This window comes from Streptomyces sp. CB00455, assembly GCF_001905445.1.
GTDB lineage: Bacteria > Actinomycetota > Actinomycetes > Streptomycetales > Streptomycetaceae > Streptomyces.
The window spans coordinates 70,402-185,744 of record NZ_LIVQ01000010.1; the positions used below are offsets into that span (position 1 = coordinate 70,402).

Below are 115,343 nucleotides of genomic sequence, written 5' to 3' on the forward strand. Positions count from 1 at the left end.
CGTGTCCTGCTCAATTCGGTCTTCCTCGACGAGTGTGTGAAGGCCGGCCTGGACTCGGCCATCGTCCACGCGAGCAAGATCCTGCCGATCGCCCGCTTCGACGAGGAGCAGGTCACCACCGCCCTCGACCTCATCTACGACCGCCGCGCGGAGGGTTACGACCCGCTGCAGAAGCTGATGGCGCTCTTCGAGGGCGTCAACACCAAGTCGATGAAGGACGGGCGGGCCGAGGAACTCCTGGCCCTTCCCCTGGAGGAGCGGCTGCGGCGCCGGATCATCGACGGGGAGAAGAACGGTCTGGAGGGCGACCTGACCGAGGCCCTGGGGACGCGGCCGGCGCTGGCGATCGTCAACGACACCCTGCTGGAGGGCATGAAGGTCGTCGGTGAGCTGTTCGGTTCCGGGCAGATGCAGCTGCCGTTCGTGCTGCAGTCGGCGGAGGTCATGAAGACGGCCGTGGCGTTCCTCGAACCGCACATGGAGAAGACCGACGACGACGGCAAGGGCACCATCGTGCTGGCGACCGTCCGCGGGGACGTCCACGACATCGGCAAGAACCTCGTCGACATCATCCTGACGAACAACGGCTACAACGTCGTCAACATCGGTATCAAGCAGCCGGTCTCCGCGATCCTGGAAGCCGCGCAGGAGCACAAGGCCGATGTGATCGGGATGTCGGGTCTGCTGGTGAAGTCGACCGTGATCATGAAGGAGAACCTCCAGGAACTCAACCAGCGCAAGCTGGCCGCCGACTACCCCGTCATCCTCGGCGGCGCCGCCCTGACCCGCGCCTACGTCGAACAGGACCTCCACGAAATCTACGAAGGCGAAGTCCGCTACGCCCGCGACGCCTTCGAGGGCCTGCGCCTCATGGACGCACTCATGGGTGTGAAACGCGGCGTGCCCGGCGTCGTCCTGCCCGAGCTCAAACAGCGCCGCGTCCCCCGGCGGACGGGAGTGTCAGCGGCGGGCGCTGCGGGGGCAGCGGTCGAGATCGAGGACATTCCCGAGAGGNGGTATCAAGCAGCCGGTCTCCGCGATCCTGGAAGCCGCGCAGGAGCACAAGGCCGATGTGATCGGGATGTCGGGTCTGCTGGTGAAGTCGACCGTGATCATGAAGGAGAACCTCCAGGAACTCAACCAGCGCAAGCTGGCCGCCGACTACCCCGTCATCCTCGGCGGCGCCGCCCTGACCCGCGCCTACGTCGAACAGGACCTCCACGAAATCTACGAAGGCGAAGTCCGCTACGCCCGCGACGCCTTCGAGGGCCTGCGCCTCATGGACGCACTCATGGGTGTGAAACGCGGCGTGCCCGGCGTCGTCCTGCCCGAGCTCAAACAGCGCCGCGTCCCCCGGCGGACGGGAGTGTCAGCGGCGGGCGCTGCGGGGGCAGCGGTCGAGATCGAGGACATTCCCGAGAGGGGTTCGGTCCGCTCGGACGTCTCCGTCGACAACCCGGTCCCCACCCCGCCGTTCTGGGGTACCCGCGTGGTCAAGGGCATCCCGCTGAAGGACTACGCCTCCTGGCTGGACGAGGGCGCCCTCTTCAAGGGCCAGTGGGGTCTCAAGCAGGCCCGCAGCGGCCCCACCTACGAGGAGCTCGTCGAGACGGACGGCCGCCCGCGCCTGCGCGGCCTGCTGGACAAGCTGCACACCGAGAACCTGCTGGAGGCCGCGGTCGTCTACGGCTACTTCCCCTGCGTCTCCAAAGGCGACGACCTCATCCTGCTCGACGAGCGCGGCAACGAGCGGACGCGGTTCACCTTCCCGCGCCAGCGCCGCGGCCGGCGCCTCTGCCTCGCCGACTTCTTCCGCCCCGAGGAATCAGGCGAGCGCGACGTCGTGGGCCTCCAGGTCGTCACCGTCGGCTCCCGGATCGGCGAGGCAACCGCCCGGCTGTTCGCGTCCGACTCCTACCGCGAGTACCTGGAGCTGCACGGCCTGTCCGTGCAGCTCGCCGAGGCCCTGGCCGAGTACTGGCACGCCCGCGTCCGCGCCGAGCTCGGCTTCGGCGGCGAGGACCCGGCCCGGGTCGAGGACATGTTCGACCTCAAGTACCGCGGCGCCCGCTTCTCCCTCGGCTACGGAGCCTGCCCCGACCTGGAGGACCGCGCCAAGATCGCCGACCTCCTCCAGCCCGAGCGGATCGGCGTCCACCTCTCGGAGGAGTTCCAGCTCCACCCCGAACAGTCCACCGACGCGATCGTCATCCACCACCCCGAGGCGAAGTACTTCAACGCGCGCTGAGCCGCGACGAGCCGGAAAGGAGTCCGACATGCCGGCTGCTCTCGCCGCCACCACCGACCGCCCCCGCACCGCCACCACCGACCGCCCCCGCACGTCCACCGCCACCGTCCCCGGCATCCGAGAGCTGCTGGCCCAGGGCCGGCGGAGCTTCTCGTTCGAGTTCTTCCCCCCGAAGACCGACGCCGGGGAGCGCACCCTGTGGGCCGCCATCCGCCGGATCGAGCCGTTCGCGCCCTCCTTCGTCTCCGTCACCTACGGAGCAGGCGGCTCTTCCCGGGACCGCACCGTGGAGGTCACCAAACGCATCGCGGCGCAGACCACCCTGCGCCCGGTGGCGCACCTGACCGCCGTCGGACACTCCGTCGCCGAGCTGCGCCACATCATCGGCCAGTACGCCGACGCGGGCATCCGCGACGTGCTCGCCCTGCGCGGGGACCCGCCCGGCGATCCGAAGGGGGAGTGGACGCCACACCCGGACGGGCTGACCCACGCCCACGAACTGGTCACCCTGATACGCCAGTTGGGTGACTTCACGGTGGGCGTCGCGGCCTTCCCGGAACGCCATCCCCGCTCACCCGGCTGGACCGAGGACATTCGGCACTTCGCCGCCAAGTGCCGGGCCGGCGCCGACTACGCCATCACCCAGATGTTCTTCCACGCCGACGACTACCTCCGGCTCCGCGACCGGCTCTGCGCCGTCGGCTGTCTGACACCGGTCATCCCCGAGATCATGCCGGCGACCGATTTCCGCCAGATCCGGCGCTTCGCCGAGCTCAGCGACGCGCGGTTCCCGGACGCACTGGCCCGGCGGCTGGAAGCGGCGAAGGACGACCCCGAGGCCGGTCACCGGATCGGAGTCGAGTACGCGACCGCCATGGCCGAGCGCCTGCTGGCCGAGGGGGCGCCCGGCCTGCACTACATCACCCTCAACAAGTCCACCGCGACTCTAGAGATCCATCAGAACCTGAACGTCAGCCCGGACCCAGCCACCACCATCACGGAGTAGAACCAATGGACTTCAAGGTCGCAGACCTCTCGCTCGCGGACTTCGGCCGCAAGGAGATCACGCTCGCCGAGCACGAGATGCCCGGCCTGATGTCGATCCGCAAGGAGTACGCCTCCTCCCAGCCCCTCGCCGGGGCGCGGATCACCGGCTCCCTGCACATGACCGTGCAGACGGCCGTCCTGATCGAGACACTGGTAGCGCTCGGGGCGGAAGTCCGGTGGGTGTCCTGCAACATCTACTCGACCCAGGACCACGCGGCCGCCGCCATAGCCGCCGCCGGCATCCCGGTCTTCGCCTGGAAGGGCGAGACGCTGGAGGAGTACTGGTGGTGCACGGAGCAGGCCCTGACCTGGCCCGGACACACCGGCCCGAACATGATCCTCGACGACGGCGGGGACGCCACCCTCCTCGTCCACAAGGGCGTCGAATACCAGAAGGCGGGCGCGGTTCCCGACCCGTCCACCGCGGACAACGAGGAAATGGCCCTGGTCCTGGACCTGCTGCGCAAGACCTCCATCGACTGGACGGCGCTGGCGTCCGAGATCCGCGGCGTGACGGAGGAGACCACCACCGGTGTCCACCGCCTCTACGAGATGCACCAGGCCGGCGGCCTGCTGTTCCCGGCGATCAATGTGAACGACGCCGTGACGAAGTCGAAGTTCGACAACAAGTACGGCTGCCGCCACTCGCTGATCGACGGCATCAACCGGGCCACCGATGTCCTGATCGGCGGCAAGGTCGCGGTCGTCTTCGGTTACGGGGACGTGGGCAAGGGCTGCGCGGAGTCGCTGCGCGGTCAGGGTGCCCGGGTGATCGTCACGGAGATCGACCCGATCTGCGCGCTGCAGGCGGCGATGGACGGCTACCAGGTCGCGACGCTGGACGACGTGGTGGAGACGGCGGACATCTTCATCACCACGACGGGCAACAAGGACATCATCATGGCCTCGGACATGGCCAGGATGAAGCACCAGGCGATCGTGGGCAACATCGGCCACTTCGACAACGAGATCGACATGGCCGGTCTGGCCAAGGTCGAGGGCATCGTCAAGGACGAGGTCAAGCCGCAGGTCCACACCTGGAAGTTCCCCGACGGCAAGGTGTTGATCGTGCTGTCGGAGGGCCGTCTGCTGAACCTGGGCAATGCGACCGGGCACCCGTCCTTCGTGATGTCGAACTCCTTCGCGGACCAGACGCTGGCCCAGATCGAGCTCTTCACCAAGCCCGAGGAGTACCCGACCGACGTCTACGTGCTGCCCAAGCACCTGGACGAGAAGGTCGCCCGCCTCCACCTCGACGCCCTCGGCGTCAAGCTCACCACCCTGCGCCCCGAGCAGGCCGCCTACATCGGCGTGGACGTGGACGGCCCGTACAAGCCGGACCACTACCGCTACTGACCGAACCGGCGACCGAACGGATCGCGCCACCGGCTCTTGAGCTTCGCTCAAGGGCCGGTGGAAAGCCCATGGCCGGGTACCCCGGGGAGTGTCACGATCGGATGTCCGTGCCGAGGGCGAGCAGTGCTCCCACCACCCCAGACGAGGATGTCCCATGAACCCCAATCCGGCCGGTAGCCCCCAGCAGTACCCCGCCGGCGGCCCGAGCCCGTACGCGACCCAGCCCGGTCCCCATGCCCAGCCCCCCGCGCCGGCGACCGCCGAGCGCAGCAAGGTGGCCACCGTCCTCCTCCTGGTCGCCACGGTCCTCGTGGGCCTGATGGCCGGTCTCTTCTTCGCCTTCGACGTCTCGGTGATGCCGGGCCTGGCTGCGGGCGACGAGCGCACCTACGTCGCCGCGATGCAGTCCTTCAACAAGGCGATCGACGGCAACGGAATCTTCGGCATGGCCTTCGTGCTGGCCCTGCTCACCTCGGCGGCCTCGGCGATCGTCGAGTTCCGCAAGGGCCGCCGCAGCGTGGCGATCTGGGTCGGGGTGGCCGCCGTCGCCTACTTCGTCGTCCTGATGATCACCTTCTCCGTGAACATCCCGCTCAACAACGAGCTGGCCGACGCGGGCGACGCGGCGAAGCTGACGGACTTCTCGATCGTCGACAAGTTCAAGGGCACCTGGGTCTCCACCAACATCATCCGCACCCTGCTCTGCACGGCGGCCCTGACGGCGCTCTCCCGTGCCCTGATCCTGTACGGCCGCGCCACCCGCTGACCCGCGGCCCGCAGCCTCCCCCCACGCACCACCACGAAGTCCCCCGGCCACCCGACCGGGGGACTTCGTGCGTCCCGCGCCGCGGCCGGGCGGAGCCGGCGGCGGTCAGCGGGTCTGGCCGTGCAGGTACAGCGCCCAGGCCAGGAAGCCCACCGCGGCCGTGCACAGCAGGGTGCGCCAGACGTTGGCGCGGGCCCAGGGGCCCTCGAAGGCGCGGCGGACGGCGGCCGGATCGCCGATGCGCTCGACCGGCCCGGCCTTCTCCAGCATGTTGTTCAGCGGGATGTTCACCTTGTTGGTGACACCCATCGCGACGACGTAACAGACCAGGGCCGCGATCAGCGGCGGCAGCACGTCGCGGCCGTCGGACGGGACGTGCAGTGCCAGGGCCAGGGCGGTGAAGAGGAACGCGCCGATGTAACCGAGGACGAACCAGCCGTTCAGGATCGCCACGTTGATGCGCTGCATCACCTCGATGACCGTACGGTCGTCGGTGCGCCTCAGACCCGGCATCACGGAGACGGAGAAACCGTAGAAGAGGCCACTGACCAGTCCCATCGTGACAGTGGCGGCGATGAGCGAGGCCAAGCGAGCGGTCTCCATCGTGCGTCCCCCTGTTCGTCCGTCCGCGGAGTCTCTCGGTCATCGATTCTTCGGGAACGGGTCATCGAATCGTCAAGTCATGGGGATCATACGGGCGCGGTGGGCCCCGGTGGTGCGGGATTCGAGCCGCCTTCGAGCAGGGTTCGAGCGGCCCTGCGGCCTCCCGGCCCCGCCGGCCGGGTTCGCGCCACCGCCCCCGCGTCCGGCAGCCTGTGCACGGGACCACAGAGGGGAGTCACCGTGCTCACGGCACTTGAAGGCGCATACGGAGACCGCGCGGATGCGGTCGGGGTGGCGGGCCGCACCGCCTCCTACGAGGAGCTGCTCGGCGCGGCCCGGGCGGTGGCCGCCGACGTCGCCGGGCTCCCGGCCTTCGCGGTGAGCGCCACGCCGTCCCTGGAGACGGTCGCCGCCGCGGTCGGCGGGCTGCTGGCCGGGGTGCCCTTCGTGCCGCTGCCGCCCGACGCGGGCCCCGCCGAGCGGGAGCACATCCTGCGGGATTCCGGCGCTCGGCTGATGGGTGCGGACTTCGCCCGGCGCTCGGCCTGGACCGGGCCCGCCCCGGCCCCCGGGGACCCTGCGCTGATCCTCTACACCTCCGGCACCACCGGCGCCCCCAAGGGCGTGGTCCTGACCCGCGCGGCCCTGGCCGCCGACCTGGACGCCCTTGCCGAAGCCTGGCAGTGGACGGCCGAGGACACCCTGGTGCACGGGCTGCCGCTGTTCCACGTGCACGGCCTGGTGCTGGGCGTCCTCGGCGCCCTGCGCACCGGCAGCCGCCTCGTGCACACCGGACGCCCGACGCCCGACGCCTACGCCGGCGCCGGCGGGAGCCTGTACTTCGGGGTGCCCACCGTGTGGTCCCGCATCGCCCGTGAGCCGTCGGCCGCCGCCGCGCTGTCGGGGGCGCGCCTGCTGGTGTCCGGGAGCGCCGCCCTGCCCGCACCCGTCTTCCGGGACCTGGAACGGCTCACCGGGCACCGGCCGGTCGAGCGCTACGGCATGACCGAGACGCTGATCACGATCAGCGGCCGCGCGGGCGGCGAGGTCCGCCCCGGTACGGTCGGCACCCCGCTGCCCGGCATCCGTACCCGCATCGCCGCGGAGCCGGGTGCGGAGATCGGCGAACTCCAGCTCACCGGACCCACCTTGTTCGCGGGATACCTCGGCCGTCCGCAGGACACCGCCGCCGCGTACACCGAGGACGGCTGGTTCCGTACGGGCGACATCGCGGCCGTCGACGCGGCGGACGGCGTGCACCGCATCGTGGGCCGCGCCTCCATCGACATGATCAAGTCGGGCGGCTACCGGATCGGCGCGGGCGAGATCGAAAACGCGCTGCTGGACCACCCGAAAGTCAGCGAGGCGGCCGTGGTCGGGGTCCCCGACGCGGACCTCGGGCAGCGGATCGTCGCCTTCGTCGTCGCCGAGGGGGTCACGGGCACGGAGCTCACCGACTTCGTCGCCGCCCACCTGTCGGTGCACAAGCGTCCGCGCGAGGTGCGATTCGTGTCAGCGGTGCCGCGCAACGCCATGGGCAAACCGCAGAAGAGGCTGCTGCTGGCGGACGAGCCGGGGGAGGGCGTCTGACGGCGGTCCGTCCGGCGTCCGGGGCCGGGGGACGCCCCGGCGCCCCCCTGGGCGTGCGCCGGGTCAGCACCGGATCCGCCCTCTCCCGCGCGGCGCTCGGCGCCCTCACCCGCGCGGCCCGCGAGATCGCCGGACCCGGCACATTCGGGTTCGGCGCGGACGCCCTGCCCTACGCCGAAGCCAACGCACTGCTCGCCGAGGGGGAAGGGCCCTGGTGACCACGGCCCCCGTGCGGACCGGACGAGCGCCGGGCGCCCCGGGTCAGACGAAGCGCGGGTCGCCGTGCAGCTGGCGCAGGTACTCGTAGGTGCTCGGGAGCGTCTCCAGCAGATTGCGCTGCTGACGCTTGACGGTGTCGAAGAGGGGCTCCGCCCCGGCCACCGACTCCGGCTTGTGCGCCAGGGCCGGCAGCGGGGCGTCCGGCATCAGGCCGAGGCCGGCGAACACGCAGTAGTAACTGCCGTTCGTCCAGGCCGAACGGCTGCCGGAATCAAGGCCGTAGTACGCGGATTCGTCGGTGACCGGCGCGTCGATGGGCAGCCCCGCGCGGTAGGCGGCGACCTTCTCCTGGATGCCCTGGGGCAGCGCCAGCTCCTTGCCGGCCCGCCAGAAGGGGGTGTCGTTGCGCGGCGCGTAGTGGAAGTGCGCCTGCACGAAGTCACGGGTGTCGTCGAACATCACCCGGATCTCGCGGTTGAACCGCTCCACGAGGGCGGCCTGGAAGGTGAGGTCCGGGAAGTGCCGCACCAGCTGGTGGACCGCGGTGGTGATGAAATGGATCCCCGTCGGCTCCAGGGGCTCCAGGAAACAGGAGGAGGGGCCGATGGCCACGACGTTCTTCACCCAGGCGCGCTCGCCCCGCCCGACCCGCAGGCGCGCGTGCCCGACCCGGGTCGTCGCCGGGTCCAGACCCCACAGTGCGCACAGTTCGCCGGTCGCCTCCTCGCGGCCGGCGAAGCGGCTGGAGTAGACGTATCCGGTGCCGAACCGTCCCGGCATCGGGATCTTCCAGGTCCAGCCGGCCTTCATCGCGATGGCCGAGGTGTACGGCTCCACCCCGTGGGCGGCGTCGTCGTGCGGCACGTCGGTGGTGATGACGCTGTCGCCCAGCAGGTGGTCGCCCATGGCGATGAACGGCTCCGCCATGGCTTCGTTGATGAGCAGGCCCCGGAAGCCGGAACAGTCCACGAAGAGGTCGCCGTGGATCACCGGGCCGCCCTGCGTGCGCAGCCCGGTGACGAAACCCCGCGCATCCTTCACCACCCCGGCGAGCTCGTCGCGGACGTGGCGCACACCGAGCTTGGCGACGGCGAAGTCACGCAGGAACCCGGCGATCAGGCCCGCGTCGAAGTGCCAGGCGTACCGGGTCGCGGTGCGGCCGTCGAGCCAGCGGGGGGACTTCTTGGCGTCCATCACGGGCGGCTCGCGGAAGCAGGCGTAGTCGAAGGGCTCCTGCGTCGTGCCCTCGTAGGTCCGCTTGAACCAGTAGTGGGACAGGGGCGTCTGGTCGTAGTCGGGCAGCAGTCCGAAGGGGTGGTAGAAGTGGTCGGGGCCCTGGGACGGCCGGGGGAGCGCCCTCGCCCGCGCCTCGCCCGCGCCCTCCGTCCGCCAGTTGACGAAGCGCACGGCCATCTGGAAGCTCGCATCGCACTTGCGCATCCACTCCTCCTCGTTGATGCCGAGGAAGTCGAAGAAGGCGTGCTGCAGGCTCGGTACGGTCGCCACGCCCAGGCTCACCGCGGGCGCCGGCCCCGACTCCAGCAGGGTGATCTCCACGGTGCCCTGGAGTGCCTTGCCGAGGTAGGCGGCCGTCATCCACCCCGCCGCGCCGCCGCCGAGGACGACGACGCTTCGGACGCGGGTATCGGCGGCACTGCGCGGCATGTGCGGTCTCACTTCCAGGCTGGCGGCCCTGATCCGGATACCCCAGGTTCGGGCATCCACCTATCGGAGATCTATAGCCCGGGTGCACGCGTATACGAAGCAGGGCCATAGCCCGGGGGCCCAGCCTGGTGGCGCCCGGCGTGACACACCGACCCGATGCGAAGGACCGCCATGAGCAACAGCAACAGCAACAGCAACAACAGCAACAACGGCAATGGCAACAACAACGGCAACAACAACGAGAACGGCAACAACAACGCCGTCGGCAACAACGCCTGACCCGGACTCACCCCGCACCTTCCGCGCGCCCCTGCCGCCCACCGGTGGCAGGGGCGCGCGGCGCGTTCGGTTCCGTTTTCCCGCCCCCTGAGACACGGTGCCGCGCGGAAATCGAACCAATATCGCTCCGACAGCGCCGCTCCATAGTTTCGTCCTCGTCGCCCACCACGGCGGCCCCGAAGGGGACTTGACTAGGAGTCATCGCATGCGAAGCATCCGCACCGCCTTTGCCGCCACTCTCCCCGCCGTGGTCGCCGCCCTGGCCCTGACGGTGGGATCGGCGGGACAGGCCGCGGCGAGCGAGCAGCCGCCCGCGCCCGTCCAGGCCGGCATGCAGGACGAGGTCCCCTGGACGGGCCCGGTCCCCGGCATCGTCATCGAGGTGCCCTGGACCTGACGGTTCCGGGGCCCCGTGGCCGCTCAGTCCTCCAGCAGGCGGATCAGCTCGGCCGGCGCAACCGGGCGGTCCCCGGCCCCGGTGACGGCCCGCAGCGCGGCGCCCGCCCGCTCGCGCCAGACGGCGGCGCCGAGCTCTTCGAACACCGTCCGCGCCGACGCCAGCCACCGCACCGCCTCGGGGGCGCCCCGCACCGCCAGCGCAAAGCCGAGGTCGGTTTCGATACGGGCGCGCAGGAACCGGTCGGCCACCTCCTTGACCACCTCCAGCGCCTGGAGCAGCACGGACTCCGCGGCCTTCCACTGGCCCCGGCGCCAGCGCGCCTCGCCGATCCCGCGCAGCGCGTGCGCCTCACCGAGCCGGTCGCCGTCCTCCCGCGTAAGCCCCAGCACCTTGAAGCAGGTCTCTTCCGCCCCCGCCGGATCGCCGTGCCGCAGCAGCGCCTCCGCCAACCGGTAGGTGTTCTGGGTCTCCCCCCGGACACTGCCGGCCTCCCGGCTCCTGGTGATGGCCTGCATGCACAGTTCTATGCCCCGGGAGGTGTTGCCGCGCTCCAGCTCCAGCTGGGCCATCAGCCCCAGGACGTGGGACTCGCCCGCCGTGTCACCGGTCGCCCGGAAGCCCTCCAGGGCCTCCCGGGCATCGCGGGCGGCGCCGTCCAGATCACCGGAGAAGCGGGCGCACAGCGCCAGGTTGCGCAGCGCCACGGCCCGGCCGTGCACCTCGCCGCACTGCTCGAAGAGCTTCAGCGCGCGGACCAGCGCCGTCCCGGCCTCCTCGTACTGGCGCTGGTAGATGCCGAGGGTGCCCAGCGAACGCAGCATCGTCGCCTCGCCGAGGACGTCGCCCGTGCGCACCGCCGCCGTCAGGGCCTGCTCGGCGCAGGAGCGCCAGGCCTCCAGGTAGTTGTGCGCCTCGAAGAGCGTCGTGCTGTTCACCGTCAGCGCCCAGGCGTAGCCCGCGGACCGCTCGGAGCCGGCCGCCTGGTGGATGACGTCGGTCAGCGCCGTGCGCTCCGACTCCAGCCAGTCGACGGGATCCGCCATCAGCTCGTCCACCAGCCCCGGAGGCAGCGCGTAGGGATCCAGCTCCCCGTAGTCCATCCGGTGGGTGCCGCCGTAGGTGCGCCGGCGCGCCACGTCCGCGAGGGTCAGCCAGCCTCCGTACACGCGCGCCAGCGCGGCCCCGCGGTCCTCCTCGCTCTCCTCCGCCTGGGCGCACTCCCAGGCGAACAGCCGCAGCAGGTCCTGGAACCGGTAGCGCGTGGCGGGTCCCCCGGACGGGGCGACCTCCAGCAGCTGGGCATCGACCAACTGTTCGATCAGGTCCTCGGCGTCGACCGGGGCGACATCGGCCAGCGCCGCGCCCACCCAGGCCGCGAAGTCCGGCACCGTCAGCAGGCCAAGCCGGCGGTACAGCTGGCGGGTGGGCGCCGGGAGGTCGCGGTAGCTCAACCGGAAGCCGGCCCGTACGCCGCCCTCGCCGGGGCTCAGCTCGTCCAGCCGCCGCCGCTGGTCCTCCAGGCGCGTGACCAGGCTCCGTACGGACCAGTGCGGCTTCGCGGCGAGCCGCGCACCCGCGATCCGCAGCGCCAGCGGCAGCCGGTCACACAGCACCCCCAGCCGTTCGGTGGAACCGGGGTCGGCGCCGATCCGGTGCTCGCCCGCCACCTCGGCGAGCAGCGCGGTGGCCTCCTGCGGGGCCATCGCGTTCAGGCCGATGCGCAGGACCGCGTAGTCGCCGATCAGGTCGTCCATCAGGTCGCGGCCGGTGATGATCACGCAGCAGCGGCCGTTCCCGGGCAGGAGGGGCTGGATCTGGTGGAAGGAGCGGGCGTTGTCGAGCACGATCAGCACGCGCTTGCCGCCGAGCACGCTGCGGTAGAGCGCGGCCCGGTCGCCCGGGTCGGCCGGGATCTGGTGGGCCGGCACGCCCAGGTCGCGCAGGAAGCGGTCGAGCGTGGTGGCGGGCGAGACCGGCTCGAAGGTCTCGTCGTACCCCCGCAGATCGGTGAAGAGCTGGCCGTCGGGGAAGCGGGCGGCGATCTGGTTGGCCCACTGGACGGCCAGGGCCGTCTTGCCGACGCCCCCTATTCCGCTGATCGCGGCCATGGTCAGCGGAGACTGTCCCAGCCGCTCGTCCAGCATCCGGTCGAGGTCGCTGAGCTCCTTGCCCCGACCCGTGAAGGAGGCCGACTCGACGGGGAGCTGGGCGGCCGCGGCGGTGGCCGGGGCCGGCGCGGGATTCGCGCGCGGCTGCGTCAGCTCGGGGGAGTCGCGCAGCACCAGGTCGTGCAGGCCCTGGAGGGCCGTGCCCGGCTCGATGCCCAGCTCGTTGACGAGCAGTCTGCGGCCGTCGCGGTACACGACCAGGGCGTCCGCCCGCCGTCCCGACCGGTAGTGGGCGAGCATCAGGTGCGCCCGGGCCTGCTCGCGCAGCGGGTTCTCCGCGACCAGGGCGGTCAGCTCCGGGATCAGAGCGCGGTGCCGGCCGAGCTGGAGCCGCAGGCCCGCGTACTCCTCGTGGACGTCCAGGCGCAGTTCCTCCAGCCGGGCGGCCTCCTGCTCGATCCGGGCGCCGCCGATGCCGTCCAGGGCGCGGCCCCGCCACAGCGAGAGGGCCTCGGCGTAGCTCTCGCAGGCGTCCGCGGTCCGTCCGCCGCGGGCGGACTCCCTGGCCTGGCGGACCCGGTCCTCGAAGACGACCGAGTCGATGCGGTGCTCCAGCGGGTTCAGGACGTAGCCGGGGTGCGAGGTGGCGATCAGGCCCGCGGCGTCCGCGGCGTCGTTGAACACCTTGCGCAGGCCCGCGACGCAGATGGCGATCTGGTTGCGGGCGGTCGTCGGAGCGCCGGCGGGCCAGACCGCGTCGATCAGGGTGTCCACGGAGACGATCCGCCCTGGTGACAGCAGCAGCATGGTCAGTACGGTCCGCTGTCGGGCCCCGCCCGGTTTCAAGGTCTTTCCGCCGATGTGTACGTCGAGAGGCCCTAAAAGCCTGAAGACGACCTCTCGCATCGTCGCAATCCCCCTGGTTCTCAAGGTACTTCGTGCGATCCCCCGACGCACCCGCCCATGGGACCAGTTACCGGGCAGTAGATCCAGATCGACCGACTCGCCAAATGTGCTTCAACCGTGTTCTTCGGGCAAATGGAGCAGTGGCCTTCCAGAAGGTTCCGTATAGCTGCGGCGGGGTTCCCCGATAACTCCCTCCCACAGTCTGAGGTGTCGCTCCGGGAAGATCCCGGTGCCCCGTCTGTTGGAGGAACCTGATGCGCCGTCGACTCGCCGCCGTAGTCGCCACCGCCGTCACCGGTATCGTCGCATTCGCCGGCCCGGCCACCGCCGCCCCGGCCGACAAGCCCCAGGTGCTGAGCGGCTGGACCCAGACCAGCGCGGCCAGCTACAACTCGTGGCTCGCCGCCCGCGGCGCGCAGGGCACCTGGTCCTCGTACGGATTCGACTGGTCGACGGACTACTGCAGCTCCTCGCCGGACAACCCCTTCGGGTTCCCGTTCCAGACGTCCTGTGCGCGACACGACTTCGGTTACCGCAACTACAAGGCCGCCGGCAGCTTCAGCGCGAACAAGCCGCGCCTGGACGACGCCCTCTACGCCGACCTCAAGCGGGTCTGCTCCGCTTACTCGGGCGTCAAGAAGGCCTCCTGCGACTCGACCGCCTGGACCTACTACCAGGCCGTCAAGGCCCTCGGCAACAGCCCCGCCGTCGACGGCAGCGCCTCGGTCTGACCCGCGAGGGACGGACCGGCGCTGTAGGGGCCGCATAGTTTTCGGCATGCTCCCCGGCCGACTCTGCGGCTACACCACCCCCGAACACGCGCGCAGAGAAGAGGAATCCGACCATGCTGAGCACGGCCGAAGACAAGACGGGCAGCTGGGCCCCGTTGGAGATCACCGCCGACGGGGCCGGCCCGGACCGGCTCGCCGGCCGGCTGGCCGAGACCGCCGGCGACGAGGGCCTGGCCGCCCTGCTGACCAGGGAGAAGGGAATCGTCCTGCGGGGCTTCGGGATCACCCCCGACACCCTCCCGGCCGTTCTCGACCTGCTGCTCCCCAACCGGCTGGCCTACGTCCACGGCAACTCGCCCCGTACGAAGGTCGGCGGCAACGTCTACACCTCGACGGAGTACCCGCCCGAATTCACCATCTCCATGCACAACGAGATGAGCTACGCCCACCAGTGGCCCACCCGGCTCGCCTTCTACTGCCAGAAGGCCGCCGCCACCGGCGGGGCCACCCCCGTGCTCGACGCCGCGCGCTGGCTCGGCGCGCTCGACCCCGAGGTCCGCGCGGCCTTCGCCGGAGGCGTCCGCTACCTGCAGAACCTGCACGACGGCTACGGCCTCGGCAAGAGCTGGCAGGACACCTTCGAGACGAAGGAGCGCGACGACGTCGAGGCGTTCCTCGCCTCCTCCGGCGCCGAATGGACCTGGAAGGCCGACGGGGGACTGCGCGTCACCCAGCTCCGCCCGGCCACCACCCGCCACCCCGTCACCGGCGCCGAGGTCTGGTTCAACCAGTCCGACCAGTGGCACCCCGCCGGCCTCGGCGACGACACGGCCGCGCAGCTCGCGGCCATCCTGCCGCCCGAGGACCTGCCCCAGGCCGTCACCTTCGCCGACGGCAGCCCCATCCCCACCGCCCACATCGAGCAGATCCGCGACCGCGGCCTGGACAACGCGGTCGACGTCGACTGGCGCGAAGGCGACCTCCTGCTGATCGACAACGTCCTGCTGGCCCACGGCCGCCGCCCGTTCACCGGCGCCCGCCGCGTCCTCGTGGCGATGTCCGGCTGATGCGCGCGTCAGGGACCCCGGCAGCGCTCCGGTCCCCGGCCGCCACCGCCCTGCGGCGCAGTCTGCGCGACACCGGCGCGGTCCACGTCTGGCAGGGCAGGGCCCCCGGCCTGCTCGCCCCGGCCGACCGCGCCGTGCTTTCCGAGCAGGAGCGCGAACAGCTGCGCGGCATGGCGGCCGGCGCCGGCGTGCACTACGCGGGCGTCCACGCCGCGGTACGCCGGATACTCGCCCGCTACACCGGCGTGGAAGCCGCCGCGCTGCGGCTCGGCCGGCGCCCCTGCCCCCGCTGCGGGGGAGCCGCCCACGGCAGGCCGGGCATCGAGTGGCCCGACTCGGGACTGGAGTTCAACCTCTCCCGCTCCGGCGCGCACTGGCTGCTCGCCGTCGCGGCCGGCCGCCAGGTGGGCGTGGACATCGAGGACGGAGCGGCGAGCGGCTTCTGCGAGGAGTCCTCGCTCCTGGTCATGTCGCGGGCCGAGATCGCCCACATCGAGGGACAGCCCGACGCGCAGTCCCGGCGCGCGGAGTTCTTCCGCTGCTGGACGCGCAAGGAGGCCGTGCTCAAGGCCAGCGGAGTGGGCATCGTCGTCGACCTGCCGAGCGTCGAGGTATGGCCGGAAACACGCCCCGCGGTGCTGGTGCGCCACGAAGAGCCGACCGGGCCGGCGACCTGGCGCGTCGAGGACCTGCCGCTCGGGCCGCCTCTGTTCGGGGCCGTGGCCCAGGAGCTCGGCAGCGCCGGCCCCGTCGTCCATCACCGCCTGGCGGAGACGGACGCAGGGATTCGCATAGATGGCTGATAGAGGCCGCCCGCACATTGGTTCAGGCATCCCCGCGGTCCAGGGGAGAGAGAGGGAAAGAGTGAACCAGGCCGTACACCGAGGAATCATCTCCACCATCGGGAGCACCCCCCTGGTGGAGCTGACCAGCCTCCTCGACGGATTCCCGTCCCGCGTCTTCATGAAGATGGAGCGGTACAACCCCGGCGGGAGCATCGAGGACCGCACGGCGCTCGCGCTGGTGCGCGAGGTGATCCGGCGCGAGGGCCGCGTCCCGGACGGGGCCCTCGCCGTCGAGATCTGTTCCCCCGAACTCGCCGTCTCCCTCGCGCAGGTGTGCCGCTACTACGGCATCGACTTCCTCGCCCTCCTGGAGGGCCCCGCGGCCGACCCCTTCCCCGCTCTGCTCACCGCCTACGGAGCGCGGTACGAGGAGGTCGATGCCCAGGCCGCCCCGCAGCGGCTGGCGGAGGTCATCGCCACCGTCTCGGCCGCGTTCCGGCTCAGCACCAGCGCCGCACCGCTGTGGCCGCGGGAGGACACCGACACGATGCGGGAGATCGCCGAAGCGCTGGAGGACCGGGTCGACCTGGTCCTGTGCGACCTGGCCTACCCCCGCACCCTCGGGGGCTGCGCCGAGTACGCCCGGATCCAGGGGCTGGGCACCACGGTCGTCGGCGTCTGCCGGGGACCCGCGCCGGTGCCGACCGGCCCGCTCGCCATCCCGTTCGGCGTGGACGACGTGGTGTGGGTCGACCCGAAGGACGCCGCCCTCATGCGGGAACGCCTACTGGCCGCCGAGGGGCTGCTCGCCGACTCCACGGCGGGCGCGGCAGCCGCCGCACTCCTGCAGCTGGCCCACCGGATCCCCGCCGGATCGAACTGCGTCATCGTCGCTCCGGCCGGCGGCGACCGCTGCCCGGAGAACTTCGAGCATAAGGATGCGACACCATGCTGATTCTGCGTCATGCCGACGTCCGGGACATACTGGACGGGCAGGAACGCCTCGTGGCCGACGTCGTACGCAAGACGTACGCAGCCCATGACGAAGGCCGCACCGCACTGCCGCACTCGATATTCCTGCGCTTCCCGGACGCCCCGCGTGACCGCATCATCGGCCTCCCCGCATTCGTCGGCGGAGAAGCGCCCGCCATGGGGATGAAATGGATTTCCTCCTTCCCCGGGAACCTCGAACGGGGGCTGGAACGCGCCAGCGCGGCGATCATCCTCAACGAGCCGGGCACCGGCCGCCCGGACGCCCTGGTGGAAGGCTCGGTGATCTCCGCCAAGCGGACCGCGGCCAGCGCCGCCGTCGCGGCGCGGCTGCTCACCGCCGAGGCCGACACCCGGGGCGCCTCCCTCATCGGCTGCGGCGTCATCAACCTGGAGGTGCTGCGCTTCCTACGCTCGGAGCTGCCCGGGCTGCGCGAGGTCACCGTCCACGACCGGGACCCCGCCCGCGCCGCGCTCTTCGCCGCCCGCGCCGCCGAGCTGCCCGGCCTCGCGGTCACCGTCGCGGACACCGTCGGCGAAGCGCTCGCCGCCCACCGCCTGGTCTGCCTCGCCACCACCGCCGGCGCGCCCCACCTGGACCTGTCCCCGCTGTCACCCGGGTCCACGGTCCTGCACGTGTCGCTGCGGGACATCAAGGTCGAGGACATCCTCGCCGCGCAGAACGTCGTCGACGACACCGACCACGTCAGCCGGGAGCAGACCTCCATCCACCTGGCCGAACAGGCCACCGGGAACCGGGACTTCGTCGACGCGGAGATCGGCCGGATCCTGCGCGACCCCGGCTCCTTCCACCGCGACCCCGCCCGCACCGTCGTCTACTCGCCGTTCGGACTGGGCGCCCTCGACATCGCCCTGGCCGCCCGGGTCCGCGACGAAGCCGCCGCCAAGGGGCTGGGCGTGGAGCTGGACGGCTTCCTCCCCGGGGAGACCAGCCGCTCATGAAACCTGGACGCCGCGCCCTCGCCCAGGGGCTGCGCGAAACCATCGGCGGCACCCCGCTGGTGGTACTGGACCGGCTCCTGCCGGACTTCGGGTCCCGGATCTACGCCAAGATGGAACGCTTCAACCCCGGCGGCAGCATCAAGGACCGCACCGCCCTGCGCCTGCTCGCCGACAAGGTCGCCTCCGGTGAACTCGAACCCGCCCGGTCCGTCGTCGTCGAGTCCAGCTCCGGCAACCTCGGCGTGGGACTGGCCCAGCTGTGCCGCAGCTACGGGCTGCGCTTCATCTGCGTCGTCGACGCCCGCACCACCGCGCGCAACATCGCGCTCCTGCGGGCCTACCAGGCCGAAGTGGAGATCGTCACCGAACCCGACGCCGAAACCGGCGAGTTCCTGCCCGCCCGGCTGCGCCGGGTCCGGGAGCTGACCGAGACGCTCCCGGGCGCCTACTGGCCCAACCAGTACACCAACCCGCTCAACCCGATCGCCCACCACCGCACCATGGAGGAGATCGACCGTGCCCTCGGCGGCCGCGTCGACTACCTCTTCTCCGCGGTCAGCACCTTCGGCACCCTGCGCGGCTGCGCCGAATACATCCGGGCGCACGACCTGGACACCACCGTCGTGGGCGTGGACGCGGCCGGCAGCGCCATCTTCGGCAACCCGCCCGGCCCCCGGCTGCTGCCCGGCCACGGGGCCGCCATCCGGCCGCCGCTCGCCGACCTCTCCCTGGCCGACGAGGTCGTCCACGTGCCCGACCTCGACAGCGTCGCCGCCTGCCGCCGCCTGGTGCGGCGCGAGGCCGTGCTGGCCGGGGCCTCCTCGGGGGCCGTCGTCGCCGCCCTGGAACAGCTGGCCGACCGGATCCCGGCGGGCTCGCACTGCGTGCTCGTCTTCCCCGACGGCGGGGACCGCTACCTCGACACCGTGTACTCCGACGCCTGGGTCCACCAGCACTTCGGATCGGTCTCCCACCTCTGGGAGACGCCCCTCACCACCTCCGTGTGACCGACCACGAACCCCTTCCCAGGAGACATCCATGTCCGAACAGCAGCCCGCCCCCGCCACCTTCCGCGTCGTCCACAACGACGAGGAGCAGTACTCCGTGTGGTGGGCCGACCGCGACCTCCCCGCCGGCTGGCACGCCGAGGGGACCGAGGGCACCCGCGAGGAGTGCCTGGCGCACATCGACGAGATCTGGACCGACATGCGCCCCGCGAGCCTGCGCCGCCGCATGGCGGAGCAGGCCGCCGGCTGACCCGTCCGCCCGGCCCGCGCCGCCGCACCACGGCGGGCCGCCCGGGCGGGTCAGGACCCGCCCGGGCCGCCCGCCCGCACCGACCGCTTCCGGGGTTCGCCCGACGATCTCACTAGGAGTGCCACCGTTATGTCCGAACCGCGGACGGGATACTCGCCCGACGAGATCCCCCTCACCCACCACCTCGTCGCCCGTCAGGCCCAGAGGACACCGGGAGCGGTCGCCGTCGTCGACGGCCGGCGCAGCATCGGCTACGCGGAACTCGACCGCTCGGCCAACCAGCTCGCCCACCACCTGCGCGCCCTGGGCGCAGGCCCCGACGTGCCGGTCGCGGTATGCCTCCCGCGCGGACACGGCCTGGTCACCGCCCTGCTCGCGGTCTGGAAGGCCGGCGCCGCCTACGTCCCCCTCGACCCGGAGCAGCCGCAGTCCCGCCTCGCCTGGCTGATCAAGGACACCGGCGCCGCGGTGGTCGTCACCTCCGCGGACGCGGCCGACGCCGTCCTCGCCGTCGGCGCCGACCCCGTCGTGCCCGCCGAACTCGGCGAGCGGCTCGCCGCCCTGCCCACCCACGCGCCCGAGGTCTCCCCGGACCCGGCCAACTCCGCCTACGTCCTCTACACCTCCGGCTCCACCGGCCGGCCCAAGGGCGTCGTCGTCCCGCACGCGGGCATCGCCAACCGCGTGGCCTGGGCCGTGACCAGCCTCGCCCTCACCCCCGCCGACCGCGTCCTGCACAAGACCGCCCCCACCTTCGACGCGCACTGCTGGGAGATCTTCGCGCCGCTGACCTGCGGCGCCTGCGTCGTCATCGCCCCCGCCGGCGCCGAGCGCGACCCGGCGGCCATGGTCCGCGCCGTCGCGGACAGCGCCGCGACCGTCCTGCAGGTCGTCCCCTCCGTCCTGCGGCTGCTGGTCGAGGAGAGCGGCTGGGAGCGCTGCGCCTCGCTGCGCGCCGTCACCTGCGCGGGGGAGCCCCTGCACGCCGAACTCGCCCAGCGGCTGCGCGAGCTGTCCGCGGCCGCACTGTGGAACACCTACGGCCCCACCGAATGCTCCATCGATGTCGCCGCCCACCGCTTCGACCCCCGGCAGACCTCCGGCCTGGTCCCCATCGGCCGTCCCATCGACGGCATCCGCCTGCTGGTCACCGATGCGGCCGGAGCGCCCGTCGGCGTCGGCACCCCCGGCGAGCTGCACATCGGCGGCACCGGCGTCGCCCGCGGCTACGCCGGCCGGCCCGGCCTGACCGCCGACCGCTTCGTCCCGGACCCCTACGCCAAGGACGGGTCGAGGCTCTACCGCACCGGCGACCGGGTGCGCTGGCGGGCCGACGGCGTCCTGGAGTTCCTCGGCCGCCTCGACGACCAGGTCAAGATCAACGGAGTGCGCATCGAGCCCGGCGAGATCGAGGCCCACCTGGCCGCGCACCCGGCCGTCGCCGGCGCCGTCGTGACCGCGTACGCCCTGCCCGACGGGGCCAAGCGGCTCGCCGGCTACGTCCGTCTGCGCGACGGCCGGACCTCGCCCGACCTGCGCGGCTTCCTCCAGGAACGGCTGCCCGCCACCCACGTCCCCGGCGTGTTCATCGAACTGGAGTCCTTCCCGCTGACCACCAGCGGCAAGGTCGACCGGCGCGCGCTGCCCGCTCCCGGCACCACCGCCGACACGCGCGCCGGGCGCCACCGTTCCCCCGCCACCGCCGCGGAGCGCCTCGTCGCGGGCGTCTGGCAGGAGATCCTGGGGACCGACTCCGTCGGCCTGGACGACGACTTCTTCCGGCTCGGCGGCACCTCCCTCCAGCTCACCCGCCTCGCCTCACGGCTGCGCGCCGTCTCCGGCCGGGAGATCCAGCTCCGCAGGCTGTTCGTGGAGACCACCCTGGCCGGACAGGCCGCCCTCCTCGACCCCGCCGACGAGCCCGGCCCCCGCCCCGTCCCGCGCGGCGGACCGCTCCCGCTCTCCTACGGCCAGCGCGGCCTGTGGTTCCTCGACCGGATCGCCCCGCAGGGACCCGACTGGGTCTCCTGGGTCCTGCTCGACGTGCCCGCCGAAGCCGGTCCGGACACCGTCCAGCGCGTCGTGGACGCGCTGACCGCCCGCCACGAGGCCCTGCGCACCCGCTACGTGGAGAGCGACGGCGAGCCCGTCCAGGTCATCGACCCGGCCGTGCGCGTCGAGGTCCGCACCGTCGAGGCCCCGCGCGCCGAGCTGGGCGCCCTGCTGGCGGCCGACCGCGCCCACGGCTTCGACCTGGAGCACGGCCCGCTGCTGCGAGCCCTCCTGGTCCGCGTCGAGGACGGCACCGCGGTCCTGGGGCTGGCCATGCACCACATCACCACCGACGGCTGGTCCAGCGGCATCCTGGAACGCGAGTTCGCCCTGCTGACCGAAGCCGCCCTGACGGGCACGCAGCCGCTCGACTCCGTCCTGCCCGCCCTGCCCGTCCAGTACGCCGACTACGCCGTCTGGCAGCGCGAACGCCTCACCGAGGCCGCCCTCGCCCCCGCGCTGGCCCACTGGCGCACCCAGCTCGACGGCGCGCCCGAGACGGCCCTGCCCACCGACCGGCCCCGTCCCCCCGTCCGCGACGGCAAGGGCGCCGCCGCCCTCTTCAGCGTCCCCGCCGATGTCGTCGAGGGACTCACCGACCTGGGCAAGCGCCACGGCGCCACCCCGTTCATGACCCTGCTGACCGCCTACGCGACCGTACTGGCCCGTCACAGCGGCCAGTGGGACCTGTCCATCGGCACCCCGGTGGCCGGCCGTGGCGTGCCCGAACTCGAAGGGGTCGTCGGCTTCTTCCTGGGCAGCCTGGTGCTCCGCTGCCGCCTCGACGGCTCGCTGACCTTCGCCGAGGCCCTCGACGCCGTCGCCGGCACCGCCAAGGAGGCCTTCGCCCAGCCGGAGCTCCCCTTCGAGCGCCTCGTCGAGGAGCTCGTACCCGACCGCGACCTCTCCCGCACCCCGCTCTACCAGGTCGCCTTCGACCTGCACGGCGGCGAGTTCAACGGGCGCGTCGAGGCCGAGGAGGACCTCGCCGACCTCCGCGCGTCCTGGCGGATCGCCCACACCGACCTCACCCTGATGATGCGCCCCGGAGCCGACGGCTCCCTCTTCGGCGCCCTGGAGTACGCCACCTCCCTCTTCGACGCGGCCACCGCCGAGCGGCTCGCCGGGCACCTCGGCCGGGTCCTCGAAGCCGTCGCCGCCGACCCCGAACTGCGTCTGGACGCCATCGAACTCGCCGGCCGCCAGGAGCGGGACACCCTGGCGCGGTGGAGCACCACGCCGGCCCTGCCCGCCGGACCCACCGTCCCCGAGCTGATCGCCGCCCAGGCCGCACGCACCCCCGGCGCCGTCGCCGTGCGCGGCGACGGCTTCGCCCTCACCTACGCCGAACTGGACGCCCGCGCCAACCGGATCGCCCACCACCTGCGCACCCTGGGCACCGGCCCCGAATCGGCCGTCGGCGTCCTGCTGGACCGCGGCGCCGACCTGCACGCCGCCCTGCTGGGCATCTGGCGCGCCGGAGCCGCCTACATCCCCCTCGACCCGGCCTTCCCGGCGGCCCGCATCGCCGCGATGCTGGAGGTGGCGCAGGCCCGTACGGTCCTGACCCTCGCGGCCCACGCCGACCGCGTCGCCGGCGGCGGCCGCACGGTCGTCGACCTCGACGACCCCGACGGCCGCATCGCCGCCGGCCCCACCGAAGCCCCCGGCGTCCCCGCCGACCAGGACCGGCTGGCCTACATCATCTTCACCTCCGGCTCCACGGGCACCCCCAAGGGCGTCGGCGTCCCGCACCGGGGCCTGGCCCACCACCTCGCCTGGGCGTCGGCCACCCTCGCCGGGGCGGGCACCGGGGGCAGCGCCGTCTTCTCATCGGTCGCCTTCGACCTGGTCGTTCCCAACCTGTGGGCGCCGCTGACCCGCGGACAGAGCGTGCACCTGCTGCCCCCGGACCTCGACCTGTCCGAGCTCGGCAAGCGCCTGGCCGACGGCGCCCCCTACAGCTTCCTCAAGCTGACCCCCGGACACCTGGAGATCCTCGCCCACCAGCTCGGCGACGAACAGGCCGCGACCCTGGCCCCCGTCGTCGTGGTCGCCGGTGAAGCCCTCCAGGGCACCCTCGCCGACCACTGGGCCCGCCTCCTGGGCCCCGGCGGACTCGTCAACGAGTACGGCCCGACCGAAGCCTCCGTCGGCACCTGCGTCAACCCGCTGACCGCGCCCGTCGCCGAGGGCGTCGTACCGATCGGCTCCCCCCTGCCCGGCATGGTGATGCGCGTCCTCGACGCCAACCTGCGCGACGTCCCGATCGGCGCCACCGGCGAACTGCACGTCGGCGGCACCGGTGTGGCCCGCGGGTACCTCGGCCGTCCCGGACCGACCGCCGACCGGTTCGTCCCCGACCCGCAGGGACCGGCAGGGGCCCGCCTCTACCGCACCGGCGACCTGGTGCGCTGGCTCCCCGGCGGCGTGGTCGACTTCCTCGGCCGCGGCGACGACCAGGTCAAGATCCGCGGCCACCGCATCGAACTCGGCGAGATCCGTGCCGTCCTCGCCGGCCACCCCCGGCTGCGCGACGCCGTGGTCGTCACGCACCGGGCACCCTCCGGCGAACTCGCCCTCACCGGCTACACCGTCCCCGCGGGCGACCCGGAGCCGACCGAGGAGGAACTGCGCGCACACTGCGCCCGCCGGCTGCCGGACTACATGGTCCCGCCCGTCATCCTCTCCGTGCCCGCCATCCCGCTGAACGCCAACGGCAAGCTCGACCGGGCCGCCCTGCCGGACCCGGCCGCCGCCGAGTCCGCGCCCGCCGACGGCCCGGCCGCCCCGGCCACCGTCGCCGAGCGCCGCATCGCCGGGATCTGGGGCGACATCCTCGGCCGCGAGGTCACCGTGCACGACCACTTCTTCCGGACCGGCGGCAACTCGATCCTCGCCATCCGCCTGATCGCCGAACTCCAGGACGAGTTCGACATCCACCTGTCGGTCCGCACGGTCTTCGAACAGCCGACCGTGGCGGGCCAGGCCCAGGCGGTCGAGGACGCCATACGCGCCGAGATCGACGAGCTTTCCGACGAGGAGCAGCACGCATGAGCATCGACCACAGCGCACAGCCGGCGACCGCGGCCGCGGACGCCCGTGAAGAGCTGCTGCGCCGCAGACTCGCCGGACGCGGCGCGGGCAGACACCGCGCCTCCATTCCCGCCGCCGACCGCTCCGCGCCCCTGCGGCTGTCCCACGGCCAGCAGCAGATGTGGTTCCTGGGCCGGCTGGAGCCCGAGAGCACCGAGTACCTCGTCCCCCTCGTCCTGCGGCTGCGCGGCGCCCTCGACCCCGCCGCCCTGGAGCGCGCCTTCGACGACGTCTGCGCCCGCCACGAGATCCTGCGCACCCGCTACGCCATGGACGCCGCCGAGCCCGTCCAGATCGTCGAGGCGCCCAGCCCCGCCGGACTCGCCCTGGTCGACCTGCGCCGCCCCGCCGGAGACGACGACGGCCCGGCCGGCCGCGAGCGGGCCGCCCACGCGGCGCTCGCCCGCGAACTGGCCACGCCCTTCGACCTCACCCACGACCGGCCGGTGCGCGCCACCCTGCTGCGCCTGGCCGAGGACGACCACGTCCTCGCCGTCGTCTTCCACCACATCGCCTGCGACGCCTGGTCCACACAGATCTTCGCCGGCGAACTCTCCTCCCTCTACGCCGCGCACACCCAGGGCCGCACCCCCTCGCTGCCCGCCCCCGCCCTCCAGTACGCCGACTTCGCCGCCTGGCAGCGCACCGAGCTCACCGGTGCCCGGCTGGAGCGCCAGCTGGACTACTGGCGGAGCGAACTGGAGGGCGTCGAGCCCGTCGAGATCCCCACCGACCGTCCCCGCCCCGCCGTCCGCGACCACCGGGGCGCCGAGGTGCCCTGCGCCCTCCCCGACGGCCTCGGCGAGCGCGTACGGGCCCTGGCCCTCGCACACGACACCACCCCCTTCGCGGTGTTCCTCACCGCCTTCCAGGTCCTCGTGTCCCGCTACACCGGACGAAGCGACGTCCCCGTCGGCACCGTCGTCTCCGGCCGCACCCGCCCCGAGCTCCAGCAGCTCATCGGCTACGGCATCAACAGCGTCGTGCTGCGCGGCCGCTGGGAGGACGGGGCGAGCTTCGCCGACCTCCTCGCCGAGAGCCGCCGCAGCGTCCTGGACGCCTTCGACCACCAGGACGTGCCCTTCGCGCGCCTGGTCGACGAGCTCCAGCCGCAGCGCGACATGTCCCGCACCCCGCTCTACCAGGTGGGCTTCACCCTCCACGAGCAGCGCTACGACGCCTTCGACCTGCCCGGTCTGCGCATCGAGCCGTTCCTGGAGAGCGACGGCATCTCGAAGAACGAGCTCTCGCTGCGGGTACTGGAGCGCCCCGACGGCGGCTTCGACGCGGAACTGCAGTACGCCACCGCACTGTTCGACCAGGACACCGCCCGCCGGATGGCCCGCCACTTCAGCCTCCTCCTGGACGACGCCGTCACCCGCCCGGACATCCCCGCCGAAGCCCTGGAGATCCTGGACCAGGCCGAGCGGGCCGTGGCCACCGGCGCCCTCGACGGCCACCGCCCCGACATCCCCGTCGCCGCCTGCCCCCACGAACTGTTCGAGCGCCTGGCCGCCCGCACACCGGACGCCACCGCCGTCGTCGCCGGCCCGCAGACGCTCACCTACCGCGAACTCAACGAGCGTGCCAACCGCATCGCCCACCACCTCAGGAGCCTGGGCGCCGGTCCGGAACAGCTGATCGGGCTGTGCCTGGAGCGCGGCCCGCTGCTGCTGCCGGCCCTGCTCGGCATCCTCAAGTCCGGCGCGGGCTACCTGCCCCTCGACCCGGCCAACCCCAAGGACCGCCTCGCGTACGTCGTCTCCGACGCCGGAGCGCGCCTGGTCCTCACCAGCACCGCCCTCGCCCCCGTCCTGGACGGCGTCCACGACGGCCCGCTCGTGGTCCTCGACGGCGCCGACGCCCAAGCCCTCGCCGCGGCCCCCACCGGCGACCCGGCGCCCGCCGCCCTCCCGGACAACCTGATCTACACCATCTACACCTCCGGATCGACCGGCCGCCCCAAGGGGGTCGCCCTCAGCCACGCCAACGTCGCCCGCCTGATGCGCACCGCCCAGGAGCACTACGGCTTCGACGCGACCGACGTGTGGAGCATGTTCCACAGCTACGCCTTCGACGTCTCCGTCTTCGAGATGTGGGGCGCCCTGCTGCACGGCGGCACCCTCGTCGTCGTACCCCAGGACGTGACCCGCTCCCCGGACGAGTTCCTCACCCTGCTCGCCGACCGGGGCGTCACCGTCCTGAGCCAGACCCCCACCGCCTTCCGGGCCCTGGTGACGGCCGCCGCCGACGACGACCCGCGGCTGGCGCGGCTCGCCCTGCGCCACGTCGTCTTCGCCGGCGAGAAGCTGGAGGTCGCCGAACTGCGCGCCTGGACCGACCGGATGGGCCTGGACGCCCCCGCCCTGGTCAACATGTACGGGATCACCGAGACCACCGTGCACTCCACCTTCCACCGGGTCACCGGGCAGGACCTGGACCGCTCCGCCCCCAACCGGGTCGGCTACCCCCTCAGCGACCTGCACATCCGGCTGCTCGACCGCGGCGGGCGCCTGGTGCCCCTGGGCGTGCCCGGCGAGATCCACGTGGCCGGCCCCGGCGTCGCCCGCGGCTACCTGGGCCGCCCGGCGCTGACCGCCGAACGTTTCGTACCCGACCCCTTCGGGCCGGCCGGCTCGCGCATGTACCGCTCCGGCGACCTGGCCCGCCGCCGCGCCGACGGCAGCTTCGAGTTCCTCGGCCGCATCGACCACCAGGTCAAGATCCGCGGCTACCGCATCGAGCTCGGCGAGATCGAGTCCGCGCTGGCCGCACTGGACGGCGTACGGCAGGCCGTCGTCGTCGTCCGCGAGGACACCCCCGGCGACCGCCGGCTCACCGGCTACGTCGTGGCGGACGGATCCCGTACGACCGATCCGCGCACCCTGCGCACCGAACTGGCCCGCGCCCTGCCCGAATACATGGTCCCCGCCGCCATCACCACCCTCGACGCGATCCCGCTGACCACCAACGGCAAGCTCGACCAGCGCGCCCTGCCTGCCCCGGCGGACGCCGGCACGGCGGCGGGCACCGACACCACCGCACCCCGCACGCCCGTCGAGGCACAGGTCGCGGAGGTCTGGGCGCAGGTGCTCGGCGCCGAGCGGGTCGGCGTGCACGCCGACTTCTTCGAGCTCGGCGGTGACTCCATCCGCGCCGTCGCACTGGTCGGCGCCCTGCGCGCGGCCGGTTTCGACATCGCCGTCCGCGACATCTTCGGCCACCGCACCGCCGCCCGGGTCGCCGAGCTCATCACCGGGCGCCCAGCGGCCCCCGCCGAGACGCGCGTCCCGCCCTTCGCGCTGATCTCCGGTGCGGACCGGGACCTGCTGCCCGCCGACGCCACCGACGCCTACCCGCTCTCGCAGAACCAGCTCGGCATGCTCATCGAGATGCTGACCGGCGACGGCGGACGCAACCTCTACCACAACGTCTCCACCTTCCGGATCCGCGACGAGCACCCGTACGCCCCGGCCGCGATGGCGCAGGCCGCCCGGATCGTCACCGCGCGCCACGAGGCGCTGCGCACCTCCATGGACCTCTCCGGCTACAGCACCCCGCTGCAGATCGTGCACGCCGCCGCCGAACTCCCCGTCGGCCACCAGGACCTCGCCGGGCTCGGCGCCCAGGAGGTCCGGGCGGAGCTGCTCGCCCACACCGAACGCGAGCGGGGCCGGCTCTTCGACCTGGCCACCCCCTCGCTGATGCGGTTCTTCGCGCACGCCACAGACGACGGCGGCTGGTGGCTCTCCGTCACCGAATGCCATCCGCTGCTGGAGGGATGGAGCCACCACTCGCTCCTGATGGAACTGCTCACCCTCTACCGGGCGGTGCGCGACGGCCGCGAGCCCGAGCCCTTCGACGCCCCCGGCCTGCGCTTCGCCGACTTCATCGCCGGCGAGCTGGAGTCCCTGCGGTCCCCCGAGGACCGCGCCTACTGGGAGGGCGTCGTCAGCGCCCACTCCCCCTTCACCCTCCCCGCCGCCTGGCGCCCGGCGCCGGGGGAGCGGCCCGGCACCCTGCACGGCGCCGCCGACTGGCGCGACCTGGAACCCGGCCTGCGCGCCCTGGCCGTCAAGGCGGGCGGCTCGCTCAAGAGCGTGCTGCTCGCCGCCCACCTGAGCGTGCTCGCCCGGCTCACCGACGAGGCGGCCTTCCATTCCGGCCTGGTCTGCGACGCCCGCCCCGAGGCCGTCGGCGCCGACCGCGTCTACGGCATGTACCTCAACACGCTGCCCTTCGCGATGGACCGCACCGCCGGCACCTGGCGCGAGCTGGTCCGCCAGGTCTTCGAGCGGGAGGCCGGCCTGTGGGCGCACCGCCGCTTCCCCCTCCCCGCCATCCAGAGCGCCCGGGGCGGCGGCGGGCGGCTGCTGGACGTGTACTTCAACTACCAGGACTTCCGGCAGGTCGACGCCACGCTGGTCGACCACGCCGAGGGCCTGGACGACAGCCCCACCGAGTTCCCGCTCACCGTCTCCTCCCGGGCCGGCCACATCTTCCTGACCGCCTCCCGGCAGGCCCTCGGCCCGGACGCGCTGGACCGGCTCACCACCCTCTACCGGTCCGTGCTGGAGGCCATGGCGGCCGACCCGGACGGCGACGCGCGGGCCGCCTTCCTGCCCGCGGGCGAGCGCGCCCTCCTGCTCGGCGCGTGGGCCACCACCCCCGGCACCCCCGCCGGCGCCACCGTGCCCCGGCTCCTCGCCGAGCAGGCCGCACGCACCCCGCACGCGGCCGCCGCCGTCGCCGACGGCTCCGTCCTCACCCACGGCGAACTCCACGAGCGGGCCGGCCGGATCGCGCACGCCCTGCGCGGCCTGGGCGCCGGACCCGACAGCGTGGTAGGCGTCCTGCTGGACCGCACCCACGCCCTGCTGCCCGCCCTGACCGGCACCTGGCGGGCCGGCGCCGCGTACGTGCCGATGGACACCTCCTGGCCCGCCGAGCGGCTGCGCGCCGTCCTCGCGGACGCCGGATGCCCGGTCCTGGTCACCGACGCGGCCCACGCCCGCCTCGCCGCCACCGTGACCGACGGGCCCGTCCTCCTCGCCGACGGCGAACTGCCCCCGGCCCCGGCCGGACCGCAGGCGCCCGACCCCGATCCCGACTCGCTCGCCTACGTCATCTACACCTCCGGGTCGACCGGCCGCCCCAAGGGCGTCCAGATCTCCCACCGCAGCCTCGCCGGGTACCTGGAGTGGGCCGTGGGCGACTACCTCGCCGACGGTCCCTCCAAGGACGCCCCGCTCTTCTCCTCCGTCGCCTTCGACCTGGTGGTGCCCACCCTCTACGCCCCCCTGCTGGCGGGCGGAGCGGTGCACCTCTTCGGCCCCGGCCGGGACCTCTCCGAACTGGGCGACTGGCTCGTCGGATCGGGCCCGTACGGCTTCGTCAAGCTCACCCCCGGACACCTGGAGATGCTCGCCCACCAGCTGTCCGGCGGCCGGGCGGCCGGCCTCGCCCCGGTGCTGGTCGTCGGCGGCGAGGCGCTGGCGACCCGGACGGCCGCCCACTGGTGCGCGCTGCTCGGCGGCGGCCGCGTCGTCAACGAGTACGGCCCCACCGAGATCACCGTCGGCAACAGCGTCTTCGACGTCACCGCCGGCCACCTCCCCGACGGCGAGGTCGTGCCCATCGGCCGCCCCGTCCCCGGCACCACCCAGTACGTCCTGGATGCCCGGATGCAGCCCGTGCCGACCGGCGTCACCGGCGAACTCCACATCGGCGGTCCCGGCCTCGCCCGCGGCTACGCGGGACGTCCCGGTGCCACCGCCGACCGCTTCGTGCCCGACCCGTACGGGCCCGCCGGGGCCCGGCTCTACCGCACCGGCGACCTCGCCCGCGTCCTGCCCGGCGGCGACGTCGACTTCCTCGGCCGCGGCGACGACCAGGTCAAGGTGCGCGGCTACCGCATCGAGCCCGCAGAGATCGACACCCTCCTGAGCGGCCACCCGGGCGTCGCCGAGGCCCGCACCGTCGTCCGCGAGGACACCCCGGGCGAGCGCCGCCTGGTCGCCTACCTCGTCCCGGCAACCGCCGCGGAGGCCGGCACCGGTACCGGTTCGGGAAGCGCGGCCGCCGCGGACGCGGCCGACAGCGCCGCACTGGCCGCGTACTGCGCGGCCCACCTGCCCGACTACATGGTCCCCGCCGCCTTCGTCACCCTCGACCGGCTGCCCCTGACCGCCAACGGCAAGCTCGACCAGCGCGCCCTGCCGGCCCCCGGCCGCAGCGGCCCCGCCACCGCCGAGGCCGCCCCGCGCACCGAGACCGAGGAACGCGTCGCCGCCGTGTGGCGCACCGCCCTCGGCGCCGAGCGCGTCGGCGTCCTGGACAGCTTCTTCGAGCTCGGCGGCGACTCGATCCGCGCCGTCGGCCTCGTCGGCGCCCTGCGCACGGCCGGGTACGACGTCACCGTGCGGGACGTCTTCGAGAGCCGCACCGTCGCCGCCCTGTGCGAGCGCATCACCGGCCGCCCCGCGCCCGCCGCACCCACCCCGGCCGTCGCCCCCTTCGCGCTGCTCTGCGCGGCGGACCGGGCCGCCCTCCCCGAGGGCCTCACCGACGCCTACCCGCTGTCGCAGAACCAGCTCGGCATGATCGTCGAGAGCATCGCCGGCGAGGGCCGCAACAACTACCACGACCTCACCTCCTTCCTGCTCCGCGACCACCTGCCCTTCGACGCCGCCCGTTTCGGGCGGGCCCTGCGCGCCGTCACCGCCCGCCACGACATCCTGCGCACCTCCTTCGACCTGACCTCGTACACGACGCCGCTCCAGCTCGTCCACGCCGAGCCGGCCGTCCCCTTCGGCCACACCGACCTGCGCGCCCTCGACGAGGACGCCCGCCGGGCGGTCCTGGCCGCCTTCACGGCCGCCGAGCGCGAGCAGCCCTTCGACTTCGCCTCGGCCGCCCCCCTGCTGCGCGTCCACGTCCACGTCCAGAGCGACGACAGCTGGCGCTGCTCCTTCACCAAGCACCACGCCGTGCTGGAGGGCTGGAGCTACCACACCCTGCTGGCCGAACTCGTCGACGCCTACGGCGCCCTGGGGGACGGCCGCCCGACCCCCGACACCACCCCGCCCGCCCTGCGCTACGCCGACGCCGTCGCCGCCGAACTGGCCGCGCTGGGCTCGCCCGAGGACCGCGCCTACTGGGCCTCCGTCGTCGAGGGCCGCGCCGCCTTCGCCCTCCCCGGCGCCTGGGCCGGCCCGGCCGAGGCGATCAACGTCCCGGTGGCCGCCGGATGCTCCTACGCCGACCTCACCCCTCGGCTGCGCGCCCTCGCCGCCGAGGCCGGGGTCCCCCTCAAGAGCGTGCTGCTCGCCGCCCACCTGACGGTGCTCTCCCGCGTGAGCGACGAAGCCGAGTTCTTCACCGGACTCGTCGGCCACACCCGCCCCGAGATCCCCGGAGCCGACCGCCTGCTCGGCATGTACCTCAACACCCTGCCCTTCCCCCACGACGCCGCGCAGGCCGCCGCCGCCACCTGGGGCGACCTCGTCCGGCGGGTGTTCGCCCGGGAGACCGAGGCATGGCCGCACCGCTTCTATCCGATGCCCGCCGTCCAGAGCGAGTGGGGCGGCGGCCGCCGCCTCATCGACGTCCTCTTCAGCCACCTCGACTTCGGGGCGGCCGGCCACGACAGCGCCGAGGACGAGGGCAACGGCATCAACAGCAGCTCCACCGAGTTCTCGCTGTGGGTCACCACCCTCGACGGGGTCGTCAGCCTCCGCTCGGACACCCGCACCCTGTCCCAGGACCGCGCCGACCTGCTGGCCGCCATGTACCGCTCCGTGCTGGAGGCCATGGCCGCCACCGGCGCGCGCGGCCCGGCCGCCGAAGGCCACCACCTGCCCGCCGCCGAGCACGCGCTCGTGGCGAAGCGGTGGAGCGGCGCCACCGGTCAGGCGCCCGCCCCCATGACCACCGTGCACGGCGAGTTCGAGGCACGGGCCGCCGCGACCCCCGGCGCCCTCGCCCTCACGGAGGACGGCGCCGCGGGCGGGACCGCCCTCACCTACGCCGAACTCGACGCCCGCGCCACCGCCGTCGCCCGGGGCCTCGCCGCCGCGGGAGTCGCGCCCGGCGCCGTCGTCGGCGTCTGCCTGGAACGCTCTGCCGCCCTGGTCGCCGTACTCCTCGGCGTACTCAAGGCCGGCGCCGCCTACCTGCCGCTGGACCCCGAGTACCCGGCCGACCGGCTCGGATTCATGACCCGCGACGCCGCCGCGGCCGCCCTGGTGACCTCCACGGAACTCGTCTCGCGGATCCCCGGCTGGTCCGGTCCCACCCTGTACGCCGACGCCCTCCCGGCCCCCGCCGCCGGCCGGCCGGGCGTCCCGGCGAGCCCCGAGCACCTGGCGTACGTGATGTACACCTCCGGCTCGACCGGCGCGCCCAAGGCGGTCGCCGTCCCGCACCGGGCCGTCGTACGCCTGGTCCGCGAGGCCCCCGGTCTCGGCCTCGACGCGGCCACCCGCTTCGCCCACGCGAGCTCCATCTCCTTCGACGCGGCCACCCTCGAACTGTGGGGTCCGCTCCTGAGCGGCGGGCGGACCGTGGTCCTCGCCCGCGAGACCGTGCTCGACCCCGAAGCCCTCGCCGCCGCCCTGCGCACCCACGGCGTCACCCACCTGTGGCAGACCGCCTCGCTGTTCAACCACACCGTCGCCCGCGTCCCGGACGCCGTGGCGGGCATCGGCACCGTCCTCATCGGCGGCGAGGCCCTCGACCCGGTCACCGTCCGCGCCGTCCTCGCGCACGGGGCGCCGGGCCGCCTCCTCAACGGCTACGGGCCCACCGAGAACACCACCTTCTCCACCACGCACCACATCGAGCGACTCGCCCCGGACGCCGTCTCCGTCCCCATCGGCAGGCCGGTCCCGCGCAGCAGCGCCCACGTCGTGGACGCCCGGCTGCGGCCCGTCGGCCGCGGTGTCCCCGGCGAACTGCTCGTCGGCGGCGCGGGCCTGGCCCACGGCTACCTCGGCCGCCCGGCCCTGACCGCCGACCGTTTCCTGCCCGACCCCTTCGGCCCGCCCGGATCACGGCTCTACCGCACCGGCGACGTGGTCCGCATGCTGGCCGACGGCACCCTGGAGTACCTGGGCCGCGCCGACGACCAGGTCAAGCTGCGCGGCTACCGCATCGAGCTCGGCGAGATCGAGACCCGCCTCGCCGCCCACCCGGACGTCGCCCGGGCCCGCGTCGTGCTCCGCGAGGACACCCCGGGCGAGCGGCGCCTGGTCGCCTACGCCGTACCGGCCGGCGGCCAGCTGCCCCCGGCGCCCGAACTGCGCGCCCACCTCGCCCGCGAACTGCCCGAGTACATGCTGCCCGCGGCCTTCACCGCGCTGGAGCGCATCCCGCTCACCGCCAACGGCAAGCTCGACCACCGGGCGCTGCCCGTCCCGGCCGACTCCGACCGGGCCACCGGCGCCGCCGGGGGCACCGCCGCCCGCACCCCGGTCGAGGCACGCCTCACCGAGATCTGGGGAGACGTCCTTGCCCTCGACCCCGAACTGACCGGCGTCGAGGACAGCTTCTTCGACGCGGGCGGCGACTCCATCCGCGCCGTCGCCCTCGTCGGCGCCGTCCGCGCCGCCGGGTTCGACGTCTCCGTACGCGACCTCTTCGAGCGGCGCACCATCGCCGGTCTCGCCGAGCTGATCACCGGACGGCCCGCCCCGGCCGCCCCCGAGGGCCACGTGGCCCCCTTCGCCCTGCTGTCCGGGTCGGACCGGGCCGCGCTCCCCGCCGGCCTCGACGACGCCTACCCGCTGACGCAGGTGCAGACCGGCATGCTCGTCGAGATGCTGGCCGGCGACGCCCCCGGCCACGACGCGGCCGCGGCCTACCACCACGCCGCCGCCTACCGGGTCCGCGACAGCGCCCCCTTCGACGGACAGGCGCTGCGCCGGGCCGTCGCCACGGTCGCCGCCCGGCACGAGATCCTGCGCACCTCCGTCGACCTCACCCGCTGCTCCGTACCCGTCCAGCTGGTGCACACCGCCGCCGAAGCCGAGGTCACGCTGCACGACCTGCGCGGGCTCACGACGCCCGAGCGCGAGGAGACGCTGCGCGCCTTCCTCGCCGCCGAACGCGCCGCCGTCTTCGACGTCGACGCCGGCCGCCCGCTGTGGCGGGCCGCCGCCCACGCCGACGACGACGGCTGGTGGCTGGTCCTGACCCAGTCGCACGCCGTCACCGAGGGCTGGAGCCAGCACTCGATGCTGATGGAGCTCATCGGTGTCTACCAGGAGCTGCGCGAGGGCGCCGAGCCCTCCGGCCGCCCGGCCGGCGGGGTGCGCTTCGCCGACACCGTCGCCGCCGAACTGGCCTCCCTGGAGTCGGCCGAGGACCGCGCCTTCTGGCGGGACACCGTCACCGGCCACACCCCCCTCGCCCTGCCGGCCGCCTGGCCGGCCGGCTCCGGTGAACCGGACGAGAGCTACGACCTGTCCGTGCCGCTGCGCGACCTCGAACCCCGTCTGCGCGCCCTGGCCTCCGCCGCCGGCGCCTCCCTCAAGAGCGCCCTGCTCGCCGCGCACCTGTCCGTGCTCTCCCGCCTCACCGACGAGGAGTCCTTCCACAGCGGCCTCGTCTGCGACACCCGCCCCGAGGTCGTCGGCGCCGACCGGGTGTACGGCATGTACGTCAACACCCTGCCTTTCCCCCACCGGCGGACCGCCGCCACCTGGCGCGAGCTGGTCCGGGACGTCTTCGCCCGCGAGGCGCGGATGTGGCCGCACCGCCGCTTTCCCCTCCCCGAGATCCAGCGGGAGGCGGGCGGTGAGCGTCTCATCGACGTGATCTTCAACTACCAGAACTTCCACGTCATGGACGACCGGACCGTGGACACCGGCACCATCCTGGGCTCCGGCGCCACCGAGTTCGCCCTGGAGGTCAACACCTCGGGCCATGGACTGACCCTCAAGACCCGCACCGGGGTCGTCTCCCGCGAGCGCGGCGCCGCACTCGCCGAGATGTACCGCACCGTCCTCGAACGCATGGCCACCGACCCCGACGGCGACGCCCGGGCCACCCTGCTCGCGGCATGCGACCAGGACCGGCTGGCGGACTGGAACCGCACCGCGGCCGAGCCGGTCTGGACGGCCCCCGAGCTCCTGTTCCAGCAGCACGCCGCCCTCGACCCCGGCCGCACCGCGCTCACCGCCGACGGGCACCGGCTCACCTACGGGCGGCTCAACGCCCGCGTCAACCGCCTCGCCCACCGGCTGCGCGCCCTCGGCGTGGGCCCCGACACGGTCGTCGGCATCCGGGCCGAGCGCTCGGCCCGCACCGTCCTCGCCGTCCTCGCCGTCCTCAAGGCCGGCGGTGCCTACCTGCCGCTCGACCCCGAGTACCCCGCCGGGCGGCTCGCGTTCCTCGTCGCGGACGCCGGAGTCTCGCTCCTGCTGACCGACGGGGAGCCCGCGGGCGGCGGCGGCCGGGCAGGGACCGGGGCCGATACCGGAGCCGATGCCGGGGCCGATGCCGGGGCCGGCACCGCCGCCGGGGACGGCCCGGTCACCCTCGCCCTCGACGGGATCCTGGACGAGGAGCCCGCCGGCGCCTGGGCCGGGCTGCCCGAGACCGACCCGGTGCCACTGGCGTACGGCGACAACCTGGCCTACGTCATCTACACCTCCGGCTCGACCGGCCGTCCCAAGGGCGTCCTGGTGCACCGCCGGGGCATGGGCAACCACCTGCTGGCCAAGATCGAGGACCTGGCCCTGACCGCCCACGACACCGTCGTCCACAACGCCCCGCTCGCCTTCGACATCTCGGTGTGGCAGATGCTCGCCCCGCTCGCCGCGGGCGCCCGCGTCCACGTCGAGGACCGGGACACCGCGGCCGACCCGCTGGAGCTCTTCCCGCGCACCGCCGCCGAAGGCGCCACCGTCCTGGAGGTGGTCCCGTCCCTGCTGCGGGCCGCCCTCGACTCCTGGGACACCGGCGCGCTCACCCTGGAACTGCCCCGCCTGCGCTGGATGGTGGTCACCGGAGAGGCCCTGCCGCCGGACCTCGCCCGCCGCTGGTTCGACCGGTTCCCGGGCGTCCCCGTGGTCAACGCCTACGGTCCCACCGAGTGCTCCGACGACGTCACCCACGCCCTCATCGGATCCGGCGACCCGATCGGCGACGTCCGCGTCACCATCGGCCACCCCGTACGCAACACCCGCCTGCACGTCCTCGACGCGGGGCTGCGGCAGGTCCCGGTCGGCGCCCCCGGTGAGCTCTTCGTCGCGGGCGACGGCGTCACCCGCGGCTACGGCGGCCGCCCCGGCCTGACCGCCGAGCGCTTCCTGCCCGACCCGTACGGTCCGCCCGGCACCCGGCTCTACCGCACCGGCGACGTGGCCTCCTGGAACGCCGACGGCAGCCTGGAGTTCCTGGGCCGCGTCGACCACCAGGTCAAGATCCGGGGCGTGCGCATGGAACTCGGCGAGATCGAGGCCGTGCTCACCGAGCGCCCCGAGATCTCCGCGGCCGCCGCCGTCGTCCGCGAGGACACCCCCGGAGTGCAGCGCCTGGTGGCCTACCTCGTGCCCGCCGCCGGAGCCGAACCGCACCCGGCCGCCCTGCGCGCCGAACTCGGCACCTTCCTGCCCGCCGCGATGGTGCCCTCCGTCCTGGTGGTCCTCGACGCCCTGCCGCTCACCCCCAACGGAAAGACCGACCGCAAGGCCCTGCCCGTCCCGACCGCCGTCTGCGGCGCAGCGCAGACCAGGACGGCCCCGCGCACCCCGGCCGAAGTCGTCTTCGCCGAGGTCTGGGCCCGCGTCCTGGGCGTCGACACCCCCGGCACCGAAGAGGACTTCTTCGAGCTGGGCGGCGACTCCATCCGGGCCGTGGCCCTGGTCGGCGCGCTGCGCGCCGCGGGCTACCGGGCCTCCGTACGGGAGGTGTTCACCCACCGCACCATCGCCGCGCTCGCCGCCCACGCCGGCCCCGCCGAGGACGCGCCCGCCGCCGGCGCCGAGCCCTTCGCCCTCCTCCCGGCGGCCGACCGGGCCGCCCTGCCCGCGGACGCGGCCGACGCCTACCCGCTCTCCCAGGTCCAGCTGGCCATGGTCGCCGAACAGCTCGGCGACGACACCGGCCGGGGCGCCTACCACACCGTCGTCTCCCTGCGGATCCACGACGACGGCCCGTTCAGCGCGGAGGCCCTGGAGCGGGCCGTGCGGACCGTCACCGACCGCCACGACGTCCTGCGCACCTCGGTCCACATCACCGGACACACGCTCCCGCTCCAGGTCGTGCACGCCACCGCCGAGGTGCCCGTCACCGTCCACGACCTGCGCGGCACCGGCCGGGAGGCACTGGAGAGCCGCTTCCGGGAGTTCGTCGCCGCGGAGCGCACCCGCCTCTTCGAACTCGGCCGGGCCCCGCTGCTGCGGGTCGCCGCCCACCGCGAGGACGACCGCACCTGGTGGCTCACCTTCACCCAGTCCCACGTCATCCTGGAGGGCTGGAGCCAGCACACCCTCCAGATGGAACTGCTCGACGCCTACCGGGAGATCCGCGACACCGGAGCCCCCGCCCCCTACACGGCGCCGCCCGTGCGCTTCGCCGACGTCATCGCCGGCGAGCTGGAGTCCCTGGCCTCGCCGGCCGACCGCGCCTTCTGGGAGCGGATCGCCACCGGCCACGCATCGGTGGTACCGCCGACCGAATGGGCGGGAGACCGGACCCGCCCCCGCGAGCAGTACGGCGTACGGATCCCCGTCGACGACCTCGCCGCGGCGCTGCGCGCCCGCGCCACCGAAGCCGCGGTCCCCTTCAAGACCGTCATGCTCGCCGCCCACCTGAAGGTGATGAGCCAGCTCACCGACGCCGCCGCCTTCCACACCGGCGTCGTCTTCCACACCCGGCCCGAGGCACCGGGCGCCGAGCGGCTCGTCGGGATGCTCCTCAACACCCTGCCCTTCCCGCACGACCGGACCGCCCGCACCTGGGGCGAGCTGCTGCGCCAGGTCTTCGCGACCGAGACCGGGATCTGGGGCCACCGCCGCTACCCGCTGCCCGCCGTGCAGCGCGAGTGGGGCGGCGGCCGCCGGATGCTGGACGTCCACTTCAACTACGTGGACTTCCACCAGGTCGACAGCGGCCGGGTGGACGGCGCGGCGGGCGTCAGCGAGGCCCCCACCGAATTCGGCCTCTCCGTCCAGGTCCACGGCGAGGACCGGATCGGCCTGCACTCCGACACCCACCTGCTCAGCCGCGCCGACGCGGACCGGCTGGCGGGGATGTACCGGTCGGTGCTGGAATCGATCGCCGCGGGCCTCGACGGCGACGCGCGCACCGTGCACCTGCCCGCAGGCGAGCGCGAACGCCTGCTCGGCGCCGCGGCCGGCGCACCGGCCGCCGAACCCGTCGACCGGCTGGTCCACGAACTGTTCGAGGCCCAGGCCGCGGCGACGCCCGACGCGGTCGCCGTGCGGGCCCACGACGGGTCGCTGACCTACCGCGAGCTCAACGAGCGGGCCAACCGGCTCGCCCACCGGCTGCGCTCGCTGGGCGCCGGCCCCGAACAGCTGGTCGGCGTGTGCCTGGAGCGCGGACGCGACCTCGTCCCCACGCTGCTCGGCATCCTCAAGTCCGGCGCCGGCTACCTGCCACTGGACCCGGCCAACCCGGTCGAGCGGCTCGGCCACATCGTCGCGGACGCCGGCGCGCGCCTGCTGGTCACCAGCGAGGAACTCGCCCCCCTGCTGGAGGACGTGTACACGGGCCACCGGCTGCTGCCGTCGGACGCCGACGGCGAACCGGCGCACGACCCGCGGCCGGTGGCCGTCCCGGACAACCTCGTCTACACGATCTACACCTCCGGCTCCACCGGACGCCCCAAGGGCGTCGCGCTGACCCACGCCAACGTCGTACGGCTCATGACGACCGCCCAGGAGCACTACGCCTTCGACGAGTCGGACGTCTGGAGCATGGCCCACAGCTACGCCTTCGACGTGTCCGTCTTCGAGATGTGGGGAGCCCTGCTGCACGGCGGCACCCTGGTCGTCGTCCCCCGCGAGACCACCCGCTCGCCCGAGGAGTTCCTGGACCTCCTCGCCGAGGAGCAGGTCACCGTCCTCAGCCAGACCCCCACGGCCTTCCGGTCGCTGGTGTCGGCCGCGGCGGACGGGGACGCCCGCATCGGCCGGCTCGCCCTGCGGGCCGTCGTGTTCGCCGGCGAGAAGCTGGAGATACCCGAGCTGCGTCCCTGGATGGAGCGGTGCGGCCTGGGCCGCACCGCCCTCGTGAACATGTACGGGATCACCGAGACCACCGTCCACACCACCTACCACCGGCTCACCCGGAGGGACTTCGACGAGGGCGCCGGCAACGCCATCGGCCGCCCGCTCAGCGACCTGGCGGTCCACCTGCTCGACCCGGCCGGCGACCTGGTCCCGATCGGCGTCCCCGGCGAGATCCACGTCGCCGGACCCGGGGTGGCCCGCGGCTACCTGGGGCGGCCCGCGCTCACCGCCGAGCGTTTCGTGCCCGACCCCTTCGGGGCGCCCGGATCGCGGCTCTACCGCAGCGGCGACCTGGCCCGGCGGCGGCCCGACGGCAGCCTGGAGTTCCTCGGCCGCATCGACCACCAGGTCAAGATCCGCGGCTACCGCGTGGAGCTGGGCGAGATCCAGTCCGCGCTGCTGGAACACCCCCTGGTGCGCCAGGCCGTCGTGGTGGCCCGCGAGGACCGCCCCGGCGACGTACGGCTGGCGGCCTACTGGGTCCCGGAGACGGAGACCGGCCCCCGGGCCGGCGCGCACGCCGCCGCCGGAGCCACCGCCGCCGGAGCCGGAGCCGGAGCCGACGCGGGATCCGCTGCCGGGGCCGCCGACGCCGCGGCCCTGGCCGGGCACTGCGCGGCCCTGCTGCCGGAGTACATGGTGCCCGCCTCCTTCACCGTCCTGGACGCCCTCCCGCTGACCCCCAACGGCAAGCTGGACCAGCGCGCGCTGCCCGCCCCGGACCCCGCCGCCGCCCGCGCCGTGGCGTACGAGGCCCCGCGCACCCCGGCCGAGAAGGTCCTCGCGGCCCTCTGGAGCCAGGTCCTGGGCGTCGAACGGGTCGGCCGCGACGACGGCTTCTTCGCCCTGGGCGGCCACTCCATCCTGGTGCCCCAGGTGCTCGTCGGCGCCCGTGAACACGGCCTGCCGCTCACCGCGGTCATGCTCTACCGGCACACGACGCTCGCCGCCCTCGCCGCCGCCGCCACGGCCACCCCGGCGCAGGAGGACGGCGCCGGCCGCGTCCCCGCCGGGGTCCGCCGCCGGACCCCGGTCGGCCGCCTGATGACCGAGCACGCGGTCCCCGGCGTCAGCCTGGCCGTCATCGAGGACGGCCGGATCACCACCGCCGAGGCGTACGGCCGCCTCCGCGCCGGCGGCGAGCGGGAGGTCACCCCCGACACGGCCTTCCGCGTCGGCTCGGTGTCCAAGTTCGTCACCGCGCTCGGCGTCCTGCGCCTCGCCGAGGAGGGGGTCATCGCCCTCGACGAGGACGTCAACGCCCGCCTCACCGGCTGGCGGGTCCCCGGATCGGGCGGCGACCTGCCGGTCACCGCCCGCCACCTGCTCGGCCACCGCTCGGGCCTGACGGCGTACACCGGCGAGCCCACCGAGCCGCTCCCGCTGCTGCTGCGCTCCGCCGTACGCCGCGAGTCCGCGCCCGGCGAGGTCTTCCGCAGCGCCAACGCCAACTACGCCGTCCTCCAGCAGCTGGTCCAGGACGCCACCGGCGAACCGTTCGCCGAGGTGATGCGCGCCGTCGTACTGGACCCGCTGTCCATGGCCGGCAGCGGCTACGGGGCCTTCCCCCGGGACGGCGCCGCCGGACACCACGACGGCGGACGGCCCGCCCCCGCGACCGGCCGCGAACGCACCGACAGCGCCGCCGCCGGGCTGTGGACCACCGCGGCAGACCTGGCCCGGGCCCTGCTCGCCGTGCGCGACTCCCACCGGGGCCTGCCCGGGGCCCTGCTGACCCCGGCCACCGCCCGCCTCATGCTCGCCGCGCCCCGGGACACCCTCTACGGGCTCGGCACCCTCGTCGACACCACCGGCTCCGACACGGAGTACGGCCACGGGGGCACGGTCGGCGGCTACCACGCCGTCGCCACCGCCCGCCTCGCCCACGGAAGCGGACTGGTCGCCCTGACCAACGCCGACACCGGACCGCAGGTCGTCAAGGCCCTGCTGGCCGAACCCGGCCACCAGGCCTGAACCCCGTCAACCCACCCCAGTTGGAGGACACCGTGTCAGCCCGACACCTCATCTCCCTCGACGACCTCACCGACGCCGAGCTGTACGCCGTGGTCGAGCGGGGCGCCGCCTTCTCCGCGGGCGCCGACGCCCACCGCGACCCGCTCCGCGGTCTGGTCACCGGCGTGTACTTCCGCAAGACCTCGACCCGTACCCGCACCGCCTTCTCGGCGGGGGTGCTGCGGCTGGGCGGCACGATCATCACGTACGGAGCCGACGACCTCCAGCTGAACACCGGCGAGAGCACCGAGGACACCGGCCGGGTCTTCTCCCGGATGCTCGACGTGCTGGTCGCCCGGACCGCGGGCGACCCCGCCGAGATGCGCGGCTGGGCGGCCCAGCCGCGGATGTCCGTGGTCAACGCCATGAGCGCCGAGGAACACCCCACCCAGGGCCTCACCGACCTGACCACCCTGCTCGGGCGCTTCGGCCGCGTCGAGGACCTGCGCGTGCTGTACGTCGGCGAGGGCAACAACACCGCCGCCGCGCTGGCCCTGGGACTGACCCGCTACCGGGGCACCACCCTGGAGCTGCGCACCCCGCCCGGCTACGGCCTCGACCCGGACGTCCGGATGCGGGCCCGGGCCCACGCCCGGGCCCACGGCTCCACCGTGACCGAGCACCACCACATGCGGGACCTGCCGGCCGGCTTCGACGCCGTCTACACCTCCCGCTGGCAGACCACCGGGAGCACCAAGGCCGACGCCGACTGGCGGGAGCGCTTCGCCCCCTTCCAGGTCACCGCCGCCCTGTGGGAGGGCAGCCCCGAAGCGGTCTTCCTGCACGACCTGCCCGCCCACCGCGGCGAGGAGGTGACCGCCGAGGTGCTCGACGGGCCGCACAGCATCGCCTTCCAGCAGGCCGAGAACAAGATGCACAGCGCCATGGCGGTCCTGGAGTGGTGCGCCGCCGGCGCGTCCGCCCGGACGGCGCGCGAGGCCCGAGGGGCGCGAGCGGCATGACCCTCCTCGAAGAACGCCCCGCCCCGGACGCGCCGCGCAGCCCCGCGGTACCGCTGCGCCGCAACCGCGACTTCCTGCTCCTGTGGACCGGCGCCGGATTCTCGCTGCTCGGCGTACAGGCCGCCCAGGCCGCGTACCCGCTGCTGATGATCTGGCAGGGCTCGGTCGCCGGAGCCGGCCTGGTGGGCTTCGCCGCGATGCTGCCCCACCTGCTGGTGCAACTCCCGGCCGGCGCCCTGGTGGACCGCTGGGACCGGCGCAAGCTGATGATCGTCTGCGATCTCGTCGGCCTGTTCGCCATGGGCAGCGTGGCCGTCGCCCTGGCCACCGGAAGGCTGTGGCTGCCGCACGTGATGGCCGCCGCCTTCCTGGAGGGCGCCGCGTTCGTCTTCTACCGGCTCGCCGAGCGCGCGGCCGTGCGCAACGTGGTCCACCCCGCCCACCTGCCGGCGGCGCTCTCCCAGAACGAGGCCCGCAGCCAGGTCGCCGGGCTGCTGGGACAGCCGGCCGGGGTCGCGCTGTTCGCCCTCACCCGGTGGCTGCCGTTCGGCGTCACCGCCCTCGCCCACCTGCTGGCCCTGGGATGCCTGCTGTTCATCCGCCGGGAACTCCAGGAGGAGCGCGCGGAGCGGACCGCCGGTCTGAGGGCCGAGGTGTCCGAAGGCGTCGCCTGGGTGTGGCGCCAGAAGTTCATGCGCGCCGCCGTCGCCCTGGTCGCCGGCAGCAACCTGCTCTTCCAGATCCTCAACCTCTCCCTGGTACTCATCTTCAAGGAGGCCGGGCATTCGCCCGCGCTGCTCGGCGTCCTGGGGCTGATGGAGGGGGTGGGCGGCGCCCTCGGCGCCCTCAGCGCCTCCTGGTGGCTGGCACGGGTGGCCCCCTCGACCCTGCTGATCAGCGCCTTCGCGCTGTGGGCGGCGCTGATGGCCCCCGTGGCGTTCCTCTCGAACCCGTTCGCCCTGGGCGCGCTGTGCGGCGGCATGGCCTTCGCCGGCTCCTTGATGAACGTGGCCGCCGGGGTCCACCAGATGCGGATCACCCCCGACGAGATGCAGGGCCGCGTCAGCAGCGTGTTCATGCTCATGGCCTCCGGGATGAACTCGACGGGCGCCCTGGTCGGAGGCCTCCTGCTGGCCGCCTTCGCCACCTCCACCACGGTGCTCGGCATCTCCGCCGCCATGGCCCTGATGGCCGTACTGGCCGCGGTGAACCCCGCGGTCCGGGCCGCCGGCCGGGAGGACGCCGACTCCGGACCGGCTGCCGGACCCGCCGCCCCCGCCTCCCTCACCCCCACGGCGCAAACCCCCACCGCGCAAACCCCCACGGCGCAAACCCCCACCGCCCCTGCTCCCACCGCATCCGGCTCCGACACGAGCGACGAGAAGGTCGACCCGTCATGACGACAACCCAGCCCGAACAGACCCGCACCCTGCCGCTCGTCCTGGAACACGACGGGACCCACCCCTCCCTCACCGCCCGCATCGACGCCGAACGCGCCCGTATCCGGGCCGCCCTGCGCGAGCACGGCGCGGTCCTGCTGCGCGGCTTCCCGCTGGAGGGCGTCGACGGCTTCGACGCCACCGTCAGGGCCCTGTCGGGCGCACCGCTCGCCTACTCCGAGCGTTCCTCGCCGCGCTCCACCATCAAGGGCAACGTCTACACCTCGACGGACTACCCGCCGGACGAGGAGATCTTCCTGCACAACGAGAACTCCTACCAGTCGTCCTGGCCGCGCCTGCTCTACTTCTGCTGCATCGCCGAGCCGGACACCCTGGGCGCCACCCCGCTCGCCGACACCCGCCGCATCCTGGAGCTCGTCCACCCCGACGTGCGCGAGGAGTTCACCCGCCGGCGCTGGATGGCCACCCGCACCTTCCACCCCCGCTTCGGCATCCCGTGGGAGTCCGTCTTCAACACCGACGACCGGGCCGAGGTCGAGCGCCTCGCCCGCTCCAAGGACCTCGCACTGCAATGGCTGCCCGGCGGCGGCATGCGCACCCGGGCCGTACGCGACGCCGTGCACCGCCACCCGGAGACGGGCGAGGAGGTGTGGTTCAACCACATCACCTTCTTCCACCACACCACCCTGCCCGCCGAGGTGCGCGAGGGGCTCCTGGAACTGTTCGGCGAGGAGGAGCTGCCGAGCAACACCTACTACGGCGACGGCGGCCGCATCCCCGACGACGTCCTGGACCACCTGCGCTCCTGCTACCGCCGGGCGAGCGTCCGTTTCGACTGGCGCCGCGACGACGTCCTGGTCGTGGACAACATGCTCGCCGCGCACGGCCGCGAGCCCTTCACGGGCCCCCGCAAGATCGCCGTCGCCATGGCCGAGCCCCACACGCCCCCGGCCGCCTCCGGCACGGAGGACTGAACCGTGCCGGTCCTCAAGACCCCGACGGCCTCCGCCTGGCTGCGCGTCTTCGCCCCCCGGCCCGCCGCCCGCATGCGCCTGTACTGCTTCCCCCACGCAGGCGGCGGCGCCAGCTCCTTCCGCGACCTCGCCGAGGCCGCCCCGCCGGAACTCGAAGTCGTCGTCGTGCAGTACCCGGGGCGCCAGGACCGGTTCGACGAACCCCCGGTCACCGACATGGCCGTCATGCTCCGCGAGCTCACCCGCGCCATCGAGCCCGGCCTGGACCGGCCCGCCGCGTTCTTCGGCCACAGCATGGGCGCCACCCTCGCCTTCGAGACCGCCCGCCTGCTGCGCCCCCGCCACCCCGCCGCCGTGGTCCGCCTCTTCGCCTCGGCCCGCAAGGCCCCCCACATCGACACCCGCGCCCGGCTGCCGCTCCCCGACGACGACGCCGTCATGGAGTACGTACGGGGGCTGGGCGGGACCGGCGCCGGACTGCTGGAGATCCCCGAACTGCGCGAGCTGACCCTGCCCACCCTGCGCGGGGACTTCGAGCTCCTCACCGCCCACCGCTACGCCCCCGGCGCCCCCCTCACCTGCCCGCTCACCGTGGTCACCGGGGCCGACGACGCCTCCTGCACCTCGCGGGACGCCGCCGAATGGGCCCGCCACACCGTCGCCGGACACGAGGTCCACACCTTTCCCGGCGGCCACTTCTACCTCGAAGGGCGGGCCGGCGAACTCATGGACTTCCTCACCGGCCGGCTCGGCCTCGACCCTGCTGGAGACCGTCATGCCTGAGCAGTTCCCGCACCAGCGCCTGCCCCTCTCGGCCGCCCAGACCGGGCTCTGGTTCGCCCACCAGCTCGACGACACGGGCCGCGACTACAACGTGGGCGAGTACTTCGCCATCGAGGGGCCCGTCGACCACGCCCTCATGGAGCGGGCCTGGCACATGCTCCTGCTGGAGACCGACACCCTGCGCGTGCGCACCATCGCCCAGGACGACGACGGCACCCTGTGGCAGTACCTCGACGACACACTGCCTCCCCTGCCCGCACCCGACTTCAGCGCCGAGGCAGACCCGGTCGCCGCCGCCGAGGCCTGGATGCGGGCCGACCTCAACCGGCCCGTCGACCTGACCGCCGGCGGCCTCACCACCTTCGCCCTCGTCAAGGTCGCCGAGAACCGCTTCCTGTACTTCCAGCGCTTCCACCACCTCGTCGTCGACGGCATGGCCGGAGCCATGGTCGGACGCCGCATCGCCGAGCTCTACAGCAGCCTCGCCGAGGACCGCGCCCCCGAGCCGTGCACCTTCCCCCCGCTGGCCGAGGCACTGGAGGAGGACGCCCGCTACCGGGCCTCCGAGGAGGTCGCGGCCGACCGCGCCCACTGGGCCGGGCGGCTCGCCTCGATCCCGGCCCCCGTCCCCCTGCCCGGCACCCCCCAGGGCGCGGCGAGCGCCGCCGAACTGGCCGCCGGCGCATCCTCCTTCATCCGCCGCACCCGCACCGTCGGGCAGGGCCAGGCCGACCGGATCGCCGACACCGCGCGCGCCGCCCGTACCCGCCGCCCGGTCCTCCTGATCGCGGCCGTGGCCGCCTACCTGTCCCGGATGACCGGCCAGAGCGACGTCGTCCTCGGCCTGCCCGTCACCGGCCGCGTCGGCAAGACCGTACGCCGCACCCCCTGCCACGCCTCCACCGTCATGCCCCTGCACATCCGCGTCGAGCCCGGCGAGAGCCTGGAGGACCTCGTCCCGCGCGTCTCCGCAGAGGTCCGCGACATCGTTCGCCACCAAGGCTGCCGCTACGAGGACCTGCGGCGCGAACTGGGCCTGACCGGAACCGACATGGGCATCATCGGGCCCGTCGTCAACATCATGGCCTTCGACTACCAGCTCTCCTTCGGCGGCCACCCGGCCACCGCCCACAACATCTCCCTCGGCCCCGTCGAAGGTCTCGCGCTCGCCGTGTACGACCGCTCCGACGGCAACGGCCTGCGCCTGGACTTCGACGCCGACCCCGCCCAGTACTGCGCCGCCGAGGTCGCCTCCTACCAGGACCGCTTCGTCGCCTTCCTGAACGCCGTGGTCGCCGAACCCCAGCGGCCCCTCGACACCGTCGCCCTCCTCGACATCGCCGAACGCCTGACCCTCACCGAGACGTGGAACGACACCGCCCGGCCGGTGGAGCCCGCCACCATCGCCGCTCTCTTCGAAGCCCAGGCTCGCCGGAGCCCCGAGCGGATCGCCGTCGCCGACGACACCGGCGAGCTGACCTACGCCGAGCTGGGCGCACGCGCCAACCGCCTCGCCCACCACCTCATCGCCGCCGGCGCCGGCCCCGAGACCACCGTCGCGCTGGCCCTGCCGCGCTCCGCCCTCTGGCTGACCGCCCTGCTCGCCGTCTCCAAGGCCGGCGGCGCCTACCTCTCGGTCGACGCCAACTACCCGCCCGAGCGCATCGCGTACATGATCGAGGACGCCCGGCCCGTCTGCGCCGTCACCACCACCGAGACCGCCGGCGCCATCCCCCCCGGCTGCCCCCACGTGGTCCTGGACGAGCCCGCCACCCGCGCCGCCCTCGGCGCCCGCAGCTCCGCCGACCCCACCGACGCGGACCGCAGCGCTCCGCTCTCCCCGGCCAACACCGCCTACGTCATCTACACCTCCGGCTCCACCGGCCGCCCCAAGGGCGTCGCCGTCACCCACACCGGCATCGCCTCCCTGATCGTCGCCCAGCGCGAGATCATGGGCCTCGACGACGACAGCCGGGTCCTGCAGTTCGCCTCGCCCAGCTTCGACGCCGCCACCTTCGAAGTCGTCGTCTCCGTCCTCGCCGGCGGCCGCCTCGTCCTCGCCCCCGCCGAACAGGTGCTGCCCGGCGAAGGCCTGATCGAACTCGTCGCCCGGCAGGGCATCACCCACCTCACCCTGCCCCCGGCGGGCCTGTCGGTCATCCCCGCCGACGCCCTGCCCACCGTGCGCACCCTCCTCGTCGCCGGCGAGGCATGCCCGCCCTCCCTCGTCGCCCGCTGGGCCCCCCGCGCCCGGATGCTCAACGGCTACGGACCCACCGAGACCACCGTCTGCACCACCATGAGCGCCCCGCTGACCGGCAGCGGCGTACCGCCCATCGGCCGGCCCATCGTCAACACCCGCGTCTACGTCCTCGACGAGCGCCTGCGCCCCGTACCGCCCGGCGTCCCCGGCGAGCTGTACGCCGCCGGCGCCGGCCTCGCCCGCGGCTACGCCGGCCGCCCCGGCCTGACCGCCGACCGCTTCGTGCCCTGCCCCTTCGGACCGCCCGGCGACCGCATGTACCGCACCGGCGACCTGGTGCGCTGGCACCCCGACGGCCACCTCGACTACATCGGCCGCAGCGACCACCAGGTCAAGATCCGCGGCTACCGCATCGAACCCGGCGAGATCGAGAGCGTCCTCGCCCGCCACCCCGCCGTCGCCCAGGCCATCGTCATCGCCCGCGAGGACCGCCCCGGCAGCCGCCGCCTCGTCGCCTACGCCGCCCCCGCCCCCGGCAGCGGCCCCCTCGACCCGGCCGCCCTGCGCGCCCACGCGGCCGAGACACTGCCCCCCTTCATGGTCCCCGCCGCCGTCGTCGTCCTCGACTCCCTGCCCCTGACCCCCAACGGCAAGGTCGACCGGGCCGCCCTGCCGGTACCCGACTTCACCGAGCAGAGCCCGGGCCGTACCCCCGTCACCGAGCGGGAGGAGATCCTCACCCGCCTCTTCCAGGAGGTCCTCGGCCTGGAGAAGGCCGGCGCCGACGCCTCCTTCTTCGAACTGGGCGGCGACAGCATCATGGCCATCCAGCTCGTCGCCCGCGCCCGCGAACACGGGCTGCGCCTGACCCCCTCCGAGGTCTTCAAGCTCCGCACGGTCGAGGCACTCGCCGTCGCCGCCCGCACCGACCACACCCCCACCACCTCCTGCGAACCCGCCACGGCCGCACTCGGCCCCGTACCGCTGCCGCCCGTCGCCCGCGACGTACTCGGCCGTGGCGGCACGGTCGACCGCTTCCACCAGGCCATGCTCCTCGCCCTGCCCGCGGACACCGACGACGAACTGCTCGCCGAGGCCCTGCACACCCTGCTCGACCACCACGACGCCCTGCGGGCCCGCCTCGAACGCGACCACCAGCGGCTCGTCGTCCCGCGCAAGGGCCTGCGCTACCCCGGCCTCCTCACCCGCACCGACATCACCGGACTCACCGGCGCCGGCCTCGACGACACCGTCCGGGCGGCCGCCGAAGCCGCCCGCGACGCCCTCGACCCGGTCGCCGGACGGATGGTGCGCGCCGTACGCTTCGACGCCGGCCCCGGCCTGCCCGGCCGGCTGCTGCTCGCCGTCCACCACCTGGTCGTGGACGGGGTCTCCTGGCGGATCCTGCTCCCCGACCTCAGAGCCGCCTACGAGGCCCTGGCCGCGGACCGCACCCCCACCCTGCCGCCCGTGACCACCTCCTACCGCACCTGGGCCAACCACCAGCTGCGCAGCGCACAGGCCGGCGCCCGGCGCGGCGAACTGGCCGCGTGGGAAGCCATGACCGACCTGCCGCAGCCCGGCATCGGAGCCCGCGCCATCGACCCGGCCACCGACACCGCCGCGACCGCCCGCCACATCAGGACCACCCTTCCCGCCCCCGTCACCGCCGCCCTCCTGGGCCCCGTCACCGCCGCGTTCCACGGCCAGATCGACGACATCCTCCTCACCGGCCTCGGACTGGCCATCGCCGAATGGCGCGGCCGCCGCGCCACCGCCGCCCCCGGCACCCCGCTCCTCGTCGACCGCGAACGCCACGGCCGCGCCGAGGGCAACGGCCTCGACCTGTCGCGGACCGTCGGCTGGTTCACCGCCGTCCACCCCGTCCGCATCGACACCGGCACCCCCGACTGGGCCGAGATCGCCGCCGGCGGCCCCGCGGTCGGCCGCACCGTCAAGGCCGTCAAGGAACAGATGCGCGCCGTCCCCGGCGACGGCCTCGGCCACGGCCCGCTGCGCCACCTCGACCCGGAGACCGCCGACCGGCTCGCCGCCCTGCCCACGCCCCGGGTGCTCTTCAACTACCTGGGCCGGCTGGGCAGCGCCACCGAGGACGCGCAGCCCTGGCAGCCGCTGCCCGGCGACGCGCTGCCCGACGGCGCCGACCCCGGCCTGCCGGCCGCCCACGCCCTGGAGGTCAACGTCCTCGCCAGGGACACCACCGACGGCCCCGAGCTGTACGCCGACTGGGGCGCCCCCGCCGGAGTCCTCGACCACGAGGCCCTGACGGAGCTCGCCGCCCTGTGGACCGAGGCCCTGCACGGCATCGCCGCGCACGCCGGAAGGCCCGGCGCGGGCGGCCGCACCCCCGGCGACTTCCCGCTGACCACGCTCAGCCAGCAGGACGTGGACACCCTGGAGGCCGCCGTCCCGGACCTGGCCGATGTCCTGCCCCTGACCCCGCTCCAGCAGGGCTTCCTCTTCCACGCCGCCGGCGCGGACGGCGAGGCCGACACCTACAACACCCAGGTCGCCTTCGACTTCGAGGGACCGCTCGACGCGGCCGCCCTGCGCGCGGCGGGCCAGGCCCTGCTCGACCGCCACCCCAACCTGCGGGCCGGCTTCCACCACGACGGGATCTCCGAGCCCGTCCAGACCGTCAGCGCCGCGGCCGTCCTGCCCTGGACGCAGCGCGACCTGACCGCCCTGCCCGCCGGCGAGCGCGAAGGGGCCGCGGCCCGCCTCGCCGAGCACGAACGCCTCCGCGGCTTCGACCTGGCCGCACCGCCGCTGCTGCGCCTGACCCTGGTCAAGCTGGCCCCCGAGCGGCACCGGCTGTTGCTGAGCACCCACCACATCGTGTGGGACGGCTGGTCCCTGCCCGTCGCCGCCCAGGAGCTGTTCGCCCTGTGGGGCGGCCGCGGCGCCACCCTGGCACCGGTCGCCCCGTACCGCGACTACCTGGGCTGGCTCGTCGCCCAGGACCAGGCCGCCGCCGAGGAGGCCTGGGCCGCCTACCTGGCGGGGGTCGAGGAGGCCACCCTCATCGCACCCGACGCGGCCGACCGGCCCGCCGTACCGCAGCAACAGGTCACCCACCTGCTGCCCGACACCCTCCTGGCCCGCCTCGCCGAGCGCGGACGCACCTACGGCGTCACCCTCAACACCCAGTACCAGACCGCGTGGGGCCTGGTCCTCGCCCACGCCACCGGTTCCCGGGACGTCGTCTTCGGCGCCACGGTCTCCGGCCGGCCGCCGGAGGTACCGGGCGTCGAGCGCATGATCGGCATGCTCTGCAACACCCTGCCGGTACGCGTGCGCACCGACGGCGACGAGCCGCTGCACGCGCTGCTGTCCCGGCTCCAGGCCGAGCAGGTCCGCCTGATGGCACACCACCACCTCGGCCTCTCCCGCGTCCAGCGGCTCACCACCGGCCGCGAACTGTTCGACACCACCACCATGCTGGTCAACTACCCCCTCGACACCGGGGCGCTCGCCGCCGCCGTCACAGGGCCCCGCCTCACGGGGCTGGCCGTCCACGACGCCACGCACTACCCGCTGCGGCTCATCGCCGTCCCCGTCGAGGGCGGGCTCGAACTGCGGCTGGGCCACCGCCCCGACATCTACGGCGCCGACGAGGCGCGGATCTTCCTGGAGCGCATGGTCCGCGCCCTGGAAGCCATGGCAGACGCCCCGGAACGGTCCGTGGGCTCCATCGAACTGATCTCGCAGGCCGAGCGGGACCAGGTCCTCATCCAGTGGGGTGGCTACTGATGCGCGACACCAAGACCCGGATCACCGCGATCGCAACCCTCGCCCTGCTCGCCGCCGCGCTCACCGGCTGCCAGGAGACCACCGGCGCCGACTCCTCCGCGCCCTACCCGTGCGGCCGTACCATCGCCTCCGCCGACCGGTTCGCCGGCTCCACGGGCGACATCGAGAAGGACCCCGAAGGGGTCGCCCGCAGCGCCAACGACCTCGCCGGCGAACTGCGCGACGCCGGGAAGAAGACCACCGACGCGGGCGTGCGCTCGGCCCTCGGCGAATTCGCCGACGTCTACGACGAGTTCGCCGGGCAGATCCGTACCTCCGACCCCAGCGGGGGCCGGGTCGCCGGACTGGAGAAGACCTTCACCAAGCTCGAAGCGGCCGGCGACCGCCTCGACCGCGCCTGCGCCGCCTGACCGCCTCGACGCCTGCCGGCCCCGGCCGCCCCGTGTCACCGCCCGGCCCGCCTCCCGCCCCACCGGGAGGCGGGCCCCGCCGGCCCCGCCCCGGCCCGCCCCCTCCTCCCCACGGAAGGACACCCCATGAGCGCACCCGTCGTCCTTATCACCGAACCGCTCGCCCCCTCGGCCGCCCGCGCCCTCGGCCCCGGCACGGACGTACGCCACGTCGACGGCACCGACCGCACGGCGCTGCTGGCCGCACTCGCCGACGCCGACGGCGTCCTGATCCGCAGCGCCACCCGGATGGACGCCGAGGCCATCGCAGCCGCCCCGCGCCTGAGGGCCATCGGCCGCGCCGGAGTCGGCGTCGACAACGTCGACCTGGAGGCGGCCACCCGGGCCGGGGTGAGCGTCGTCAACGCACCGGACGCCAACAGCGTCAGCGCCGCCGAACTCACCGTCGCCCTGCTGCTCGCCGTGGCCCGCCAGGTCCCGCGCGCCGACGCCTCGCTGCGCACCGGCTCCTGGCAGCGCTCCGCGTTCGCGGGCGTCGAGCTGTCGGGCAAGGTGCTCGGCGTCATCGGACTCGGCCGCATCGGCACCCTCGTCGCCCGCCGGCTGGCCGCCTTCGACATGCGGGTGCTGGCCTACGACCCGTACGCCGATCCGGGGCGGGCCGCGGAGGCCGGGGTGCGGCTGGTGGCCCTGGAGGAACTCCTCGACAGCGCCGACTTCCTCACCGTCCACCTGCCGCGCACCCCCCAGACCCTCGGTCTGCTGGGCTTCGAGGAGTTCCGCCGGATGAAACCGGGGGTGCGGATCGTCAACGCCGCCCGCGGCGGGATCGTCGACGAGAACGAGCTGTACGCCGCCCTCAAGGAGGGGCGGGTGGCCGGCGCGGGCCTCGACGTGTACGCCGTCGAACCCTGCACCGGATCCCCGCTGTTCACCCTGGACAACGTCGTGGCCACCCCCCATCTGGGGGCGTCCACCGCTGAGGCCCAGGACCGGGCCGGCGCGGACGCGGCCGACGCCGTACGCCGGGTCCTGGCGGGGGAGGGGGTCCCCACCGTCAACCACCCGCCGGCACCGGCCGGCCCCGTCATCATGGCGGCCTGAGCGGCCTGAGCGGCCTGAGCGGCCTGAGCGGACGGCGGACGAGCCGCGAACCGTGAGCCGCGAACGCGTACGCCCGCCCGGCGCCGGTGGTCCGGTGCCGGGCGGGCGTACGTACGGGCGTAGGGGCGGGCCTACGGCCGGGCCCCGCCGTCAGTGCGGCGCCGGGCGGCCGTCCCCCCGGGCCGGAGCCGTCACGCCGCCCCGGCCTTGGCCGGGCGCCCGCGCAGCACCACCGCCGCCGAGAGCACCGCCGCCGGCACCGCGACCACGGCGCAGGCCCCCGCCACCGCCCCCATCGCCGCCCACGGCAGCGACAGCGGAGCGGCGGAACCGATCAGCACCGACAGCGCCGACCACGTGCCGAGCACGTTGACGGCCGACGCCAGGACACCCAGCAGCGCCCCGGCCACCACGACCGCCGCAGCCTCGACCGCGACCAGCCGCAGCACCTGACCGCCCGTGGCACCGGTCAGCCGCAGCACCGACAGGTCCCGGCCCCGGTCGGAGGTCGCCGCGACCATCGTCCCCGCCAGCGCGATCATCGAGTACAGCAGCGCGAGCCCCAGCACCACGAACACCGCCAGCCGGTTCTCCCGCTTGGTCTCCGGCTGCGACGCGGCGATCCACTCCTCGGCGGTGGCCACCCGCGCCCCCTCGGCCCCGACGGCCGAACCCAGCGCCGCCGCGACCGCGGCCCGGTCGGCGCCCGGCTCCAGCCGGACCTCGACCCGGTCGGGCCGGGCCCCCGCTCCGTTGGCGGCGGTGACGTACGCCCCGTTGCTGCCGGTCCCCGTGCGCAGCACCGCGGCGACCTTCAGCGTGACCTGGGTGCCGTCCGCCCGCCAGACGTCGACCGGCTGCCCCACGGCCGTCACGGGCCACTCGTCGTTGACGACGATCGACCCGTCGTCCAGGTCCTTCACCGAACCGTCCACCAGCGGCAGCCGCGACAGCTCCGCGAACACCGCCGGATCCACCACCCGCGCCGGTTCCGGCGTCCGGACCAGCCCCTCGTAGAGGTACTCGACGGTGGTGGGCGCCGAGACGGCCGACCGCGTCCCGGGCACGGCCGCGGCGCGTACCGCCGCGTCCGAGAGCCCCTGGTCCGAGGTCACCACGAAGTCGGCGACCGTCCGGCTGCGCACCTCCTGCGCCTTGCCCTCGCCGACCGTGTCCGTCGAACCGAGCAGCGACCCGGCGAGCGCGACGCTCACCAGCACCGGAGCGGCGATCGCCGACGTACGCCGCACACCCGCGGCCGCGCTCTCGCGCACCAGCATCCCCACCGCCCCCCGCGTCCGCGCCAGCGGCCAGGCGACCAGCCGCACCAACGGTCCCGCGGCCAGCGGGGTCAGCAGCGCGAACGCGCCGATCAGCAGCATCGGCTGGGTGGTGTACGTCTTGCGCTTGAGCAGCTCCGTCGGATCGGAGACGACCTTCTGGACGAGCAGCAGCAGCCCCACCGCGAGCAGCAGCCCGCCGAACAGCCAGCGCCCGAGGGTCATGACCCGCTTGTCGACCGCCGCCTCGCGCAACACCTCGACCGCGCTGGTCCGAGCGGCCCGGCCCGACGCGGCCAGCGCGCCCGCCAGGGCGACCACCAGCCCGGTGCCGAAGGCCACCGCGTACGGCCAGACCTGGCCGCCCACCGTCAGCCAGGACGGCGCGAGCCCCTCCCCGGCCAGCCACTCCACCAGCGCGGGACCCCCCGCGCTGCCGATCAGGCAGCCCGCGGTGGCGGCGGGCAGGGCCACCACCGCCGCCTCGGCCACCACGGCGGTCCGCAGCTGCCGGGGCGTCGCCCCCGCCGTGCGCAGGAGCCCGAACTCGCGCTGCCTCTGGGCCACCGCGAAGGCGAACGCGGACGCCACGACGAACACCGAGGTGAAGGTGGTCACCGCCGCCGCCGTACCGAGCATGGCGTTGACCGTGAACACGGCCTCGGCGTCGCGGTCCCTCAGCTCCTGCGGGGCGTCCAGGGTCGCCGCGAGGGCGAGCCCCATCGAAGTCGTCAGCCCCACACCCAGCGCCACCGCCAGGAAGACGCCGACGAAGTGCGCCCACCGCGACCGGACCGAAGCCAGGACGACACTCAGCACGGGATCTCCTCGAGCATGGTCATGCGTTCGGCGATCTCCTGGGCCGTCGGCCGCACCAGCTCACCGCTGAGCCGGCCGTCGGCGAGGAAGACCACCCGGTCCGCGAAGGACGCTGCCACCGGATCGTGCGTCACCATCACCACGGTCTGCCCCGCCCGGTCCACCAGGGAGCGCAGCAGGCCAAGGACCTCACGCCCCGTCGAGGAGTCCAGGGCGCCGGTCGGCTCGTCGCCGAACAGCACGTCGGGCCGCGTGATCAGGGCGCGGGCGAGCGCCACCCGCTGCTGCTGGCCGCCGGACATCTCCGAGGGCCGGTGGTGCGCCCGGTCCGCGAGCCCGACCCGGCCGAGCGCCTCCCGCACCGCCTCGCGGGCGGGCTTGCGGCCTGCGAGGCGCAGCGGCAGCATGACGTTCTGCTCCGCGGTCAGCATCGGAAGCAGGTTGAACTGCTGGAAGACGAAACCGATCCGGTCGCGGCGGAGCAGGGTCAGGGCCGTCTCGGACAGACCGGTCAGCTCCGTGCCGCCGAGCACGACGGAACCCGAGTCGGGCCGGTCGAGTCCCGCCGCGCACTGCAGGAGCGTCGACTTCCCGGATCCCGAGGGGCCCATGATCGCGGTGAATGTACCGGCGGGCAGGGTCAGTGAGACCCCGCCCAGTGCCGTGACCGCGTGGTCGCCGGCTCCGTAGGTCTTGGTCACCGACGTCAGCACGACTGCGTCGTTGCTCATATTCCTCTGTCTCTCGTGGGTGGTGAGGGGATACGGATCAGCTCGCCGCCGGCAGTGCGGCACCGGCGGCCATCCGTACGGGCAGCGATCGGGCGTAGAGCAGTACGAGCCGGTGGAAGCGGTACTGGAGAACGCCGCCGGCCGGGTCGGCCGGCTCGATCAGTGAGGCGTCCGCCAGCTGTTCCAGCAGGTCCTCGGTGGTCGCGTGGGACAGCCCCAGCAGCGTGGCCGCGGTCGCGGCGCAGAAGGACCGCCCGCCCAGCGCCGTGAAACGGCGCAGGACGTCCGGGTCGACGCCGGTCCGGCGCAGCCACGCCCGCAGCGACCGGGCCAGGTCCAGGTCCCCGAAGCGCAGTTCGCGCAGCCGGTTGCCCGGGTCCTCCAGCCGGCCGGCCAGCAGACCCACCGACCAGCGGGGCCGCGAGACGAGCCGGGCGCCCGCGATCCGCAGGGCGAGCGGCAGCCCGTCGCAGTGCTCGGCGATCCTCCGGGCGGCCGCCAGGTCGGCCGCCACCCGGTCGGCGCCGGCGGCCGCCGCCAGCAGGCCCAGGCTGTCGTCCTCGCCCATCGGCTCGACGGCCACGGTGTGCGGGCCCGTCGCCACGGACAGGTGGGTGTGGCCGACGACCAGCACCGCCGCCTCCGCGCCCGCCGGCAGCAGCGCGGACAGCTGCGCGCCGTCCGCCACGTTGTCCAGCACCACCAGCAGCTTCGCGCCGTCGGTACGCGCCCGGTACAGGCGCACCAGGTCGTCGAGGTCGCAGGCCGCCGAGCCGGCCGCCTCGTGGCCCAGGGCCCGCAGCAGCCGCACCAGCACGGCCCGGGTGTCCTTGGCGCGGCCCTCGCCGTCCGACAGGTCCGCGTACAGCTGCCCGTCGGGGAAGTCCTGCGCGCAGCCGCGCGCCGCGCGCAGCGCGAGCGCCGTCTTGCCCACACCGGCCATCCCGGTGATCAGCCCGCGGCGGACGTGCTCCGAAGGGGCCAGCAGCCGCCGTACCGCCTCCAGCTCCCGCTCCCGCCCGACGAACGGGCCGGGCTCCGCGGGCAGCATCGCGGGCGCCGGCCCCGACGCGAACACGACCATGCCGGTGGCGGGCCGCGCGGGGGCCGTGGCCAGCGATCCGTCCAGTACCGCCTGGTAGGCGTCGGTCAGTTCGCTCCCCGGCTCCACCCCGAGCTCGTCGGCGAGCGCCCCGCGCCCCTCGTGGAAGGAGCGCAGCGCGTCCGCCTGGCGTCCCGAGCGGCACAGCGCGGTCATCAGCTGTGCCCGCATCCGCTCGCGCAGCGGGAACTCGCCGACCAGCCGGGTGAGTTCCGCGGTGACCTGCTGGTGCCGGCCGAGGGCGAGGTCGGCCTCCATCCGGTTCTCCAGGGCGGCCGCCCGCCCCTCCTCCCACTGCGGCTCCTCGTGCTCGACGAGGAACTCCGTGGTGTGGCCCAGCGCGGGGCCGCGCCACAGGTCCAGTGCCTTGCCCAGCAGCGTGCCCGCCTCGTCGTACCGGCGCTCCTGCAGCGCGGTGCGCCCCAGCCGCTCCAGCCGCTCGAACTCGACGATGTCGATCCGGCTGCCCTCCGCCTCGATCGCGTAGCCCGGCGCCCGCCGGACGATGGTGACCTCGGGCTCCAGCAGCTTGCGCAGCCGGGAGACGTACGTGTAGATCTGCGCGCTCATCGTCACGGGCGGGCACATCCCCCACAACAGCCAGCTCAGCCGGGAATCGGGCACCACCCTCCCTCTGGCCAGCAACAACGCCGCCAGCAGCGTTCGCATCTTCGCCCCGGAGAGCCCGACGGGCCGGCCCTCGCGTCTGGCTTCGACGGGACCGAGCAAGCAGAATTCCATGGTTCCCCCGCTGACAGTCGTGTCGTGTGTGCCCAGCTTGCCCACCCCCGGTGTCCCCCCGCTTTCAATTCGATTTCGCCACTGGCCGACACCCGCCGTGGCAGCCCTGTGGCATTTCCGTAGGACTTCCATGGGAAGCGGTCCGAGACTGTCGGGTTCACCCCTAGTCGCTGCGGGCGGGCGGGCGGGCGCGCGGGCGGGCTGTCGGGCGGCTGGTCGGGCGGCGCCGCGGTCAGCGCCGCGCCGCGTCGGCGCCGGACGTCCCGGCCACCGCCCCCGTGACCGCCCCCGTGACCGCCCCGGCCCGGTAGCGCCCCGGGGTGGTCCCGAACTCGCGGCTGAAGGCGTGCAACAGGGCGTACGGCGTGCCGTAGCCGACCCGGCGGGCGACGGCCGCCAGCGGGTCGGCGGTGTCCCGCAGGAGGGTGGCGGCGAGGTTCAGGCGCCACCAGGTGAGGTAGGCCATCGGAGGCCGGCCCACCGCGCCGGAGCCGTCCCCCGGCGGGCGCGGGGGACCCGGTGCGCGCGGCGGGCGCAAGCCCGGGCCCGCCCGTGAGCCGCTCCAGCGCAGCCGCCCGTGCGACGGTCGCGTCGTCGGCGGGGGAGTCGGCGATCACGTGCCCCGCGCCGTGCGGGAGGGCACCGCGTCGCCGGGGCCCAGCGTGACGGGGGAGCCGCCGTCGGGCAGCAGCCAGCAGCCGCCCTCCAGCACGACGTGGAAGCCGGCGCCCCCGTACGGAGCGATCCGTGTGCACCAACTCCCCTGCGCCCGCAGCCGGTCGGAGGAGGGCCGCCCGATCCGCACGGCCGCGATCGCGTCACTCACCACATCCACCCGGTCAGCGTAGACGGGACCCAGGGAGCCGTCCGTCCGTGCGTACGGCCCCCTCGGGGCGCGCCGCCGCACGCGCCGCCGCCGGCCGCGAGGGCTGCGGCGCCCTCACCCCGCGAAGACCTTGCCCGGGTTGAGGATGCCCGCCGGGTCCCACACGCGCTTGATGCCGCGGTGCAGGTCCAGTGCGGCCGGGCCGAGCTCCCTGGCCAGCCCGCGCATCTTCAGCAGGCCCACACCGTGCTCCCCGGTGACGGTGCCGCCGAGCCCGATCGCCTCCTCGACGATCCCCTCGAACACCTCGCGCCCCCGGGCCAGTTCCCGCTCGTCGCCGCGCGGCACGACCAGCATCGGGTGCAGGTTGCCGTCGCCGGCGTGGGCCAGGCTCGCGATGCGCACCCCCCGCTCCCGCGCGCTGCGCTCCAGGCGGCCGAGCATCTCCGGGACGAGGGTGCGGGGGACGCAGACGTCCTCGCTGAGCACCCTGCCCGTGCGCTCCAGGGCGGGGTAGACCAGGCGGCGGGCGGCGAACAGGGCGTCCGCCTCGGCCTCGTCACCGGAACGTTCGCACCACGCGGCCCCGGCCGCCTCGAAGCAGGCCAGCACCGTGCCCGCCTCCTGCTCGCCGGCCGCCCCGGGCGCGTCGCACCGTGCCAGCAGCAGGACGTTCCCCCCGTCGCTCAGGCCCATGCGCTTCCACTCGTCGACCGCGCGCAGACAGTACCGGTCGACGAGTTCCAGGGCGCTGGGGACCACCCCCGAGGCCACCACGCGCGCGACGGCCCGGCCCGCGCCGGGCAGGTCGTCGAAGAAGCCGACCACGGTGTGCTCCCGCGGGCGCTCTCCGCGCAGCCGCAGCGTGATCTCGGTGACCAGCCCGAGGGTGCCCTCGGAGCCCACCAGCAGACCGGCCAGCTCGTAGCCCGCGCTGCTCTTGGCGGTCCGCCGCCCCAGCCGGACCACCTCGCCGCCGCCGGTGACCGCCTCCAGACCGAGCACGTAGTCGCGGGTCACCCCGTACTTCACGCAGCACACGCCACCCGCGTTGGTGGCGACGTTCCCGCCGATCGTGGACCAGGGAGAGCTCGCCGGGTCGGGCGGATACCACAGGCCCTTCGCCGCGCACGCCGCGCGCAGGTCGTCGTTGACGACCCCGGGCTGCACCACGGCCAGCCGCTCGTCCGGATCGATCTCCAGGATCCGGTCCATCGCGTCGAACGCGACCACCACGCAGCCCTCGACCGCGTTGGCTCCCCCGGACAGGCCGGTGCCGGCGCCCCGCGCGACCACCGGGACGCCCCGCCCGGCGCAGTACGCCACGACGGCCGCGACCTCCGAGGTGTCCTGCGGCCGCACCACGGCGGCCGGCAGCGCGAAGGGCGCGCCGGCGGCTTCGTCGTGCGCGTACGACGCCAGGTGGACGGGGTCGGCGAGCACCCGTCCGGAGGGGAGGAGCCCTGCGAGATCAGAAGCTGTCCGGGTCATTTGCGGGACCTTCGCAGCGCCGCCCATGCAGCGTCAATTGGCCTTTGGTGCAGGGGTGTTGGGGTGTACGAAGGGCCAATTGCCCCGCCCGCGAGCGGTCCGCGAGTCTGTGGGGACGCCAGATCAAGCCGTGGGCGGCGGCCATCAGGAGGGTGGGTCAATGACGGCAGTGGTCACAGGGATCGGGGGTTTCCTCCCGCCCAGGACCGTCACGAACGACGATCTCTCGCGCACGCTGGACACCACGGACGAGTGGATCCGCACCCGGACCGGGATCCGCGAGCGCCGGGTCGTCAGTGACGGCCTGTCGACCGGAACCCTCGCCGTGGAGGCCGGCGCCCGCGCCCTGCGGTCGGCCGGGGCGCAGGGGGTCGACGCGGTCGTCGTGGCGACCACCTCCCCCGACCGGCTCTGCCCGGCCGTCGCTCCCGAGGTCGCCTTCCGGCTCGGCCTCGGCACGGTCGCCGCCTTCGACCTGACCTCGGCGTGCAGCGGCTTCCTCTACGGGCTGGCCACCGCCGCCGGGCTCATCGGCTCCGGCACCGCCGACACCGTGCTGTTCATCGGTTCGGAGGCGTTCACCACGCTGGTCGACCCCCGGGACCGGGCCACGGCGCCGATCTTCGGCGACGGGGCGGGCGCCGTCGTGCTGCGCCGCGGGGAGATGGGCGAGCCCGGCGCGCTGGGTCCGTTCGACCTCGGCAGCGACGGCGCCCTGGCCGACCTGCTGGCCATCCCGGCCGGCGGCTCGCGGCAGCGCTCCTCCGACGGCGGCCCCGGACACGGCACGGTCCCGGAGGCGGACTGGTACCTGCGCATGGACGGCCGCCCCCTGTACACACAGGCCGTCGAGCGGATGACGCAGTCCGCGCAGGCGGTCCTGAAGCGCACCGACTGGTCGGTGGCCGATGTCGACTGGTTCGTCGGCCACCAGGCCAACATCCGCATCGTGCGGGCCGTCGCCGAGGAACTCGCACTCCCCGAGGAGCGGGTCGCCGTGAACATCGACCGGGTCGGCAACACCCTCTCGGCATCCGTGCCCCTGCTCCTGAACGACTACGCCGCCCGCGGCGACCTCAAGCCGGGCCAGCGCGTGCTGCTCTGCGCCTTCGGGGCCGGCCTGTCCTGGGGCTCGACCGTGCTGGTCTGGCCCGACATCCACGCCGAACCCGTCGAATGACCCCCCGCTCCCCGGCCCGTCCCCCTTCACCTTTTCCAGGAGGAAACACCATGAGCTCCGTACACGACTCCGTCGTCGAGGTCTTCGTCGCCCGCTTCGGTCTCGACCCCGAGACGGTGCTGCCCGAGGCCACCTTCGACGACCTCGGCCTCGACTCGCTGTCGCAGATCGAGCTGGCCACCGCCCTGAAGAAGCGCCTGGGCATCGTGGTCAGCGACGAGGAGCTGTCCGACCTCTCCACCGTCTCGGACATCGTCGCCCTGGTCGAGCAGAAGGGCGCCGCGGTCTGATGAGCGCTTTCGCCGCGGCCATCACCGGGATCGGGCTGGTCACGCCCGCCGGTATCGGGGTGAAGGAGAGCTGGGACCGGGTGATCGACGGCAAGCCCACGGCGGCGCACCACGCCGACCTGGCCGGCCTGCCGGTCACCATGGCCTGCCGGGTGCCCGACTTCGAGCCCGGCAGGCTGGGGCTGCGCGGTTCCTGGCAGTGGGACCGCTACGCGCAGTTCGCCATCGCCGCCGCGCGCGAGGCACTGGAGCAGGCCGGCCTCATCGCCGGCGAGTGGGCGGACAGCTCACGGGTGGCGGTCGTCCTGGGCTCCGGCGCGGGCGGCACCGCGACGCTGGAGGAGCAGCACCGGGTGCTGATCGAGGAGGGCCCCTCGGAGGTCTCCCCGATGACCCTGCCGATGGGTCTGCTCAACATGGCCGCGGGCCAGGTGGCCATCGACATCGGCGCGAACGGCCCCTGCATGGCGCCCTGCACGGCCTGCGCCGCCGGGGCCAGCGCGATCGGGCTGGGCCGGGAGCTGCTCCGGTCCGGCCTGGCCGACATCGTGGTCGCGGGCGGCGCCGAGGCACCGGTCACCCCGCTCTACCTGTCCTCCTTCGCGCGGATGCGGGCCCTGTCCCGGCGGACCGACGACCCGCAGAGCGCCTCCCGCCCCTTCGACGCCCACCGCGACGGGTTCGTGCTCGGCGAGGGCGCCGGGGTCGTCGTCCTGGAAACCGAGGACCATGCACGGGCCCGGGGCGTCCGCCCGGTGGCCAGGGTGATCGGGTACGGCGCCTCCGCCGACGCCCACCACGTCACCTCCCCGCACCCCGAGGGCAAGGGCGCCGAACTGGCGGTCCGGGCCGCCCTCGCGGACGCCGGACTGAGCGGCCGCGACATCGGCTACGTCAACGCCCACGGCACCTCCACCCCCCTCAACGACGTCATCGAGGCCGCGGTGATCCGCCGCGTCGTCGGGCCCGGCGCCCAGGTCAGCTCGACCAAGGGGGTCACCGGGCACCCGCTGGGCGCCGCCGGTTCCATCGAGGCGGCGTTCGCCGCACTCACCGTCCACCACGGCATCGTCCCGCCCACCGCGAGCACCACCGAGATCGACCCGAGGGTCGAGGTCGACGTCGTGCACGGCGCCGCCCGCCGCGGCCCGGTGGAGGTCGCCCTGAGCAACTCCTTCGGCTTCGGCGGCCAGAACGCCGCCCTGCTGATCGCCTCCGCCTGACCGCCTTCGCCTGATCGCCTCCGCCTGACCGCCGATCCCGTCCGGCCGTTCCCCCCGGCCCGCACCGCTGGAAAGGACCCCCAGATGACCCCGTCGGCCTCCGCCGACCTGTCCCGGCTGCTCTTCGACGGCAGGTACGAGCAGAACCACCAGGACCTCCACGAGCTCCTGCTGGACCCCGTGTTCGACGCCCGCGAGGGACTGGACATGACCGGGGCCGGCAAGCTGGCCTACGCCCGCTCGCGCGCCGTCCACGGTGCGCTGGAGCGCCCGCGGGAGATCATGGCGGACCCGTGGCGGCTGTTCGCCCTGGCCGAATGGCCCTCGCTGGTGGACGTGTCCACCTTCTCGCTGCTCATGGTCCACTACAACCTGGCCTTCGGCACGGTCCTCGAACACGGCGACCGTGAAGACCTGAAGGACCTCGTCGAAGAGCTGGACCGGCTCGACTCCTTCAGCCCCTACATGGCCACCGAGCTGGGGTACGGCAACAACGTGGCCGCCCTGCGCACCGAGGCCGTCTACGACACCGCGACGCAGACCTTCGTCCTCAACACGCCGGATGCGCTCGCCCAGAAGCACATGTCCTACAGCGGCTTCCACGACATCCCGAAGCTGGCCGTGGTCCTGGCCCGGCTGAAGGCGGACGGCAAGGACCACGGCGTGTACCCGTTCCTGGTCCGGATCACCGACAGCGACGGCCTGTGCGAGGGCGTGCACGCCGTACCGTGCCCCGAGAAGCCGGTCCAGGGCCTGGACAACGGCCTCACCTGGTTCGACCACGTACGCGTCCCCCGCCGCAACCTGCTCCACGGCGACATGGGCGGCTTCGACGAACACGGCGCCTTCCACCCCGCCCCCGGCAACCGGCGCAAGCGGTTCCTGCGCACGATGAGCCGGATCCTGCCCGGCCGGCTGTGCGTCTCCAGCGCGGCCACCGGCGCCGGCCGGGCGAGCGTCTACATCGCCCTGCGCTACGCCGCGCAGCGGCTCACCAGCGCCCCCGGCCGGAGCGACCAGCCCGTCATCGGCTACCGCAGCCACCAGCTCCCGCTCTACACCGCGCTGTCGAAGACCTACGCGATGACGTTCCTGCTCAACCACGCCAAGCGGGAGTTCGCGGCGGCGCCGGCGGCCGGCTCCCTGCCCGCCGGGCTGGGCGACCTGGTCTCGATCACCAAGGCCCTGTCCACCTGGGAGATGAGCGAGGTCATCGCCACCTGCCGGGAGCGCTGCGGCGCCCAGGGCATCTTCAGCGTCAACCGGATCGCCGACTACGGCTCCCTGCTCCAGGGCCTGGTCACCGCCGAGGGGGACAACCAGGTGCTGCTCGCCACCACCGCCGGGCAGATCATCGCCCGGAGCGGCGACGGCGAGGAGCCCGCCCCGGCCCCCGACCCCGCGGGCCGCGACCTGCGCGACACCGCCTTCCTGCTGGCCGCCCTGCGCCACCGGGAAGAGCAGCTGCTGGGCTCGGCCCGGGCGGTCATGGCGGACGGCTCCCGGGACCGCACGTACTTCGAGGCGTGGAACGACACCGTCAACACGGGCCTGGAGGCGGCCCGGCTGCGCGGGGTCCGCACCGCCCTGGAGTGCTTCACCGGGGCCGCCGGCGCGGCGCGCACCGACACCTCCCGCACCGCCCTCGGCCTCCTGGCCGCCCTGTACGCCCTGACCGAGGTGCGACGGGACGCCGGCTGGTACTTGGCCCGCGGCGTGCTGACGACCGAACAGGTCGAACGGCTGCCGCTGGAGGCCGACGCGCTGTGCGCGGAGATCCACCCGTACGCCGACGTGCTGACCGAGGGGTTCAACCTCTCGCCCGAGCTGCTGCGGGCGCCGATCGCGGCGGACGACTACGCGGCCGCCTTCCAGCGGTACACCGGCGCCTTCGGCCCGGCCGCCGACCGCACTCCCGAGCGGAGCTGAACGCGATGGCACGGCACAGCTACCCCTGCCCGATCCGCTGGTCCGACATGGACGTCTACGGGATCGTCAACAACGTCTCCTACCTGCGCTACCTGGAGGAGGCCCGGGTCGACTTCGTCTTCCGGATGGCGCCCACCGACGGCGACGCCTTCTTCCGCGACGGCTCGGTCGTGGTCGAGCACGCCATCCGCTACCGCCGCCCGCTCGTCCACCGGCACGAACCGGTCGAGATCGAGATGTGGGTCTCCGGCCTCCAGTCGGCGACCGTGACCATCGACTACGTGGTCAAGGACGGCGACACGGTCCACGCCACCGCCTCGACCACCATGGCACCGTTCGACTACACGGCGGGCCGGCCCCGGCGGATGACCGACGAGGAGATCCGCTTCTTCGAGAAGTACCTCGAAGAGACCCCGGCGGCCGGCTGACATGCGGCTCCTGCGGATCGGCCCCCCGGGCGCGGAACGGCCCTGCGCCGTCGGCCCCGGCGGCACCGTCCGGGACGTGTCGTCCTGGGTGCCCGACTGGACGGGCGCGGCCCTGGACCCGGACGCCCTGCGCGCGCTGGCCACCCGGCTGGCACGGGAGGGCGCCGCGCTGCCGGCGGTCGACCCGGCCGCCGAGCGGATCGGGCCGCCCGTGCGCCCCGGCGGCCACCTGCTGTCGATCGGGCTCAACTACCGGGCGCACGCCGCCGAGGCGGGACTGCCGCTGCCGGACGAGCCGATCGTCTCCAGCAAGGCGCCGTCCACGCTTGTCGGCCCGTACGACGACCTGCTGCTGCCCCCGGACGGGGAGAAGACCGACTGGGAGGTCGAGCTGGCGGTCGTGATCGGACGGCGCGCCCGCTACCTGCCGGACCCTGCCGCGGCCACCGCACACATCGCGGGCTTCGCGACCGGCAACGACGTGTCAGAGCGCGGCTGGCTGCTGGAACGCGGCGGCCAGTGGATCAAGGGCAAGTCCTTCGAGTCCTTCAGCCCGCTGGGCCCCCACCTGGTCACCCCGGACGAGGCCGGCGACCCGCAGCGGCTGCGCCTGACCTGCCGGGTCAACGGCCGCCCGATGCAGGACGCGACCACCGCGGACATGGTCTTCGGCGTCGCCCACCTGGTCTGGTACCTGAGCCGGTTCATGGTGCTGCACCCCGGTGACGTGATCCTGACCGGCACCCCCGGCGGCGTCGCCCTCGGCCGCCCAGACCAGCCCTACCTGCGCCCCGGCGACGTGGTCGAAGCCGAGGTCTCGGGCCTGGGCGCCCACCACCAGACCTGCCGGCCCGCCCCGCCCCCGGACTCCCGCCGCGTCATCCCGTCCGCGGTCCCGTCCGCGGTCCCGGCGGGTCTCGCACCCGGCCCCCTGGAGGAGCGGTCGTGATCGCACGGCTGCTCCCCGAACCCGTGGCCTGCTGGGAGTCCTTCCAGGACCACCCGCACTTCGTCCCGCACCGGGCGGAGAGCGCCACGCTCCGCAGCTCGGCGCCCGCCCGGCGCGGCGAGTTCGGCAACGGCCGCTACTGCGCCCACCGGGCCTTGGAACGGCTCGGCGCCCCCGCCGAAGCGGTCCCGGCCGGCCCGCGCGGCGCGCCCCGCTGGCCGCCCGCCGTGGTCGGCAGCATCACCCACTGCCGCGGCTACACCGCCGCCGCGGTCGCCCGCGCCCGCGACATCACCGCGATCGGCATCGACGCCGAGCCCCACCTTCCGCTGCCCGAGGACGTCCTGGAGTTCATCGCCCTCCCCGAGGAGCGTGCCCGCGTCACCGACCTGCTCGCCCGGCGCCCCGGCGTGCGCTGGGACCGGCTGCTGTTCAGCGCCAAGGAGGCCGTCTACAAAGCCTGGTTCCCCGCCACGGGCCGTTTCCTCGGCTTCCGGCAGGCCCGGATCTCCATCGACCCGGCGGCCGGCGCCTTCCGTGCGCGGATCCCGGACCCGGCGCTGCCCGGCCGGCCACAAGGGCCGTACCTCCCCGCCGAACTGGCCGGCCGGTGGCGGGTCGGCCACGGCGTGGTCGTCACCGCCGTGGCCGTACCGGCCCCCGTACCGGCCCCCGTACCGGCCGGCCCACCCGTTCCGGAAGGAGTGCGAGAGACATGACCGAACTGCAGGAACTCACCGCGCCGGCGCCACGCGCCGATGCCAGGGGGCGGGTGGCCGAGCTGCATGCCACCCGGGAACTGGCCCGCCGCGGCCCCGGCGAGCGCGCCACCCGGGCCCAGCACGCCAAGGGCAAGCTGACCGCCCGCGAACGCATCGGGCTGCTCCTGGACCCGGGTTCGTTCAGCGAGGTGGAGCAGCTGCGCAGGCACCGGGCCGTCGGCTTCGGCATCGAGGACCGCAAGCCGCACACGGACGGCGTCGTCACCGGGTGGGGCACGGTCGAGGGCCGCACCGTCTTCGTGTACGCGCACGACTTCCGGATGTTCGGGGGCGCGCTCGGCGAGGCGCACGCCGAGAAGATCCACAAAATCATGGACATGGCGATCGCGGCCGGCGCCCCCCTGGTCTCCCTCAACGACGGCGCCGGCGCCCGGATCCAGGAGGGCGTCTCGGCCCTGGCCGGCTACGGCGGCATCTTCCGGCGCAACGTGCGCGCCTCGGGCGTCATCCCGCAGATCTCGGTGATCCTCGGCCCGTGCGCGGGCGGCGCCGCCTACTCCCCGGCCCTGACCGACTTCGTGTTCATGGTCCGCGGCATCTCCCAGATGTTCATCACCGGCCCGGACGTGGTCAAGGCCGTCACCGGTGAGGACGTCACCCAGGACAGGCTGGGCGGCGCCGACGTGCACGCCGAGCTGACGGGCGTCGCCCACTTCGTCTACGAGGACGAGCGGACCTGCCTGGCCGAGGTCCGCTACCTGCTCTCCCTGCTGCCCTCCAGCAACCAGCAGGAGCCGCCCGCCGCACAGTGCACCGACCCCGCCACCCGGCGCGGCGAGGCACTGCTCGGCCTGGTGCCGGCCGAGGGCAGACTGCCCTACGACATGCGCCGGGTCATCGAGGAGATCGTCGACGACGGCGACTTCCTGGAGGTCCACGAGCACTGGGCCCCCAACATCCTGTGCGGACTGGCCCGCCTCGGCGGCGCGGTGGTCGGCGTCGTCGCCAACCAGCCGGTCTGCCTCGCCGGCGTCCTGGACATCCGCGCCAGCGAGAAGGCCGCCCGCTTCGTGCGGATGTGCGACGCGTTCAACATCCCGCTGCTGTCGCTGGTGGACGTACCCGGCTTCCTGCCGGGCGTGGACCAGGAGCACGGCGGGGTGATCCGGCACGGGGCGAAGCTCCTGTACGCGTACTGCGAGGCCACCGTGCCCCGCGTGCAGGTCATCCTGCGCAAGGCGTACGGCGGCGCGTACATCGTGATGGACTCCCGCTCGATCGGCACCGACCTGTCCTACGCCTGGCCGACCAACGAGATCGCGGTGATGGGCGCCGAGGGCGCCGCCAACGTCATCTTCCGCAAGCAGATCGCCGAGGCCGAAGACCCGGACGCCATGCGGGCCCGGGTGGTCAAGGACTACCGGTCGGAGCTGATGCACCCCTACTACGCGGCCGAACGCGGGCTGGTCGACGACGTGATCGACCCCGCCGAGACCCGGCCGCTGCTGATCCGCGCCTTCCGGATGCTCCGGACCAAGCAGGCCGAGCAGCCGGTGCGCAAGCACGCCAACACCCCCCTGTGACCGGCCGCCCATGACCGGCGACCGGCATCCCTACGCCCCGGAGCGACCATGACCCCCACCTTCACCACCGAGCCCGCCGAGCCGCTGCCCGCAGCGCAGCGGGCGGCGCTGATGGAGGCGCCCGCCTTCGGCGAGGTGTTCACCGACCACATGATCAGCATCGACTGGGACCGCGAGCAGGGCTGGCACGACGCCCGGTTGCACCCGTACGGGCCGCTGACGCTCGACCCCTCCGCCCAGGTCTTCCACTACGGCCAGGAGGTCTTCGAGGGCCTGAAGGCGTACCGGCGCCCGGACGGCACGGTGGCGACCTTCCGCCCCTACGCCAACGCCGCCCGGTTCAACCGTTCCTGCGAGCGGATGGCCATGCCGCCGCTCCCCGAGGAGACCTTCGTGGAGGCCCTGGAACTGCTGGTCACCGCGGACCGCGCCTGGGTCCCTGACCAGCCGGGACACAGCCTCTACCTGCGCCCGTTCATGATCGCCACGCAGCGCACGATCGGCTTCTACGGACCCTCCTCGTCCTTCCGGTTCATGGTGATCGCCTCGCCCGCGGCCTCCTACTTCACGGCCGGCGCCCGGCCGCTGACGGTATGGCTCTCCACCGACTACACCCGGGCCGCGCCCGGCGGCACCGGCGAGGCCAAGTGCGGCGGCAACTACGCCGGCACGCTCGTGGCCCAGGCCCAGGCCCGGGAGAAGGGCTGCGACCAGGTGGTGTGGCTCGACTCGGCCGAGCGCCGCTGGGTGGACGAGATGGGAACCAGCAACCTCTTCTTCGTCTACGGCGACCGCCTGGTCACGCCCGAACTGTCGGGCGCCCTGCTCGCGGGCGTCACCCGGGACTCGGTGCTCGCCCTGGCGGCCGAGCTCGGGTACCGGGCCGAAGAGGGGCGCGTCAGCGTGGAGCAGTGGCGCGCCGACGCCGAGTCGGGCGCGCTGACCGAGGTGTTCTCCTGCGGGACATCGTCGATGGTCACCCCGGTCGGCTTCGTCAGGAGCGCGGACGGCGAGTGGAGCATCGGCGGCGGCCGGCCCGGACCGGTCGCCGCGCGGCTCCACGCGGAGCTGACGGGCATGCAGACCGGCGTCCGGCCCGACCCGTTCGGCTGGGTCCACAAGATCGCCTGACCGGCCGGGCGCCGCCCCGCGCCCCGCCCGGTGCCGATGTGCGGTCCGGATCCGCCCCAGGGTCCGGCCGGTCCACGAAGGGATACGGAGAACACCATGAGCCGTTCGGTCCTCGTCACCGGAGGGAACCGGGGCATCGGCCTCGCCGTCGCCCGCGCCTTCGCGGAGGCCGGCGACAAGGTCGCGCTGACCTGCCGCACCGGCGGGCCGCCCGAGGCCGCGACCCGGCTCGGCTGCCTCGCCGTCACCTGCGACGTCACCGACGCCGCACAGGTGGAGCGCGCGTACGAGGAGGTGGAGGCGGCGCACGGACCGGTGGAGGTGCTGGTGGCGAACGCCGGCATCACCCGGGACGGACTGCTGATGCGGATGGCCGAGAAGGACTTCACCGACGTGCTGGACACCAATGTGACCGGCGTCTTCCGGGTGGTGCGGCAGGCCGCCGGGGAGATGGTGCAGGCCCGCCGCGGCCGCATCGTGCTGATCTCCTCGGTGGTGGGCCTGCTGGGCGCGGCGGGCCAGACCAACTACGCGGCGTCCAAAGCGGCCCTGGTCGGCTTCGCCCGGTCGGTGGCCCGCGAACTCGGGTCGCGGGGGGTCACCTGCAACGTGGTGGCGCCGGGATTCGTCGAGACCGACATGACCAAGGACCTGAACGACAAGCAGCGGGCCGCGATGCTGGGCAGGGTGCCCCTCGCACGCAGCGCCCGGGCCGAGGAGGTCGCGGCGGCCGTGCGGTTCCTCGCCTCCGAGGACGCCGCCTACATCACCGGCGCCGTCCTGCCGGTGGACGGCGGCCTGGGGATGGGGCACTGAAACGCTCAGTGGTGCTCGGAGACGAGCACCGCGCGGGTACCGGGCTCCAGCGCCTGGAAGACGTGCGGGACATCGGCCGGGTAGCAGATGTAGTCGCCCGGGTGGAGCTCCACCGGCTCCGCGGCAGTGCCCACCAGTGCCCGCCCGGAGCTGATGACCACGTGCTCCACGACGCCCGGCAGGTGCGGTGCGGAAGCCCGGTGGGGACCCGGCTCGGCGACGACGCCGTAGACGTCCCGCCGGGCCCCGGGCGGGGACGCGGAGAGCAGCGTGGCGCGGTAGTCGCTCTGCGTGGAGCCGACGGCCGGCCCCTCTCCCGCCCGGATGACCTGTACCCGCGGCCTGGGGGCGGCCAGCAGCCGGGAGAAGGGGATCTCCAAGGCCACGCACAGCGCCCACAGGGTCTCCAGGCTCGGGTTCCCGGCGCCGGACTCCAGCTGGGAGAGCGTGGACTTGGCGAGGCCGGCCCGGCGGGCCACCTCGGTGAGCGAAAGCCCCGTCCGCAGGCGCTCCGCCCGCAGGGACGCGGCGATCACCTCCAGCGGGGGCTTGAGCGCGGCGTCGGCGGGGACGCCGGTCGCGGTGTCGGAGGCGGCGGGGGAGCCGGCGGTGTCGGCGGTGTCGGGCACGGGGCGTTCGCTCCAATGGTCGTTCGTTCGACTTGACGAACATCCTAGAGGATGTTCATTATAAGCTCCATGCGTTCGATATGGAGAACACTCGACGAGGGCCGGTTACGCGACATCGCCCTGGTCTGCCTGGCGGTCGGCGTCATCGGCGTCTCGTACGGCGCCGTCGCCGTCACCAGCGGTTTCCCTTGGTGGTTCCCGGTCCTGATGGGGGCCCTGGTCCTGGCCGCCTCCTCCGAGTTCCTGTTCGTCGGCATCATCGCGGCCGGCGGCAGCCCCCTCGCCGCACTGGCGGCCGGGCTCCTGGTCAATGGCCGCCACCTGCCGTTCGGTCTGGCGGTCCCCGACGTGCTCGGCCGCGGCTGGCGCGGGCTGCTCGGCACCCATCTGATGAACGACGAGACGGTCGTCTTCGCCATCGCCCAGGACGGACTGCGCCAGAAGAAGGCCGCGTACTGGGCCTGCGGCCTCGGCATCCTTGCCTGCTGGCCGGCCGGCGCCGCACTGGGCGCGCTGCTGGGCAGCGTCGTGGAGGACACCGGAGCCCTCGGACTGGACGCCATGTTCCCCGCGGTGATCCTCGCGCTGATCCTGCCCGCGATGAAGGAACGCCTCCTGCGGCGCACCGCCCTGACCGGCGCCGCCCTCGCGCTGGCCACCACCGCGTTCCTGCCGGCCGGGCTGCCCGTCCTGCTCGCGCTGGCCGCGCTGCCCCTGTTCACCTCCAAGGTCGCGCAAGGAGCGGAACGTTGAACCCCACGATCCCGATGGCTCCCACCCTCGTCGCCATGCTGGCCCTCGCCGGCGGGACCTTCCTGCTGCGCCTCTCCGGGCCCGCCCTGCGCGCCCGGGTCACCTTCCCGGAGCGGGCGGAGAAGCTGCTGGAGGCTTCCGCCGTCGTCCTGCTCGCCGCGCTCACGGCCACCGCCGCGCTCACCGAGGGGGACGGCTTCGCCGGGGTCGCCCGGCCCGTCGGGGTGCTGCTCGGCGGAGTGCTCGCCTGGCGCAAGGCACCGTTCCTCGTGGTGGTGCTCGCCGCGGCCGCCGCGACGGCCCTGCTGAGGCTCGCCGGCGTCCCGTAGGCCGTCCACGGATGCGGCGCCCGGCGTCCACCGTTCATTTCACCGCCGCAAAGGCGGATGGGCGCAAAGCCCCTTCCACGGACTTCCCTCCCTTTCCCGCTGCCCACGTCCCCGAGCGCCGAATAATGGATCCGCATCGGCCGTGTATAGACGGCCCGCGTAGCGTCGGCCCAGGTGGTCGCCCCTCCGGGACGTTCCGCCCTCGGCTGTGCGTCCCGACCGGTCCCGGCCGCCCTGTTCCGTCAACGCATTCGGGGGAGTTCTCGTGGACGCGGACACGAAGCGTTTCGCTCCGCCGGGTCCCTGGCCCGCCGGCCCGGCCGGCTCCCCCCGCCGTCCGGTGCCGCTCTTCGGCGCAGTGCCCCCCGCGGACCGTGCTCCGGCCGACCGCCGGGACCACGGCGCAGAGGTGGCCGCGCTCGCGGCGCAGCCCGCCGCCCGGCCGTCAAGACCGGCCCGGCCGTCCAGCCGGCGGCCGCAAACCGAGGAGTCGTGGGAAACCCGCATGAGCACCGCACAGACCCCGGGCCCGCACGCCGGGGGCCCCGGCCCCGCCACCGGCCGCCACCTCGCCACCGACCGGCCGGCGCCGGCCCACGACCGCAGCTGGGACGCGGTCATGGCGAGGGTGCCCCTGCTGTCCGAGCGCGAGCTCGACGTCTTCCACCTGCTGGCGAGAGGCGCGTCGAACCGCACCGTCGCAGCCCGACTCGCCATCACCGAGCGCACCGCCAAGGCCCATGTGGCCCAGATCCTCTCCAAACTGCGCGTGGAGTCCCGCCTCCAGGCCGGGATCGTCGGCTTCGCCTGGGAGACCCGCTCCCACGGCGGCCGCCACCTCCCCCTCCAGCAGTCCGCCTGAGGCGCAGAGAGGAGACGCCGGAGTATTCCGCTGAGCCGTACGGGCATTGAGATGCTCACCCGGCCCTCCCCAGGGTCGGGTCATGAACAACGAGAGCGCCCAGAGCACCGGGGTGGGGGACGTCGAAGTCATCCGGATCGTCGAGTGGACGGGGGCCTTCGGCCCCGCCCGCGAACTCTCGGTCTTCGTCGGCGACCTGCTCCACAGCCCGGTGCAGATCCTCGACCCCACCTGCAACAGCTGCTTCTGCCTGGACGCGGCGCAGGCGGCGGCCACCCGCCGCAGGATCCTCGAACGGGCCGCCGACGAAAGGGAACTGGTGGTCCCCGCCCACTTCGCCGGCCCGGGCGCGGTGGAGGTCTCCCGCCGGGACGGGAGCTTCACCCTCGGCCGCCGGGAAAGGTGGTGAGCCGGGCCCCCGGGCTCGCGGTCACGGCGCCGGCGCGACCACCGGCGACGGGACCACCACCGGCGACGGGACGCGGCCACGAAAACCACCCGGCCGCGAAACCACCCGCTCAGGGAAGCACCGGACCGCCGGTCTCCCGCCGCTCGCCCGCCCACCTCATGCCGAGCGCATCGAGTTGCTCCACCCGCCGCTCGTCCAGTGACGACCGCCTGCTGCGGCAGTTCGAGAGGAACGCACCGAGCTTGACCTCCCGGACGCCCTCTCCCACCTCCGCAGCGACGACGGGCAGCCCGTCCGCATCCACCGGCACCGGTTCCACGTGCTTGCGGGGCACGTCGAGGTGGCCCTCCCGCCCGTGGAACCGGGCGGCGGCCGACAGGTTCAGCCGCCACTTGTCGGCCTGGCTGGTCCGCCGTCCGGCCTGCTCGCGCTCCCGCGCGGTGACCGGCCCGAGGCCGAGGAAGTTCTCCAGCATCCACCGCTGCCCGGCGGCCAGAGCGTCCCATCCCCAGCGCTGCGCACGGACCCACTGGCCCAGGTCCTCGCCCTGCACCACGGCCTCACCCGGCGCCACGGGCAACCGTCCGTCCACCGCCAGCTGCGCGCGGGCGAGCGTGAAGCAGCGCTGCCAGGCTAGGGGCCACGCCGGGCACCAGGCCGGGTCGATCTCCTCCAGCTGCTCGCGCCGCTCCGGCGGCATCGACCACACCAGGGGCAGCGGCTCCAGGCCCTCGGCCTCACGCTGCTCGTTGTGCACCGTCCGACGGGCCGCCGCCCGCGCGTTCTTGAGCCACACTCCGACCTGCTGACCCCGCCAGACCGCCTCGACGGGCGCCAGCAGGTGCCCGTGTTCCGCGGCCCAGCCGCGCGCGGCGGCCAGTCCCTCCTCCCAGGCGGTGTCGCGCTCGGACCACACCATGCCGAGCCCGTCGAGCTGCCCGGTCCGCTCCCGGGAGAGCCGTCCGGCCGCGTGCGCGCGCCGGGCGTCGGCGATCCACTGGCCGAGGGGGAAACCGGCCGGCGCGGCCGGCTCCGGCACCTTGTAGGCGAAGGGCACCCGCAGGTCGCCGTGTTCGCGGCGGTAGAGCATCGCCGCGTCCAGACCGCGCAGCCAGTGCGTCCTCTCCGGTTCCAGCACCCGCAGCCTGACGAAGGCGGCGAGTCGCGCGGGATCACGGGGCGTCGAGAACGTCAGCAGCGCGTGCGCCGGGCCGCTGACGCCCTCGGCGTCCGGATGCCACTCGCCGGGCGGTGTCGCAGCGGAAAGCGGCGTGTAGCGGCTCGGGGCCTGGGGCTCCGCGAGCCGCTCCACCAGCCGCGCGTCGTGCGCCCGGAGCGCTTCGAGCAGCCGGACGAGATCGCGGTACCCCCGCGAGGTGAGCATCTCGTCCGGACCCTCCCCGGGACCCAGCAGGACGGGCACCACGAGCGAGGCGACCTTCCCCTCGTCCGGCCGCATCCGCAGCGCCCGGCCCACGGCCTGGACCAGGTCGGGCATCGACCCGCGCAGGTCCGCCCAGAACACCGAATCGCACCGGGCGGTGTCCACCCCCTCGCCGAGGACGCGGACGGAACTCAGGAAGGACTTGTCCACCGGCGCGCCGTCGGCCGCGGCGCCGGCCGCGAAATCACCCAGCGCGCGGCGCCGGTAGCCCGGCCCGTGCTCCCCGCACACCCAGTCCGCCCACACCGACCGCGGATACAGGTCCGGGTCGAGGCCGTGCAACTGCACGGCGACGTCCGGCAGGCCCGTGGCGAAGGTTTCGGCCTCCTTGACCTGGTGGTGGAAGACCAGCGTACGGTCGAACCCGCAGCTCGCCGCGGCCTTGAGCAGGGCGGTCTGCAACGCCGCCAGCCGGGCGCCGCGCACCCGGTCGGAGCGCTGCTCCACACCGAGCAACTCGGTGGCCCGCAGCCCCGGATCGCTGACGTCGACCGCGATCACCCGGTAGGGCGCGACGATGCGGCGGTCGATCGCCTCCGACAGCGTCAGCGTGTGGCACCGCGCCCCGAACGGCCCGTCCTCGTCGTCCTCCATCGAGGCGACCTGCCCACCGGACCCGCTCCGCTCCGGCTGGTCCTCACCGTCCTGCCACAACCGCGGCGTGGCGGTCATGTACAGCCGCCGGGCGGCCGGGATCCGCCCGTTGTCGTGGACCACCGCCCAGGGCTTCCCGATCCGCCCGGACGTCCGGTGCGCCTCGTCGACCACGACCAGGTCCCAGGCGGGCAGCCCGGCGGCATGGGCGCGCTCCAGCGTCCCGAGCCCCAGCGACGCGTAGGTGGAGAAGACCGCGACCTGCTCGTGGTGCGCGGTCCACCGAACGATCTCGTACGGATCCGTGGTGCTGGGGAAACCCGACTCGTCCCCGCGCAGCGAGGAGACGCCGAGCATCGGTCCGGCGCGTCCCGCGGCCCGCCACGCGGCGACCGTCTGGGCCAGCAGGTCCAACGACGGCACCAGCACCAGCACCCGGCCCGCCCGCAGTTCCTGCGCACTGCGGGCCGCCACCAGCGACTTCCCCGAACCGGTGGCCATCACCACCTGGGTCCGCAGCCCACGTCCGGGCGGCCTTCCCCCCAGAGCCTTGAGCACCGCGTCCACGGCCTCGCGCTGGTGCGGCCGCAACTCCATCCGGGACATCAGCGCGCGGTGCCCCGGCCCGGGGCGGGGCGGGGACGCAGACCGTTCTGGGAGTCGACGTACTTGAGCATGAGACGGGCGAAGTCCAGCCGCTCGCGCTCGCTCCAGTCGGCGGTGACGTGCTCGAAGGCCGCGCGCTGGTGGCGGCGGAAGCGGGCCATCAGCTCCCTGCCCCCGGCACTGAGGTGGAGGACCGTACGGCGGCCGTCGCGCTGGGAGGCGGCGCGGACCAGGTAGCCGGCGGAGATGGAGTCGGACACCATGCGGCTGGCCACCGAGGGGTCGACGCCCAGGTACTCGGCCACCGCGCCGACGGTCACCTCGCGCCCTCCGTCCGGCCCGGCCTGCTCGCCCGACCCGCCCGACTCGGCCTGCTCGCCCGACCCGCCCGACTCGGCCTGCTCAGCCTGCTCGGCCTCCAGGACGATGTTGAGGACCAGGGTCCTGCTCAGGTCCTTCTGGGAAACCGGGTGCTCGACTTCCAGCAGCGAGGAGCGCCGGAGCTTTCCGAACGCCGGGCCGACGGCGTCCAGCAGCTCGTCGGCCGTGCGCGGCTCGTGCTTCGTCATGCCGCCCATCGTACAGAGATGACTGCGCGAAGACATGTGTTGACGAGAAAACGTATGCATGTAAGCATGCATATGCAGCCAACAATAGTCTGGAGTCCCCATGACCATCCTCGTCACCGGCGCCCGCGGCCGGGTCGCCCGTGCGGTCCTCGACCGCCTGCACGCCGCCGGCCTCGACCTCCGCGCGGCAAGCGCCCGGCCCGCCGAACTGACCGTCCCCTCCGGCGTCGAGAGCGCCGGACTCGTCCTGGACCGGCCCGAGACCTTCGCCCCCGCGCTGCGCGGCGTCCGCCAGGTCTTCCTCTACCCGGAGCCCGCCGGCATCGACGACCTGATCGAGGCCGCCGCGACCGCCGGCGTCGAGCACGTCGTCCTGCTCTCCTCGTCCACGGTCCTCGCCCCCGGCGCCGAGAACGATCCGCTCGCGAGCCACAGCCTCGCGGTCGAGCGCGCCCTCGCGGGCTCCGGCCTCACCCGGACGGTCCTGCGCCCGGGCGCCTTCACCACCAACTCCCTGGCCTGGGCCCACTGCATCGGCCGGTCGATGCCCGTCCCGCTCGCCTACCCGGACGCCTGCACCGCGCCCATCCACCCCGAGGACATCGCCGACATCGCCGTCGCAGCCCTGACCGGCGACACCCTCACCGGCCGCCCGGTCAGCCTGACCGGCCCCGAGCCGCTCTCCTTCCGCGAACAGCTCGCCGTCCTCGGGGACGTCCTCGGGCGCGAGGTCGCGGTCCGTCACATCACCCGCGCCGAGGCGGAGCGCGAGATGGGCCGCCACATGCCCGCGCCGGTGGCCTCCTCGCTGCTCGACCTGTGGGAAGCCGCCGACGGCCGTCCCGCCGCCCTCGCCGACACCACCGCGACGCTGCTCGGCCGCCCCGCCCGCACTTTCCGCCAGTGGGCCCGCGAGAACGCCGGCTCCTTCACCGGGCCCTGACCCCCCGTCCCCACCGCCGGGCTCCAGCCACCCGCGCCTGGACGATGCCAACGGCGTCATCAGCGACCTGACCCGCATCCCCCTGAACCCGCCCGCACCGGCCCCGGTGTCGCCCGTGCAGACGCGCACCGGATGCCGTCCGCCCTGCGCCGGGGCAGTCTGTGCCCAAGGCCAGCCCATCACCGCACAGACGAGGACCGCGCCATGTCCCACAGCCGGCGTATCGGCGTCATCACCGGCGCCGCAGCACTGCTGCTCACCGCCACCGCCTGCTCGGGCATGGGCCGGAGCACCGTGGGGACGCTCACCTTCCGCGGCAACGACGCGGCGGCGGAGATCACGTACTCCAACACCCTGGTCACGGGATGCCACCGCATCGCCGTTCCCCGGGGAGCCACCCACGTGGTGAACAACACCCTCGTCGACGTCGTCCTGTACGGCAACGAGCGGTGCGAGAAGCGCGACGGACAGGACGGCACCTACGTCGCCACGACCCTCTCGGACGTGACCGCCCCCGTCAGCCGCCCCTGGCGCAGCTTCAGCGTCATCCACTGACTCCGGCACCGCGGGGCGGGTCAGCGGCGGGTGCGCCAGGTGCCGTAGAGCCCGGCGACGGCGCTGACGACGCCGGCGAAGCCCGCCTCCCCGACGGCGAGGTAGATGCCCGCACAGGTGGCGAGGAGAGCGATCAGCACGATGCTGTCGCGGTTGCCGTGCCGGTTCGCGTCGGGGGGCGTGGCCGGTTCCTCCACGGGGGGCCGTGCGGGGCCGGGTGTCCGGGGTGTCGCGTCGTCGTGTGTCATGCCTCAAGGAGAGCGGCTGCCGGATCGGGATCCCAGTGATCCGTACGGGCCCGCATGGACCCGGACGACACCCGTCCTGCCACCAGGGGATCCGCCCTGATCCCGAACGCCGCCGGGCGTTCGACAACGTTCGGCAGATTCCGCGTACGTACGCCACCGGGCCCCTCTAGCGTTGGTTTCCGGACAAGGGGGGTGAGCCGGTGACATACGAAGATCCCGGGATCGAGCCGCACGACGCCACCGCTATCACCGCGTTCGAGGACGCGCTGCGCCAGTTCACGGAGGAACTGAACCGGCTGCACATCGCCAACGGCGCGCCGTCCTACGCGACCATGGCCGGCGCCTCGGTGCGTCCGAAGCTGACCAAGGCGGGCCTGAACGAAATACTCGCCGGCAAGCGCTTCACCTCCCTGGAGGCACTGCTCGAATTCGTCCGGGTCGTCACCGCTCCCCGGGAGGTGGATCCGCCTGCCGCCCGTCTGCGGGCCGACCCCGTTCTCGTGGACGACTGGCGCGGCCGCTGGCAGGAGGTCAAACTCCTCCAGCGCCAGGCCCAGCCCGCGAGCAGACGCCTCCGCGCCACCGTGCGGCAGACCCTGGACGACGCCGCTCAAGAAGCCGAGGCCGTCCGGGAGGACGCCCGCGCCGAAGCGGTCCGCATCCGCGCCGAAGCGGAAACCGAGGCCGCGCGCGTACGCGCCCGGGCCCGCCGCCACGCCGAAGAACTCCTGCACCATGCCCGCCTGGAAGCCGAACGGGCCCACGGGCTGCCAGGAGGAGAAGAGGGGGAGGGGACGGGGAAGGGGAGGGGGAGGGAACCGGGGGAAGGGGAGGGGACAGGGGAAGGACCGCACACCCCGGTGGTCGCCACCGGTTCCGGCGCTCCGCCTCCACGCGGCGGCCGGTCGTGGCGGCCGCGCGGAGAGCCCGCGCCGCGCCCGGCGTTACGTCCGGCGTTACGTCCGCTGGCCGCAGCGACCGGGGTGGCGGGACTGACGCTGGCCGCGATCCTGGCGGGAGACCCCTTCCTCGGGACGTCCGGCGACTGCCTGCCGGGCCCGGCCCACGCCGCCGACCGGCTCATCCCCCACGCCGGCCTCCAGGACCGCGGAACCGTGCGGCAGGCGGCGTACGCCCGCGAACCGGAGTCCATCATCTTCACCGACCTCGGCCGCCGCTTCGGGTTCCCCTCCTCCCCCTCGTCGACGGACGGATCGTCCACACCGAACCCGGCCCCGACCCCGAGCCCCACCCCGACCCCGACTCCCAGCCCGACCCCGACTCCCACCCCTTCGCCCACCCGGAGCACGTCCGACTCCTGCGCCCGAACCGGCTCCTGACCCGCCGGGGCGAGCGGGGAGGGCCGGTGACGGTGACGGGTCAGGTGCCGCGCTGGTCGTGGCTGTCCCGGCGGAGCCGGTCGGTGTGGCGGGTCATCGCGTCGATGCGGCCGGCGAGCTCGGCGTCCTCGGGCCGCAAGTGGGGCCGGGCGTCGGCCAGCGGCCCGAGGAGGCGGGCCGCGTCGTTGTCGGCGAGCGCTGTGTTCAGCTCACCGATAGCTCCCTGGGCGTCGGCCGGGAGGCCGGTGAGGGAAGTGACCTGGCCCGCGAGCCTGCGCAGTTCGGCGGCGTTGCCGCGGGCCCAGGCAGCCACGGTGCGGTTCGCGGCGCGCGTGCTGCGGGTGGCCTGCACACGCTGTTCGCCGGTGCTTCCGGCTGCTCCCGGGCGGGAGCGGAGGTAGCGGCGTTCCGCGGCCTGGCGGCTGGCGACCCCGAGAGGCGCGGCGAGGTCAGCCCAGCTCGCACCCCGGCCCCGGGCGGTCTCGATCAGTCCGCTCTCCCAGCCCGCCAGCTGCTCACGGGTCTCGCGCAGCCTGGCCAGTGCGGCCAGGGCCGGGTCCGGGCCGGAATCCGGCCCGGCCGGCCGGCCGGCGGTCGTCGGTGTTCGCGGGGGCGCTTGCCGGGCGTCCTCGATGGCCCGGCCGATGGTTTCCAGAGCGGCTGCGGCGGCGTTGAAGGGGACCGGGTCGGTCGGCTGTGCGGCCTCGTGCATGGCGTTCTCCGTAGTGTCATCCTCTGGCTGACAGCTGGCTTGTCATCGTTTGGATGACATGCTACAACGGAAACACGTTGAAGCGCATGGGCAGTTCCTGCCTGAACCAACCGGAGGTGTTTCGCGATGCTGATGCGCACTGACCCGTTCCGCGAGATGGACCGCATCGTCCAGCAGCTGTCGGGTACGTCGGGGACCTGGTCGAAGCCGTCGGTCATGCCGATGGACGCCCACCGCGAGGCCGACGACTACGTGATCACGTTCGACCTTCCCGGCGTCAGCACCGAGGCGATCGACATCGACGTCGAGCGGAACATGCTGACCGTCAAGGCCGAGCGCCGCCCGGCCGCCAAGGCCGACAGCGTGCAGATGGACCTCTCCGAGCGGCCCTTCGGTGTCTTCTCGCGCCAGATCGTCCTGGCCGACACCCTGGACACCGAGCGCATCCAGGCCGACTACGACGCGGGTGTGCTGACCCTGCGCATCCCGATCGCCGAGCGCGCCAAGCCCCGCAAGATCAGTATCGGCCGCACCGACAGCCCCAAGCAGATCGCGGGCTGACCAGCACCACCCCATGCGGCGGAGGACCGGGGGAACCGATCCCCCTCCGGCACCCCGGTCTCCCGCGCCCCCCTCTGCCTCCCCCCGTGCGGAGGTGACGTGACGCCGACACCGCGATCCGCTTCCGGCCCACGTCCAGGCACAGGCTGACCGAGGCTCACCAGCTGACCGGCTTTCACCGTGGCGGAGGACAGGGGATCGGACCCCCCTCCCCTTGTTCGGAGGTGTCGTGATGTCGATGCGTCGGGAATCGTTCCTGGCCCACATCCAAGAACGCGGCCAGTACGACACGCGCGAGGATGCCGAGCGGGTGGCCCGCGTCGTCCTGGCCCTGCTGGGTGCCCACCTGGTCGGGACGGTGCGCGCCCAGCTCGCGGCCCGGCTGCCGGAGGCGTACGCCCTGATCCTGCTCAACCCGCTGCAGGCCGAAGAGCCGCTGACGCCCGAGCGTTTCGTCCGCGCGACCGCGGCCTGGATCGAGGGGGCCACCGAGAAGACGGCCCTGTGGGACATCGGCGCGGTCCTGTCCACCGTCGCCGCCGCAGCGGGCGACGTGCTGACCCGCGAGGTCCTTCTCCAGCTCCCTCCCGGCTACGACCTCCTCTTCGGCCACCCCCAGCCCGTCTGACCACCCCGGCCGGGCAAGCCCGGCCCCTTCCGAGTCCTGCCAGAGAAAGGCCGGCACCCGTCATGCACGACCAGACCCGCCCGGAACGCTCCCGCGCGGCCATGACGTTCGACCAGATGCTGGAACACGTCCGCTACGAGGGCTCCTACCCCACCCGCGAACGAGCCGGGGAAGCCGTCCGCACCGTCCTCACCGCACTCGGCCGGCAGCTGCCCGACGACGAACGCCTCGACCTCGCCGCCCGCCTCCCCGCCGAAGCGGGCCTCGCCCTGACCTCGTCCGCACCCGACACCGGACAGCTCACCGGCTGGGGCTTCGTCAAGGACCTGGCCGCCCGCACCGGCGCGACACCGGCCACCGCCCGCTGGGACACCGGCGCCGTCCTCGCCGTCGTCTCCGCCCTCGCCGGCCCCGACCTCCTCGCCCGCATCCTCCAGCGGCTCCCGGGCGGCTACGCACTCCTCTTCGGCCAGGCCCAGCTGCGCCTGGCCGCCGCCTGACCCGCTCCCCCCGGCCCTGGGCCGCGACGCGGCATCCCGCCTCGCCTCGCGGCCAGGGCAGCCCCGACGGGGCAGGCCGGCATCCGATTACCTCTCCGACACGACCAGGAAAATCTGTACCGGCTGGAGTAGACATTGCCCGCTTCTCTGGTTATGGTTTCTCTCGTAGCCCAGAGAGACAGCAGGGCTCGGCAGAGATGAACTGCCGGGCAGTAGTACCCGCAGTACAGGTTGTTGCAGTGTGCAGTGCGGTGCGGTGGTGGAGTGTCGGAGCCAGGGTTGTTGCAGGACGGCGACGGGACTGACTGCCGGACCGGGTGGCCCGCGGTGATGAGGGGCTGCCGAGAGCAGTACCGAGTTGGCAGTACTCGCAGTGGAGTCTGTGTGCAGTACCTCGGTGAAGGCGTCGGCTGCGGGCGCGCGCACCGGGAGGTTCGGCAGTGGGGTTCTAAGCCAGAGCAGATGCAGGATGGGCGACGGGGCTGGCTGCCGGAGCGTGACGCTGGGTCAGGTCACGAGCAGTATCAGTGGTAACAGCAGTGCAGGTAGTACCAGTAGTAAGCAGTAGACAGTAGTTGATCACCGAGGGAAGAACGGAGGGGCCGAGCGCCATCAGGATCGCCCGGGCGGTCAGTAGGAAGCCTGGGTACCGCAGGACATCGATAGTGAGGTGGTCTCCGGTCACGCATCCGCGATCCCCGTATTCCCGGCAGTGTTCAGGTCGGGTGTGCGGAAACAGAGGGCCGGCGCAGTACCAGGGCCGGCAGATGGTGTAGCAGTTCCTTCGGGGCCCTGGTGCCAATGGCACCAGGGCCCCTCAACGTACGCCCGCATCCCCTTTACGCGACGAGGTGCAGATGACAGCAGACGATTCGTTCGGCCGTCTCGACGACGACGACTATCCCGCCTACACCATGGGCCGGGCCGCCGACATGCTCGGCACCACCCCCGCCTTCCTGCGCGCCATCGGGGACGCCCGCCTCATCACCCCGCTCCGCTCCGAGGGCGGACACCGCCGCTACTCCCGCTACCAGCTGCGCATCGCGGCCCGCGCCCGCGAACTCGTCGACCAGGGCACCCCGATCGAGGCGGCCTGCCGCATCGTCATCCTCGAAGACCAGCTGGAAGAAGCCCAGCGCATCAACGCCGAATACCGCCGCGCCGCCGCTGCCGCCCCCCAGGCTTCCGCCGCGGCCTGAGAAGGCCCGGCCTGCCCCTCCCGCTCCGCTGCACGCAGCCCGGAACGCACCGCGTTCCGGGCCACTTGCGTATGCCGTGCACCCACCGGCGGTGAAGCGTCGGAAAAGCCGCCAACGCGGGCGCACTCTCCTGCCCACCTGCCGAAATAAGAAACACGTAAAATTCGAATGCATGCACGCAGGGTGGCCGGGCACTAGGTGCCTCGGAGGTTGATAATCATGGTTCCCCTGCTTCTTGTTCTTCTGCTCGCTCTGATCCTGTTCGGTGCCGGTTTCGCGGTGAAGATCCTCTGGTGGGTCGCGATCGCGGTGCTGATCCTGTGGCTCATCGGCTTCGTTGCCCGTCCCAAGGGCAGCAGCGGCCGCTGGTACCGCTGGTAGCCGCACGACACCAACCCGCTTCTGTGGCCCGCCCCCTTCGAAGGGGGCGGGCCACAGCCATGTCACCCCTGCCCAGCCCTGCCCAGCCCAGCCCGGCACCCGAACACCGAAGTCCCGACGGCACCGGCCAACGCGATCTCCGGGGCCCGCCCGGCCGTCTTCGCCGTCAGCGCTCCGTGCCATGATGCGGATGCGTCCCAGGGGAGTGGGCCGCGGTCTACGGAATTGCCAGGGGGATGGGGATGGGAACGGGTACGGAGCCGGACGGCTCGTCCAGGTCCGACGAGGAGTGGGAGCGGTTTCTGCGCGAGTCGGTGGCGGGTGCCGCCGACGCGCCCAAGGAGCCGTCGGCGCGGGCCCGCGACGTGGCGAAGCGGCTGCGCGCGGAGCCCGGCCGCGGTCCGGAGGCCTGGCGCAGCTACACGCCCGCGCGGCCCAAGCGGCGCAGGGGCTGGTACGTGCTCGGGCTGCTGGCCTCACTGGCGCTGCTGCTGGTGGTGGCGCTCGCGCCGGGGCGGATGGTGGACCTGTTCGCCGGCGCCGCCTCCCCGCCGCCGGCGGTCGAAACCGCCCGCCCGACCCAGGCACCCCCGGCGGAGGCGGCCCAACGCCCCACCATGGACGAGCCGTTCCGCGGTTCGCCGGCTGCGGGCTGGGCGAGCGGAGCGGAGGGGATCACCGTGCCGAAGGCCGGGGCGGTCGGCTGGATGAGCGAGGCCGAGGTCGAGCGTGCCCTCGCCCGCAGCCGGGACTTCCTCGTCGCGTCCGGCCTGGACGCCGGGGTGCTGCGGGGCGAGCGCCCCGAGAAGGCGATCGCACTGATCAACCCGCACCAGAAGGACGTCCAAGACCTGCTGGAAACCGCTTTCCGAAACCCGAGCGAGAAGAACGACCCCCTCCTCCTCTTCAGCCGCTTCCAGCCCTCCCGCACCCACCTGGTCGGCGACGTCGTGAAGACCCGGGGCCGGCTCACCTACCAGGAGGGCGAGCGCGGCGCGCTCCAGGTGACCGCCGACGTCACCTTCGTCTACCCGGTCACCCGCGCGGAGGCGGGCGGCGACGACGAGATCGTGCGCACGATCGTCCGGCGCGAGCTGGTCCTGAGCTGGGACGACCCCGGCAAGGTGATCACCGAGCCGGGTACGTTCTCGATCGTCTCGTACAAGTACGACATGACCAACGGCGGCTGCGGCGCCCCCACCGGCTACTTCACCCCGCCCTTCGGCGCGGACCGCCGTGCGGACGGGGCCGGCACGCAGATCGACCCGTACGACCGCAGCGCGCCGGTCGGGCGCGGCGAGTCCTCCGGGGACGGCTGCGGGAGGGCGACGCGGTCCTAGTACTGGCGGGCGGGCACGAACGCCGGACCGGCTATCCGCGCGTCGGACCCGGCCCGGTGTCGCCCGACGGCGGCGCGGCCTTCGTGTGGAGGATCTCACGGGCCTGTTCCGCGGCGCGGGCGATGCTCTCGGAGACGAAGTCGAGGAAGCGGGCGATGTTCTCCAACCGGACGGCGGCCGGGGTGTCGGCGCCGAGGACGCCGACACCCTGCCGCGCGGTCTCGACGAGCTGGGCCGTGGAGCGGGCGCTGGCCATCATCGACTGGTACCAGACGTCGTCGTCGACGACATAGCGCTCACGGCGGCGTTCGTCCCGTTCCCGGCGGATGAGGCCCTGGCCTTCGAGGAAGGCGACGGCCTTGGACACGGACGCCGGGCTGACCTGGAGGCGCTGGACGAGTTCGGCAGCCGTGAGGCTGCCGGAGTCGGTGAGGGTGAGACAGCCCATCACCCGCGCCATCATCTTCGGCATGCCCGAGGCCATTTGGACGCTGGTGAACACCTCCTCGTACTCGCGCACGGCCTCGGGGTCACGCCCGTAGGGCTGCTGGAGCACCTCCGGCCCCCGGGGCGCCGGCTTCCTGCGCCGGTGGGCGCGGTGTTCGGTGGCGCGATGGGCGAGATCGGCGCGGTAGGCGGTGGGGCCGCCGTTGCGCATCACCTCACGGGTGACGGTGGAGGTCGGGCGGTCGAGACGTCGGGCGATCTCCGCGTAGGCGAGGCCGTCGGCCACCCCCAGCGCGATCTGCTGGCGTTCCTGCTGGGTGAGCCTGCCTCCCGGCATCGCGGTCTCCTTCGTCTTCGTTCCCGTACGGTCCGGCGGACTGCGAGCTTAGCGTTCACTCGTCGTCCATTGCAATGGGCAGCCGACCGGTGTTGCATTAAACGCCAGACGCATTGCAACAACTTTCCTGCCCTGACCTGGCGTTACCACTACGGGAAGCAATATGGTCGTTGCCGACTCAGTGAAAGCAACGTAGCGTTTTGGCTATCAGAAAGAACGAGCCGAAGGAAAAGACCATGCAGAAGTTCAGCACCCCCGCCCCGGTCTCCGCCGTCCTCGACATCCCGGCGGGCCGCATCCGGCTCATCGCCGCCGACCGGGCCGACACCACGGTCGAGGTCCTGCCCGCGGATGCCTCGAACGGCCGCGACGTGAAGGCGGCGGAGCGGATCACCGTCGGCTACGGCGACGGCGTCCTGCGGATCGAGGCCCCCGCGGCGAAGAACCGGATCCTCGGCACCTCCGGATCCGTCGAGGTGACCATCCAGCTGCCCGCCGGTTCCCGCATCGAGGCGAAGGCGGCCAGCGCCGAATTCCGGGGCGTCGGACGGCTCGGCGACGTCGCCTTCGAGGGCGCGCACGGCTCGGTCAAGCTCGACGAAACCGACGGCGCCCGCCTCACCCTCCTCGCCGGTGACGTCTCGGTCGGCCGTCTGGGCGGCCCCGCGCAGATCAGCACCCAGAAGGGCGACCTCCGCGTCACCGAGGCCGTGCGCGGCACGGTCGTGCTGCGCACCGAGGCCGGCGACATCTCGGTCGGCGCCGCCCGCGGAGTCTGCGCCTCCCTGGACGCCGGCACCGCCTACGGCCGGATCCACAACTCCCTCCGGAACGCCGACGGCGCCCCTGCCCTGAACATCCACGCGACCACCGCCTACGGCGACATCACCGCCCGCAGCCTGTGAGCCCCACTGCCGAAGGAGCAGGCCGTCCAAGCTGCGGGCGTCATCGGATGCGCAGGCCCTCCAGGTAGGCGCGTGCGTTGCGGCGGGTCTCGGCGAGCGAGTCGCCGCCGAACTTCTCCACCACCGCATCGGCCAGGACCAGGGCGACCATGGCCTCCGCGACGATGCCGGCCGCCGGGACGGCGCACACGTCCGAACGCTGGTGGTGAGCCGCTGCCGCCTCGCCTGTGGCGACGTCGACCGTGGCCAGGGCGCGCGGGACCGTTGCGATCGGCTTCATCGCGGCGCGCACGCGAAGCGGTTCGCCCGTCGTCAGCCCGCCTTCCGTGCCGCCCGCGCGGGACGTCGTGCGGGCGATGCCCTCCCGTGTCGGGACCATCTCGTCGTGAGCCCGCGAGCCCGGGACGCGGGCCAGGGCGAAACCGTCCCCCACCTCGACGCCCTTGATCGCCTGGATGCCCATCAGGGCCCCGGCCAGGCGGGCGTCCAGGCGGCGATCCCAGTGGACGTGCGAGCCGAGACCGACCGGGGCGCCGTACACGAGCACCTCCACCACTCCGCCCAAGGTCTCGCCGTCCTTGTGGGCCCGGTCGATCTCCACGACCATCGCCCTGGATGCGGCCGGGTCCATGCAGCGCACCGGGTCCGCGTCCAGTCCCGGCACGTCCGCCGGGGTGGGGTACGCACCGTACGGGGCCTTGGCCGAGGCCAGTTCGACCACGTGCGACACGACCTCGATGCCGGCCGCCTCCCGCAGGAAGGAGCGTGCGACCGCCCCGAGCGCGACACGGGCCGCCGTCTCCCGGGCGCTGGCGCGTTCCAGCACCGGGCGGGCGTCGTCGAAGCCGTACTTCTGCATACCGGCCAGGTCGGCGTGGCCCGGGCGGGGACGGGTCAGCGGGGCGCCCCGGCCCGTCCCGTTCCGGAAGGCCGCACCATCCACCGGATCGGGCGACATGACCTGCTGCCACTTCGGCCACTCCGTGTTGGCGACCATGACCGCCACCGGTGAACCGAGGGAGAGACCGTGGCGGACACCGCCCAGGAGCGTGACCTCGTCCTGTTCGAACCTCATCCGGGCGCCGCGGCCGTGGCCGAGCCGGCGCCGGGCGAGGTCGGCGGCCACCAGGGTGGTGGTCACCGGGACGCCGGCCGGGAGGCCCTCCAGTGTGGCCACCAGTGCCGGGCCGTGCGACTCACCGGCGGTCAGCCAGCGCAGCCTGCTCATCGTGCCTCCCGGATCAGGACCATGACCCCGTCGTGGACCGGGGCTGTTTCAGCGCGAACGATCCGGTTCAACTGTCCGATGGGCATGAGCTCTTCCCTGCGAGGTGGATCGCCAGGGCGCCGACCAGGCCCGCCGCGGCGAAGGTGACGAAGGCCCACTGCTGCGCCCCCCTGGCAACGACGGCCCCGCCCAGTGCGGGGCCGACGACCGCGCCGAGACGGCCGATTCCGGTGGCCCAGCCCATGCCCGCGGCGAGCTGCGGAGCCGCATAGAGGGTGGGGACGGTGGCGTACACCATGACCTGGGCACTGAACAGCCAGATGCCGGTGACGGCGACGACCACGTAGGTGACGGGCAGTGGCAGCCGTACGGAGAGCAGCAGGGCGCCGGCCGCGGTCAGCAGGAACCAGACCGCCGAGACGCGGGCGGCTCCGAAGCGGGTGGCGACGGCGCCCGCGATCACCATGCCGGCGATCCCGCCCGCGTTGATGACGAGGAGAAAGACGACCGAGGACGTGGGGCCGTATCCTGCCGCCCGCATGAGCTGCGGCAGCCAGGTGCTCACGCCGTAGACCAGCAGCAGTCCGCAGAAGGACGCGGTCCACAGCAGCGGGGTGCCCCTCCGGCCGGCGCCGCGGAACAGGGTCAGGGCAGTGTGCCAGCGGGCCCGGAGCCCGGCCGCCGGCGCGGTGGCGGCGTGCGGTGGCCGCAGACCGTAACGTCGTGCCAGCTTGCGGGCCTCCGCTGTCCGCCCCCTGGCGAGCAGGACGGCCGGAGACTCGGGCAGCAGCCACAGCAGCAGCGGCACGGCCACGAGCGCGGGCACGGCCCCGGCCCAGAACACCGAGCGCCAACCGCCGTCGGACGCCGCGGTGAGGCCCAGGACGGTCGCGAGCATGCCGCCGACGTGGTAGGAGGTCATCAGCGCCCCGGCGGTCAGGGCGGCCCGGGCGCCCGGCGCGAACTCCATCACCATGCTCAGGCAGGTGGGCATGACCCCGCCGAGGCCGAGGCCGGTGACGAACCGCCCCAGCCCGAAGGCATCGACGCCCTGCGCAACGGCGCACAGGGCCGATCCGGCCGAGAACAGCAGGGTGCAGCCGACGATCACCGGCCGACGGCCGGCCCAGTCGGTGAGGTTGCCCGCGGCGAGGGCCCCGATGAGCATGCCGAAGGTGGTCCAGCTGCCGACGGTCCCGGCGACGGCGGGGGTCAGGCCCAGCCCGGGGTCGGCGAGCATACGCGGCATCACCGCCCCGTAGACGTTGACGTCCATGCCGTCGAAGAGGACGACGAGCCAGCACAGGGCCGGCACGACGAGGGCACGACGGCGGGCCGGGCGGGGGGCCGGGCGGGGGGCCGCCGCGACGGCTGCCCCCCGCCCGCCCAGGACTCGACTGGTCGTCACGCGGCGCCTGCCGGTGCCAGGACGTTGCCGGAGCCTGCGGCGAGGATGGTTCCGCGCATGGGCGGGTGCCTTTCTGGGTCGAGGTGGGGCCGGCGGGAGGGACGGGGCCGGGACGGGCAGCCGGGGCCGTGGGGTACCGGCCTTCCCGACCGCCCGCCGTTCGGCGTCGCCCCGGTGTCCGCTCAGGTGGTGAGGCTGAGGGCGGGGGTGGTGGTGACGAGGAGGGTTGCGATCAGGTCGGCCAGGTGGAGGGACTGGGACGGGTTGAGGCGGGGGTCGCACACGGTGTGGTAGCGGTGTCCGAGCCAGGTGTCGTCGATGTCCACGTCCACGCACTCGGTGACGTCGTCTCCCGAGAGCTCCAGGTGCACACCACCGGGAGGCGTCCCGGTCTCCCGGCAGGCGGCGAAGAAGCCGCGCAGTTCCTCTTCGATAGCCCGCATGGTGCGGGTCTTGACCCCACCCGGGCTGGTGACGCCGTTGCCGTGCATGGGGTCGCTGACGAAACGGTCGGCCAGCCCGACGGTCGAAGCCGCGGTGAGCAGTTCCCGGGCACGCTCGTAGGCCAGGGCCCGGCCCATCCGAAGGACGAAGGTGAGCCGGCCGGGGACGTTGTCCGGGTTCAAGGCCGCGTGCAGGGCGAGGAGTTCGTCAGGAGTGCAGCCGGGGCCGACCTTGACGGCGATCGGGTTGGCGATGCCGGAGGCGAACTCGATGTGCGGGCCGGTGAGGGACCGGGTGCGCTCACCGATCCACAGCAGGTGACCGGAGTGGGACCAGCGGGCGCCGTCGACGGGTGAGGTGCGGGTCTGGGGGAGTTCGTAGTCGAGGAGCAGGGCTTCGTGGGAGGTGTAGACCCCCGATCCGGCCAGGAAGGAGAGGGTCTTGGCCGACTCGCGGTAGGCGCGCAGCAGGTTGCCCGGGTCGGGGACCCGGCCGGCGGCGGTGAAGGCGGCGGCGTTGACGGCGTCACCGAGGTAGGAGGGCAGGGAGGTGTTGCCGCGTCGTTCGACGGATGACGAGCGCGGCTTGGCGTACTGGCCGGCGATCCGACCCACGGTGACGACCCGGGTCCCGGAGGCCTGGGCGATCCGCTCGGACATGGCGCGCAGCAGGTCGACACGGTTGCGTACGGCGCGGGGGGTGTTGTCGGTGAAGGTCTCGGCGCAGTCGCCGCCCTGGAGCAGGAACGCAGGGCCGGCGAGTTCGGCCCGCAGGGCGCGGGCTTCCGCCATCGGGACGAGCGGGTCGGCGTGGGCGAGGACCCGCCGGACGCGGGCCGTCTCCCTGGGGTCGGGCCAACGGGGCTGGTGGTCGGGGAGGGCGGCGCGGGACCCCGTCCCCGCCTCGGTCGTGGTGGTCACGAAGCGCGGGTTGAAGACCTCGTGCACGAGGACCGTGGCGTGGTTGGAGAAGGCGATCTCGTAGGCACGGCCGGGCGCGCCGGCGGGGAGCAGGCCGAACGGTTCGACGGTGAGGCCGGTGGCGAGGATCCGGCGGCGTTCGTACAGACCCAGGCTGCGCGTGTGCAGGCCGAAGGGGGTGTCGTCCCGGGGTATGACGTGGGCGGCGTCGGTCTGGCGGAAGGTGATCAGGTTTTCGCTGACCACGGACCCCGCACGGTCGCGCAGGCGGGATCGGCGGATCCGCAGCTGCGGGTGGGGGCCGGCCCCGAAGACATCGGTGAGGTGACCGGAGGCCCGCAGCGCGGCCGGGTCGGGGCCGGGCAGTACCTCGGCCGAAAGCGGGGAGTCCATGAGTGATTGCAGCAGCACGGTCGTGGAGCCTTCGTTGCGCAGCATCATGCGGGTCGCGGACGGCAGCGCGGGGGGCTCGGCGAATTCGGGGTACGCGGACAATCGAAACACCCTTGGGTCGGTGGTGGTCATCGTGGCGTGGCTGTGCGTGGGGTGGGGTGGCGCGGACATGGCGGTGCGTACGGCCGGGACGGCGGAGGGTCAGAGCACTTCGGCGGGCTCCCGGAAGGCAGAGGTCTCGGCCACCACCTGGCCGATCAGCTTCGCGGCCGCCTCGGCCCCGTTGCCCGTCGGCGCGATGGCCCGGGACGCCTCCGCGGCCCGGGCACGGAAGTTCTCCGGTTCGTCGAAGGCCGTGCGCAGGATGGTGAGCAGCGTCTCGGCATCGGGCTCGGTGGCCGTGGTGTATCCGAGGTGGTCGAGCCGGGTCATGGCCTCCCGCTCGTGATACTCGTCCCGTCCGCTGAGCACGTAGGCGACCGGGGCGTCCATCACGGCGAGCTCGGTGACCGAGAGCCAGCCGGGGGGCGAAAGGATGACCTTGGCGTGCTTGACCAGGGAGTGCCAGTCGGCGACGTAGTCGACGAAGACGACTCCGTCCCGCTCCTCGGTGAAGGTCTGGCGGCCGATCACGACGAGTCGGGCCGTCGGGTGGTCGACGCGCAGCTTCTCGAAGGCGGTGAGGTAGTGACCGAGCAGCCGCTCCTTGTTCTCGGTGAACATGGTGGTGCCGCCGAAGCCGACGATGGCGTAGTCGGTGCCCTGCAGGCCGAAGCGGGCGTCGATCTCGGCGCGCGGTGCCGGGTCGGCTGCGCATTCGTCGCGGACGATCGGGCCGACGACGTGGCCGTTTCCGGCCGCGATGGCGTCGAACACCGGTGTGCCCCGGTCGAGTGCGGGAACGCTGGGCTTGTCGGTGAGGACAGCGCGGGCGCGCCGGGTCACCCAGCCGAAGAGGGTGGTCAGCGAGGTCCGGATGGCGTTGACCTCTTCGGGGTCGTCGAGTTCGAAGCCGGCCTCCAGGAGCGTGGCGTTGTCGATCTGGCCGAGCGTGAAGTCGTAGCGCTCGGTGACCAGGACGTAGGGGACGCCGGAGATCTCGGCCGCCAGGCACGCGGCGACGTTGTAGTCGCTGACGACCACATCAGGCCGGACGGAGCCGATCAGTGCGACCGCGGCGAGCATCCGGTCGCCGCTGATGAACGTCCGGTTGAGGTAGCCGGTGACGTACGAGGTCCAGTCGAAGTGGCGGGTGAGCTGCGAGGTGTTGGCGTGGTCCTGCTGGTCGGAGGCGGTGTGCACATGCACGCCGAGGGCCTCGAACATCGGGGTGAACAGAGCGCTCTTGGAACCGAGGTACGCGTGCTGCTGCGCTTCGGGGAACAGCGTGCGCACTTTCGCGGCCACCGCGAGGGCCCGCATGTTGTGGCCGGTGCCGGTCTCGGCCGGCAAGTGGAGGACCTTCATCTGTTGGCACCTTTCGGGGTGGGAACGGGCAGGTCCGACCGGCCGGGCGGGAACCCGGCATGTCATGACGAGCCTGGCGGCAGGGCCGCGGCCTGCTGCGGGACGGGGCGCGGGGCAGTGGGGGGCGCGGGGCAGTGGGACGAGGGCGCGGGGGAGTGGAGGGGCGGGGAACGGAGGGGGCTCGGCCGGGGGCTCAGGCGCTCGCCAGCTCCATCACGTACTGCCCGTAGCCGGATGAGGGGGAGAGCTCTTTGCCGAGCAGGGCCAGCTGCTCGCGGTCGATGTAGCCCATCCGGTAGGCGACCTCCTCCAGGCAGGAGATCCGGATGCCCTGGCGCTTCTCCAGCACCTGCACGAACATCGCGGCCTCCAGCAGGCTGTCGTGGGTGCCGGTGTCGAACCAGGCCGTGCCGCGTCCCAGGTTGACCAGGCGGGCCCGGCCCTCGCGGACGTAGGTGAGGTTGAGGTCGGTGATCTCCAGCTCGCCGCGGTCGGAGGGGGTGAGCCCGGCGGCCCGGCGCACCGCGTCGCCGTCGTACATGTACAGGCCGGTGACGGCGAGGTTGGAGGCGGGCGCGGCGGGCTTCTCCTCGAGGCCCACGATGGTGCCCCCCTCGTCGACGGTGGCCACTCCGTACCGTTCCGGGTCGCTGACCGGGTAGCCGAACAGGGTGCAGCCGTCGAGGCGTCCGGCCTCCGCGCGGAGCATGTCGGGCAGCCCGTGCCCGTAGAAGATGTTGTCTCCGAGGATGAGGCAGATGTCCTGACCGTCCGCGAACCGGGCGCCCAGGGTGAGGGCCTCGGCAATGCCGCCGGCCTTGTGCTGCACGGTGTAGGTGAGCGAGACGCCGAGGCGTTCGCCGTCACCGAGGAGCGCCCGGTAGGTGTCGAGGTGCTGCGGAGAGGAGATGACCAGGATCTCGGTGATGCCGGCCTGCATGAGCACGGACAGCGGGTAGTAGATCATCGGCTTGTCGTAGACGGGCAGCAACTGCTTGGAGTGCACACTGGTGAGTGGGCGCAGGCGGGTGCCGGAGCCGCCGGCGAGGATGATGCCGCGCATGGTTCCCCCTTCGAGGCGCTTGGCGCAGGACGCCGGTTCACCGGGCGCGGGGCCCGGGGTGGGTGAGGTGGGACGGGCCGTCAGCCGGCCTCGGTGGTCGTGCTCGGGTCGCCGGTGCGGACACCCGGGGCGACGGCGAGAAGGGGGCGCCACCAGTCGGTGTGCTCCCGGTACCAGGTGATGGTCTCGGCGAGGCCGTCTTCGAAGGCGACCTCGGGGCGGTAGCCGAGGGCCCGCAGCTTGGAGTCGTCCAAGGCGTAGCGGCGGTCGTGGCCCTTGCGGTCGGCGACCCGGCGGACGGCGGACCAGTCGGCGCCGCATGCGTCGAGGATCAGTTCGGTGAGGCGCAGGTTGGTCAGTTCCCTGCCCCCGCCGATGTTGTAGACCTGCCCGGACTCGCCCTTGGCGAGGACGAGGTCGATGCCCCGGCAGTGGTCGTCGACGTGCAGCCAGTCGCGGACGTTGAGGCCGTCGCCGTACAGCGGCACCGATCCGCCCCGCAGGAGAGTGGTGACGAAGAGCGGGATGACCTTCTCGGGGAACTGGTACGGGCCGTAGTTGTTGCTGCAGCGCGTGATGGAGAGGTTCAGCCCGTGCGTCCGCGTGTATGCCAGGGCCAGCAGGTCGGCCCCGGCCTTGGCAGCCGCGTAGGGCGAGTTGGGGGCCAGGGGCCACTCCTCGGTCCAGGCGCCCTCGTCGATGGATCCGTAGACCTCGTCCGTGGAGATGTGGACGAATCTGGCCAGGCCCGCGGTGCGCGCGGCGTCCAGCAGGTTCTGGGTGCCGAGGACATTGGTACGGACGAACTCCGCCGGGTCCTGGATGGAACGGTCGACGTGGGTCTCGGCGGCGAAATTGACCACCGCGTCCACATCGGCGAGCAGGCGGGGGACGAGGTCCGGGTCGGCGATGTCACCTTCGACGAACCGCAGCCCGGGGTGATCCGCCACCGGGGCGAGGTTGGCGAGGTTGCCCGCGTACGTCAGCTTGTCGAGCACGGTCACGCGGTCGACCGCCAGCTCCGACCGGCCGTCGAGAAGTCTTCTCACATAATTTCCGCCGATGAAACCAGCGCCACCGGTCACCAATACGTGCATGAAATGTATCCGCCCTTCGACGGTGTCACTCGATATTCCGCGGCGCGTGGCGCCGTCCGGAGAAATGCGGAAAGGAGGGAGGGCGTGACGATATCGCCTCTCCGATGTTTTTCGTTGCCCCCGTGCACTCCCGACCTGGACGCAAGCCAGGCCGGGAGGCGATGTCCCATGATCGTAGAACGTCGAACATGCCTGCGCAACACTATACTAGCCAAGGGCGAGGTCAACGGGGTGTGGCCGTGGCCGCGCGAAGGGCAATGGCTTCGTCAAGTTCGCACTTGGGAAGCTGAAGTGGAATTCAGCATTCCCCCAAGAGGCGTCGATGTGAAAAGTTTCGATACCGGATGAGCCGCTCCGGAAAGGCGGGCAGAAACTCGGGCGGCGGGTTGCGAAGCTGACCGGGGAACACTAGTTTCCGGCTGCATGGAACATTCCCTGGCGCCGTCGGCGCTTATAGAGGGCGACACCGAGGTGGCGCCCGCCACGACCGTCGGGCCCGGCACCTGGATCCGGTTCGGTACCTCGATAGGCGGGTCCGCCCTCGCGGGCGGGGTCTTCGTCGGCTTCCGCTGTCGACTGGACGGGGTCCGCGTGGCGAGCGGCTGCCAGATCGCCTCACTGGCCCGGATCGGACGCGAGGGCGCCGCCCCCGTCACGATCGGAGCCGGCGCCTGGATCGGCGCGCGGGCCGTGGTGGAACCCGGGGTCCGCATCGGTCCGGGGGCTGTCGTCGCTGCCGGGGCGCACGTGCGCGCGGACGTCCCCTCCGACGTGATCGTCGTGGGCCGCCCGGCGCGCGTGCTGCGTCGTCGCGAGGTGGAGGAGGACGGGGCGCCCGACTTCACCGCCGTCCTCGACCGGGTCCGGGGCCGCGCCGACGCCGGGCGGGCGCCTCTGCCCGCCCACTGGACCTCCTCCGGGGGCGGCCTGCTCGACGCGGCCCTCTCCGGCGGCCCCGATGTGCGCCTGGGTGCGGGGGTGATCGCCATGGGCCGCCCCGACGGCCCGTCGCCGCGCGGGGGCCTGCGCGTCGGTGCGCGCGTCCGGATCGGTCCCGGGGTCGTCCTCGAAGGGTCCGGCGGCATCGACATCGGGCCGGAGGCCGACGTGGGGGACGGCGCCCTGATCGTCTCCAGCGGCCATGACCTGAGCCGTCGCTCCCTGCCCTGGCGGGGCGGGCCGGTCCGGATCGGCGCGGGGGTGGTGATCGGCGCGGGGGCGACGGTCGTCGGCCCCTGCCGGCTTGGCGAGGGGGCGGTCGTCGCCCCCGGCTCCGTCGTCGTCCGCGACGTCCCGGCCGGGTCCTTCACCACCGGGGTCATCTCCTGCGCCGACCGCCCCCGCCAGGCCCTGTCGCGTTCCTGACGCTCCGTCCGCCCCAACTCCCCCTGCCCCGTGCTGTCGCACCGGATCTTCTGCTACGCTCCCGATACTTCGATTTTCTTCGAACAACGAACTTCGGGAGCGGGCGCCCCTCACGCGCTCCGAATCCAAAGGAACCCGATGACCAGTCCTCCTTCCCTCCGCGCCTTCGTCCGGGAACACCTCCTCGACGAAGAGGCACGCGTCCCGGCCGTCCTCGGCCGCGACCGTGCCGACGTGATCGCCCCCGACCGCACCCTGCGGGACGCCGCACTGGCCCTCCTGACCCTCCCCGGTCCGGACGACACCGACCTGACGCGCCGACTCACCCGCGCCCTGCGGGAGTTCGACGATCCGGACCTGCCCGGCTCCCGCGAACTGCTCGACGTCACCGGCGCACCCCACCCGATCGGCGACGTCCGCACCCCTTCCGTACAGGCACTCGCCGCCTGGGCCCTGCACCGGGCCGGGACGCTGAGCGGCGACGACACCTTGCTCACCGAGGCCCGCAGGCGGCTCGACCACGTCGTCGAGGCGGTCCTGCGCCACGACTGGCCGGCCCGGCTCGACCGCTCCGCGACCATGGTCCTGGACGAGGCCGGCCCGCTGCAGGAGACCGCCGTACTGATCCTGGCGGCCGACGCCCTGCACCCGCAGACGGGTTCGGCCTTCCTCGACGCGGCAGCCGAACGGCTGGACCGCTACACCCACGGCGACGCCGTCTGGGACTGTCTGACCCCGCGCGGGGCGCCGGACACACTCCGCGGCCACCGCACCGGGTCGGCCGCCCTGGCAGCCCTGGCCTGGGCGGCGCTCCACCGGCGCGGTCGCGCCGGCGCCGCGGACCGGGCCGGCCGGATCCTGGTCCACGTACACGAGCACCACCAGCACGTCGGCACCGGCGGCTACTGGGACCGCAGCTCCGCCGACTCGGTGGTGCGCGTCGACGCGGTCGCAGCCCTGCACGGCCGCCCCGACTCGCCGTTCCCCGCGAAGTTCGTCGCCGACCACGCCCTCCTCGCCCTGGCGGCGCGGACCGCAGCCGCGCTCGACGGCCCGGACACGGACGACGGGCCCGCTCTGAAGGCCCTCGCGCAAGAGGCCGAAGCCGAGCTGGAACGGAACACCGACCCCGTGGCAGGCGGTGTCTTCCACGGCCAGGGCAGCTGGTTCTCCACCCCTGTCGACCCGACGGTCCCCCTCGCACGGCACGTCATGGTGCCCCCGCGCACCACCGGCTCCTTCGCCGTCGGCAACACCACCTACGTCCCCTTCCACGGCAAGCACGCCCGCACCCAGCTGCTGGCCCTGGCCGTCCTGGGCGACCGGGTGGTGGCCCCCGGCGCCGCGCCGGAGCTCGTCGAGCCTTTGCAGCCGGACCCGTTCGACAACGACCTGGGACACGTCACCACCGGACGGCTGTCCGAAGGACTCATCGACACCGGGCACTACCTGCGCTGGCTGCGCTCCACCGCCTCCGGGCTGGGCTACGGCCTCACCCCGTACCGGTCCCCGCTGGGCCTGCGCTCCGACCGCACCGCACAGACCTTCTCGGTGCTCCACGTGGTGTCGGACCTGCTGGCCCTGGATGAACCGGTACCGAACACACCCGGAGTGCTCACCGGTGTCTTCGCCACACAGAACCCGGACGGCGGCTTCGGAGAACAACCCGCCCTGCCCTCCGAGACGTTCACCACCTACTGCGCGGTGCTGACGGCCGTCGTGCTGGGGGGCGCGGACCACCCCGACTTCGACCGGGACGCCTGCGTGGCCTTCCTCCGGTCCTGCCAGCGTCCGGAAGGCGGGTTCGGCAACGCGCCCGGCTTCCCCTGCGACGCCTGGCACTCCCACCTCGCCACCCTCACCCTCGTCGCCCTGGGCGCCCGCCCCGAGCGGGAGGACGACCTGGTGGCCTACCTGCTCGCGTGCCGCAACCCGGACGGCGGCTACGGCAACCGGCCCGGCTCCCCGTCCGACACCTTCGCGACCTTCCGCGCCGTCGGCGCCCTGATCGCCCTCGGCCTGCGCCCGCCGCACTGCGACGAGACCGTCCTGTGGCTGCGCGGACTGCAGACCGGGGCCGGAGGCTTCCGCTACCGGACGGACGGCGCGGAGAGCTTCGTCGGCTCGTACCACGCCATCGGCGGGCTCTACATGCTGGGCGCGCTGCCGGCCGACACCGAGGCGTGCGTCCGGTGGATCACCACTCGCCAGAGCGCCGACGGAGGGTTCTCCCGCGCACCCGGCACCCCCTCGGAGACCACCGACGAGGGATTCATCGCGATACAGGCACTGCACATGCTCGAAGGGAAACTCAACCGCTCCTGGGCGGTGATGATGACATGACCACCACACCAATCTCCTCCACCACCGGCGCGACGCAGGCGCCCGCTCCGGCCGTCCGCTCGTCGCGGACCGTCGCCTTCCTCGCGTTCGCCACGATGTTCGTCATCGGGACGGACACCTTCCTCGTCGCCCCGCTGCTGCCGACCCTGACCCACGCCTTCGACGTCTCCCCCGACGTCTCCGGCTGGATGGTCAGCGCCTACGCCCTGGGCTACGCCGTCTTCGCGCTGATCGCCGGCCCGATCTCCGACGGGCGGGACCGGCGCCGGGTGCTGCTGGCCGGGTTGACCGGATTCATCGTCATGACCGCACTGTGCGGGTTCGCGCAGGGGTTCTGGACGATGATCCTCTTCCGGTTCCTCGCCGGCGTGAGCGCCGCGTTCGTCTCCCCGCAGATCTGGGCGTCCATCCCGGTCCTGGTGAAACCCCAGGAGATCGTCCGGACCATGGGCTTCGCCACCGCCGGCCTGTCCATCGCCCAGTTCGCCGGCATCCCCCTCGGCAGCTGGCTCGCCGCAGGCTCCTGGCACCTGCCCTTCTGGGCCATCGGCGGCCTCTCGGTGGCGCTGTGGCTGCTGCTCGCCCGCCTCTTCCCGTCCGTCCCGGGCCGGCCCGGCGCGGGCAGCGGGGCACAGGCCATCCTCGGCGCCTACAAGACGGTGCTCGGCACCGGCCGGCTGCGCTGGTACCTGCTGGGCTACCTCGTCTTCCAGACCGGAAACTTCGAGGCGATCTCCTTCCTCGGCTCCTGGTTCACCAAGGACTTCGGCCTGGGCGTCGCCTCCGTCGGCACCGCGATGATGGCGGTGGGCGCCGGCAACGTGATCGGCTCCCTGTTCGGCAGCCGCCTGGTCGCGCGCCTGGGCCTGTACCGGTCCCTGCTGACCGGGGTGCTGACCATGGCCGCCCTGTACTGCCTGGTTCCGCTGTCCCCCAACCTGGGGGTCGCGCTGACGCTGCTGGCCCTGGTGATGATGGTCGGCGGGTGCATCTTCCCGGTATTCATGAGCATCCTGCAGTCGCAGACCCAGACCGCCCGGGGCACCGTCTCCTCGCTCTCCAACTCCGCGATGTACGTGGGCACCACCGTCGGCGGCGCCGTCGGAGGGGTGCTCCTCGGCAAGGTCACGGGGTTCTGGGGCGTGGCCGGGTTCACCGTCGCCGCCTACCTGGTCTCGCTCCTCGTGTATGCGGCGGCCGGAGCCTTCGCCAAGCAGGAGGCGTCCGCGTGAGCACCGCCGTCCTCTTCGACCGCTACGGGGACCCCGGGGTCCTGTACCCGGCCGAGGTGCCCGATCCCGTGGCCGGCCCCGGTCAGGTGGTCGTCCGGTACACCGCGATCGGGGTCAACCCGATCGACTGGAAGATCCTGTCCGGTGAGGTCCGCGCGTACGTCCCGATGGACCTGCCCGGCGGCTGCCTCGGCGTCGAGGCAGCGGGCGTGGTCGTGGAGGTCGGTGCCGGGGTGCGCCGCTTCCGGGCCGGCGATCACGTCATCCGGCACGGCCGCCCCGGCACGTTCCGGGAGTACGAGGCCGTCGCGGCCTCCCAGGAGGCCGACGAACTCACCCTTCGACCGGCCCGGTTCACCGACGAACAGGCCGCCGTCCTGCCGGTGGCCGCCGGCACCGCCTACTCGGCCCTGCGCCGGGTGGGGCTGCGGCCCGGAGAACGGCTGCTGGTGCACGGAGCATCCGGCGGCGTGGGCGCGGCCGTCGTGCAACTCGCCCTGCTGCTGGGCGCGGGCGAGGTGGTCGGCACGGCCTCGCCCGCCCGCCACGGCCTGGTCCGCGCCTCGGGGGCGACCCCGGTCGGCTACGGCCAGGGGCTGTCGGAACGCCTCGCGGAGCTCGGGCCGTTCCATGCCTCCGTCGACTGCGCGGGCGGGCCGGAGCCCACCGAGACGGCCGTCCGGTTTGTCGCGGACGCCGCCCGGCGGGTCACGATCGTCCCGGACGCGGCCGCCCATGCGCGCGGGGTCCCCTTCCTGGAGCATGTCCCGCTGGAGCTGACGAGCACCCTGGACCTGCTCGGCACGGCCCCGTTCGAGCTGCCCGTGGCCGCCCGGTACCCACTGGAGCAGGCCGGCGCGGCACTTGCGCACTCCCTGCGGGGCGGCGTCGGAGGGAAGATCGTGCTCGTACCCGGCGGGTGAGCCCGCGCTCGCGCCCCGAAGGCCGGATGCCCCACACCGCACACCGGCCGACGGGCATCCGGGGTTCCCTCGCTTCTCCTCCGGCCGCTTGGTGCTTCTATAATCGTAGAACGTTGAACCTGCCAGGCCTGGAGGTACCCGCCGGGAAGGCGCGGCCTCGGTGCCCACCACACGAAGAAGGTCGCCCATGCGCAGCCCGCTCTACCACCCCGATCGGAGTGAGCTCTCCCTGGACCGGGTGCTGCACGCGCTCAGCGATCCCATCCGTCGGGACATCGCGCGCGTCATGCACGTGGAGGGCTCCCGCTCCTGCGGACAGCTCGACTACCCGATCGCCAAGTCGACGCTCTCGCACCACCTCAAGGTGCTGCGCGAGTCCGGGGTCATGCACACCGAGGTCCGCGGTACGACCCGCATCATCACCCTGCGGCGCGACGACCTCGAAGCCCGTTTCCCCGGGCTGCTCGACGCGACCCAGATCACCAGCCCCGCACCGGACGCGGAACCGGTCGGCGCGGGCGCGGCTTCCGCCTGAGGGGACCTCCCGGCCCCGCTCACGATCCCCTCGGGCCCCGACACCCGGCGCGTCCCCTGCGCCGGCCTCTCGCAGCGAAGGGATCACCGTTGACCTCGACCGTGCCCCGGCGCCCGGCCCGCAAGGCCGGCGTCGACCTCCCGGTCCTCGGACTGGGCACCTGGCGGACGATCGACCGGATCGGCCCCGACCGGCTGGCAGACCTGCTGGCGGCCGCCCGCACGGCCGGCGCCCGGCTGGTGGACACAGCCCCGGTCTATTCCGACGCGGAACCCCGCCTGGCCCGACTACTCCGCGAGGACCCCTCGTTCTTCGTCGCCACGAAGATCTGGGACACCGAACCGGATGCGGTCGAAGCCGTCTTCGCCCGCCAGCTCGCGAGCTACGCGCGCCCGTCCATCGACCTCCTCCAGGTGCACAACCTCAACGGATGGCAGGCCAACCTGGACTGGCTGGAGCGGCAGAAGGCGGCCGGGCGGGTCCGGTTCACCGGCGTCACCTACCAGTTCGACCACGCCTTCGGCATCGGCGGCAGCCGAGCCGACCTCGCCCACGTCATCGCCACCGGCCTGGTCGACTTCATCCAGATCAACATGAACGCGGCGGAGCCCACCCTGGCCGAGGACATCCTCCCGGCCGCCGCCGAGGCCGGCATCGGCGTGGTCGTGATGCGGCCGTTCGGCGAAGGCGCGCTGCTGGCGGCGCCGCCGCCCGCAGGATTCCTCCGCGAACTGGGCTGCACCAGCTGGCCCGAAGCCCTGCTGCGCTGGGTCCTCACGCACCCCCAGGTCACCACCGTCCTGACGGCGACCTCCCGGCCGGAGCACTTCCTTGCCAACGCGGCGGCCGTCCGCTCAGGGCCACTGGGGCACGCGGAGGCGTCAGCCGTGGCCGACCACGCCCGGTCGGCCCTGGGAGCGGGGTCCGGGCGATGAGTACGAACCGACGAACGGACGGCAGCCGCCCCGGCCGCACCCGGCAGGGTCCGGCAAGGGCGACACGCCATGGCGAACGGAGCGGCCCCTTGGGCGTGCACAGCGGCGGTGAGAGCCTCACCGGCCGGATCAACCACCTCTTCTCGGTGGCCGGGTTCACCGATCACCGAGGCCGGTGGCAGACGTTCGGCACGGGCGAGGTCGCCGACCTGATCAGCCGCTCCGAGGACCGGTACGGGGTCCGGCTCTCGCGCAGCTACCTGGGGATGCTCCGGTCCGGGCGCTACACCAACCCCTCGATCGCCGTGGTGATGGCGCTCGTCCGGTTCTTCAACGACCACCGGGCCGAGGGCCATCCGGAGATCAGCGTCGACTGGCTCACCTCCGGCGCCACCGGAAGCGACCCGGGGCACGGCGCCGCCCCGGAGGCACCGTCCGCCCCCTACACGGCCGACGGCCCCGACCCGGCGGACGGACCCGATACGGCCGACGGGCTCGGCGCGCTCGCGGACCGGCAGGTGCGCCACATCGCCCTGCGCGCCGGCCGCATGACGCCCGAGCTGAGGAACCGGCTCATCGCGATCCTCGACACCATGGAGGAGACCCCTTGACCACTGGCCGGCTGCGCACCATGCGCGACTGCCGCAAGTACGTCCGCTCCCTGATGCTCGATCCCTATTCGTCCGCCCACGAGCTGTGCGACCAGATCGGCTCGGTGCGCGGCAGACCCATCAGGGTGATCGAGGCGCGCCTGCCGATCCCGGGCCCGATGGGGGTCTGGGTGTGCCGGACCGACGACGACGTCGTCATCGTCCAGGACCTGGCCGTCGGCGCCCACCGCGACCACATCGTGCTGCACGAGCTCGCCCACATACTGTGCGAGCACGAGGGCGAGCGCTACCGGCACGACGAGCCGGCCCTGTCCGCTCTCGGCCACGCCCCCGACGGGGGCGCGGTGGTCCGGTTCCGATCGGTCCACGACTCGGCGGCGGAGCGCGAGGCGGAACTCCTTGCGGCCGCGTTCGCCGAGTTCGCGATCGACGACCGGGCCGAGGCGGGGATGGCCTGGGACGTACAGCGGTACTTCGGCGGGGCCTGAGCCGCCATGATCACCTACCTCCAGTCGCTCCTGTCCGCGTTCCTGTGCCTGGCGCTGCTCGCCAAGATGGTGGCCCTGCGGGTCGGCTCGCGGCCGACCCCGCAGGCCCCGATGCTGTTGACCGCGCTGGGCAGCTTCACCGTCGCCGCGCTCGTGGGCATTCCCGCGGTCCGCGCGTGGATCCCCTGGGCGACCGTGCCCGGGGTCGCCTCCATCATCATGGACACCGGTGTGTCGGTGAGCCTGGCCCTGCTGGCCACCTACTTGTGGACGCCACTGGAGCGCGCCGGCTCGGTTCCCTGGTGGCGAGGGCCGCTCTTCCTGACCGCGTGGGCGGTGAGCGGACTGCTCGCCGCTCTGATGGCGTCGACTCCGGCGCCCCTGCGCACCAACCCGCTGCAGAACCAGTACACCGGGGACTGGCGGATCGTCGGCGTCTACGTGATCGGCAACCTCTTCTTCCTGGCGTGCTCCGGGGCCTCGGCGATCGCCTGCGCCCGGATCGTCCGGATGGTGCGCGGCCACATCGCCGTCGGGGTCGCGGTGGGGGCCGTCGGCATGGCGGCCTACTCGGTCACCTGCGTCAACCGGCTGTTCCTGGTGGCCGGTCAGCCGCTGCTGGAAGGCGACTGGTTCACCTGGTACAGCGTCCTGAACTTCGTTTTCACCGAGGCCGCGGTCCTGGCCAGCGTGCTCGGTCTGCATTTCACCGCCGTCTGGCGGGTCGCGGTGATCTGCCGGCGGCAGTTCGACGACCTCCGGGCCTTCCTCCTCCTGGGCCCGGCATGGCGGCGACTGACCGCCCTCCACCCTGACGTGGTACTGCCCTGGGAACCCGGCCCCCGAGGCCTGCGCGACCGGCTGGACCTCTCCTACCGCAGATACCGACGGGAGATCGAGTGCCAGGACGCCCTGCTCCTGACGGGCACCCCTGCGACCGGACGACCGCCGATACCTCTCTGACGCGACCAGGAAAATCTATACTGACCGCAGTAGACATTGCCTGCTTCTCTGGTTATGGTTTCTCTCGTAGCCCAGAGAGACAGCAGGGCTCGGCAGAGATGAACTGCCGGGCAGTAGTACCCGCAGTACAGGTTGTTGCAGTGTGCAGTGCGGTGCGGTGGTGGAGTGTCGGAGCCAGGGTTGTTGCAGGACGGCGACGGGACTGACTGCCGGACCGGGTGGCCCGCGGTGATGAGGGGCTGCCGAGAGCAGTACCGAGTTGGCAGTACTCGCAGTGGAGTCTGTGTGCAGTACCTCGGTGAAGGCGTCGGCTGCGGGCGCGCGCACCGGGAGGTTCGGCAGTGGGGTTCTAAGCCAGAGCAGATGCAGGATGGGCGACGGGGCTGGCTGCCGGAGCGTGACGCTGGGTCAGGTCACGAGCAGTATCAGTGGTAACAGCAGTGCAGGTAGTACCAGTAGTAAGCAGTAGAGCAGTAGACAGTGGTTGATCACCGAGGGAAGAACGGAGGGGCCGAGCGCCATCAGGATCGCCCGGGCGGTCAGTAGGAAGCCTGGGTACCGCAGGACATCGATAGTGAGGTGGTCTCCGGTCACGCATCCGCGATCCCCGCACGCCCGACAGCATCTAGGTCGGGTCGGCGGAAACATGAGGCCGGCGCAGTATCAGGGCCGGCAGATGGTGTAGCAGTTCCTTCGGGGCCCTGGTGCCAATGGCACCAGGGCCCCTCAACGCGTTCCCACGGAGAGAGGCCTTGAGAGCGGCCGTCCCGCCTGCACCATGGGCCGGCCCACCGACACGCTCGGTACCCACGGCCGCTTACACGCACTCGGTGAAGCACCCCGATCGAGGCGGCCGCGATCCGGTGTCCTGGCCAGTGGCCTCGATGGCGAGCTGGTCGTGTGGGACGTGACGGCGGGCCGGCTCGGGCACGGGGAGAGAGTCCAGGCGCTCGGGTGAGGCCGCGCTTCAGGAGGGCGGAGGTGGGGCGTTCGACGAGGCGATGGACCAGCCAGGCGGCAAGGAGCATGCCGAGTGTCATCACGGTGACCAGTGCCCACGGCGAAAGGTGGTGGCGCAGTAGGCGGATGCCGGTCCAGCCGATGTGTTCGTGGAGCAGGTGACGAGCTCTGGGCGAGAGAGGAAGCCGAACACGTGCAGGTGCTCCTGCCCAACCTCGAAAGCCGTGGGTCGACCAGCCATTCGAGACGCTCCGCAAGCTGATGATGGAACTCGAAGATGTCCCCGCCCCCGCCCCCGCCCCCGCCCCCGCGTCCGCGCTCCGTGTGGCGGGTCACGGACGTCGTCTGCCCTGCTTGCAAGGCCGGACCCGGTAAACGCTGCGGCTCACCGGGCGGTCACCCGCACCAGCCCCGGATTGCCCAGTTCCGGCGACGGTTCCCCTCACGGTGACCTCCGCCAGCCTCGCTCCGTAGGGCACGGCGATGCCGAGCCTGCTGGAGCGACGCCGAGGGGAGCCTCGGTGAGGCCGGCGGACACGATCAGGCGGCGAGCGCCGTGCCGCGACGGCAGAGGGTACGGGTACGTACCCGTACCCTGGGGGGATGGGAAGGAGCACCACGATGTCCGATGCCAACGTGAGAATCCCCGAGGAAGCCAAGGACCGCCTGGCCGCGATCGCGGCCGCCGAGGGGCTGTCCCTGCGCGCCTACCTGGCCCGGCTGGCCGAGACGATGCTGACGCCGGCCGAGCGCGCAGAGCGTGCGGAGAAGGCGCAGGCCGCGCTTCGGGCCTGGAACGGGTACGCGCCGACCACTGCCGAGCAGCACGCACTCGACGACGAACTCGATCGGCGCCTCGCGCAGGTGCAGCGCCCGTGAGCGAAGCGATGCACATCGTGCTGGACGAGACGGCAATGGCCGCGGCCGGGCAGGGCAACGTGCTGGCCTCCCGGCTGATCCACCGCGCGCACGCAGAGACCGGATGGTTCCTGTACGCCCCGGCGTGCGCGCTCGTCGAGGCCGACCGCGACCGCCCCGGCACTGCTGAGCACCTGGCCGCCCTGCCCGGCATCACTGTCCTGGATCTGGACCTGCCCGCCGCGCTCGCCGTCGCGCAGCAGGAGACCTGGGCAGCCGCCCACAGCCAGCATGCAGCGCAGCCCACCGTGGACCGGCCCGACGGCGCGATCGTGGCCACCACCCTGCCGAAGCGCTGGGAAGGCCAGCCGGTGCGGATCCTGGACCTCACTCCATGACCAGCCACCCAGCCGGCTCCCCGGTGGAGCGCTACAACGAGAACTTCTCGTCAGGTCCGTCCGTGGGGCGTCGGCACCTCGCCGGGCTGCAGCAGGAGACAGACGGACTTGAGGGCCGCGTTGAAGCCCTCGACCAGAAAATCGACCGCAGCCATGACCAGATCATCGTGCTGCTCACCTCCGGTCGGGGCCGCCGCACGTCCAGGGTCAGTTTCCGGCGAGCAGGTGTTCCTGCCGGGTCTGGACGAGGCCGCGCCACGCGGAGCGGACGTCGTCCTCGCTCGTAGTCCAGCGGATGGTCGACGCCCCGGCACGGGCAGGGCCCACGAAGTGAGCAATGTCGGTGAAGTAGGCGAAGTCGCCGGCCGTGCCACCCCCGGCTGTCGACAACGGGCTCGAACCGGCGGCAGCCGCGACCGTACCTCGCTGCTTCGAACATGGCGTCGGCGGACGTGATCGACATGTTCATCCAGCTCGACCTCGCGCACGTGAGGGGTGATGTCTCCAAGGCCGGAGTGGACGGCTCCCAGATCGACACCTGGGAGAACAACCTCCTCGCGGGGACCTCGATCCGGTACGGCGGCTATGGCGGCATCGCCTACCGGCACATCTCCGATACCTACATCGCGCTCTTCTCGCACTTCATCCCGTGTGGCGTGTGGGAAGCGGTGTATCTGTTCGAGGGACTGCTCAAGAACGAGTCCGAGGTGACCGTGGACATCGTCCACGGTGATACGCAGGGCCAGTCGCTGCCGGTCTTCGGGCTCGCGCACATGCTGGGCATCCAGCTCGGACCGAACGGCGCGCTCCCCGCCGGGGGCGCGCCGTTCTGCTTCCTACGTCCCCCTATCCCGGCGGCCATCACCGTGCCGACCACGGCCGACCCACGCGCCGCAGCAGCGCCCGTCTGATCTGGATCGCCGCCTCCGCCCTCGCGCTGCGCGGGCTGACCCTGCGCCCGGCGTTCTTCACCCACATCCACAACTCCGGCAGATCGAACCGCACATCACCTCCCGGCCCCAGCCGGCCGGCCGCCGAAGACACCCCGGACAACGTGCACGCCCTTCAGAAGCACCGACCCGCAGCCCGCCACCGAACCCGAAAGGAACCCCATGAAGCCGGACGAGAAGGAGTTTCGCGTCGGCACCTTCCACGGCCGCCACGACGGCGCTCCGGTCGAGGTCACCGCCACCCGCCACGACACCCGCCCCGAGCCGTACGCATGGACCTGCACTTGCGGTGTGGCCCGGTCCTTCACCACCGAGGACGCCGTCTTCCCCACCGCCTGGCGCCACACCCGCCTCGGACGCGACTGGCTCGACTACATCGTGTCCCGCACGCAGAGCTGACTGCTCCCCCCGGCGGCGGCCATGGTCCAGAGAGACCACCACGAGATGGGGACGGTCATAGAGCCTCTGCGCATTCCTCGACGAACGCGCAGAGCCGACGAATGAGGCTCAAGAAGGAGGGGGTGGGGTCCGAGTCGCCCTGCATGTGAGGTGCATCCTGAAGCCACTGCTGCCACAGGCCACCCGGTTCCCGGAAGCGGTCGGCTTGACCACCTCCAAGGTTCAGGTCGATGAACTGGAGAGCGCCCATGACGACGGTCTGGTCGTATCCGAGGTCAGGGCGACGGAGGTAGCGATCAAGGTAGGCGGCGAGCAGATCAGCGTCGCGCGCCGTTCCGAAACTGGCCAGGGTCACGCAATAAGCCAGCCCAACACAGCAGACCTCGCTGGCCAGCAGGAGTTCCCCGAGGCGCTCACGGAACTCGGTCCGGCGGGAGACAGCTACGAGCCAAGCCGCAGTTCTCCGTTCTCTCCAACTGCCCTCAAGAAGCGTGGCGATCTCATCCGGAGTAATGAGTCCCGCGTCCTCACAGAGATCTCGCAAGAATCGGTCGTACTCAGGACGTTGCATGCGCAGCACGCCGCCGCCGAGCTTCAGATAACGCCGCTCGGGCGTGACATAGCGGCGAACCAGGGCCAGCAACTCGGCATCGTCACGAGGATCGCGTATCACACGACCGATCTTGCCTTGCACGGCGAACGCAGTCAGCCCGATCCTTGCCCTGCTCGTCCGAGGACAGGCGATGGCCCACGCGGCTTCCGCGGTGCCGGCGTGCACGTGAACGTACCCAGTCCGGTACAGAGGGACGTGCCCGGCGGCGGACCCTCAGAGGACCCACTGGGGAGGCAATCCCGCTTTGGCACGCCAGTGGTCGGCGTCGTGAGGACCGGCCAGCCAGCCGGTCAGGCGTTCAGCCAACCGGCCACGGAACGTCGCGTCCTCCAGGCCGTCCGGACCCAACCCCGCCAAACCGTGGCGAAACAGACCGGCGAAGTCAGAGTCGGCGGATCCCGGCCAGAAAATTGCGTGATGCGAATAATTGCGCACCACGCATATTCCGCTAACATGAAGGGCATGAGTGGTCTTCGGGAACGGAAGAAGGAAGCCACGCGCGCAGCGCTGAGCTGGGCCGCAGTCCGGCTCACCGTCGAGCGCGGGTTGAGTGCGGTCAAGGTGGAAGACATCGCCGCAGCGGTCGGGGTGTCTCCGCGCACTTACAACAACTACTTCTCCAGCAAGGCCGAAGCGATTGCGTTTCGCTACCTTGAGCGCTCCTTGCGGCTCGCGGCCGAGCTGCGTCACGGACCGGCCGGCGAGCCCTTGTGGGAGGCAATCACTCGGGCGGCACTACGGCAGCTGGAGCCTGGCCCTGAGGTGGAGCACATGCCACCCCAGGAGCCCGATGAGTGGGCGGCCGGTCTGCGGGTGATGTTGGCCGAACCCGCGCTGGAGGCCGAGATGCTGCGGGCGAGCAAGATTGCGGAGAAGGAGCTTGCCGCAGCGATCGCTGACCGCACGGGCACGGATCCCGGGTCCGATCTCTACCCTCGTCTGGTGGCCGCGAGCGTGATGGCCGCGAACAATGTCGCCCTCGAGTTGTTCGTGCAAGGCGGCACGGGCGAGCCGATGGAGGTTCTGCTGCCCCGGGCTCTGCGCATGGTGGCCACCGGACTTCCCACTCCGTAGGCCCCTCCTTTCCACCCTGAACAGGGGCTGCTGCTTGCAGCCTCTACGCCGCCATTCCCCAAAAAGGAGAATTGTCATGCTTGATGTGGTAATTGTCGGTGGCGGCCCGAACGGGTTGATGCTCGCCTGCGAGCTGGCACTGGCTGGGGTGCGTCCGGTTGTGCTGGAGCGTCTCGCCGGCCCGAAGACCGAGCCCCGGGCGAACGGTCTGGTCGGTCAGGTGGTACGCATGCTTGACCGACGTGGTCTCTACGCACGCATCAGCGGATCCAGCGAGCCGCCCCGACCCGCGCCCCGCTACATGTTCGGCGCATTCACGCTGGACCTCACAGGACTCGACGACAACCCCGTGAGCCTGCTCCCAGCGCCGCAGGAGCAGATCGAAAAGGTCCTCGCCGAACGCGCCGTGGAACTCGGCGCCGACCTCCGCAGGGGGCAGGAGATGGCCGATCTGCACCAGGACAACGACTTCGTCCGGATCACCCTTGCCGACGGTGAGGCTCTCACCGCCCGTTACCTGGTAGGGGCTGACGGGGGGCACAGCCTGGTGCGACGCCTGTCCGGCATCGGCTTCCCCGGCGTGACCACCGACGACTTCGTCACCCGCTCCGCGAACGTGTCCGTGGCGGACGAATACCTGGGCCCAGACGGCAGCCTGCACGTTCCCGGCTACGGGAGCTTGCCACCCCTGCTGTACGTGCGCACGGAGCGCGGCACGATCGCGTGGGGCCTGCTGCCCGGCCGAGTGCCAGTCCTCAACACCACCGAAACCGGCAGGCCGGACGAGCACACCACCCCGATGACCTTCGAAGAGATGATGGCGAGCGCCGAACGCGTGCTGGGTGTGCCCGTCCCGCTGGATCCGCCGCAAGGAGAGGGACCGCACCTGCTTCGACGCCTTGCCGGCGGGAACACCCGACTGGCAGACCGCTACCGGGACAGGCGGGTACTGCTGCTGGGCGACGCGGCCCACGTGCACTCGGCGATCGGCGGCCCGGGACTCAACCTCGGCCTGCAGGACGCGGTCAACCTCGGTTGGAAGCTGGCCGCCACAGTGCGAGGGTGGGCCCCCGAAGGTCTGCTCGACACCTACGACGAGGAGCGCCGACCTGTCGCAGAACACGTCGTGGCCTCGACCCTGTCCCAGTCGGCACTGATGCGCCCCGGACCGGAAGTCAGCGCCCTGCGGACCGTCTTTGGCGACCTGCTCGCCTCACCTGACGGCACTGAACGCATCGCCCACCTGCTCGCTGGAACGACCGAGGACTTCGCGCCCGACCTCGTGGTCCACACCGGCGCAGGCACCCGTCGGCTGGCCGACTTGACCACCACCGCCCGGCCCTTGCTGCTGGACCTGTGCGGCGACTTCGCCGAGGCCGCGAAGCCCTGGCACGACAGGGTCGATGTCATAAGCGGCAAGGCAGAGAGCACGAGCGTGACCGGCCTGCTGCTACGCCCCGACTCCCACATAGCGTGGACCGGACACGAGCCGAAAGACGCCACCGGTCTGCGAGCCGCACTGCACCAGTGGTTCGGCACGCCGCTGAGCGGCGCCCGTGAGCCGGAGCAGGTCAGCGGTTAACCCGGGCCATCTGCTCGCGGCACTGTGCTGGTCGAGGCAAGCGGAGATCACCGACGCCCTGGTCGAGCTGCTGGTCGCCCTGGCCCACAAGATCAACGCTCGTGCCGAGCGGCGGGTGGAGAAGCAGCTGACGGCCGAGCTGAAGAAGGTCCGCGGCAAGGAGGGCATCCTCTTCAAGCTGGCGACGGCCGCCGTCGACAAACCGGACGAGGTCGTACGCCGGGCCCTGTTCCCGGTGGTGGGTGAGAACGTACGCCGGGCCGTGTTCCCGGTGGTGGGTGAGAAGACGCTGCGTGAGCTGGTGGCCGAGGCGAAGGCGAACGCGAAGGTGTTCAAGGCCAAGGTCCGCACCACCCTGCGCTCCTCCTACAGCTCGTACTACCGGCAGATGCTGCCGCCGCTGCTGAACACGCCGGGTTTCCGGTGTGACAACACCGCCTACCGCCCGGTGATGGACGCGATGAAGCTGCTGAAGAAGTACGCCGACGTCGACGGCAAGACCCGCTTCTACGACGCCACGGACCTTGCGCCGATGGACGGCGTAGTGCGCAAGGATGCTGGAGAAGCTCGCCGACAAGACCGGCAAAGGCGGCTTCTACCGCCTGGCCGACTTCGGCATCAACGGCGCGTTCCACCTCGACGTCCTCTGCACTAACGCGGAAGGTGCTGAACGCTCGCGCGAGAGGTTAGTTCTGCGCAAGTCGGAGCCGTCCGAAGGAGCGCTCGTCTGCAAGCCACTCATCGGCTTCATGGTGGGCGATGAGTGCCATCAGGTCGGCTCGGATCCCGGGCTGCAGCTGACCGAAGGCGGCACCGAATGCCTGAAGGTCGTCGTCACTGGCCAGCATGGTCAGGAGCTGCAGGACGTGGCCGCTGTTGTCTCGGGGGATCTCCAAGAGGTTGATAACTGCCATGGCCGCCCCTCTGACAAGGTCTCGACCGGGGAAGCGTTCCAGAGCGCCGAAGACAGCCTCGTGGGCACCGTGATCGTCCTCGGCGTGGAGCGAGGTGATCAAGGGCCAGGGTTCCTCCTCGCATGGTCATACATCGTCTCCGCAGAGGATCGAGAACATGGTGCGCATTCCACGAAACCGCCTCCGCCGCGAGCGCGGGAGCCTGCGCTTATCGGGGGGACAAGCTCAACCCCCCTCCCCACGGCCTCGGGCCGTAGCGCGAAGACCATGGAACGCCGCTTGGACAACCGCGCCGACATCCGTGACTTCCTGGCCCGCCGACGCGCCCAGCTCACCCCCGAGCGGGTCGGCCTGCCCACCAGCGGCCGGCGTCGGGTGCCCGGGCTGCGCCGCGAGGAGGTCGCGGTCCTCGCCGGTGTGAGCACCGAGTGGTACACCCGGCTGGAGAAGGGCCACATCAGCGGCGTGTCCGACGATGTCCTCGACGCGGTGGCCCACACCCTGCAACTGGACGAAGACGAACGCACCTACCTGTTCGACCTGGCCAAAGCCGCCCATCCCGGCCCCAGGACCCGACGCCGCCGCAAAGCCGTCGATGTCCCGCCCCGAGTCCAGTGGCTGCTGGACTCGATGACTCTGTCCGCAGCATTCGTCAGCAACGGGCGCCTGGACATCGTGGCCACCAACCCACTTGCCCGCGCTTTGTTCGCGCCGACGTATGCTTCTTGCAACCTCCGGTGAATCGTCATCCCGCAGGGAACGTGAGCTGCGGCGCTCCGGGCCAAGCACCCTCGGCCAGCATCCTCCGTTGCAGGTCCTTTGTTGCGATAGCGAGTTGTGCCACGGACTCCTGCACCTCTGATCGATCCAGTGGCGCGACGCCGAGGTCGTCCCGGAGCACTTGGCGCAGGAGGCGGAGGGAATTCTTCAGCGGGCCGTGGTTCCACTCCATGATCTGCTGGAAAGTCTTGTCTTGGTCTGAACCTGACTCGAACTGCAGTAAGAGGAGTCGCCCAAATCCCAGGCTGCGGTTGGTCTCGGCGGCCACGCGCAGGGGAAGGTCCGGAAGAACCATCTGGGCAAGGGCGTACTGGTCCCGGTACGCCACACGCGCCGTTTCGAACGCTGGGTCCAGGGCCTCGCCGCGCTGCAGAGCCAACACCGCGTCCTGCCCTGCCATGAGGTAGGCACGCGCGGCCCCATTCAGCGCGGCGTACACCTCCCGCCTCCCCTCCACGGCACGTTCCTCCAGGTCTTGCCGGCGTTCGCGCTCGGCACGCTCGTTTTGGACCGATACCTCGTCCCGGCGAGCTCGTTGCGCCATCAGCGTCGCGCCCAGCGTTCCGCCGACACCCACCACAGCGACCAAGAGCGCGCTCAGCTCCGCTATCACGATGCCTCCTCCTTTTTCCGAAACGCACCGCCTCCGGCCTATCGGCCTCACGACGGCCCCTCGCGTAGCAGGACGACTTTCATGCACCGTCAGTTCGCATCGGTGCCGCAAACGTGAACTGCCCCGAATCTGATGATCTTCCATTCGTGCAGGTCAGGGGCCGTAAACAAGCCCATTTCGGAAAACGACACCTCTTACCTCGCGACAGCCGAGGGGAGCGGTCTATCCGTATCCCGGGGGCCGGCGACTGCGCGGAGGGGTACATGTACCGGTATGGCTCGTGAACGGATCCGGTGGCCCCTCGCCGTGGAACGGGCGCGGCAGATCGTGGACGGGTACGCGCCGCTCAAGGTGACCTTGAGGCAGGTCATGTACCGACTCGCAGCCGAGGGGGTGCTGCCCCACACGCCGCCGATGTACCGGGGGTTGTCCTCGCGGCTGGCCCAGGCCCGGCGGGAGGGCCGCTTCCCCGACCTGATCGACACCGTCCGCGAAGTCCACGTCCCGCCGGCCTGGCCGGAGGCGGACGCGTTCGTCGCCGAGATGCCCGGCTGGTTCCACCTGGACCGCTCCACAGGCCAGAAGCAGGCCCTGTACGTCGCCGCCGAGAAGGACACCCTCCGCCAGCGGCTGACCGGCTGGCTCGAGTTCGCGGGCATGCCGGTGCTACTCGGTGAACCAGAGTCTCCGTCCGGCCCAGTGGTGATGACGGTCGGAGCGCACGTCGGTTCCAGCTCGTGGTAGGAGGGTTCGCCTCCGGGGGCCAGTCGGCCGATCCGGACGCTGTGGACCATGGTGAACCACAGGGCGTCGTCCGGACCGGTGGTCAGCGTGTACGGGCCACCATGTGCCACCTCGTATTCCTTGATGGACACATGTGTCATGCCGCCGTCCGCCGGGCAATGCGGTTTCGCGGTGTCGCTCCTCCTGCGGTCCTCGTACGGTGAGCTCCGCCTGATGGCGACTGTGACGACCTTCGCCACTGCCATCGACGTGACGCCTGCCGAGCTGAAGCCGTAGGCGTTCCTGCCGGCCGACCCGGCGAGGGCCCAGGCTCCAGCAGCCGCCGGGGGCAATGGCTTGCGCTGCCGCCGGTCAGGAGGCCGGGAACATGTAATTCATCGGACGGCGGTGCCACCTGGGACCGTCCTCCTTTCAACACAGAGAAGGACGCAGTGATCCACTGGTAGCGCGCCCGGATATCCAAAGAGAAGAACGCCCAACACAGGAGGACCATATGAGCAGCATCGCCGCATTCGCGAACATCCCCACCACGACGCTCGCCGACATCCTGGGACACGAGCGGGTCATGGACATCAGCATCCGCCCGCTGTGGCCGTCGATGCCCCGTATCGCCGGTCCGGCCTTCACGGTGCAGTGCCCGCCCGGCGACAACCTCATGCTGCACGCGGCGATCCACCGGGCCGCGCCCGGCTCGGTCATCGTGGTGGAGTCCGGCGACGTGGACTTCGCACTCGCCGGCGGCAACGTCTGCGCCGTCGCCCAGCGGCGCGGGGTCGTCGCGTTCGTTGCCGACGGAGTGATCCGCGACATCGACGAGGTGCGCGAGGCCCGCTTCCCCGTATACGCGCGCGGAGTTGTCCCCATCCCCGGGGCGAAGAAGATTGTCCGGCCGCTGAACGAGCCGGTGCGCTGCGCCGGTGTGCGGGTCGAGGCCGGTGACGTCGTGGTCGCCGACGAGGAAGGCGTCGTCGTCGTACCCGCCGCACGCCAGGAGGAGGTGCTGCGCACGGCGGAGGCGAAGCTGGCCAAGGAGGCGGACCAGACCCTCGACGCCTGGGAGGAGGCGCACCGCACACGCATCGACAAGATCCTTGCCGAGTCCGGCTTCCAGAGCTGATCGGCGGTCCTCCTCAGATGCTCAAGCGTGGCCTCTCGGCGCTCACGGGCGCCGTCCCCGATGACAAGGGACGTGGCCACGGCGCGGGAGTGGCTGGAGTCCGGGACCGGCGTACGGGTGTGGAGGGCCTGTTGCAGCCAGGGTTTGGCATTGACCGATTGACCGCTATGTTGCCCTGTCGACAGTCAGTCAATTCCCCCTATCAAATGCCAGACCATTCCCCGTCGTCTCACGCCCCGCCGCTGTACGGTCAGGTCGACCGACGGGGTTCAGAGTGCACGTCAGTCGAGACGAGCGTCGAGCTCAGGTCGATGCGGTGCGCGCGCGAATGCGGTGCGCGGTCCGCAGTCCCTGCTTGGCGGCGGTTGCCACGAGGCCGC

The 115,343-nt window shown here is 73.0% G+C and carries 88 protein-coding genes and 6 pseudogenes (1 of these 94 running past the window's edge); 68 read left to right on the forward strand and 26 right to left on the reverse strand.

The window, feature by feature from the left end:
* The 5 genes and pseudogenes from AMK16_RS30170 to AMK16_RS30190 all read left to right on the forward strand — a co-directional run.
* On the forward strand, window positions 1-1,014 hold a 1,014-nt coding region (locus tag AMK16_RS30170), incomplete at both ends, for a cobalamin-dependent protein (RefSeq protein WP_242438997.1).
* Between the two features lies 1 nt (window position 1,015).
* Window positions 1,016-2,248, forward strand: a pseudogene (locus tag AMK16_RS30175) (vitamin B12 dependent-methionine synthase activation domain-containing protein); the annotation flags it as partial.
* A 28-nt stretch (window positions 2,249-2,276) separates the two neighbouring features.
* Window positions 2,277-3,254: a methylenetetrahydrofolate reductase [NAD(P)H] gene (gene metF / locus AMK16_RS30180; protein WP_079191820.1), complete on the forward strand. Its 978-nt coding sequence runs from the start codon at window positions 2,277-2,279 to the stop codon at window positions 3,252-3,254.
* A 5-nt stretch (window positions 3,255-3,259) separates the two neighbouring features.
* A complete protein-coding gene (gene ahcY / locus AMK16_RS30185) occupies window positions 3,260-4,651 on the forward strand; it encodes an adenosylhomocysteinase (protein ID WP_073920507.1) in 1,392 nt (463 codons plus the stop codon).
* A 154-nt stretch (window positions 4,652-4,805) separates the two neighbouring features.
* On the forward strand, window positions 4,806-5,417 hold the full coding sequence (locus AMK16_RS30190; RefSeq protein ID WP_073920508.1) for an anthrone oxygenase family protein: 612 nt from the start codon (window positions 4,806-4,808) through the stop codon (window positions 5,415-5,417).
* Window positions 5,418-5,522: 105 nt separating this feature from the next.
* Here AMK16_RS30190 and AMK16_RS30195 read toward each other — a convergent pair whose 3' ends face one another.
* Window positions 5,523-6,020 (reverse strand): anthrone oxygenase family protein, encoded by a 498-nt coding sequence (locus AMK16_RS30195; RefSeq protein ID WP_073920509.1) that lies wholly within the window; start codon window positions 6,018-6,020, stop codon window positions 5,523-5,525.
* Between the two features lie 240 nt (window positions 6,021-6,260).
* On the opposite strand from AMK16_RS30195, the gene AMK16_RS30200 reads away from it, so the two are divergent.
* Window positions 6,261-7,610 carry an AMP-binding protein gene (locus AMK16_RS30200; protein WP_079191821.1) on the forward strand — a complete coding sequence of 450 codons (1,350 nt, stop codon included), beginning with the start codon at window positions 6,261-6,263 and terminating at the stop codon, window positions 7,608-7,610.
* A gap of 53 nt (window positions 7,611-7,663) precedes the next feature.
* Window positions 7,664-7,828, forward strand: a complete 165-nt coding sequence (locus AMK16_RS30205; protein WP_242438998.1) for a hypothetical protein — start codon at window positions 7,664-7,666, stop codon at window positions 7,826-7,828.
* Between the two features lie 43 nt (window positions 7,829-7,871).
* Here the strand turns inward: AMK16_RS30205 and AMK16_RS30210 are convergent, their stop codons facing one another.
* A complete protein-coding gene (locus AMK16_RS30210) occupies window positions 7,872-9,494 on the reverse strand; it encodes a tryptophan halogenase family protein (RefSeq protein ID WP_073920510.1) in 1,623 nt (540 codons plus the stop codon).
* 484 nt (window positions 9,495-9,978) lie between these two features.
* Here AMK16_RS30210 and AMK16_RS30220 point away from each other — a divergent pair, with 484 nt between their 5' ends.
* Entirely contained in the window at window positions 9,979-10,170 is a 192-nt protein-coding gene (locus AMK16_RS30220; protein ID WP_073920512.1) for a hypothetical protein, read from the forward strand.
* Window positions 10,171-10,193: 23 nt separating this feature from the next.
* Here AMK16_RS30220 and AMK16_RS30225 read toward each other — a convergent pair whose 3' ends face one another.
* The gene (locus AMK16_RS30225; protein WP_073920513.1) at window positions 10,194-13,187 is read right to left on the reverse strand and encodes an AfsR/SARP family transcriptional regulator; all 2,994 of its coding nucleotides are present in this window, start codon (window positions 13,185-13,187) and stop codon (window positions 10,194-10,196) included.
* Between the two features lie 254 nt (window positions 13,188-13,441).
* Between AMK16_RS30225 and AMK16_RS30230 the strand changes: the two genes are divergently transcribed.
* The 16 genes and pseudogenes from AMK16_RS30230 to AMK16_RS30305 all read left to right on the forward strand — a co-directional run.
* A complete protein-coding gene (locus AMK16_RS30230) occupies window positions 13,442-13,918 on the forward strand; it encodes a phospholipase (RefSeq protein WP_073920514.1) in 477 nt (158 codons plus the stop codon).
* 113 nt (window positions 13,919-14,031) lie between these two features.
* The gene (locus AMK16_RS30235) at window positions 14,032-14,985 is read left to right on the forward strand and encodes a TauD/TfdA family dioxygenase (RefSeq protein WP_073920515.1); all 954 of its coding nucleotides are present in this window, start codon (window positions 14,032-14,034) and stop codon (window positions 14,983-14,985) included.
* Window positions 14,985-15,788 carry a 4'-phosphopantetheinyl transferase family protein gene (locus AMK16_RS30240; RefSeq protein ID WP_073920516.1) on the forward strand — a complete coding sequence of 268 codons (804 nt, stop codon included), beginning with the start codon at window positions 14,985-14,987 and terminating at the stop codon, window positions 15,786-15,788. The genes AMK16_RS30235 and AMK16_RS30240 overlap by 1 nt, the downstream gene beginning before the upstream one ends.
* 61 nt (window positions 15,789-15,849) lie before the next feature.
* Entirely contained in the window at window positions 15,850-16,725 is an 876-nt protein-coding gene (locus tag AMK16_RS30245; RefSeq protein WP_073920517.1) for a pyridoxal-phosphate dependent enzyme, read from the forward strand.
* A complete protein-coding gene (sbnB, locus tag AMK16_RS30250; RefSeq protein WP_073920518.1) occupies window positions 16,719-17,723 on the forward strand; it encodes a 2,3-diaminopropionate biosynthesis protein SbnB in 1,005 nt (334 codons plus the stop codon). Before AMK16_RS30245 ends, sbnB begins: the two co-directional genes overlap by 7 nt.
* On the forward strand, window positions 17,720-18,730 hold the full coding sequence (gene sbnA / locus AMK16_RS30255; RefSeq protein ID WP_073920519.1) for a 2,3-diaminopropionate biosynthesis protein SbnA: 1,011 nt from the start codon (window positions 17,720-17,722) through the stop codon (window positions 18,728-18,730). Before sbnB ends, sbnA begins: the two co-directional genes overlap by 4 nt.
* Before the next feature lie 31 nt (window positions 18,731-18,761).
* Window positions 18,762-18,980, forward strand: a complete 219-nt coding sequence (locus AMK16_RS30260; RefSeq protein WP_073920520.1) for an MbtH family protein — start codon at window positions 18,762-18,764, stop codon at window positions 18,978-18,980.
* A 129-nt stretch (window positions 18,981-19,109) separates the two neighbouring features.
* Entirely contained in the window at window positions 19,110-24,089 is a 4,980-nt protein-coding gene (locus tag AMK16_RS30265) for a non-ribosomal peptide synthetase (RefSeq protein WP_073920521.1), read from the forward strand.
* Window positions 24,086-41,365, forward strand: coding sequence for a non-ribosomal peptide synthetase (locus AMK16_RS30270; RefSeq protein ID WP_073920522.1), 17,280 nt, complete (start codon window positions 24,086-24,088; stop codon window positions 41,363-41,365). Before AMK16_RS30265 ends, AMK16_RS30270 begins: the two co-directional genes overlap by 4 nt.
* Window positions 41,366-41,397: 32 nt before the next feature.
* Window positions 41,398-42,366: an ornithine carbamoyltransferase gene (locus AMK16_RS30275; protein ID WP_073920613.1), complete on the forward strand. Its 969-nt coding sequence runs from the start codon at window positions 41,398-41,400 to the stop codon at window positions 42,364-42,366.
* Complete coding sequence (locus AMK16_RS30280; protein ID WP_079191844.1) at window positions 42,363-43,766, forward strand: MFS transporter; 1,404 nt, start codon at window positions 42,363-42,365, stop codon at window positions 43,764-43,766. Before AMK16_RS30275 ends, AMK16_RS30280 begins: the two co-directional genes overlap by 4 nt.
* Complete coding sequence (locus AMK16_RS30285; RefSeq protein WP_073920524.1) at window positions 43,763-44,740, forward strand: TauD/TfdA family dioxygenase; 978 nt, start codon at window positions 43,763-43,765, stop codon at window positions 44,738-44,740. The genes AMK16_RS30280 and AMK16_RS30285 overlap by 4 nt, the downstream gene beginning before the upstream one ends.
* 3 nt (window positions 44,741-44,743) lie before the next feature.
* A complete protein-coding gene (locus AMK16_RS30290) occupies window positions 44,744-45,523 on the forward strand; it encodes a thioesterase II family protein (RefSeq protein ID WP_073920525.1) in 780 nt (259 codons plus the stop codon).
* Window positions 45,516-51,500 carry a non-ribosomal peptide synthetase gene (locus AMK16_RS30295; protein ID WP_073920526.1) on the forward strand — a complete coding sequence of 1,995 codons (5,985 nt, stop codon included), beginning with the start codon at window positions 45,516-45,518 and terminating at the stop codon, window positions 51,498-51,500. Before AMK16_RS30290 ends, AMK16_RS30295 begins: the two co-directional genes overlap by 8 nt.
* The gene (locus tag AMK16_RS30300) at window positions 51,500-51,910 is read left to right on the forward strand and encodes a hypothetical protein (RefSeq protein WP_073920527.1); all 411 of its coding nucleotides are present in this window, start codon (window positions 51,500-51,502) and stop codon (window positions 51,908-51,910) included. Before AMK16_RS30295 ends, AMK16_RS30300 begins: the two co-directional genes overlap by 1 nt.
* Before the next feature lie 126 nt (window positions 51,911-52,036).
* Window positions 52,037-52,963, forward strand: a pseudogene (locus AMK16_RS30305) (hydroxyacid dehydrogenase); the annotation flags it as partial.
* A 242-nt stretch (window positions 52,964-53,205) separates the two neighbouring features.
* Here AMK16_RS30305 and AMK16_RS30310 read toward each other — a convergent pair.
* The 5 genes and pseudogenes from AMK16_RS30310 to AMK16_RS30335 form a co-directional block, all read right to left on the reverse strand.
* Window positions 53,206-55,113: an FtsX-like permease family protein gene (locus tag AMK16_RS30310; protein ID WP_073920529.1), complete on the reverse strand. Its 1,908-nt coding sequence runs from the start codon at window positions 55,111-55,113 to the stop codon at window positions 53,206-53,208.
* Entirely contained in the window at window positions 55,107-55,844 is a 738-nt protein-coding gene (locus AMK16_RS30315) for an ABC transporter ATP-binding protein (protein WP_073920530.1), read from the reverse strand. The genes AMK16_RS30310 and AMK16_RS30315 overlap by 7 nt, the downstream gene beginning before the upstream one ends.
* 37 nt (window positions 55,845-55,881) lie before the next feature.
* On the reverse strand, window positions 55,882-57,687 hold the full coding sequence (locus AMK16_RS30320; protein WP_073920531.1) for an AfsR/SARP family transcriptional regulator: 1,806 nt from the start codon (window positions 57,685-57,687) through the stop codon (window positions 55,882-55,884).
* 232 nt (window positions 57,688-57,919) lie between these two features.
* A pseudogene (locus tag AMK16_RS38640) lies at window positions 57,920-58,522 on the reverse strand (AraC family transcriptional regulator).
* A 105-nt stretch (window positions 58,523-58,627) separates the two neighbouring features.
* Window positions 58,628-60,004 carry an FAD-binding oxidoreductase gene (locus AMK16_RS30335; protein ID WP_073920532.1) on the reverse strand — a complete coding sequence of 459 codons (1,377 nt, stop codon included), beginning with the start codon at window positions 60,002-60,004 and terminating at the stop codon, window positions 58,628-58,630.
* A 160-nt stretch (window positions 60,005-60,164) separates the two neighbouring features.
* On the opposite strand from AMK16_RS30335, the gene AMK16_RS30340 reads away from it, so the two are divergent.
* The 10 genes from AMK16_RS30340 to fabG all read left to right on the forward strand — a co-directional run bounded on the left by AMK16_RS30340 (window position 60,165) and on the right by fabG (window position 70,255).
* Window positions 60,165-61,184 carry a beta-ketoacyl-ACP synthase III gene (locus tag AMK16_RS30340; protein WP_073920533.1) on the forward strand — a complete coding sequence of 340 codons (1,020 nt, stop codon included), beginning with the start codon at window positions 60,165-60,167 and terminating at the stop codon, window positions 61,182-61,184.
* A gap of 50 nt (window positions 61,185-61,234) precedes the next feature.
* Entirely contained in the window at window positions 61,235-61,474 is a 240-nt protein-coding gene (locus tag AMK16_RS30345; protein ID WP_073920534.1) for an acyl carrier protein, read from the forward strand.
* On the forward strand, window positions 61,474-62,697 hold the full coding sequence (locus AMK16_RS30350; RefSeq protein ID WP_073920535.1) for a beta-ketoacyl-[acyl-carrier-protein] synthase family protein: 1,224 nt from the start codon (window positions 61,474-61,476) through the stop codon (window positions 62,695-62,697). The genes AMK16_RS30345 and AMK16_RS30350 overlap by 1 nt, the downstream gene beginning before the upstream one ends.
* An 84-nt stretch (window positions 62,698-62,781) precedes the next feature.
* Complete coding sequence (locus AMK16_RS30355; RefSeq protein ID WP_073920536.1) at window positions 62,782-64,626, forward strand: acyl-CoA dehydrogenase family protein; 1,845 nt, start codon at window positions 62,782-62,784, stop codon at window positions 64,624-64,626.
* 5 nt (window positions 64,627-64,631) lie between these two features.
* Window positions 64,632-65,054, forward strand: a complete 423-nt coding sequence (locus AMK16_RS30360; protein ID WP_073920537.1) for an acyl-CoA thioesterase — start codon at window positions 64,632-64,634, stop codon at window positions 65,052-65,054.
* Window position 65,055: 1 nt separating this feature from the next.
* Window positions 65,056-66,003, forward strand: coding sequence for a fumarylacetoacetate hydrolase family protein (locus AMK16_RS30365; protein WP_073920538.1), 948 nt, complete (start codon window positions 65,056-65,058; stop codon window positions 66,001-66,003).
* Window positions 66,000-66,722 (forward strand): 4'-phosphopantetheinyl transferase family protein, encoded by a 723-nt coding sequence (locus AMK16_RS30370; RefSeq protein ID WP_073920539.1) that lies wholly within the window; start codon window positions 66,000-66,002, stop codon window positions 66,720-66,722. The genes AMK16_RS30365 and AMK16_RS30370 overlap by 4 nt, the downstream gene beginning before the upstream one ends.
* The gene (locus AMK16_RS30375; protein ID WP_073920540.1) at window positions 66,719-68,308 is read left to right on the forward strand and encodes an acyl-CoA carboxylase subunit beta; all 1,590 of its coding nucleotides are present in this window, start codon (window positions 66,719-66,721) and stop codon (window positions 68,306-68,308) included. Before AMK16_RS30370 ends, AMK16_RS30375 begins: the two co-directional genes overlap by 4 nt.
* Window positions 68,309-68,356: 48 nt before the next feature.
* Window positions 68,357-69,439, forward strand: coding sequence for a branched-chain amino acid aminotransferase (locus tag AMK16_RS30380; protein WP_073920541.1), 1,083 nt, complete (start codon window positions 68,357-68,359; stop codon window positions 69,437-69,439).
* 96 nt (window positions 69,440-69,535) lie between these two features.
* Window positions 69,536-70,255: a 3-oxoacyl-[acyl-carrier-protein] reductase gene (fabG, locus tag AMK16_RS30385; protein WP_073920542.1), complete on the forward strand. Its 720-nt coding sequence runs from the start codon at window positions 69,536-69,538 to the stop codon at window positions 70,253-70,255.
* A 5-nt stretch (window positions 70,256-70,260) separates the two neighbouring features.
* On the opposite strand, the gene AMK16_RS30390 is transcribed toward fabG, so the two are convergent.
* On the reverse strand, window positions 70,261-70,797 hold the full coding sequence (locus AMK16_RS30390) for a helix-turn-helix domain-containing protein (RefSeq protein WP_073920614.1): 537 nt from the start codon (window positions 70,795-70,797) through the stop codon (window positions 70,261-70,263).
* Window positions 70,798-70,953: 156 nt separating this feature from the next.
* Between AMK16_RS30390 and AMK16_RS30395 the strand changes: the two genes are divergently transcribed.
* The 4 genes and pseudogenes from AMK16_RS30395 to AMK16_RS30410 form a co-directional block, all read left to right on the forward strand.
* On the forward strand, window positions 70,954-71,637 hold the full coding sequence (locus tag AMK16_RS30395; RefSeq protein WP_073920543.1) for an AzlC family ABC transporter permease: 684 nt from the start codon (window positions 70,954-70,956) through the stop codon (window positions 71,635-71,637).
* A 14-nt stretch (window positions 71,638-71,651) separates the two neighbouring features.
* The gene (locus AMK16_RS30400) at window positions 71,652-71,966 is read left to right on the forward strand and encodes an AzlD domain-containing protein (protein ID WP_073920615.1); all 315 of its coding nucleotides are present in this window, start codon (window positions 71,652-71,654) and stop codon (window positions 71,964-71,966) included.
* Between the two features lie 505 nt (window positions 71,967-72,471).
* Window positions 72,472-72,828, forward strand: coding sequence for a response regulator transcription factor (locus AMK16_RS36020; protein WP_079191847.1), 357 nt, complete (start codon window positions 72,472-72,474; stop codon window positions 72,826-72,828).
* Window positions 72,829-73,000: 172 nt separating this feature from the next.
* Window positions 73,001-73,237: pseudogene (locus tag AMK16_RS30410) on the forward strand (MBL fold metallo-hydrolase); the annotation flags it as partial.
* Between the two features lie 109 nt (window positions 73,238-73,346).
* Here AMK16_RS30410 and AMK16_RS30415 read toward each other — a convergent pair.
* Window positions 73,347-75,881 (reverse strand): DEAD/DEAH box helicase, encoded by a 2,535-nt coding sequence (locus AMK16_RS30415; protein WP_073920544.1) that lies wholly within the window; start codon window positions 75,879-75,881, stop codon window positions 73,347-73,349.
* A complete protein-coding gene (locus tag AMK16_RS30420) occupies window positions 75,881-76,450 on the reverse strand; it encodes a MarR family transcriptional regulator (RefSeq protein WP_079191848.1) in 570 nt (189 codons plus the stop codon). Before AMK16_RS30420 ends, AMK16_RS30415 begins: the two co-directional genes overlap by 1 nt.
* A gap of 100 nt (window positions 76,451-76,550) precedes the next feature.
* On the opposite strand from AMK16_RS30420, the gene AMK16_RS30425 reads away from it, so the two are divergent.
* Together AMK16_RS30425 and AMK16_RS30430 are read left to right on the forward strand one after the other, a co-directional pair.
* Window positions 76,551-77,393 carry an NAD(P)H-binding protein gene (locus AMK16_RS30425; protein ID WP_073920546.1) on the forward strand — a complete coding sequence of 281 codons (843 nt, stop codon included), beginning with the start codon at window positions 76,551-76,553 and terminating at the stop codon, window positions 77,391-77,393.
* A gap of 204 nt (window positions 77,394-77,597) precedes the next feature.
* Window positions 77,598-77,948: a hypothetical protein gene (locus tag AMK16_RS30430; protein ID WP_073920547.1), complete on the forward strand. Its 351-nt coding sequence runs from the start codon at window positions 77,598-77,600 to the stop codon at window positions 77,946-77,948.
* A 20-nt stretch (window positions 77,949-77,968) separates the two neighbouring features.
* Here AMK16_RS30430 and AMK16_RS36025 read toward each other — a convergent pair whose 3' ends face one another.
* Complete coding sequence (locus AMK16_RS36025; protein ID WP_143196911.1) at window positions 77,969-78,196, reverse strand: hypothetical protein; 228 nt, start codon at window positions 78,194-78,196, stop codon at window positions 77,969-77,971.
* A gap of 200 nt (window positions 78,197-78,396) precedes the next feature.
* Here AMK16_RS36025 and AMK16_RS36795 point away from each other — a divergent pair, with 200 nt between their 5' ends.
* Window positions 78,397-79,536: a hypothetical protein gene (locus AMK16_RS36795; protein ID WP_073920548.1), complete on the forward strand. Its 1,140-nt coding sequence runs from the start codon at window positions 78,397-78,399 to the stop codon at window positions 79,534-79,536.
* Between the two features lie 40 nt (window positions 79,537-79,576).
* Here the strand turns inward: AMK16_RS36795 and AMK16_RS30440 are convergent, their stop codons facing one another.
* Window positions 79,577-80,248, reverse strand: coding sequence for an HSP18 transcriptional regulator (locus AMK16_RS30440; protein ID WP_073920549.1), 672 nt, complete (start codon window positions 80,246-80,248; stop codon window positions 79,577-79,579).
* 126 nt (window positions 80,249-80,374) lie between these two features.
* Between AMK16_RS30440 and AMK16_RS30445 the strand changes: the two genes are divergently transcribed.
* From AMK16_RS30445 to AMK16_RS30470, 6 genes are all read left to right on the forward strand, one after another.
* Window positions 80,375-80,809 carry an Hsp20/alpha crystallin family protein gene (locus tag AMK16_RS30445; protein ID WP_073920550.1) on the forward strand — a complete coding sequence of 145 codons (435 nt, stop codon included), beginning with the start codon at window positions 80,375-80,377 and terminating at the stop codon, window positions 80,807-80,809.
* Between the two features lie 232 nt (window positions 80,810-81,041).
* Entirely contained in the window at window positions 81,042-81,437 is a 396-nt protein-coding gene (locus tag AMK16_RS30450; protein WP_073920551.1) for a DUF2267 domain-containing protein, read from the forward strand.
* A 62-nt stretch (window positions 81,438-81,499) separates the two neighbouring features.
* Entirely contained in the window at window positions 81,500-81,937 is a 438-nt protein-coding gene (locus AMK16_RS30455; RefSeq protein ID WP_073920552.1) for a DUF2267 domain-containing protein, read from the forward strand.
* 857 nt (window positions 81,938-82,794) lie between these two features.
* Window positions 82,795-83,136, forward strand: coding sequence for a MerR family transcriptional regulator (locus AMK16_RS30460; protein ID WP_073920553.1), 342 nt, complete (start codon window positions 82,795-82,797; stop codon window positions 83,134-83,136).
* Between the two features lie 219 nt (window positions 83,137-83,355).
* Window positions 83,356-83,517 (forward strand): hypothetical protein, encoded by a 162-nt coding sequence (locus tag AMK16_RS30465; RefSeq protein WP_030964779.1) that lies wholly within the window; start codon window positions 83,356-83,358, stop codon window positions 83,515-83,517.
* Window positions 83,518-83,759: 242 nt separating this feature from the next.
* Entirely contained in the window at window positions 83,760-84,857 is a 1,098-nt protein-coding gene (locus AMK16_RS30470; protein WP_073920617.1) for a hypothetical protein, read from the forward strand.
* Between the two features lie 31 nt (window positions 84,858-84,888).
* On the opposite strand, the gene AMK16_RS30475 is transcribed toward AMK16_RS30470, so the two are convergent.
* Window positions 84,889-85,641 carry a GbsR/MarR family transcriptional regulator gene (locus tag AMK16_RS30475; RefSeq protein WP_073920554.1) on the reverse strand — a complete coding sequence of 251 codons (753 nt, stop codon included), beginning with the start codon at window positions 85,639-85,641 and terminating at the stop codon, window positions 84,889-84,891.
* Between the two features lie 236 nt (window positions 85,642-85,877).
* Here AMK16_RS30475 and AMK16_RS30480 point away from each other — a divergent pair, with 236 nt between their 5' ends.
* Window positions 85,878-86,546, forward strand: coding sequence for a DUF4097 family beta strand repeat-containing protein (locus tag AMK16_RS30480; protein ID WP_073920555.1), 669 nt, complete (start codon window positions 85,878-85,880; stop codon window positions 86,544-86,546).
* A 40-nt stretch (window positions 86,547-86,586) separates the two neighbouring features.
* Here AMK16_RS30480 and aroC read toward each other — a convergent pair whose 3' ends face one another.
* The 6 genes from aroC to rfbB all read right to left on the reverse strand — a co-directional run bounded on the left by aroC (window position 86,587) and on the right by rfbB (window position 94,566).
* A complete protein-coding gene (gene aroC, locus AMK16_RS30485; protein WP_073920556.1) occupies window positions 86,587-87,774 on the reverse strand; it encodes a chorismate synthase in 1,188 nt (395 codons plus the stop codon).
* A gap of 67 nt (window positions 87,775-87,841) precedes the next feature.
* Window positions 87,842-89,182, reverse strand: a complete 1,341-nt coding sequence (locus tag AMK16_RS30490) for an MFS transporter (protein WP_242439001.1) — start codon at window positions 89,180-89,182, stop codon at window positions 87,842-87,844.
* A 182-nt stretch (window positions 89,183-89,364) separates the two neighbouring features.
* On the reverse strand, window positions 89,365-91,071 hold the full coding sequence (locus tag AMK16_RS30495) for a 3-deoxy-7-phosphoheptulonate synthase (RefSeq protein ID WP_242439002.1): 1,707 nt from the start codon (window positions 91,069-91,071) through the stop codon (window positions 89,365-89,367).
* Between the two features lie 69 nt (window positions 91,072-91,140).
* The gene (locus AMK16_RS30500; protein WP_073920557.1) at window positions 91,141-92,406 is read right to left on the reverse strand and encodes a hypothetical protein; all 1,266 of its coding nucleotides are present in this window, start codon (window positions 92,404-92,406) and stop codon (window positions 91,141-91,143) included.
* A gap of 193 nt (window positions 92,407-92,599) precedes the next feature.
* Window positions 92,600-93,469 carry a glucose-1-phosphate thymidylyltransferase RfbA gene (gene rfbA, locus AMK16_RS30505; protein WP_073920558.1) on the reverse strand — a complete coding sequence of 290 codons (870 nt, stop codon included), beginning with the start codon at window positions 93,467-93,469 and terminating at the stop codon, window positions 92,600-92,602.
* An 80-nt stretch (window positions 93,470-93,549) separates the two neighbouring features.
* Window positions 93,550-94,566, reverse strand: a complete 1,017-nt coding sequence (gene rfbB / locus AMK16_RS30510; protein WP_073920559.1) for a dTDP-glucose 4,6-dehydratase — start codon at window positions 94,564-94,566, stop codon at window positions 93,550-93,552.
* A 423-nt stretch (window positions 94,567-94,989) separates the two neighbouring features.
* Here rfbB and AMK16_RS36800 point away from each other — a divergent pair, with 423 nt between their 5' ends.
* The 12 genes from AMK16_RS36800 (at window position 94,990) to AMK16_RS30565 (ending at window position 106,177) form a co-directional block, all read left to right on the forward strand.
* A complete protein-coding gene (locus AMK16_RS36800) occupies window positions 94,990-95,931 on the forward strand; it encodes an acyltransferase (RefSeq protein WP_073920560.1) in 942 nt (313 codons plus the stop codon).
* 138 nt (window positions 95,932-96,069) lie between these two features.
* Entirely contained in the window at window positions 96,070-98,274 is a 2,205-nt protein-coding gene (locus AMK16_RS30520; RefSeq protein ID WP_073920561.1) for a prenyltransferase/squalene oxidase repeat-containing protein, read from the forward strand.
* Complete coding sequence (locus AMK16_RS30525) at window positions 98,271-99,506, forward strand: MFS transporter (RefSeq protein ID WP_073920562.1); 1,236 nt, start codon at window positions 98,271-98,273, stop codon at window positions 99,504-99,506. The genes AMK16_RS30520 and AMK16_RS30525 overlap by 4 nt, the downstream gene beginning before the upstream one ends.
* Window positions 99,503-100,429: an NADP-dependent oxidoreductase gene (locus AMK16_RS30530; protein WP_073920563.1), complete on the forward strand. Its 927-nt coding sequence runs from the start codon at window positions 99,503-99,505 to the stop codon at window positions 100,427-100,429. The genes AMK16_RS30525 and AMK16_RS30530 overlap by 4 nt, the downstream gene beginning before the upstream one ends.
* Before the next feature lie 187 nt (window positions 100,430-100,616).
* Window positions 100,617-100,964, forward strand: coding sequence for an ArsR/SmtB family transcription factor (locus AMK16_RS30535; RefSeq protein ID WP_073920564.1), 348 nt, complete (start codon window positions 100,617-100,619; stop codon window positions 100,962-100,964).
* Between the two features lie 89 nt (window positions 100,965-101,053).
* Window positions 101,054-101,899: an aldo/keto reductase gene (locus AMK16_RS30540; RefSeq protein ID WP_073920565.1), complete on the forward strand. Its 846-nt coding sequence runs from the start codon at window positions 101,054-101,056 to the stop codon at window positions 101,897-101,899.
* Between the two features lie 89 nt (window positions 101,900-101,988).
* On the forward strand, window positions 101,989-102,510 hold the full coding sequence (locus AMK16_RS30545; protein ID WP_073920566.1) for a hypothetical protein: 522 nt from the start codon (window positions 101,989-101,991) through the stop codon (window positions 102,508-102,510).
* Complete coding sequence (locus tag AMK16_RS30550; protein ID WP_073920567.1) at window positions 102,507-102,998, forward strand: hypothetical protein; 492 nt, start codon at window positions 102,507-102,509, stop codon at window positions 102,996-102,998. Before AMK16_RS30545 ends, AMK16_RS30550 begins: the two co-directional genes overlap by 4 nt.
* A 6-nt stretch (window positions 102,999-103,004) precedes the next feature.
* The gene (locus AMK16_RS30555; protein WP_073920568.1) at window positions 103,005-103,961 is read left to right on the forward strand and encodes an MAB_1171c family putative transporter; all 957 of its coding nucleotides are present in this window, start codon (window positions 103,005-103,007) and stop codon (window positions 103,959-103,961) included.
* Window positions 103,962-105,198: 1,237 nt separating this feature from the next.
* Window positions 105,199-105,372 carry a zinc finger domain-containing protein gene (locus AMK16_RS38645; protein WP_443333622.1) on the forward strand — a complete coding sequence of 58 codons (174 nt, stop codon included), beginning with the start codon at window positions 105,199-105,201 and terminating at the stop codon, window positions 105,370-105,372.
* Between the two features lie 170 nt (window positions 105,373-105,542).
* Window positions 105,543-105,800: a hypothetical protein gene (locus AMK16_RS30560; RefSeq protein ID WP_073920569.1), complete on the forward strand. Its 258-nt coding sequence runs from the start codon at window positions 105,543-105,545 to the stop codon at window positions 105,798-105,800.
* Window positions 105,797-106,177, forward strand: coding sequence for a hypothetical protein (locus tag AMK16_RS30565; RefSeq protein ID WP_242439003.1), 381 nt, complete (start codon window positions 105,797-105,799; stop codon window positions 106,175-106,177). Before AMK16_RS30560 ends, AMK16_RS30565 begins: the two co-directional genes overlap by 4 nt.
* Window positions 106,178-106,384: 207 nt before the next feature.
* Here the strand turns inward: AMK16_RS30565 and AMK16_RS30570 are convergent, their stop codons facing one another.
* Window positions 106,385-106,567: a hypothetical protein gene (locus tag AMK16_RS30570; RefSeq protein WP_073920570.1), complete on the reverse strand. Its 183-nt coding sequence runs from the start codon at window positions 106,565-106,567 to the stop codon at window positions 106,385-106,387.
* Between the two features lie 23 nt (window positions 106,568-106,590).
* On the opposite strand from AMK16_RS30570, the pseudogene AMK16_RS35510 reads away from it, so the two are divergent.
* Together AMK16_RS35510 and AMK16_RS30580 are read left to right on the forward strand one after the other, a co-directional pair.
* Window positions 106,591-106,974, forward strand: a pseudogene (locus AMK16_RS35510) (Tn3 family transposase); the annotation flags it as partial.
* Window positions 106,975-107,289: 315 nt separating this feature from the next.
* Window positions 107,290-107,526, forward strand: coding sequence for a hypothetical protein (locus AMK16_RS30580; protein ID WP_073920572.1), 237 nt, complete (start codon window positions 107,290-107,292; stop codon window positions 107,524-107,526).
* Between the two features lie 55 nt (window positions 107,527-107,581).
* Here AMK16_RS30580 and AMK16_RS30585 read toward each other — a convergent pair whose 3' ends face one another.
* Window positions 107,582-108,199, reverse strand: a complete 618-nt coding sequence (locus tag AMK16_RS30585) for a DUF6000 family protein (protein WP_073920621.1) — start codon at window positions 108,197-108,199, stop codon at window positions 107,582-107,584.
* A gap of 153 nt (window positions 108,200-108,352) precedes the next feature.
* Entirely contained in the window at window positions 108,353-108,577 is a 225-nt protein-coding gene (locus AMK16_RS30590) for a hypothetical protein (RefSeq protein WP_073920573.1), read from the reverse strand.
* A gap of 24 nt (window positions 108,578-108,601) precedes the next feature.
* On the opposite strand from AMK16_RS30590, the gene AMK16_RS30595 reads away from it, so the two are divergent.
* The 4 genes from AMK16_RS30595 to AMK16_RS38650 all read left to right on the forward strand — a co-directional run bounded on the left by AMK16_RS30595 (window position 108,602) and on the right by AMK16_RS38650 (window position 112,450).
* Window positions 108,602-109,213: an acyl-CoA-like ligand-binding transcription factor gene (locus tag AMK16_RS30595; protein ID WP_199885643.1), complete on the forward strand. Its 612-nt coding sequence runs from the start codon at window positions 108,602-108,604 to the stop codon at window positions 109,211-109,213.
* Between the two features lie 76 nt (window positions 109,214-109,289).
* Complete coding sequence (locus AMK16_RS30600; RefSeq protein WP_073920574.1) at window positions 109,290-110,795, forward strand: FAD-dependent monooxygenase; 1,506 nt, start codon at window positions 109,290-109,292, stop codon at window positions 110,793-110,795.
* Window positions 110,770-111,450 carry a hypothetical protein gene (locus AMK16_RS30605; RefSeq protein WP_199885644.1) on the forward strand — a complete coding sequence of 227 codons (681 nt, stop codon included), beginning with the start codon at window positions 110,770-110,772 and terminating at the stop codon, window positions 111,448-111,450. The genes AMK16_RS30600 and AMK16_RS30605 overlap by 26 nt, the downstream gene beginning before the upstream one ends.
* Window positions 111,350-112,450 (forward strand): MmyB family transcriptional regulator, encoded by a 1,101-nt coding sequence (locus AMK16_RS38650; RefSeq protein ID WP_443333623.1) that lies wholly within the window; start codon window positions 111,350-111,352, stop codon window positions 112,448-112,450. The genes AMK16_RS30605 and AMK16_RS38650 overlap by 101 nt, the downstream gene beginning before the upstream one ends.
* Window positions 112,451-112,454: 4 nt before the next feature.
* Here the strand turns inward: AMK16_RS38650 and AMK16_RS30620 are convergent, their stop codons facing one another.
* Window positions 112,455-113,102, reverse strand: coding sequence for a hypothetical protein (locus AMK16_RS30620; protein WP_079191826.1), 648 nt, complete (start codon window positions 113,100-113,102; stop codon window positions 112,455-112,457).
* A 273-nt stretch (window positions 113,103-113,375) separates the two neighbouring features.
* Here AMK16_RS30620 and AMK16_RS30625 point away from each other — a divergent pair, with 273 nt between their 5' ends.
* Window positions 113,376-113,846: a hypothetical protein gene (locus AMK16_RS30625; protein ID WP_242439004.1), complete on the forward strand. Its 471-nt coding sequence runs from the start codon at window positions 113,376-113,378 to the stop codon at window positions 113,844-113,846.
* Here the strand turns inward: AMK16_RS30625 and AMK16_RS38655 are convergent.
* A pseudogene (locus tag AMK16_RS38655) lies at window positions 113,846-113,986 on the reverse strand (virginiamycin B lyase); the annotation flags it as partial. The gene AMK16_RS30625 and the pseudogene AMK16_RS38655 overlap by 1 nt on opposite strands.
* A 353-nt stretch (window positions 113,987-114,339) precedes the next feature.
* Here AMK16_RS38655 and AMK16_RS30635 point away from each other — a divergent pair.
* On the forward strand, window positions 114,340-114,963 hold the full coding sequence (locus AMK16_RS30635; protein WP_073920576.1) for an RraA family protein: 624 nt from the start codon (window positions 114,340-114,342) through the stop codon (window positions 114,961-114,963).
* 250 nt (window positions 114,964-115,213) lie between these two features.
* On the opposite strand, the gene AMK16_RS36035 is transcribed toward AMK16_RS30635, so the two are convergent.
* A protein-coding gene (locus AMK16_RS36035; protein ID WP_073920577.1) for a HEAT repeat domain-containing protein crosses the window boundary here: on the reverse strand, window positions 115,214-115,343 show its 3' end. It continues 464 nt past the right edge of the window; the window shows 130 of its 594 coding nt (coding positions 465-594); the start codon falls outside the window, past its right edge — the gene reads right to left on this strand; it ends in the stop codon at window positions 115,214-115,216.

Excerpts from the sequence above, each read along its gene's own strand:
- metF (WP_079191820.1), top strand. The coding sequence starts at position 2,277 with ATGCCGGCTGCTCTCGCCGCCACCACCGACCGCCCCCGCACCGCCACC.
- ahcY (WP_073920507.1), top strand. The coding sequence starts at position 3,260 with ATGGACTTCAAGGTCGCAGACCTCTCGCTCGCGGACTTCGGCCGCAAG.
- AMK16_RS30190 (WP_073920508.1), top strand. The coding sequence starts at position 4,806 with ATGAACCCCAATCCGGCCGGTAGCCCCCAGCAGTACCCCGCCGGCGGC.
- AMK16_RS30195 (WP_073920509.1), bottom strand. The coding sequence starts at position 6,020 with ATGGAGACCGCTCGCTTGGCCTCGCTCATCGCCGCCACTGTCACGATG.
- AMK16_RS30210 (WP_073920510.1), bottom strand. The coding sequence starts at position 9,494 with ATGCCGCGCAGTGCCGCCGATACCCGCGTCCGAAGCGTCGTCGTCCTC.
- AMK16_RS30220 (WP_073920512.1), top strand. The coding sequence starts at position 9,979 with ATGCGAAGCATCCGCACCGCCTTTGCCGCCACTCTCCCCGCCGTGGTC.
- AMK16_RS30225 (WP_073920513.1), bottom strand. The coding sequence starts at position 13,187 with ATGCGAGAGGTCGTCTTCAGGCTTTTAGGGCCTCTCGACGTACACATC.
- AMK16_RS30230 (WP_073920514.1), top strand. The coding sequence starts at position 13,442 with ATGCGCCGTCGACTCGCCGCCGTAGTCGCCACCGCCGTCACCGGTATC.
- AMK16_RS30235 (WP_073920515.1), top strand. The coding sequence starts at position 14,032 with ATGCTGAGCACGGCCGAAGACAAGACGGGCAGCTGGGCCCCGTTGGAG.
- AMK16_RS30240 (WP_073920516.1), top strand. The coding sequence starts at position 14,985 with ATGCGCGCGTCAGGGACCCCGGCAGCGCTCCGGTCCCCGGCCGCCACC.
- sbnB (WP_073920518.1), top strand. The coding sequence starts at position 16,719 with ATGCTGATTCTGCGTCATGCCGACGTCCGGGACATACTGGACGGGCAG.
- sbnA (WP_073920519.1), top strand. The coding sequence starts at position 17,720 with ATGAAACCTGGACGCCGCGCCCTCGCCCAGGGGCTGCGCGAAACCATC.
- AMK16_RS30260 (WP_073920520.1), top strand. The coding sequence starts at position 18,762 with ATGTCCGAACAGCAGCCCGCCCCCGCCACCTTCCGCGTCGTCCACAAC.
- AMK16_RS30265 (WP_073920521.1), top strand. The coding sequence starts at position 19,110 with ATGTCCGAACCGCGGACGGGATACTCGCCCGACGAGATCCCCCTCACC.
- AMK16_RS30270 (WP_073920522.1), top strand. The coding sequence starts at position 24,086 with ATGAGCATCGACCACAGCGCACAGCCGGCGACCGCGGCCGCGGACGCC.
- AMK16_RS30280 (WP_079191844.1), top strand. The coding sequence starts at position 42,363 with ATGACCCTCCTCGAAGAACGCCCCGCCCCGGACGCGCCGCGCAGCCCC.
- AMK16_RS30285 (WP_073920524.1), top strand. The coding sequence starts at position 43,763 with ATGACGACAACCCAGCCCGAACAGACCCGCACCCTGCCGCTCGTCCTG.
- AMK16_RS30295 (WP_073920526.1), top strand. The coding sequence starts at position 45,516 with ATGCCTGAGCAGTTCCCGCACCAGCGCCTGCCCCTCTCGGCCGCCCAG.
- AMK16_RS30300 (WP_073920527.1), top strand. The coding sequence starts at position 51,500 with ATGCGCGACACCAAGACCCGGATCACCGCGATCGCAACCCTCGCCCTG.
- AMK16_RS30315 (WP_073920530.1), bottom strand. The coding sequence starts at position 55,844 with ATGAGCAACGACGCAGTCGTGCTGACGTCGGTGACCAAGACCTACGGA.
- AMK16_RS30320 (WP_073920531.1), bottom strand. The coding sequence starts at position 57,687 with ATGGAATTCTGCTTGCTCGGTCCCGTCGAAGCCAGACGCGAGGGCCGG.
- AMK16_RS30335 (WP_073920532.1), bottom strand. The coding sequence starts at position 60,004 with ATGACCCGGACAGCTTCTGATCTCGCAGGGCTCCTCCCCTCCGGACGG.
- AMK16_RS30340 (WP_073920533.1), top strand. The coding sequence starts at position 60,165 with ATGACGGCAGTGGTCACAGGGATCGGGGGTTTCCTCCCGCCCAGGACC.
- AMK16_RS30345 (WP_073920534.1), top strand. The coding sequence starts at position 61,235 with ATGAGCTCCGTACACGACTCCGTCGTCGAGGTCTTCGTCGCCCGCTTC.
- AMK16_RS30350 (WP_073920535.1), top strand. The coding sequence starts at position 61,474 with ATGAGCGCTTTCGCCGCGGCCATCACCGGGATCGGGCTGGTCACGCCC.
- AMK16_RS30355 (WP_073920536.1), top strand. The coding sequence starts at position 62,782 with ATGACCCCGTCGGCCTCCGCCGACCTGTCCCGGCTGCTCTTCGACGGC.
- AMK16_RS30360 (WP_073920537.1), top strand. The coding sequence starts at position 64,632 with ATGGCACGGCACAGCTACCCCTGCCCGATCCGCTGGTCCGACATGGAC.
- AMK16_RS30365 (WP_073920538.1), top strand. The coding sequence starts at position 65,056 with ATGCGGCTCCTGCGGATCGGCCCCCCGGGCGCGGAACGGCCCTGCGCC.
- AMK16_RS30375 (WP_073920540.1), top strand. The coding sequence starts at position 66,719 with ATGACCGAACTGCAGGAACTCACCGCGCCGGCGCCACGCGCCGATGCC.
- AMK16_RS30380 (WP_073920541.1), top strand. The coding sequence starts at position 68,357 with ATGACCCCCACCTTCACCACCGAGCCCGCCGAGCCGCTGCCCGCAGCG.
- fabG (WP_073920542.1), top strand. The coding sequence starts at position 69,536 with ATGAGCCGTTCGGTCCTCGTCACCGGAGGGAACCGGGGCATCGGCCTC.
- AMK16_RS30395 (WP_073920543.1), top strand. The coding sequence starts at position 70,954 with ATGCGTTCGATATGGAGAACACTCGACGAGGGCCGGTTACGCGACATC.
- AMK16_RS30400 (WP_073920615.1), top strand. The coding sequence starts at position 71,652 with ATGGCTCCCACCCTCGTCGCCATGCTGGCCCTCGCCGGCGGGACCTTC.
- AMK16_RS36020 (WP_079191847.1), top strand. The coding sequence starts at position 72,472 with ATGAGCACCGCACAGACCCCGGGCCCGCACGCCGGGGGCCCCGGCCCC.
- AMK16_RS30415 (WP_073920544.1), bottom strand. The coding sequence starts at position 75,881 with ATGTCCCGGATGGAGTTGCGGCCGCACCAGCGCGAGGCCGTGGACGCG.
- AMK16_RS30420 (WP_079191848.1), bottom strand. The coding sequence starts at position 76,450 with ATGACGAAGCACGAGCCGCGCACGGCCGACGAGCTGCTGGACGCCGTC.
- AMK16_RS30425 (WP_073920546.1), top strand. The coding sequence starts at position 76,551 with ATGACCATCCTCGTCACCGGCGCCCGCGGCCGGGTCGCCCGTGCGGTC.
- AMK16_RS30430 (WP_073920547.1), top strand. The coding sequence starts at position 77,598 with ATGTCCCACAGCCGGCGTATCGGCGTCATCACCGGCGCCGCAGCACTG.
- AMK16_RS36025 (WP_143196911.1), bottom strand. The coding sequence starts at position 78,196 with ATGACACACGACGACGCGACACCCCGGACACCCGGCCCCGCACGGCCC.
- AMK16_RS30440 (WP_073920549.1), bottom strand. The coding sequence starts at position 80,248 with ATGCACGAGGCCGCACAGCCGACCGACCCGGTCCCCTTCAACGCCGCC.
- AMK16_RS30445 (WP_073920550.1), top strand. The coding sequence starts at position 80,375 with ATGCTGATGCGCACTGACCCGTTCCGCGAGATGGACCGCATCGTCCAG.
- AMK16_RS30450 (WP_073920551.1), top strand. The coding sequence starts at position 81,042 with ATGTCGATGCGTCGGGAATCGTTCCTGGCCCACATCCAAGAACGCGGC.
- AMK16_RS30455 (WP_073920552.1), top strand. The coding sequence starts at position 81,500 with ATGCACGACCAGACCCGCCCGGAACGCTCCCGCGCGGCCATGACGTTC.
- AMK16_RS30460 (WP_073920553.1), top strand. The coding sequence starts at position 82,795 with ATGACAGCAGACGATTCGTTCGGCCGTCTCGACGACGACGACTATCCC.
- AMK16_RS30465 (WP_030964779.1), top strand. The coding sequence starts at position 83,356 with ATGGTTCCCCTGCTTCTTGTTCTTCTGCTCGCTCTGATCCTGTTCGGT.
- AMK16_RS30470 (WP_073920617.1), top strand. The coding sequence starts at position 83,760 with ATGGGAACGGGTACGGAGCCGGACGGCTCGTCCAGGTCCGACGAGGAG.
- AMK16_RS30475 (WP_073920554.1), bottom strand. The coding sequence starts at position 85,641 with ATGCCGGGAGGCAGGCTCACCCAGCAGGAACGCCAGCAGATCGCGCTG.
- AMK16_RS30480 (WP_073920555.1), top strand. The coding sequence starts at position 85,878 with ATGCAGAAGTTCAGCACCCCCGCCCCGGTCTCCGCCGTCCTCGACATC.
- aroC (WP_073920556.1), bottom strand. The coding sequence starts at position 87,774 with ATGAGCAGGCTGCGCTGGCTGACCGCCGGTGAGTCGCACGGCCCGGCA.
- AMK16_RS30495 (WP_242439002.1), bottom strand. The coding sequence starts at position 91,071 with ATGACCACCACCGACCCAAGGGTGTTTCGATTGTCCGCGTACCCCGAA.
- AMK16_RS30500 (WP_073920557.1), bottom strand. The coding sequence starts at position 92,406 with ATGAAGGTCCTCCACTTGCCGGCCGAGACCGGCACCGGCCACAACATG.
- rfbA (WP_073920558.1), bottom strand. The coding sequence starts at position 93,469 with ATGCGCGGCATCATCCTCGCCGGCGGCTCCGGCACCCGCCTGCGCCCA.
- rfbB (WP_073920559.1), bottom strand. The coding sequence starts at position 94,566 with ATGCACGTATTGGTGACCGGTGGCGCTGGTTTCATCGGCGGAAATTAT.
- AMK16_RS36800 (WP_073920560.1), top strand. The coding sequence starts at position 94,990 with ATGGAACATTCCCTGGCGCCGTCGGCGCTTATAGAGGGCGACACCGAG.
- AMK16_RS30520 (WP_073920561.1), top strand. The coding sequence starts at position 96,070 with ATGACCAGTCCTCCTTCCCTCCGCGCCTTCGTCCGGGAACACCTCCTC.
- AMK16_RS30525 (WP_073920562.1), top strand. The coding sequence starts at position 98,271 with ATGACCACCACACCAATCTCCTCCACCACCGGCGCGACGCAGGCGCCC.
- AMK16_RS30535 (WP_073920564.1), top strand. The coding sequence starts at position 100,617 with ATGCGCAGCCCGCTCTACCACCCCGATCGGAGTGAGCTCTCCCTGGAC.
- AMK16_RS30555 (WP_073920568.1), top strand. The coding sequence starts at position 103,005 with ATGATCACCTACCTCCAGTCGCTCCTGTCCGCGTTCCTGTGCCTGGCG.
- AMK16_RS38645 (WP_443333622.1), top strand. The coding sequence starts at position 105,199 with ATGTCCCCGCCCCCGCCCCCGCCCCCGCCCCCGCGTCCGCGCTCCGTG.
- AMK16_RS30560 (WP_073920569.1), top strand. The coding sequence starts at position 105,543 with ATGTCCGATGCCAACGTGAGAATCCCCGAGGAAGCCAAGGACCGCCTG.
- AMK16_RS30580 (WP_073920572.1), top strand. The coding sequence starts at position 107,290 with ATGAAGCCGGACGAGAAGGAGTTTCGCGTCGGCACCTTCCACGGCCGC.
- AMK16_RS30595 (WP_199885643.1), top strand. The coding sequence starts at position 108,602 with ATGAGTGGTCTTCGGGAACGGAAGAAGGAAGCCACGCGCGCAGCGCTG.
- AMK16_RS30600 (WP_073920574.1), top strand. The coding sequence starts at position 109,290 with ATGCTTGATGTGGTAATTGTCGGTGGCGGCCCGAACGGGTTGATGCTC.
- AMK16_RS38650 (WP_443333623.1), top strand. The coding sequence starts at position 111,350 with ATGCTGGAGAAGCTCGCCGACAAGACCGGCAAAGGCGGCTTCTACCGC.
- AMK16_RS30625 (WP_242439004.1), top strand. The coding sequence starts at position 113,376 with ATGGCTCGTGAACGGATCCGGTGGCCCCTCGCCGTGGAACGGGCGCGG.
- AMK16_RS30635 (WP_073920576.1), top strand. The coding sequence starts at position 114,340 with ATGAGCAGCATCGCCGCATTCGCGAACATCCCCACCACGACGCTCGCC.